The sequence below is a fragment of the Sphingomonas plantiphila genome, from assembly GCF_046000505.1.
Taxonomy (GTDB): Bacteria; Pseudomonadota; Alphaproteobacteria; order Sphingomonadales; family Sphingomonadaceae; genus Sphingomonas; species Sphingomonas plantiphila.
On record NZ_JBELQC010000003.1, the window covers coordinates 388,250 to 501,820 of the forward strand.

Genomic DNA, 113,571 nt, shown 5'->3' on the forward strand with positions numbered 1-113,571 from the left:
GTCGCTGCTCGACGACGGGGTCGACAAGGTGAAAGCCGGGGTGACGACAGTCGAGGAAGTCGCGCGGGTCGTGAGGGAAGAGGGTTAGTGGCCGCATTCGCCTATCGCGCTGCGGATCGAAGCGGCGCGCAGAAAAAGGGCACCGTCGAGGCCTCCAGCGCCGCCGCTGCGCGCGCCCTGCTGCGCGACCAGGGACTGCTGCCGCTGAGCGTCGAGGCGGCGGGGGAACGGCGCTCGATCGGCAGCATCCAGCTCCCCAAATTCGGCCGGTCGGGGATGAGCGCGCGCGAGCTGGCGACGGCGACGCGGCAGATCTCCACATTGGTCGGATCGGACATTCCGGTCGAGGAGGCGCTGCGGCTGGCGGCGAGCCAGTCCGAGACGCAGCGCGTGTCGGGCATCCTGCTCGAAGTGCGGGGCGCGATCCTGGACGGGCGCAGCTTCGCCAGCGCGCTGGGCACGCATCCCAAGACCTTTCCCGAATTCTATCGCGCATCGGTCGCGGCGGGAGAGGCGTCGGGCAAGCTGACCGAAGTGCTCGCCCATCTCGCCCATTTCGTCGAGAACCGTCAGGCCAATGCGCAGAAGCTGCAGCTGGCGTTGCTCTATCCGGGGCTGCTGGCGACCGTGTCACTGGGCGTGATCGTGCTGCTGCTGGTCTATGTGATCCCGGACATCGTCAACGTGTTCGTGTCGCGCGGGACCGACCTGCCGCTGCTGACGCGCATGCTGATCACGGTGTCGGGGTTCTTGCAGGCGTGGGGGCTTTACCTGCTGCTCGCCGGGCTGGTCGCCTTCTTCGTCTTCAACCGCTGGGCGGCGATTCCGGCGAACCGGCTCAAGGTGCATCGCGGCTTTACCGAGCGCTGGCCGTTCCGCCGCTTTTCGCGCCAGCATAACGCCGCGCGCTTCGCGGGGAGTCTCGCGACGTTGGTCGAGAGCGCGGTGCCGCTGGTCGAAGCACTGCACGCCGCAGCCGCGGTGACCCCGAACCTGTGGGTGCGCGCGCGGGCGATGCACGTCGCGGCGCGGGTGCGCGAGGGCATCAGCCTGCGCGCCGCGATGAGCGAGGCGGGGGTGTTCCCGCTGATGCTGACCGCCATCGTCGCTTCGGGCGAGGCGTCGGGGAAGCTCGGCCCGGCCCTGTCGCGCGCCGCCGACGAGCTCGATCGCGAACTGGACGCGGTGACCACCGCGCTGGTCGCGCTGGTCGAGCCGATGGTGCTGTTGCTGATGGGCGGGATGGTGCTGATGATGGTGCTGGCGATCCTGCTGCCGATCATCAATTTGAACGATCTGGTGACGTTGTAGGAGACCGTCGTCATCCCGGCCCTGTGCCGGGATCCATGGCTACCCGATGGCGACCCTCAAGACTTGAGGGCAGGGCGTGAGGCCGAGTGGACCCCGGCACAGGGCCGGGGTGACGATGGGCCTACAGTTCCCCCGCGATACTCGCCCCTCCTGGCAGCCCGGCGAACGGCAGGACCCGCGCACCGTCCGGGGTCATCCGCAGGGTCAGCGCGCCGTTCTCGGCAAGCGTTGCGTCGAGCAGCACCTGCCTCCGCTGCGCGCGCGGGGTGACGCGGATCTGCGTCGTCGCGCCGATCTTTTCCGCGGTCAGCATCAGCGGCGGCACCGCCACCGGCACCCCGCCGCCCTTGGGCGTGCAGGTCCCGGCGTCGGTGGTCAGACGGCCATCGATGCCCTGGTTCGATCCGCCTATGGCGATGCGATCGAACTCGACCTGCATCACCATATCGCAGGTGAAGGGGAGGTTGGGCTGGAGCGCCTGAAGCAGTGCGGCGTGGCTGCTGCCGCTGACCTTGTCGAGGATCGTGCTCGAAAGGCCCGCCAGCGCACGGCCGCCCATATCGGTGTCCGGGCCGGTCGCGGTCCAGTCCGCCGCGAAGCCCAGGCTGGTCAGCGAGCGGAGCGGCGCCCAGTGCCATTCGAACTTGCTGCCGCCCGCGACGCCGACTTCGCCGTTCCACACGGTTCCGGCAACGCCGGTGCGCCAGGGCCGGTTCTTCACCACCACGCTGGCGGGCATCGTCGCGATCATCGCCAGGACATAAGCGGCTATGCCGAGCACGACGAAGACGGTAAGACGCCGCCGTGCCGACCAGGATGAACTTGAGCCCGCCACAGCCGATGGCGATTCGCCGTCGCGACCTGCTGTCTCTGATCGGATCAGGGCTGATGGTGCCGTCGACATTGCTCGCAAGTCCCTCCGTCTTTGCAGCCGACAAGGTCAAGCGTGACAAGCGGCCGGTGGCGCTGCTGCTGCCGCTGAGCGGGCCGCGCGCCGCGCTGGGCCTTAGCATGCGGCAGGCGGTGTTGCTCGCGGATTCTGGGCCGGAACTGACAGCTTACGACACCGGCGGAACGCCCGAAGGCGCGGCGCTGGCGGCGCGCAATGCGCTCAAGGCGAAGAGCGCAATGATCCTGGGGCCGGTGACGGCGGAGGAACTAACCGCGGTGACGAGCGAGGTCGCGCGGCGCGTGCCGGTGATCGGTTTTACCAACAACGCGGTGGCGCGCGGGCCGGGCAGCTTCGTCTTCGGCATTACCCCGGCCCAGGTGACGAGCGCGATCCTGCGCTATGCCCGGTCGCGTGGGGTGCGCAACATCGTGGTGATCGACGACAGCACGCCGTGGAGCGCGGCGGCGGCGCTGGCGGCGGGGCAGGCGCAGGGCGAGATCGGGGTCGATGTCCGCGTGCTGACCGTGACCGAGGGCGCGCCTTTGCCCGAAGCCGGGGATGCGCCCGACGCGGTGCTGCTGCCCGGCAGCGGCGCGGCGGTGCTGGCGGCGGCGCGCAACCTCAAGGCGACGGGCATCCAACTGCTCGGCACGGTGCAGGCGCTCGACCACCGGCCTGCCGCGCTCGAGGCGCTGGACGGGGCGTGGATCGCCAGCCCCGATCCGGCCGCGTTCGGCAAGTTCGCGGGTGAGTTCCGGTCGCGTCATGGCGGTACGCCGGGCGCGCTGGCCGCGCTGGCCTATGACGCCGGCGGGATCGTCAAGCTGCTGCGCGCCAAGGGTTCGCTCGACGAAGCCGCGCTGCTGGCGGAAACCAATTACCCCTGCGTCACCGGCAATGCGCGGTTCCGCAGCGACGGCAGCGTGGCGCGAGAACTGTCGATCCTGCTCGCAGGGCCACAAGGCTATACGCCTGTGGCAGTGAGCCTCGGGGCGTGAAACCGGATGCGGGCGAGGAGGGATTCACCCTTCTCGAACTCATCATCTCGCTCGGCCTGTTCGCGCTGATCGCGGTGGCGGGGCTGGCGCTGCTCGAAAGCGTGATGGGGGTGCAGGCGCGCACCGAGGGGCGGCTTGACCGCACCGCGACGCTGCAGCGCGCGATGTTCGTCATCCAGAGCGACCTCGACCAGATCGCGCGCGGCGAAGTGAGCGGCGGTGGCGCCGGCATCTCCTTTACCCGCGTCGCGGCGGGGATGGGCGGGGCGCCGGTGCCGCTGCGCTACGATGCGGCGGGCGGAGCATTGGTGCGGTCCGCGCCGCAGCCGCAACTGCTGCTCGACGGGGTGGGCGGGGTGCGCTGGCGCTTTCTCGACGGGCAGAGCTGGATCGATCGCTGGCCGCCCGCAGCCGAGCGGAAAGAGGAATGGCCGCGCGCGGTGCAGGTCGAGATGCAGGTGACCGGCGCGCGTGGGCCACAGGGGATGCTGCGTCGCGTGGTCGCGCTGCCGGTCCGGCCCGAGGGCGACGCGCCATGACGCGCCGCGACGACGAGCAGGGCATGATCCTGATCAACGTGCTGATGTTCGTGGCGATCGCCAGCGGGCTGGTGCTGCTGATGATCGGGCGCGAGGAACTGGCGCTCGACCGCGCCTTGCGCAGCCGCGAGGCCGCGCGGGCAGCGGCGATCGTGCGCGGCGGCGAACTGTCGGCGATCGCGGCGTTGCAGCGCGATGCGCTGGCGGCGCCGGAGGTCGATCATGCGGGCGAGGCCTGGGCGTCGATCGGGGCGAGCGGGGCGGCGATCGACGGGGGGACGTTCGACCTCGCGGTGAGCGACGCCGAGGGGCGGTTCAACGTCAATTCGCTGCGCAGCGGCGATGCGGTGCCGGTGATCCTGTTCCAGAAGCTGGCGGCGATCGCCGGGCTGGACGAGCAGCAGACGGTTGAGGCGATCGCCTATGTCCGCAGCCAGGGGCCGGTCACTGACATCCGTCCGATTCGCCTGCTGCCCGGGGTGGATGCAGGCGCGATCGCGCGGCTCGAGCGGATGGTAACCGCGCTGCCCGGCAAGACCACGATCAACCTGAACGCGGCGGACGAGGAACTGCTTGCCTTCCTGTTCGCCGATCCCGTCGCGGCGCAGCGGCTGGTCGCGATCCGCAAGCGCAACGGCCAAGTGACGCTGCGCGAGCTGTCCGACCTCAACATCACCCAGCCGCCGGGGACGGGCTTTGCGTCGAACACCTTCTGGGTCCGCGTGCGCGCGACGATCGGGGACACCGCGCAGCAGGGCGCGACGCTGATCCAGCGGCGGAAGACGCAGGAGGGCGGGGTCGAGACGGTGCCGGTGGCGCGCTGGCGCAACGCGGCGGTGCCGCCCGAGGCTCCGGCGTTTCCCGTCCGAAGTTGACCCGGCAACCGGATATCAAAATCTGCAAAGTCCGCGATTTATTCAAAATATTTCTATCGATAACAGGTTTCCATCTTCGTCCAAGTCAAAGCGAACAGTTTGCTCACATGTCAAATTGAGCTCGCTGGTGACGTCTATACTTTTTGAGATTGTGTTATTCTCGCCGCGCTCATCGTCAATAGGCAATTGAATGTAAATATGCGGCTCTTCTTTATCTAAAATCTTCACCATCAATTTTCTCATCACTTCATGCACCCTATCTTCTGTCGTGTGGACGAACGCGTTTGAATGGCTGCCGTAGCGCGGGCTCCTGCGCGCGAGGGGATATGGCGGATTCAGAGAGCGGGCCGCCCGGTGGGCTGTCGAGGTCTACAGTGCATCAGTTGAATTCCAACATTGCAAGGCCGGTTTTGTCCGCTCGTCCCTTGCAATCGATGATATGAAGTATCATTTGCGCCGCGAGCGATGGAGTGTGCGTGGATGCGGATGAGTATAGCGCGGTGGTTCGACGGGCTTGCGGTCGGCGCGTCGGCGTTGTGCCTTGCGCATTGCCTTGTATTGCCGCTGCTGATCGCGGTGCTGCCCGCGGTGGCTGGCCGGCTCGATCTGGGCGAGGGCTTTCACTTCGGCGTGCTCGCGTTCGCCGTGCCGACCAGCGCCTTCGCGCTGATCGAGGGGTGGCGGCGGCATCGCGGAATGACGCCGCTGTTCGTCGGCGTGATGGGACTGGTCCTGCTGGCCGCGGGGCTGGCGTTCGAGGATTGGGCGGCGGTCGAGACGGGCGTGACGGTGGCGGGGAGCCTGTTGCTTGCCGGGGCGCATGTGGCGAACTGGCGGGGGCGGGCTTGGTGACGTAGCTTCCCATTTTGCTGGAACGCTGACAGTACGAACGCCATGCCGAAGCTCCAGACGCGTATTATGTACATCGAAGACAAGTCGGAAGGGTTCAATGGTCCGGCCAGGATCGGTCGAGTGACACTATCAAAGACCGGACGCTCTGTTCACTATCAGGGTCGGACATTCCGCAAGGCCGGAGGCGGGTACAAATATAATTATATCGCTGAGGATAATGGTGCCCATTTTTGGATTTCGGGGCCGCGCAGGGACGGTGCGGACCGGCTGTATCCGAAAAGCAGAATGCCGGTCGAGATCGACGCGGATGTCGCGGACGAGTATTGGCGCGACATCAGATCGAAATAGTACCTCGCTTGGGTCAGCCGATTCCCGGCAGGTCCAGCGCCATTTCCATCGCGCAGGTCTTCGCGATCTCATACCCAGCATCCGCATGGCGCATCACGCCGGTCGCCGGGTCGTTCCACAGCACGCGTTCCAGCCGCTGTGCCGCTTCGGGCGTGCCGTCGGCGACGATCACCATGCCCGAATGCTGCGAATAGCCCATACCGACGCCGCCGCCATGGTGGAGTGAGACCCAGGTCGCGCCGGACGCGGTGTTGAGCAGGGCATTGAGCAGCGGCCAGTCGGACACCGCATCGCTGCCGTCCATCATCGCTTCGGTCTCGCGATTGGGGCTGGCGACCGATCCGCTGTCGAGATGGTCGCGGCCGATGACGATCGGGGCTTCGAGTTCGCCGCTCGCCACCATCTCGTTGAACGCGAGCGCGAGGCGGTGGCGGTCGCCCAGGCCCACCCAGCAGATGCGCGCCGGTAAGCCCTGGAACGCGATCCGCTCCTTCGCCATGTCGAGCCAGTTGTGCAGGTGGTGGTTGCCGGGGAGGAGTTCCTTCACCTTGGCGTCGGTCTTGTGGATGTCCTCGGGATTGCCCGACAGTGCCGCCCAACGGAACGGGCCGATCCCGCGGCAGAACAGCGGACGGATATAGGCGGGCACGAAGCCCGGAAAGGCAAAGGCATTGGCGACTCCCGCATCCTTCGCCACCTGACGGATATTGTTGCCATAGTCGAAGGTGGGGACGCCCATCTCCTCGAACGCCAGCATCGCGCGGACATGCGTCGCCATCGACGCGCGAGCGGCGGCCTCGACCTCGTGCGGGGCGGTTTCGCGCTTGGCGAACCACTCCTCCAGCGTCCAGCCGGCGGGGAGATAGCCGTTGACCGGATCGTGCGCGCTGGTCTGGTCGGTCACCATGTCGGGGCGGATGCCGCGCTTCACCAGTTCGGGCAGAATCTCCGCGGCGTTGCCGAGCAGGCCGACCGAGACCGGGGTGTCGCTGGTCCGGATGATCTCCAGCGCCTCGTCGATGCTGGTCGCGCTACGGTCGAGATAGCGGGTCTTCAGCCGCATCTCGATCCGGCTCGGCTGGCATTCGATCGCAAGGCACGATGCGCCCGCCATCGTCGCCGCGAGCGGTTGCGCGCCGCCCATGCCGCCAAGCCCGGCAGTCAGGATCCATTTGCCGCTCAGGTCGCCGCCATAATGCTGGCGCCCCGCCTCGACGAAGGTCTCGTAGGTGCCCTGAACGATGCCCTGCGTGCCGATATAGATCCACGATCCGGCGGTCATCTGGCCGTACATCGCCAGCCCTTTGCGATCGAGCTCGTGGAAATGCTCCCACGTCGCCCAATGGGGCACGAGGTTGGAGTTGGCGATCAGCACGCGCGGCGCGTCGCGATGCGTGCGGAACACGCCGACCGGCTTGCCCGACTGGACGAGCAGGGTCTGGTCGTCGTCGAGGCGACGGAGCGTCTCGACGATCTTGTCATAGCTGTCCCAATCGCGCGCCGCGCGCCCGATCCCGCCATAGACGACGAGGCTCTCGGGCGCCTCGGCGACATCGGCGTCGAGATTGTTCATCAGCATCCGCAGCGGCGCTTCGGTCAGCCAGCTCTTCGCGGTCAGTTGCGGGCCGGTGGGTGCCTTGATGCGGCGGCTATTGTCGGTGCGGGTGGTCATTTCTGGGCTTTCGCGAAGTCGATGGCGGCGGAGAGGATCGGGCGGAGCGCGGCGTGCGCCTGCGCGGCATGGACATCGTCCCAGCGCGGTGGCCAGTCGGCGGCGGGGACTTCCTCGACATAGGTGCGCATCGCCAGCTCCATCTGGATGGCGTGGACGCCCTTGTCGGGCTGGCCGTAATGGCGCGTGGTCCAACCGCCCTTGAAGCGACCGTCGACCACATGGCTGCGCTGCTGCTCGGCGCAGATCGCGGCGATCGATCGGGCGAGTTCGGGGGCGCAGGATTGGCCGCTGTTGGTGCCGATGTTGAATTCGGACAGGCGTCCGTCGAACAGCTTGGGCACCACGCTGCGGATCGAATGCGCTTCGTAGAGGACGATGGCGGGGTGCAGGTCGCGCAGGCGATCGATCTCGGTGCGCAGCGCTTCGTGATAGGGGGTGAAATAAGCGGCGCGGCGGCGTGCGATCTCGGCCGCGTCGGGTTCCTGCCCCGGCTGGTAGAGCGGGTCGCCGTCGAAGGTGACCAGCGGGCACAGGCCGGTGGTGAACTGGCCTGGATAGAGCGTCTGCCCGCTGGGGTCGCGGTTGACGTCGATGACGGTGCGCGAGGTGGTGGTGCGGATCAGCGTCGCGCCGAGCTTGAACGCAAAGGCATAGAGCTGATCGACATAAAGGTCGGCGTCGTGGCGCGCGCGCGCCGGCGACACGAGCCTGGGCGCGATCTCCTCGGGAATCTCGAGGCCGGCATGCGGAATGCTGACGATCAGCGGCCCTTCGCCGCGCACGGTGACGATCATGGTTCGATCCCTGGCAGCCGGTCGCCCAGCGCGCCGCTGTTCACCAGCGCGGTCGCCAGCGCCATGTCGGGAGCGAAGTGGCGATCGTCCTCCAGATGCGGCACCTGCTCGCGGAGCAGCGCACGCGCCGCCTCGAGCGGTTCGCTGGACGCGAGCGGCGCGTGGAAGTCGCACCCCTGCGCCGCCGCGAGATATTCGATGCCGAGGATGTGGGCGAGGTTCGCGGTCATGTCGAGCAGGCGGCGCGCGCCGTGCGCGGCCATCGACACATGATCCTCCTGGTTCGCGCTGGTCGGGATCGAATCGACGCTGGCGGGGTAGGCGCGCTGCTTGTTCTCGCTCACCAGCGCGGCGGCGGTAACCTGCGGGATCATGAAGCCCGAGTTGAGCCCGGGGCGCGGGGTGAGGAAGGCGGGCAGGCCCGACAGCGCGGGATCGACCAGCATCGCGATGCGGCGTTCGGCGAGGCTGCCGATCTCGCAGATCGCGAGCGCGAGCATATCCGCCGCGAACGCCACCGGTTCGGCATGGAAGTTGCCGCCCGACAGGGCCTCGCCCCCGGATGCGCCATCAGTGAAGATCAGCGGATTGTCGGTCACGCCGTTCGCCTCGACCGCCAACGTGTCGGCAGCCTGACGGATCAGCGTCAGGCAGGCGCCCATCACCTGCGGCTGGCAGCGCAGGCAATAGGGGTCCTGCACCCGCTCATCCCCCTCGCGGTGCGAGGCGCGGATCGCGGAGCCGTCCATCAGCCCCGCGAGCGCTTCCGCCACCTCGATCTGGCCGCGATGGCCGCGCACCGCGTGGATGCGCGGATCGAACGGCGTGTCGGAGCCCTTGGCGGCCTCGGTCGACAACGCGCCGGTGACCAGAGCGGCGCGGAACAGCTTCTCGACCTCGAACAGCGCGGCGAGCGCATAGGCGGTGCTGAACTGCGTGCCGTTGAGCAGCGCCAGTCCCTCCTTGGGGCCGAGGGTGAGGCCGCCGAGCATCGTGCGCGCCGGAATGCGCCGCGGACCCATATCGACCTCGCCGACGCCGATCATCGCCGCGGCGAGATGCGCGAGCGGGGCCAGATCGCCGCTCGCACCGACCGAGCCCTGCGCCGGGATCACCGGCGTAATGCCGCGGTCGAGCATGTCCTGCAGCATCCCGATCGTCGCGGGCTTCACCCCGCTATGCCCCTGCGCGAGGCTCGCGAGCTTGAGCGCGATCATCAGCCGGACGACCGGCGCGGGCATCGGATCGCCGACGCCCGCCGCATGGCTGAGCACGATGTTGCGCTGGAGCGTTTCGAGGTCTTCGTCGCCGATGCGGACGCTGGCGAGCTTCCCGAAGCCGGTGTTGATGCCATAGACCGGCGCGTGCCGGGCGAGGATCGCCTCGACCGCCTGTGCGCTGGCCGCGATCTTGTCGTGGCACGACGGGTCGAGCGGCGCTGGCTCACCGCGATAGATCGCGTTCCAGGTGCTGAGCGGGGTGTTGCCGGGACGGATCATTGGCCTGCGAAAACTCGTGCATGAAGGGGGTTGGCGGCGATGCGGTAGACCAGCTCGGCGGGGTCGGTGACGTCCCAAATGGCCAAGTCCGCCGCCTTGCCCGGCTCGATGGTGCCGACGCTTCCGGACAGGCCGAGCGCGCGGGCGGCGTTGATGGTGATGCCGCGCAGGCATTCGGTGACGGTGAGGCGGAAGAAGGTCGCGCCCATGCTCGCCGCAAGCAGAATCGACGCCATCGGCGAGGTGCCGGGATTGCAGTCGGTCGCGATCGCGATCGGCACGCCCGCGTCGCGCAACGCCTGCACCGGCGGGCGGCGCTCCTCGCGCGTGAAGTAGAAGGCTCCGGGGAGCAGCGTGGCGACGGTGCCGCTCGCCGCCATGGCGGCGATGCCGGGACCGTCGAGATGTTCGAGATGATCGGCCGACAGCGCGCCATGCCGGGCGGCGAGCGCGGCGCCGGAGAGGTTCGAGAGCTGTTCGGCATGCAGCTTGACCGGCAGACCGTGCGCGACGGCGGCGGCGAGCACCCTATCGGTCTGCTCCGCGGTGAAACCGATCCCTTCGCAAAAGGCGTCGACGGCGTCGGCAAGGCCGACCGCGGCTGGGATGATCGTGTTACAGACCAGGTCAATATAGCCCTCTGCGTCGCCCCTATATTCGGGCGGTATCGCGTGCGCCGCGAGCAACGTGGTGCGAACGCGCACGCCGCGCGCCTCCCCCAAGCGCCGCGCCGCGCGGAGCATCTTGAGTTCATCCTCGAGCGTCAGGCCATAGCCGGACTTGATCTCGACCGTCGTGACACCTTCGCCGATCAGCTGGTCGAGCCGGGGCAGGGCGGTGGCGACGAGGTCGTCCTCGCTCGCCGCGCGCGTCGCGGTGACGGTCGAGAGAATGCCCCCACCGGCGCGGGCAATCTCCTCATAGCTCACACCGTCCAGCCGCGCCTCGAACTCCTTCGCGCGGCTGCCGGCATGAACGAGGTGCGTGTGGCAGTCGATCAGCCCGGGGGTGATCCAGCGCCCGTCGCAATCGACGATCGTCGCCGCATCGGGAGCGTCGGCGTCTGCGCCCACCCAGGCGATCGTGCCGCCACGCGCCGCCACGGCGCCGCGCTCGACGACGCCCAGATCGTCGCCCGCCATGGTGGCAAGACGGGCGTTGCGCCACAGGATGTCGGCAGGAGTCGGCATGGCGTTTAGTGTTGGACAGTGCGACCATTATGTCTAGACATATTCGGCATGACGCTCTGGTTCGAAACTGCGCTGCTGGATCATGGCTGGACCGATCGGGTCCGGCTGACGCTGGCGGGAGGGCGGATCGAGCGGGTCGAGGTCGGGGTCGATCCCGCGCAAGAAGACGAGCGGCACTTCGCCGCGCTGCCGGGCCTGCCGAACCTGCACAGCCACGCTTTCCAGCGCGCCATGGCCGGGCTGACCGAGGTCCGCGGCGCCTCCAACGACGATTTCTGGTCGTGGCGCGAGCTGATGTACCGCTCCGTATCGAAGATCGGACCCGACCAGTGCGCGGCGATCGCCACGCTGGCCTATGCCGAGATGCTCGAGACCGGGTTCACGCGGGTCGGCGAGTTCCACTATCTCCACCATGCGCCCGACGGATCGCGCTACGACGATATCGCCGAGATGAGTGGGGCGATCGCGGCGGCGGCGGAGACGGCGGGGATCGGCCTCACGCTGCTGCCGGTATTCTACGCGCATGGCGGGTTCGGCGGGCAGGCGCCAGGGGCGGCGCAGGCGCGCTTCATCAACAGCGTCGACGGCTTTGCCGATCTGGTGGAGCGGTCGAGAGCCAAGCTGGTGCAGGACGGCGTCATCGGCATCGCGCCCCACAGCCTGCGCGCGGTGACGCCCGAAGAGCTCGGCGCCTTGCTCCCCATCGCCAATGGCGGGCCGGTGCATATTCACATCGCCGAACAGGTGAAGGAGGTGGAGGATTGCATCGCGTGGAGCGGTCGGCGCCCGGTGCGGTGGCTGCTCGACGCCGCGCCGGTCGATGCACGCTGGACGCTGGTGCACGCCACCCATGTCGATGCGGGCGAGGTCACCGACATTGCGGCGCGCGGGGCGGTCGCCGGACTGTGTCCGATCACCGAGGCGAATCTGGGCGACGGGCTGTTCCCGGCGGGCGACTTCCTCGATAGGGGCGGCGCGATCGGGGTGGGAAGCGATTCCAACGTGCGGATCGATGCGGCGGAGGAGTTGCGATTGCTCGAATATGGCCAGCGCCTGACCCTGCGCGGACGCAACCGGCTGGCGAGTGCGGCGCGACCTTCGACCGGCGCGCGCCTCTTCGACGCGGCGCTGCGCGGCGGTGGACAGTCGCTGGGCGTCGAGACGGGGCTTGCCGCCGGGCGCCCGGCCGACATCGTCTCGCTCGACCGCGACGATCCCGCGTTCGAGGGGCGTAGCGGCGACGCGCTGATCGACAGCTGGATCTTTGCCAGCCGCCGCCCGATCGACTGCGTCTGGCGCGCCGGCGTCAAGCAGGTCGAGCGCGGGCGGCACCGCCATCGCGACGCGATCGAGGCGCGCTATCGCACGGCGCTGCGGGACCTGCTGGCATGAGCATCGAGGCGCGCATACGCGGCGAGATCGAGGGACGCATCCGCTCGGGCGAATGGGGCCCGGGAACGCGCGTGCCGACCGAGCACGAACTGATGGAGGCCTATCGCTGCGCCCGCGCGACCGCGAACAAGGCGCTCTCCCGCCTCGCCCGCGAAGGGCTGATCGAGCGCAAGCGCCGCGCCGGCAGCTTCGTCGCGCGCCCGTCGATCCGCACGCCCGTGGTCGGCGTGCCCGACATCGCCGCGCTGATCGAAGCGCGTGGGGAAGCCTATCGTTGGGAACTGCTGACGGTGAACCTCCAGCGCCGCGCGCCGACGGGCTTCCCGGTGCGCGGGTCGGGCAGCGGTTGGCTGGTGCTGACCGGCGTCCATCATGCCGGGCAGGCTCCCTTTGGCTGGGAGGAGCGCTGGCTCGATCTCGCGGCGTCGCCGGGCGCGGCGGAGGCGGATTTCTCCGCGACCGCGCCGGGAAGCTGGTTGCTGGCTCACATCCCCTGGACGGATGCGCGCCACAGGATCGCGGCGGTCGGCGCCACTGCCGAAGCGGCAGGACGGCTGAAGCTAAAGGAAGGCGCACCGTGCCTCCAGGTCGAGCGCTGGACATGGCGCGGCAAGGCGCCGGTCACCTTCGCGCGTCAGCTATTCCCCGGCGAGCATTATCAGCTGGTCGAGGATTTCACGCCGCGCGGTTAGCGGCAAGTGCGGTGCCGCCTAGCAGCTGGTCGCCCGGCTGGGCGGCGAGGGGTCGTAGCGGTTACTCGCCGCGCAGGGCGAGGCCGCGGTCGATATCGCGGGCGACCACCGCTGCGGTCATCCGCGTCAAGAGCCGCTGCGCCGCCCGCCACGCGCCTGGGGAGCGGCGGCGATCGGCGATCAGCATGCGGCTGCCCCAGCCATCGACCAGCTGCTGCATGTCGGAAGCCTGGCCGATGCGGTCCCGTCCGGTCACGACCATGGAAGGAAAGGGGAGGAGCACGCGCGGCGAGGCGAGCAGCGCACCTTCCGTACCGGTCGGTTGGACCGGGTCGAACAGCAGCGCGCCGGCTACCCGATCGGCATAATGCCGCGGCGACAGGCGTGCCCACCAGGCAGCGGCCGCGCATCCCAGCCCCTCGGCAACCAGCAGTACCGCACGATCGGCGTTCAGCACGGCATCGTCGATACGGCTGGCCCACAGGTTCCGCTGCGACGCGCTGCGCGTATCGAGCGCGAGGTGCGTGTCGCCTTCGACGGGCCAGCCCAAACGATCGCTCCACACCGGCGCGCCCGCCCGGCGATCGGCGATGGTGAGGATTGAGAAACGGTCTGCAGGGGCGGTAAGGGTCAGTGCGGTCATGGCCGGAACATCTCCCGTTCGAACGCGATGCGCTCAGGCGCGCGGCCCGGTTGCACGGCGGCCGCGACAGGAGGTCTTCTAACCGGAAACCTATTCCCAGTAAAGCGATAGATAAATGGTCGGGGAAAGAGGATTCGAACCTCCGGCCCCTGCCTCCCGAAGGCAGTGCTCTACCAGGCTGAGCTATTCCCCGACTGAGCGGCGCAGTCCTTGTCAAAGGCCCCGGGTGGGCAGACCGCGCCGCTTGGAGGCGCGCCTATAACCGCAGCAATCGGGCCTTGCAAGCGCCTCCGATCGCTTTTTTACCCGCCCCGCGCGTCGAGCATTCCGGTCACGCTGGTGAACTTTTCACGCGGAGAATCGATGCGCGCGGCGGCGATTTCGGCGGCGTCGATCTTCTGCCAGTCGCGGAAGGTGACGACTTCGACATCGCGCGATGCCAGCAGCGCGTCGAGCGCCGGGCGGCCGCCCTTGCCGCTGCCGTGCGGAACGTCCTCGGCAATCTTCTCGGCGATCGCGAAGCCGTCGGGGCGGTTGGTGCCGATCGTGCCGGTGGGTCCGCGGCGCGCCCAGCCGACCGCATAGAGGCCCGGCAGCACGCGCCCCTCGTCATTGGCGAAGCGCCCGGCGCGGTCGTCATAGGGCACACCCTCGATCCGCGGCGTGCGATATCCGATGCACGATACGACAAGGGTGGCGGGAATCGCATAGGTCTCGCCCGTGCCGACCGCCGCGCCGCGTTCGTCCAGCCGGGTGCGCTCGACGATCACCCGCTCGACGCGGCCATCGCCCTCGATCCGCACCGGCATGGCGAAGAAGTCGAAGACGATGTGCACCGGTTTGTCGATGCTGGCGCCGGCGAAGTTGCGCAGATGCGTCACAGACTTGCGCAGGCCGGGTTCGAGCAGTGCGTCGTCGAGTTCGGGCGGGAAATCGGCGGCGTCGACCACCGGGGCGGCGCGTTGGAGCTCTCCCAGCTCGCCCAGCTCCTTGGGCGTCATCGCGATCTGGTGGGGCCCACGACGACCGAGCAGCGTGATCGTCTCGATCCCCGAGTCCGTGAGTGCATCGAGTGCGTGGCTGACGATGTCCGATCCCGCAAACTCCGCGCGCGTCTTGGCCAGCACGCGCGCTACGTCGAGCGCGACATTGCCGTTGCCGATCACCACCGCGCCCGGTCCCCCGAGCGGCGGGGCCAGTCCTGCGAAATCGGGATGGCCGTTATACCAGCCGACGAACGCGGCTGATCCGGTGACGCCGGGCAGTTCGGCGCCGGGGATTTCCAGCGGTCGGTCCGACGGCGCGCCGGTCGCCAGCACGACCGCGTCGTACAGGCCCATGAGTTCGGGAATGGTGACGTCGCTGCCCACCGTCACATTGCCGACGAAGCGGACATTGTCGGTCAGTGCCACCGCCTCGTACCGGCGTGAGACACCCTTAATCGACTGGTGGTCGGGCGCGACGCCGCTGCGGATCAGGCCGAAGGGGACCGGCAACCGGTCGATGATATCGACCCGGACATCCTCCCCGAACTGCTTCTGGCAAGCTTCGGCGGTATAATAGCCCGCCGGCCCTGATCCGATCACCGCGATATGCCGCATGCCCGGTCCTTTTTATGATGTGGCGAAAGGCTAGCGGGGAAATGGGGAAGGGCAAGGGGCTTGCGGCGGGCTACGCGATTCAACAGCGCAACCGCGCGCCTCTCGACCGCCGCGATGGCGTGGATTAGAGTTTCGCCCGACGGCAACGCCGGGCCGGCCCCGGGGGTCGATGCTGCGCGGGGAGGGTGGACGATGACGATGCAGACCGACACGGGCGAGGATCGCTGGCCGCTGCTTGCCCCGATCCTTGCGGCGCTCGGGCTGATCACCGGCCTTATCGTCCACTGGATTTTCGGGACGGGGTATCAACCGCAGATCAGCGCGGTGCGGCTCGCGCTGCTCAGCTTCGTCAGCGTGACGGCGATCCTGTTCGGTTTCGTCGTCCTTCGCACCGACCTCATCCGTTCGGCGGCGTTCGCGCTCGCGTGCGGCGTGATTGCGGCGCTGATCGTCTATTTCAACGGCGCGACATCGGGATGGAGCGCGACCGAGGGGTGGCGGCTCGTCTGCCTCGCGCTCGCCATCGGCATCGTCGCGCCGCTGTTTCAGGCAGGTCGCGAGGGCGGGTATCGTCCACTGTCCTATCCTCTGGCGCACGATCACGCCTGGACCAATGCAGTGCTGTGGTGCCTTGGCTGGGCGTTCGTCGGTGTCGTGCTTCTGCTGTCGTTCCTGCTCGCCGCACTGTTCGACCTGATCGGGATCGACCTGCTCAAGGACCTGCTGCGGAAGGAATGGTTCTGGCGACCGCTGGTTGGCCTTGCCTTTGGTCTCGGCCTTGCGCTGCTGCGGGAGCAGCGGCGGATCGTCGGACTGCTTCAGAATGTCGCGATGCTGGTGCTCGGCGTGCTGGCGCCGGTGCTGGCGGTCGGGCTGGGGCTGTTCCTGATCGCGCTGCCCTTCACCGGGCTGCAGCCGCTATGGGACGCGACCAAGGCAACGACGCCGATCCTGCTCGCGTGCGCGGTCGGGGCGCTGCTGCTGGTCAATGCGGTGATCGGCAATGGCGGCGACGACGCACAGCGTAACCGCGTGCTGCGCTGGGCTGCGCTGGTTCTGGCGGTGGCGATCCTGCCGCTGGTGGTGATCGCCGCGATCGCAACCGGGCTGCGCATCGGCCAATATGGCTTCACGCCCGAGCGGCTATGGGGCCTGACCTTCGTCATCATCGCAAGCGTGGTTGCGGTCGCCTACCTCGTCAGCGTGATCCGGGGGCGCGGCGCTTGGGCAGAGCGGGTGCGCCCTGCCAACCTGCATCTGGCGATGATCGTCTGCGGTGTCGCGCTGCTGCTGGCGACGCCGCTGGTGAGCTTCAATGCGATCTCGACCCGCGATCAAGTCGCGCGGCTGGAGTCGGGCGAGGTGACACCGGACAAGTTCGACTGGGCGGCGCTGGCGTTCGATTTCGGGGAGCCGGGGCGGCGGGCGCTGGAGCGCCTTGTGTCGTCACGTGAACCAAAGGTTAGCAAGCCTGCGCAAGTCGCGGCAGCGGCTAAAAGTCGGTGGGAGCTGATGGGGACGGGGCAAGAGCAGGGCCGTCTATTTGGGATCGAGAAGCGGGTGAGAATGCTTCCCCGCCCTGTCCCCCTCACGCCAGAGCTTCGCGGGATACTCGCTGACTACAAGCTATGCGGCGATAGTGAAGTGCGTTGCACGATGTATGTTTTGCCCGGGGAGCAGCAGGCAGTCGTCTACCGAGATTCGTGCATCGAGTCCTACAGAGAGGCGCATACGGGGCGCTCGGGTGTCGATTGGAGCTGCAGAAACCCTTGGCGGATCGAACGTGCCAATGGAAAATGGCGGTTTGTGGATACGGGCATAACTGATCCGGCTGTCAGAGTGGCGCTAAGCGAGGGATATCGCAAAGGCGCTATCGAAGTCCGCCCGGTCCAGCGGCGCCAGGTCTTCGTCGGCGGCGTGCCGGTCGGCGATCCGTTCGAATAACCCCGCTTGCTGAAACGGGGGCGTCGCTGCTAGGCGCGCGCTTATGTCCGTAGATACCGCCACCGTGAAGAAGGTCGCGAGCCTTGCGCGCATCGCGATCAGCGATGCCGACGCCGAGCGGCTTGCGCCAGAGCTCAACAACATCCTCGGCTGGATCGAGCAGCTGGGCGAGGTCGATACCTCCTCGGTCGAGCCCATGACCGCCGTGATCCCCAACACGCTGCGCCTGCGCGACGACGTCGTGAACGACGGCGACATGCGCGACGCGGTGCTCGCCAACGCCCCGCTCGCCGAGCATGGCTTTTTCACCGTGCCGAAGGTGATCGAATAATGACCGATCTCACCACCCTCGGCGTCGCGGCGCTGCGTGACGGCGTTCGTACCGGCGAATTCTCCGCACGCGAGGTCGCCGACGCCTTCATCGTCAAGGTGAGCGCGGCGAAGGCGCTCAACGCGTTCATCGTCGAAACGCCCGAGCACGCGCTCGCCGCCGCGAAGGAGGCCGACACCGCGCGTGCCGCTGGCGAGACGCTCAAGCCGCTTGCCGGCGTGCCGATCGGGATGAAGGACCTGTTCTGCACCAAGGGCGTGCAGACCACCGCCGCGAGCCACATGCTGGAAGGGTTCAAGCCGGTCTATGAATCGACCGTCTCGCAGAAATTGTGGGACGCGGGCGCGGGGATGCTGGGCAAGCTGAACCTCGACCAGTTCGCGATGGGATCGTCGAACGAGACCAGCTATTTCGGCAACGTGATCAGCCCGTGGCGGCGCAAGGATGGCGGCAACGCCCCGCTCGCGCCCGGCGGCTCGTCGGGCGGCAGCTCGGCGGCCATCAGCGCGCGGCTCGTGCCCGCGGCGACCGGCACCGATACCGGCGGCTCGATCCGCCAGCCCGCGGCCTTCACCGGCATCAGCGGCATCAAGCCGACCTATGGCCGCTGCTCGCGCTGGGGCGTGGTGGCGTTCGCCTCGTCGCTCGATCAGGCGGGGCCGATGGCGCGCGACGTGCGCGACTGCGCGATCATGCTGGAGGCAATGGCGGGCTTCGACGCGAAGGACGCGACCTCGCTCAAGCTCGACGTGCCCAAGTGGGAGCAGGGGCTGAACCCCGATCTGCGCGGCAAGAAGGTCGGCATTCCCAAGGAATATCGCGTCGAAGGCATGCCGACCGAGATCGAGGCGCTGTGGCAGCAGGGCATCGACTGGCTCAAGGATGCCGGAGCGGAGATTGTCGAAGTCTCGCTTCCCCACACCAAATACGCGCTGCCGGCCTATTACATCATCGCGCCGGCCGAGGCGTCGTCCAACCTCGCGCGCTATGACGGCGTGCGCTACGGTCAGCGCGACCTGCCCGATGGCGCGAACCTTCAGGAAATGTACGCCGCGACCCGTGCCGCCGGGTTCGGCCCGGAGGTACAGCGCCGCATCCTGATCGGCACCTATGTGCTCTCGGCGGGCTTCTACGACGCCTATTACACCCAGGCGCAGAAGGTCCGCACCCTGATCGCGCGCGATTTCGAGCGGGCGTGGCTGCAGTGCGACCTGCTGCTGACCCCGACCGCGCCGAGCGCCGCGTTCGCGCTGGGCGAGAAGAGCGCCGATCCGCTGGCGATGTATCTCAACGATGTGTTCACCGTGCCGTCGAGCCTCGCCGGCATCCCGGCGATGTCGGTGCCCGGCGGGCTGGACAAGGACGGGCTTCCGCTCGGCCTGCAGATCATCGGCAAGCCGCTGGACGAACAGGGCGTGCTGAACGCAAGCCTCGCGCTTGAGCAGCGCGCGGGGTTCACCGCGCGGCCGGAGCAATGGTGGTGAGTTTTTGTGCTCCTGCGAAAGCAGGAGCCTAGGGTTGCTTGGCACTGGGTTCCTGCTTTCGCAGGAACGCATGGGATGTTCGAAGAATGACTGAATACCGCATCAAAGGCGAAACCGGGGAGTGGGAGGTCGTGATCGGCCTGGAGGTCCATGCGCAGGTCACGTCCAACGCCAAGCTTTTCTCGGGCGCCGCCACCGCGTTCGGGGCGGAGCCGAATACGCAGGTCAGCCTCGTCGACGCGGCGATGCCGGGGATGCTGCCAGTGCCGAATGTCGAGTGCATCCGCCAGGCGGTGCGCACCGGCATGGCGATCGACGCGAAGATCAACAAATGGTCGCGCTTCGACCGCAAGAATTACTTCTACGCCGATCTGCCGCAGGGCTATCAGATCAGCCAGCTCTACCACCCGCTGGTGGGCGAGGGTGAGATCGAGATCGACGTCGAGGGCGAGACCAAGACGATCGGCGTGGAACGCATCCATGTCGAGCAGGACGCCGGCAAGCTGATGCACGACCAGCATCCGCGCCTGTCCTATGTAGACCTGAACCGCAGTGGCGTCGCGCTGATGGAGATCGTGTCGAAGCCCGACATGCGCTCGCCCGCCGAAGCCGGTGCCTATCTCGCCAAGCTGCGCTCGATCCTGCGCTATGTCGGGTCGTGCGACGGCAATATGGACCAGGGCTCGATGCGCGCCGACGTCAACGTGTCGGTGCGCAAGCCCGGCGCCGAGTTCGGCACGCGCACCGAGACCAAGAACGTCAACTCGGTCCGCTTCGTCATGCAGACGGTCGAGATCGAGGCCAAGCGCCAGATCGAGGTGCTGGAGAGCGGCGGCACGATCGTGCAGGAAACGCGCCTGTTCGACCCCGATCGCGGCGAAACGCGGTCGATGCGGTCGAAGGAAGACGCGCATGACTATCGCTACTTCCCCGATCCCGACCTGCTCCCGCTCGAACTCGACGATGCGTTTCTGGACGAATGCCGCAGGTCGCTGCCCGAACTGCCCGATGCCAAGCGCGCGCGCTACATTGCGGCCGGGGTGACGCCATACAATGCCGGCGTGCTGACCGCCGAGGTCGAGACCGCGCGCTATTTCGACGCGCTGCTCGATGCGGGCGCAAAGGGCGCGGCGGCGTCCAACTGGGTGACGTCCGAACTGTTCGGCGCGCTCAACAAGCTGGGCAAGGGGATCGAGGAGTCGCCGGTCAGCGCCGCACAGGCCGCCGAACTGCTCGGGCTCGTCGCCGACGGCACCATCTCGGGCAGCCTCGCCAAGCAGGTGTTCGAAATCATGCTCGAAACCGGCGACAATGCGGGCAAGATCGTTGAAGAGCGTGGGCTCAAGCAGACATCCGACACGGGCGCGATCGAAGCGGTGATCGCCGAGGTTCTTGCGAAGAACCCGGGTCAGCTCGAACAGTATCGCGGCGGCAAGGAGCAGCTGTTCGGCTTCTTCGTGGGTCAGACGATGAAGGCGATGGGCGGCAAGGCCAATCCGGGCGTCGTCAACGAGTTGCTGAAGAAGGCACTCGCGGGCTGACCCTGCCGCCGCGCGTCACTGCGCGGTATCGTCCTGGTTCTTGGTCACGCCGCCGGTTCCGCCGACGGCGCCGTCCACGCCTTCCGGCGGGGTGTCGTCCTGCACATTCTCGATGTCGCGATTGCTCCCGCTGACCGCGCGCTCGAGGTCGCTGTGGCTGTCGTGATCGGCGCCGGGCAGGCTGTCGGGGTGGGGATCGCGTTCGGGGTCGGTCATCTATCGTCTCCTTCGCCTCTGTAACGCGTCGCGTCGCGCAGCGCTCCATCGATCCCGCTTGCGTGCGGCGCCGAGCGCGATAATCTCCGCGCCGGGGCTGACGGCCTGCCGATTCGGCGGGAAGTCATTGAAATCGGAGGGGGTTCTCCCATGAAGGATTACGGTCTGGCTCGGCGCGCGTGCGCCGCGCTGACAGCGGCTGCGCTCGTTCTGCCGGGTATCGCGAGCGCGCAGGAACAGGCCCAGGCGACGCCGGTCTATCTCGAAGACAGCGGTTCGCCGTTCGGGAAATTGCCGACGGATGCCGGTGAGGCGGCCAAGGTCGAGATGCCGAAGCTGGACTTTACGCCGTCCGCAACCGATCCGGACAATTACGACAAATATTATTATTTCGTCCGCTCCGAAACGGACTTCCAGACCGCCTATGGCGATATCGTCGAGTGTGACGGCTATGCGCGTGGGTTGGCGAGCGGCATCACCTATACGCAGGCGCCCTACCCCTATGCCGGGACGCTGGCCGGTGCGGCCGGCGGAATGATCGGCAGCGCGATGGCGATGGCGATCTTCGGATCGGCGGAAAAGCGCCGGCTGCGCCGCGTCAACATGCGCCAGTGCATGAACTTCAAGGGCTATCGCCGCTACGGCCTCTCGAAAGACCTGTGGCAGGAATTCCATTTCGAGGAGGGGCTGTCCGACATGCCCGAGAGCCGTCGGTTTGACTATCTCAAGCGGCAGGCGCTGGTCGCCGCCACCGCCAATCCGCAGGGCGAGGAGCTGGGGCTGTGAAGACGCTGATGATGGCCGCGGCGGTGGCGCTGCTGGCCGCGGGTCCCGCGATGGCGGCGCCCGCCGCGAAGAAGGACAAGGTCGTGTTCGTCGAGGCGGCACCGGTGAAGGACAAGCCAGCCGTCACGCTCGACCCGGCCAAGGCCTATGTCATGCTCCGCTCCGACGCGGCGATCCCGCTGCACCTGATGCGCGTGCCCAGCGCCGAGGATCAGGCGAAATATGACGAACTGCGCGCCGACGCGCTGGTCGAGGCGCGCGAGAAATATGTGAAGAAGAAGGCGTCCTACGACAAGGCCAAGATCGCCTACGACAAGACACCCAAGGGGTCGCCGAAGCCCGAACTTCCCAAGGAACCGGTCGAACCGACCGAGGAGAATTTCGAATTCACCCCGTTCGGCCTGCTGACCGGCGTATCGATCGGCCCGCTCAACCGCTTCGCCAAGGGGGCGGGGGAGGACAAGGTGTCGACCTATGTCCAGGAGCTTACGCCGGGCACCTATCGCGTCTACGGCATGATGTCGGTGCTGCCCGGCGGCGGTGCCTTCGGCAGCTGCTTCTGCATGGGCAGCGTGAAGTTCGATGTGAAGGCGGGGGAGATCACCGATCTCGGCCGCTTCGTGTCTAAGGAAATGCCCAAGCGCGAGCCCGGCGACAATGCCAAGCCGATGCCGATCGCGCTCGATTATCGCCTGCCGGTCGCCGGCGACGCAGTGGATGCGCGCCTGCAGGCGCTGCCGGTGCGTCAGGCGTCGCTCAAGCCGGTCGGCAAGCTGCCCAACTATTTCGGCATGACCATCGACCGCTTCCCCGCGATCGATGGCGTCATGCGTTACGACCGCGACCGGATCGTCGATCTGACCGCGGGCAACTGATTCCTCAAGCCGTTGGCTGGATCGGCGTCGCGGGCGGCTCGCCGCCCGGCTGAGGCGCGGGGACGTCGATGTCGGGCGGCGGCGGGTTGATCTCGGGCGTCGTCGGCTCCGGCTGCCCCGGCTGGGGCGTCGGAGGCGCTTCGGGCGGGGGGACGGACGGTTCGGCGGGGATCGGCGGTTCGACGGGCATCGGAAACTCTCCTTTGCCCCTCCAACGTGCCGATCCCGGCTTTGGTTCAGGCGCTGGCGCTCAGTCGTCGATATTCCGCCGGAATGTTTCGGGCAGGAACATCAGGCCGACGACCAGCGTCAGCCCCGCGACCACGATCGGGTACCACAGGCCGTAATAGATATCCCCCGTCGCCGCGACCATCGCGAAGGCGGTGGTCGGCAGAAATCCGCCGAACCAGCCATTGCCGATATGATAGGGCAACGACATCGACGTGTAGCGGATGCGGCTGGGGAACAGCTCGACCAGCATCGCCGCGATCGGGCCATAGACCATCGTTACCAGCAGCACGAGCCAGGTGAGGATCGCCACCACCACCGGCTTGTTGATCTGCGCCGGATCGGCCTTTGACGGATACCCCGCCGCGGTCAGCGCGGCCTTCAGCTCGCCCTGAAATCCGGCGATCGCGGCCTTGCGCGCGCCGCCGGTCACCTGGGCGGGGTCGGGCGCGGTGAAGCTTGCGTCGCCGATGCGAACCACCGCCACCGTACCCGCCGGGGCGTCGATGCTCTGATAGCTGATCGCGTTTTTCGCCAGGAACGCCTTGGCGATGTCGCAGCTCTTGCTGTCGAACTTGTTGCCGCCGACCGGATCGAATTGCAGCGAGCAATCGTCGCCATTGGTCACCACCGTCACCGGCGCCGTCGTCACCGCCCGGGCAAGTGCTGGATTGGCCGCTTCAGACAGCGCGTGAAATGCAGGGAAATAGGTGATCACCGCCAGTGCGCAGCCCGCCATGATGATCGGCTTGCGCCCGATCCGGTCCGACAGCCAGCCGAAGAAGATGAAGAAGGGCGTGCCGATCACCAGCGCGATCGCGATCAGGATGTTGGTTGTGGCGCCGTCCACCATCAGCATCTTTTCGAGGAAGAACATCGCGTAGAACTGGCCGGTGTACCAGACCACGGCCTGCCCGGCGACCGCGCCGAGCAGCGCGACCAGCACCCATTTGGCGTTGCTCCAGCGCCCGAACGCCTCGGTCAGCGGCGCCTTCGACGTCGTGCCCTCCGCCTTCATCTTCTTGAACACCGGGCTTTCTTCGAGCTGCATGCGGATCCACAGCGACACGCCGAGCAGGATGATCGAGACGAGGAACGGCACGCGCCAGCCCCAGTCGCGGAACGCCTCTTCGCCTACCGCCATGCGCGTGCCGATCACGACCAGCAGCGCAGCGAACAGGCCGAGCGTCGCGGTCGTCTGGATGAAGCTGGTATACAGGCCGCGCTTGTTGTTCGGCGCATGCTCCGCGACATAGGTCGCCGCCCCGCCATATTCGCCGCCCAGCGCCAGACCCTGGACCAGCCGCATCGCGACCAGCAGGATCGGCGCCGCGACCCCGATCGTCGCATAGGAGGGGAGGAGGCCGACGACGAAGGTCGCCCCGCCCATCAGCCCCATCGTGACGAGGAAGGTGTTCTTGCGCCCGACCAGATCGCCGATCCGCCCGAACACGAGCGCGCCGAACGGGCGCACCGCGAACCCGGCCGCAAAGGCGGCGAGCGCAAAGATGAACCCGGTCGTCTCGTTCACGCCCGAGAAGAATTGCGCCGAGATGATCGTCGCGAGCAGCCCGTAGAGATAGAAATCATACCATTCGAACACCGTCCCCAGTGACGATGCGGTGATGACCAGCCTCTCGCTCTGAGTCGCTTCGTGATGCGTCGGCTGCGCCTCAGCCATGAATCCCCCTCCAGCTATGTTAGCGCTAAAAGATCACATTTTTTCGCGGAAACGAAGCGTTGTTGCGCGCAGCGGGTGACAGCAGGCGGTGAAAGTTACAGAAGGCCCGCAACTGAGATGGAGGATGTGATGGCCCAGACGATCTACCCCGTGCCGCAGGACTGGGCGGAGAACGCGCTGGTGGACGAAGCGGGCTATCAGGCGATGTACCGCCGCTCGGTCGAGGACCCCGAGGGCTTCTGGGGCGAGGCGGCGCAGCGGCTCGACTGGATCAAGCCGTTCACTCGCGTCAAGGACACCAGCTTCGACGAAGCCGATTTCGGCATCGCGTGGTTCTCCGACGGCACGCTCAACATCAGCGCCAATGCGCTCGACCGCCACCTCGCCGAGCGCGGCGACAGCGTCGCGATCCTGTGGGAAGCCGACGACCCCGCCGAGCCGCACCGTGCGATCACCTATCGCGAGCTGCATGCCGATGTCTGCCGCTTCGCCAATCTGCTCAAGGCGCAGGGCATCGGGCGCGGCGATCGCGTCACGCTGTATCTGCCGATGGTGCCCGAGGCCGCGGTGGCGATGCTCGCCTGCGCGCGGATCGGCGCGATCCACTCGATCGTCTTCGCCGGCTTCTCGCCCGACGCGCTCGCCGGACGGATCAGGGATTGCGACAGCCGCATCGTGCTGACCGCGGACGAGGGGCTGCGCGGCGGCAAGCGCATCCCGCTCAAGGCGAATGTCGACGCCGCGCTCAACCAGTGCATCGGCGTCGAGCGGGTGATCATGCTCCGCCGTACCGGTGCGGACGTGCCGATGGTGGAGGGCCGCGACATCGACTGGGCCGAGGCGGCGAGCCAGTCCGCCGATTGCGCGCCCGCGGAGATGAACGCGGAGGACCCGCTGTTCATCCTCTACACCTCGGGCTCGACCGGAAAGCCCAAGGGCGTGCTCCACACCACCGGCGGCTATGCCGTGTGGACGGCGATGACGCACGAATATGTCTTCGATTACCGCCCGGGTCAGATCTACTGGTGCGCCGCCGATATCGGCTGGGTCACCGGCCACAGCTATGTCGTCTACGGCCCGCTGATGAACGGCGCGACGAGCGTGATGTTCGAAGGCGTGCCCAACTGGCCCGATCCCTCGCGCTTCTGGCAGGTGGTCGACAAGTTCAAGGTCGAAATTTTCTACGGCGCCCCCACCGCGCTGCGCGCGCTGATGCGCGAGGGCGATGACTGGGTGACCAGGACCGACCGCAGCTCGCTGCGCCTGCTCGGCAGCGTCGGCGAGCCGATCAACCCGGAGGCCTGGTCCTGGTACCACCGCGTGGTCGGCGAGGGGCGCTGCCCGATCGTCGACACCTGGTGGCAGACCGAGACCGGCGGCGCGATGATCACCCCGCTGCCCGGCGCGACCGCGCTCAAGCCCGGCTCCGCGACCAAACCGTTTTTCGGCGTCCAGCCCGCGCTGCTCGACACCGACGGCAACGAGATCGCGGGGGCGGGCGACGGATGCCTGGTCATCAAGGACAGCTGGCCCGGCCAGATGCGCACCGTGTGGGGCGATCACGACCGCTTCTTCCAGACCTATTTCACCACCTTCAAGGGCGTCTATTTCACCGGCGACGGCTGCCGCCGCGACGAAGACGGCTATTACTGGATCACCGGCCGGATCGACGACGTGATCAACGTGTCGGGCCACCGCATGGGCACGGCGGAGATCGAAAGCGCGCTGGTCGCGCACCACAAGGTCGCCGAGGCGGCGGTGGTCGGCATGCCGCACGACATCAAGGGGCAGGGCATCTACGCCTTCGTCACCACCAATGCGGAGGTGACGCCCGACGCCGCGCTGCGCGCCGAGCTGATCAAATGGGTGCGACAGGAAATCGGCCCGATCGCCACGCCCGACGTGATCCAGTTCGCGCCCGCGCTGCCCAAGACCCGCTCGGGCAAGATCATGCGCCGCATCCTGCGCAAGATCGGCGAGAACGACGTCGGCAACCTCGGCGACACCTCGACGCTGGCCGATCCGTCGGTGGTGGATCACCTGCTCGCCAACCGGCCGCATCTCACGGAGGCGTGAGGTTCGGCGGCGTGCCCCAAGTGGTGAACCGATCAATACGGAGTTAGCGGAGCACTCTGACCTTTCCGCAAGCAAGGCGGCCATGACGGGGCGGCGGGAAGTGTGGGATGCCGTCCTTGCGGCTATGAGCCAAGCGCTACATGTTGAGGCAGCCAGCATGGCGCACCAACAGCTGAGGGGCGAATGTGCCTGTAAAACAAGGATGCATCTTCGCCAGCGTCGCTATTGGCGTTGTTTTGCTTGCGATGCTGTCGCGGCCCTATCGGCTGGAAACCGTAGAAAGCACCGTTTCGTCAAACGAAACAGGCTGCTCTATTTCTACGACCAGCAACGGGGGCTGGCGCGAAGAGGCCTGGACCACTCGAGTTGCCTACCCGTTGGACTTACGTGTATTTGTAGAAAATTGCACCGGTGTGCCTGAGGGGCGACCATATTCCGCGACGCTTGTATCCGTGCGGTCCGGAACGGTCATTGCTTCAGGGTTATCATGCTCCGGAACCAAACATGCAGAAGGTTATCCTTGTCGGCTTGAACTGCCACCCCTAGCCAAATTGGCTGGGCAAGATCGCTTTCAAGTTCGGGTCTTGAAGACCAGAGGACACGACGCGGGCACTGCCGAGTTGCAGCTGTTCCTCAAACGCGAATGGCGTAGCGCTCTGATCGACGGAATCATGTCGGTGTAGCGCGCGCGTCCGCAAAGGGGTCGTAAGCAGAACGGCGGCTCCGCGATCCTCCATCCTCTCAACGACTCCGTCCCAGCGGCACGATCGCCGGGCGGCCATGATGCTCCTCGATCCGCACCTCGATACCATAGACAGCGCGCAGATTATCGGTCGTGAGCACCGCCAGCGGCGCGCCGTCGGCGACGATGCGGCCGCGGTCGAGCAGGATGATCCGGTCGCAATAGCGCGCCGCCATGGTCAGGTCGTGGAGCACCGCGACCACGGTGCGCCCGGCCCGCGCCTCCTCGCTCAGCAACTCCATCACGTCGATCTGGTGCCCGGGGTCGAGGCTGGCGAGCGGCTCGTCGGCGATCAGCGCGGGCGCCTCGACCGCCAGCGCGCGGGCGAGCAGCACGCGGGCGCGCTCGCCGCCGGAGAGTTCGGTCGCGATCCGTTGGCGCAGCGGCAGCACGTCGGCGCGGTCCATCGCGCGCTCGATCGCGGCGGCATCGGCTTCCCCGAGCCGCGACATCGGTGCGAGGTGGGGTAGCCGGCCAAGGCCGACCAGCCGCTCGACCGTCAGCGGCCAGTGCAGCGTCTGGCCCTGCGGCAGATAGGCGATCCGGCGCGCCAGCTCGGCCCGCGCCATCTCCGCCGCATTCGCGCCATCGACCCGCACGCGGCCTTGCGCCGGCACCAGCGCCAGCATCGCCCGCGCGAGCGTCGACTTGCCCGCGCCGTTGGGGCCGACGATTCCGGTCAGCGTGCCGGGCGACAGGACGAAGCCGGCGTCGTGGACGACGGTCCGCTTGCCCAGCGCGACGCTGAGCTGCTCGACGGTCAGCGTCACCATAGCCGCCGCTCCCGCAGCAGGTGGAGAAGGAAGACGGGGACGCCCAGAAACGCGGTGACCACGCCCAGCTTGAGCTCGTTGGTGGTCGGCGCGATGCGCACGCCAAGGTCCGCGAGCGTCAGCAGCGCCGCGCCACCGATCGCCGAGGGGATCAGGATCGCCGACGGGCTGCGGTCGGTCAGCGGGCGCACGAGATGCGGGACGATCAGCCCGATAAAGCCGATCGCGCCCGATACCGCCACCGCGCCCCCGACACCGATCGCGGTGCCGAGCAGCAGGCGCAGACGGACAGCTCGCAGGTCGACGCCCAGCGCCGCCGCACCATCCTCGCCCAGCGTCAGCGCGTCGAGCGCGCGGCCATTCCACAGCAGCAGGCCCGCCCCGATCGCGATGCAGGGCAGGGCGATGGCGACATGCTCGAACGACCGGTTCTCCAGACTGCCCAGCAACCACGTCATGATTTCCATCGCCGCAAACGGATTGGGCGACAGGTTGAGCGCAAGGCTGATCCCCGCGCCCGCCAGCGTCGACACGGCGATCCCCGCGAGGATCAGCGTCAGCGCACTCTCCGACCGCCCCGCCAGCGCGAACAGCAGCACGAGCGACAGCAGCGCGCTCAGGATCGCCAGCAGCGGCAGCACTGCGGGGTGAACGGCGGCAAACCCGAAATAGAGCGCCGCAACCGCGCCGAGCGACGCGGAACTCGACGTCCCCAGCACCGCCGGTTCGGCGAGCGGATTGCGCAGGAATCCCTGCAGCACCGCGCCGGCGAGCCCGAGCATCGCCCCGACCGCGAGGCTCAGCAGCGTGCGCGGCAGCCGCAGCTCGAACAGGATCATGGTGGCAACCCGGTCACCGCGCCCCGTCAGTGCGGCGATGATGCGCGCGAGGCCCAGATCGACCGGCCCGAACAGCAGCGATGCCAGCGCGGCGCACAGCGTCACGGCGGACAGGGCCGCGATCAGCGTCGAAAGATGGCGGCTCGATGTCATGCTGTGCCTCGCAAGTGCTTGCTGGCACGCGCCGCTCGGCTATGGAAGCGGCCATGGCGCGTCTTCGGCTTCTCACGCTCGGCATGATCGCATTCGGCGCGGGTGCCGTGGCATGGGCGGCGCGTCCCGCAACTCCGGAAGCCGCGCCCGCAGTTCCAAAGCGCGTGGTGTCGTTCAATCTCTGCGCGGACCAGCTCATCGTCGCGCTCGCCGATCGCGCGCAGATCGCCGGGCTCACCCGCAATGCCATCGATTCGGGAATGTCGGCGGTGGCAGATCGCGCGCGCGGCCTGCCCCTTCTGTCGAGCTCGGGGGAACAGATTCTCGCGATCCAGCCCGATCTGGTCGTTGGCATGCCCGCCGGCCCCGCCGCCGCGCTGATCGCGCGACAGGGCTATCCGACGCTCGATTTCCGCTTCGCCAACACGGTCGACGAAATCTATCTCTCGATCCGCGAGACCGCCGCCGCGCTGGGCCACCCGGCACGCGGCGAGGCGATGATCGCGCGGATGCAGGGCGATCTCGCCGCGATCCCGCGTACCGGGCGCGGCAGGGTCGCAGCCTTCTATCAGCGGCGCGGCTTCATGACTGGAACCGGTACGCTGGTCGACGATCTGATGCGTCGCGCGGGCCTGGTGAACCTCGCCGCGAAGCTCGGCAAGCCGCCGCTCGCGCAGGTCAGCATCGAGGAGATGGTCGCGGCGAAACCTGATTTCCTGATCGTCGACAGCGGAACCGACACGGTCGAGGATCAGGGAACCGAGATGCTGCACCATCCGGCGCTGCGCGACATCCCCCGCGTCCGCCTTCCGTCGGCATGGACCGTCTGCGCCGGCCCGGCCTATGTGCAAGCCGCGCGCAGCATCGCGGCGCAGGTCGCCCACCACCGCTGACCGCCGCCGCAAGGGCGCAACGCCGCCGCCAGCCGAAACCGGCGACGCCGCCCAAGGCAGCCCGCTGACGAGGCTGCCGGCGTGCATCAGAACGCTACGCGCACGCCGCCATAGGCACCGATCCCGGAGGTCGCAGTGCCGAAGATTTCCTCGTAATCGACGTCGAACAGATTCTCGACGCGGCCGAACAGCTGGATCGTCTCGGTCACGCGATAGCGCGCGGCGAGATTGACCAGCGTGTAGGGCTTCATCGACACGCGCACCGGCACATAGCTCGGATCGGTATAGGCGATATCGACGAACCGCCCATTGTGCCGCACCGTCAGCGTGGTCGAAAACCGCTCGTCCGCGCTTGCGAAGGTCGCGTTGAAGCTGGCGATGTCGCCGGGGCGCCGCACCTCCTCGACGCCATTTTCCTGCGCATCGACATGCGTGTAGCTCGCGTCGAGCCGCAGCTGCGGGATCGGGCGCGCGCTCGCGAACAGCTCGACGCCGTGCTGCTTGGACTCGGTCGCGCGGTTGGCCGGGGTCGCGACGAAGGTCGGCGCGGGATAGCTGGTATAGATCTCGTCGGTCAGCACCGTGTCGAAATAGGTCGCGCCGAAGCTGACCTTGCCGTCCAGCAACTCCTGATCGACCCCGGCTTCCCAGCCCTTCGACTGTTCGGGCTTGAGGTCCGGGTTGCCGATATAGCGGCCGTCCGAATAGCCATAGAGCTCGTAATAGCCGGGGTTCTTGACGCCGGTGCCATAGGCGGCGCGCAGCCGCGTTCCGGTGGCGAGGCGATAGCCGCCCTGCACGCGCCACGTCGTCGCATTGGCGAAGCGGTCATTGTCGTCGTGCCGCACCGATCCACCAAGCGCGAGCCCGCCCGCGGTCAGCTCATACTGGCCGACCAGCCCGACATTGGTGGTGCTGCGCTTGCCGGTGAACGCGTCGAACGGCGACCCGCTCGACGGCGTGGTGTTGCGATAATCCTCCCGCTCGACATCCACCGCACCGGTCACGCGGTGGCTCACCGCATCGCTTCCGAAGCGCAGGCTCGACACGAACGATCCCTTGTAGCGTTGGCCCTTGTCGCCATAATCGACCCCGAACGGCGAATAGTTGGTGCGCTCGGTGTCGGAGAATTGCCCGGTGAGCGTGTTGGTCCAGCGCCCGTCGAGCGCGGTCAGCTCGGCGCTCAACAGGCCGTAGATCGCATCGTTGACGAAATACACGCCGGGGCTGTCGATCGTGGTGCCAAAGGTCGGGCTGGTCGGGTCGCCATCGGTGTTGTTGGTATCGGCATCGGTATGGCTGTAGCGCAGCACGCCGGTCAGCTTGAACGTCTCGGTCGGGCGCCAGTTGAGCTTCACGCTCGCGCCGACGCTGTCCGCGCCGACCTTGCGGCTGCCCCCGCGCGCGGTGGGGACGCCGTCGCTGTGCAGCCAGCTTGCGGTCAGCGCATAGTCGAACGCGTCCGATGCACCCGCCGCGCGCGCCGCGGCGCTCACCGTGCCGAACGACCCGGCCTTCGCGCGCGCGCTGAAGCCGGGCGCCTCGGCGCCCGACAGGGTGATGTAGTGGATCACGCCGCCGATCGCGTCCGATCCGTAGAGCGACGATTGCTGCCCGCGCAGCACCTCGATCCGCGCGGCTGGATCGGCGATCAGCGTGCCGAAATCATATTCGCCCTGATAGGGGTCGGCGACCTCGATCCCGTCGACCAGCACCAGCACATGGTTCGCCTCGGTGCCGCGCACCCGGATCTGCGTCAGGCTGCCGATCCCGCCGGTGCGATTGACTGCGATACCCGGCACGTCGCGCAGCACGTCGGAAACGATCCGCGTCTGGCGGTCCTCCAGCGCCTGCGCGTCGATCACCGTGATCGATGCGGGGACGTCCTCCACGCGCACTTCCTCGCCGGAGCGCGAGGCGGTGACGACGACGTCGTCGGGCGCGTCGGCAGCGTCGGAATTGGCGAGCGCGGGCGACGCCGCGGCGATGGCGATCAGTGAAACGAAACCGGTCTTCAACATTGGTATTCCCCCCGCGCCTGAACGAGCGAGGGCAGGGGCCTGTCGTCCGCAGCTGCGAACGACCGGTGCGCTGTGGCAGACGGGCGCTGGAATCGCCTGACGCGCGCACCGAAGCGGCCCCGGCCGCTTGGGTCGTCGCTCAGACGGAGAACTACCGTGCCGTGGCCATCCCCTGGACCAAGGCAAGAGCGACCGGTGCGCTGGCAGGTCTCCTGGCTCGCGGGTCAGGGCGTGATGCACGGCCTTCCCGGGCCGCATGGCCCAGTGGCTGTTCCCTCGCGGGGAACCAGTGCATCGCGCTCGCCGCTTACAGTTGCAGGGACAGCTGCGGAGTTGGACGGTCGCCCGTCCGCACCGCATTCCCGTTTTAAGCCCCTTTCGGGGCACCGGCGCGATCATCGAGGCGCGGGGTTGCCCCCGATCCTCGCCCGGCCCAATAGGCGCGTGAGTCCGCGGCGGCAAGACATAAAGAATTCTTTATATCGCATTCGTCCTGACATCGGCGATTGAGGCTTCCCCGCGTCGCGTTTTCCTGATTGCTTGGCAGGCATGATGATCCGCGCCGCCCTGTCGCTCGCCCTGCTCGCTCCGCTGCCTGCCCTCGCGCAGGTGCCGGCCAGCCAGATCCCCGCCGCTCAGGTCGCGGAGGTCGACGCGCTGTTCGCCAGATATCGCGATCAGAACCCAAGCCCCGGCATGGTTTTTATGGTGATCAAGGACGGCAAGCCGGCCATGTCCTCGACGGTCGGCACGCAGACCCCCGGCGGCGTACCGGTCACCTTCGACACCCGCTTCCGCATCGCGTCGATGAGCAAGGCGTTCACCGCGCTCGCGATCCTCAAGCTGCGCGACGACGGCAAGCTGCGACTCGACGATCTCGCCGAAACGCACATCCCCGAAATGCGCGGCTGGACCTATCCGACGACCGACAGCCCGCGCATCCGCATCCGCGATCTGCTCGCGCATGTCGGCGGCATGGTCACCGACGATCCATGGGGCGACCGGCAACAGGTGCTGAGCGAAGCCGACTTCACGAAGATGATCGCCGCCGGCGTACCGTGGAGTCGCACCGGGCAGATGAGCCACGAATATTCCAACTTCGGCTATGCGCTGCTCGGCCGGATCGTCACCAACGTCTCGGGTCAGCCCTATCAGCGCTACATCGCGGGCACGATCCTGCAGCCGCTGGGCATGACCGCCACGACCTACGACATCGCGCAGGTGCCGCAGGACAAGCTAGCGCTCGGCTATCGCTGGCAGGATGAGAAGTGGGTCGAGGAACCGCGCATGCGCGACGGCGCGTTCGGGGCGATGGGCGGCATCATCACCACCGCCAACGATTACGCCAAATGGATCGGCTTCCTCCTCTCGGCCTGGCCGCCGCGCGACGGGGCGGAGACCGGGCCGGTCAAGCGCGCCACCGTGCGCGAGCTGGCGCAGGGCCTCAACTTCGTCCAGATCGGCCCGCGCCGCGGCGCGCCGGAAGGGGACAAATGCGTCCATGCCGTCGCCTATGGCAAGGGGATGCGGGTGACGCCCGATTGCGACCTCGGCCTCACCCTCGCGCATGGGGGCGGCTTCCCCGGCTATGGCAGCTTCCTCGTGCTGGCGCCGGAACGCGGCATCGCCGCCTTCGCCTTCACCAACAAGACCTATACCGCCCCCGCCGTGCCGGTCTGGCAGTCGCTATGGGCACTGGCGCGGGCAGGGGCGGCCGAGCCCCGCGAGCTCCCGCTCAACCCGCTGCTGGCGCAAATGCAGGACGCCGCCCGCGCCGCCTATGCCACAGGCGACCTCAAGCCGCTCGACGGCAAGCTCGCGATGAACTTCCTGATGGACCGCGACGCCGCCCACTGGCGAACGGAATTCGCGCGGATCAAGGCGCTGGTCGGCGACTGCCCAACCGCCGAACCGCTCTTCCCGACCGGCAACCTCACGACCGCCTTCCGCTGGAACTGCGCGAAGGGCAAGCTGGATGGCCAGATCCTGCTCAGCCCAACCAACCCGCCCGCGATCCAGGCGCTGCGGTTTGCGCCACGGCCGGATTGAGGGCGGACACCGTCTAGGCGGACCGGCGGCAAACGCCCCGTTGCGGGCATAAGCATCTTTGGGGATATGGTCTTCGAATGCGTGTCGCCGCCGTCCATAAGCTTACGCCCCGGCAAAAGGAGATACTTCGACTTCTTCTGAACGGGTATGATGCCAAATCGATTGGCCGCGAACTTGGTATCTCCGTCCACACTGTGACCGAGCATCTCCGCGAAGCCCGGCGACATTTGGAGGTTTCGAGCAGCCGGGAAGCTGCGCGCATCCTGCGGGAGGCAGAGTCGGTACCCCCACATAATATGGGACCCAACGAATTGGGGGTGGCCGGACCGACCACGACGCAGCGTTTCTTCCGGCCGCTCAGTCCGAACAGTTGGCTGACTTATGCCGGAGTGTTGCTCGTGATCCTCGTCGCCGCTGCTGCCACTGTCCTGTCCTTTTCGAGCGTGAATCCGCTTCCGGATCGCTCCGACAAGTCCGCTGGTCAAGTGGCACCATCGACTGCTGCCGAGGCAAACCCCAGCCCCTATCAAACCCGCTCGATTGCCGTGCCTAGCTTTGAGCGATTGAAGGTTTCAGGGCCGTTCCAGGTTACCGTCATGGTCACCGATGAGCCGGATGAAGTTCTGCTTCAGGGGCCCCCTGCCTTGCTGGCCGACACGATCCTAGCCGTTGAAAACGGTGCCCTCTCGATCCGCTTTCGCGAAGGCGCAACCTGGAGTTGGAATCCCGGCTCAGGTGTGAACATTACCGTGTCCACATCGCGTCTCAGTTCGGTGAATCTCGATGGCGCTGCGATCGTCGAAGTCTACGGAGTTCGCGGGGAGACGTTTGTGGCCGCCACAGCGGGCTCTGGAATGGTGAAAGCGACTGGACTGGACGTCGAGCGGATTCGACTGACGACGGGCGGCGCAGGTAGCATATCGGCGGAGGGTGTGGCCCGAGAGGCGACATATGCGGTGGGAGGATCGGGTTCCATCGATGCGATGCGCTTGCGGGTGAAGAACGCTCACATCGCGATCGGAGGATCTGGTTCGAGTTACGCGAACGTGTCCGGCACAGCGAACATCTCTTCGGTTGGAAGTGGACGCGTCGAAGTCGTCGGTGGGGCGACCTGTGTCACGCAACCAGCCGACTCGCGCCTGATCGAATGTCGATGAACGATCTGAAATAGCGACAGCTCTTGTCCCATGGTCCTCTGCTTCCGCCGCAAGGATATAATTGCCTTTCCTACAACCCCCGATCCAGCATATCTGCAATGTCCGATGTCGAACCCGGACACCCCCTTCAGCCTTCGAAACCGCGCCGCCACGCCGCCCAAAGCTGACAGAATCGCGCGCGTTGCCCGTAACTTTGTCAGCTTTCGCCCCGCACTACCGCCGGATCGGCCGCTGCTCGCTCAGCATGTTCCGGATCGTCGTCGACGCGACCCCGGCCTGTCCCATCGCATTGCTGATCTGGTCCAGCCCCAGCACTACGTCGCCCGCTGCGAACAGCCCGGGGATCGACGTGCGCTGGTGGTCGTCCACCTCCAGGCACCCTTCCTCGGTCGCCGCCGCGCCCGCAGCGACCGCCAGGTCGGAGCGGATGCGCGATCCCAGCGCTGGGTAGATGCTGTCGAACGTCATCCGGCCTTCCGCCGTCTCCACCGCGATCCGCTCGCCTTCGATTCCATAGCCGCCGCACGGCCCGTCGACCCGCGCGATCCCCGCTTCGTCCAGCTTGGCCAGGCACGCATCGTCCAGCCGGTGCTCCATGTCCGGTGCGATCAGCGTCACGTCGCGGGTGAAGCCGCGCAGGAACAGCGCCTCGCGCATCCCGTGATCGCCGGTGCCGATCACCCCGACGCGCTTGTCGGTCACCTCATATCCGTCGCACACCGGGCAATAGCGCAGCAGGCCGCTCGCCAGCGCCGGATCGTGCACCGCATCCTCCATTCCCTTGGGCCGGTGATTGACCACGCCCGTCGCCAGCAGCACCGATCGCGCGTGGAAGCTCCGCTCGCCCGCATGGACGATGAAGCCCTCGTCGGCCGGCTCGATCCGCGTGACCTTCGCCGGCTCGCGCACCGCGCCATACTTTTCCGCCTGCGCCAGCATCCGCCGCAGCAACTCGACGCCCTCGATCCCCTCGGGATAGCCGGCATGGTTGTGCGTGCGCGGGATCAGCGCCGCGCGGCTCGATCCGCAATCGAACAGCCGGATCGACAGGTGATAGCGCGCCAGATAGATCGCCGCCGTCAGCCCGGCCGGCCCCGCGCCGACGATGATACAGTCTTCCATGCCCGCTCCCTTGCCAATCACCGTCCAAGCGGCGAACAGGCGCAATGACCTTCGCCGCCACCGTCCTAACGCTTTACCCGGAGATGTTTCCCGGTCCGCTCGGCATTTCCATTGCCGGACGCGCGCTGAACGAGGGCAAGTGGGGCCTCGATACCGTCCAGATCCGCGATTTCGCGACCGACAGGCACCGCACCGTGGACGATACTCCGGCAGGCGGCGGGGCAGGGATGGTGCTCAAGCCCGATATCCTCGCCGCCGCCTGTGACAGCGTGGGTTACGACCGCCCGATGCTGGCGATGACCCCGCGCGGCGCCCCGCTGACGCAGGACCGCGTCCGCTCGCTCGCCGCCGGTCCCGGCGTCTCGATCCTGTGCGGCCGGTTCGAGGGGTTTGACGAGCGCCTGTTCGAGGCGCGCAACATCGAACCGGTGTCGATCGGGGACTACGTCCTGTCGGGCGGCGAGATGGGCGCGCTGGTGCTGCTCGATGCTTGCATTCGGCTGCTTCCCGGCGTAATGGGCGCGCCTTCCAGCGGAGTCGAGGAAAGCTTCGAAAGCGGCCTCCTCGAATATCCGCAGTACACCCGACCCGTCGAATGGGAAGGGCATATGATCCCGCAAGTGCTGCGATCGGGGGATCATGCGCGGATCGCGGCCTGGCGAAAGCAACAGGCCGAGACCGATACACGGCTAAGGAGGCCGGATCTTTGGGAGCGCCATGAGGGCGCTCGGGTCCAGTCTCCCTCTGGCGCGCGGCAAAAGAAGGACGAATGAGCATGAACCTCATCCAGCAGATCGAGGCCGAGAACGTCGCGAAGTTCCTGGCCGACAAGAAGATCCCCGAATTCCGCCCCGGCGACACCGTCAAGGTCGGCGTGAAGGTCGTCGAAGGCGAGCGCACCCGCGTTCAGAACTATGAAGGCGTCTGCATCGCCCGCGCCAACAAGGGCATGGGCAGCAACTTCACCGTCCGCAAGATTTCGTTCGGCGAGGGCGTCGAGCGCGTCTTCCCCCTTTATTCGCCGAACATCGACAGCATCGAAGTCGTCCGTCGCGGCGTCGTGCGTCGTGCGAAGCTCTATTATCTGCGCGGCCGCACCGGCAAGTCGGCGCGCATCGCCGAGCGCCGCGACCCGCGTCCGGCCAAGGGCACCGCTGCCGCCGAGTAATCGGCACGCAGGCTTGAACAAGCGCGGGGCGCGGGGGCGAAAGCTTTCGCGCCCCGTTCGTTTCCGGCGCTGTTTGATTCCGGCGCCGGCGTCCCTAGATTAAGGGCGTGAAGACCCGCGCAATTCCCCTCGGCCTCGGCGCCACCCGTACCATCCGGGACGCGGCGCTTTGGCTGGCGTTGCTGGTCGCACTCGCCTCCTCGCTGCTCAGCGGCGGGATGCCCCGCACCACGGCGCTCGGCTCGGCATTCAACCCCGCGACCACATCGGTCGTGCTCAAGCCGATCCGCCCGGCACCCCGTGTCACCGCAGAGGTCGTGCGCCGCGACGATGGCCCCGCCGCCGGATCGGACACGACCGCAGCTATGGGGCTAGCTCCGGCTCGAACCGAGGCTGTCCGCCCGGCCCATATGCGCGTCGCCGCACGCGCCTCGACGCCCTCACTTCATCCCCACGCCGTCCTCCCCGGCACCCCGCGCGGCCCTCCGGCGGCCTGACATTCCACCCCTTCGCCGGCCACGGCGGTTTCGGGAGATTTTGTCATGGACCAGAAGAAGAAGCGGCCTCCCTGGTGGTTCGCGCCGATCGTGTGGGGCGGTGTAGTGGCGAGTGCCGCCGCCGCCGCGCTGGTGATCGGCGGGACGCAGGGCTGACCGCGCCGCCCGGGCCGCGCGCTGCGGTCCGGGCGACAACAGGGACGCCAGCCAGCCTATGCACCACACCCCCCTCATCGCCACCATCGTCGCGGGGCTCGTCATCGCCTTCATCATGGGGTCGATCGCCCACAAGCTGAAGGTCTCACCGATCGCCGGCTATCTGCTTGCCGGAATCATGGTCGGGCCGTTCACCCCCGGCTTCGTCGCCGACGGCAATCTCGCCGCCGAACTGGCCGAGATCGGCGTCATCCTGCTGATGTTCGGCGTTGGCCTGCACTTCTCGCTGCGCGACCTGCTCGCGGTGCGCAAGATCGCCGTACCCGGCGCGATCGGGCAGATCGCCTCCGCAGTGCTGATGGGCATGGCGCTGGCCTGGGCGCTCGGTTGGGACCCGCTCGCTGGGTTCGTCTTCGGCCTCGCGCTCTCCGTCGCCAGCACCGTGGTGCTGCTGCGCGGCCTGCAGGGCTTCGGCATCGTCGATACCGAGCGTGGACGCATCGCGGTCGGCTGGCTGATCGTCGAGGATCTGGTGATGGTGCTTGCGCTCGTGCTGCTCCCGGCGCTGGCGGAGGTGATGCAGGGCGACGGGCCGATGACGTGGGACGCGATCCTCGTTCCGCTGGCGCAGACCGCGTTCAAGGTGACCGGCTTCCTCGTCGTGATGCTGCTCGTCGCACGGCGGGTCATCCCGCTCGCGCTGCATTGGGTGGTGCACACCGGATCACGCGAGCTGTTCCGCCTCGCGGTGCTCGCGATCGCGCTCGGCGTCGCGTTCGGCGCGGCGGTGGTGTTCGACGTCTCCTTCGCGCTCGGCGCCTTCTTCGCCGGCATGATCCTCGGCGAAACCCCGCTCAGCCGCCAGGCGACCGAGGAGACGCTGCCGCTGCGTGACGCCTTTGCGGTGCTGTTCTTCGTCTCGGTCGGCATGTTGTTCAACCCGGCGGTCGTGGTCGAACAGCCGCTCCCACTGCTCGCCACGGTGCTGATCATCGTGTTCGGCAAGTCGGTGATCGCCTATGGCATCGTCCGCGCGCTCGGCCGCTCGCACCGCATCGCGATCACTGCCGCCGCCAGCCTGGCGCAGATCGGCGAATTTTCGTTCATCCTCGCCGGGCTGGGCGTCAGCCTTCAGATCCTTCCGCCAGAGGGGCGCGACCTGATCCTCGCCGGCGCGCTGCTGTCGATCCTCGCCAACCCCTTCATCTTCAACTGGCTGGTTCCGCGTCGGCAGGCGCAGACCGACCCGATCGAGCCGCCTGCGGATACCGGCGACCGGACCGACCATGTCGTGCTGGTCGGCTATGGCCGGGTCGGCAAGCTGATCGCGCAGGACCTGCTCGCGCGCAAGCGGCCCTTCATCCTGATCGAGGATCAGACCGATACGGCGAACGCGGCGAAGGGGGAGGGGCTCGACGTCGTCCGCGGCAACGCCGTCGATCCCGAGGCGCTGAAGGCGGCGGGCGTCGACCGCGCCGCGAAGCTGCTGATCGCGATTCCGGAGGGGTTTGAGGGCGGCGCGGTGATCGAGGCCGCGCGCGCCATCAATCCGGACATCGCCATCGTCGCCCGCGCCCATTCGGATGCCGAGGTGGACTATCTCGAAGCGCGCGGCGCGGGCGACGTGGTGATGGGCGAGCGCGAGATCGCCAGCCGGATGCTCAGCCTGTGTGCGGTTCCGCTGAAGCGTCACGCATAGGACACGATCTCGAACTCGATCCCGTCGAAGTCGAGAAAGTAGAAGCGCCGCCCCGGGTCATAGTCGCCATGCTCGAACGGCGTGAGGCCGGCCGCGGCGACCTTGGCCTCGATCGCATCGAGATCGTCGACGACGATCCCGACATGGTTGAGCGGCCGGCCTTTGGGGTAGCGCCGCTCGGCCTGCGCCGGCGGCGCGTAGAGCGCCAGATAGAGGCGCTCGTCGCCGACATGGATCGACGTCCCGCCGTCGCGCGCCGGTCCCTGCCAGCGGATATGCCAGCCGAACAGATGCTGCATCAGCTTCGCGGTGCGTGCCGGGTTGGTCACGGTCAGATTGACATGTTCGATGAAGGTCGTGGGCATGGCGTTTCCTTTGCGGTTTGCGTGAGTGCCCGACTCCGCTACAACCTCAACTTAAGTTGAGGTCAAACGGAAAATCTGTCCATGCGCGGCAACGAACTCCTCACCATCGGCGACCTTGCGGCACGCACCGGCCTGACGGTCTCCGCGATCCGCTTCTACGAGAGCCGCGGGCTGGTCGAACCGATCCGCACGCGTGGCAACCAGCGTCGCTTCCTGCGTTCCGACATTCGCCGCCTGTCCTTCGCGCTGATCGCACAGCGGCTCGGGCTGACGGTCCAGGAAATCGCTGCGGAACTGTCGCGGCTGCCGCACGGTCGCACCCCGACCCAGGCCGATTGGAACCGCATCAGCCGCCATTTCCGCGCGGAGATCGACCGTCGCATCGCGTTGCTCGAGCGCACGCGCGAGAAGCTCGACGAATGCATCGGCTGCGGCTGCCTCTCGCTGCGTAAATGCGGCTTGTATAACCCCGATGACGCGGCGGCGGCGGAAGGTGCGGGACCGCGCTATGTGCTGGGGCAGGCGGGGGCCCCCGAGTGAAGCGCCGTTGGATCGTCGCGACGGCTCTGGTCGTAACGCTGACGGGCGCCGCCTGGGGCCTGAAGGCGGCGATGCAGGCACGCTGCTGGGCGTTCGGCGCCCCGGTCCTGTGCCGGATCGAAAGCGATGAAAAGCTGGTCGCGCTCAGCTTCGACGACGGGCCGACCCGCGCGGGTCTCGACGCCATCCTCCCGGTCCTCGCGAAGCACGGCGCGCGCGCCACCTTCTTCGTGATCGGGGCAGAGGTGGAATCCTATCCCGACGGCGTGCGCCGCATCGCTGCAGCGGGGCATGAAGTCGGCAATCACAGCTTCGATCACCGCCGCATGATTTCGCCCTTTTCTACCGCCTATCGCGACGCGCTCGCGCACACCGATCGCGCGATCGCGGCTGCGGGGGCACCACAACCCAAGCTGTTCCGGCCACCTTACGGCATCAAATTCACCGGCCTCGCCCGCGCGCTCGATGGCAAGACGATCGCGATGTGGGATTTCGAGGAGCCCGTCGCCCGGCCCGGCGGCGCGCGCGCCTATGCCGATGCGGTGGTCGCCGCGGCACGACCGGGCTCGATCATCCTGATCCACCCGATGTACGCCAGCCGCACGATCGAGCGCGAGGCCCTGCCGCACGTGCTGACGGGGCTGAAGTCCCGCGGATTCCGCATCGTCACGGTGAGCGACCTCGCGGCGCGCGGCCGCGCGGATGCAATCAGCCGAAGGTGAAGTTGACCGGCTTGCCCTGATCGCGGTTGCGGTCGAAGGCGTGGCTGGCATAGCGCCCGTCGCGCTCGACCCAGTGGAGGAACAGGTGCGCGGACCAGCCATTGGGGTTGGGCTGGGTGCGGCCATGGCGCAGGTGGACGCCGTCATAGATCACGCCATCGCCCGGCTCCATCTCCCAGCCGCGATAGGGACCGTCGAACCCGTCCTCGATCTCCAGCTGCGACAGCTCCGCGCGGTGCTCCGACACCTCCAGCGGCCACGCCACGCCGTCGCTATAGTCGAGCGTGAGCGACAGGCTCACCTCGCACGACGGGCGATCGGAATGCACGCGACAGATGTCCCCCTCGCGATAGATCCGCAGATAGCTGTAGGTCGGCAGCAGCTCGCGGCCGGCGATCTCCGCGATCGTCGGGGTGAGGCCCCATAGCAGCGTCAGCATCGGCGGATAATCGAACCCGTACAGTTCGGGCGCGCCCCGCTTGAGGATCGCCGATTCCTTCTCGATCTGTCCCAGTCGGGTCCCGGTCCGCCCGAGATGGTCCTGAAGCTGCCGCAGGAACGCGTTGCACACTTCGCGCGGAAGCAGCCCCTGGACATGCGCATGCCCGTCCTGCTGGAAATTGCCGATGATCTGCATGGCGCGTTCGATAAGTGCGGCCGCGGCGCGACGCAAGCGGCGGGGCTTTACCGCGCTACCGTCGCCGCGATAACGCTGGCCGCGCGGGGCACCGATGCGCCGCTGGTGGAGTCGATGCATGTGGAACTGGACCTTGGGTGCGGCGCTGGCGCTGAGCGTGGCGATGGGCGGTGTCGCCATGGCCGATGAAGCGAAGCAACCGACCCCGACGGACCTGACGCTGGAGCGCATCTTCGCCAGCCCGGATCTCGCCGGCACCGCCCCGCGCGCGCTCAAGCTGTCCCCCGACGGGAAGCTGGTGACGCTGCTGCGCAACCGGCCGGACGACAACCAGCGCTATGACCTGTGGGCGATGGATACCGCGACCGGCAAATGGCGGATGCTGGTCGACAGCCTTAAGATCGGCACCGGCGCCGAACTGTCGGAGGCCGAGAAGATGCAGCGCGAACGCGCGCGCATCGGCGGGACCAAGGGCATCGTCGCCTATGACTGGGCCCCCGACGGAAAGTCGATCCTCGTCCCCCTCGACGGCGATCTCTATCTCGCCACGCTGGACGGCAATGTCCGCCGCCTGACCGCGACCGAGGGGGGCGAACTCAACCCCGTGATCAGCCCGCGCGGCGGCTATGCCAGCTTCGTGCGCGACCAGAATCTCGTCGTGCTCGATCTCGGCTCGGGCACCGAGACGCAGGCGACGACCGAGGGCAAGGGTACCGTCCATTTCGGCGAGGCCGAGTTTGTCGCGCAGGAGGAGATGGGGCGCAGCACCGGCTATTGGTGGTCGCCCGACGACCGGCGCATCGCCGTCCAGCGCTTCGACGAGGCCCCGGTCGGTATCGTCAGCCGCGCCGCGATCGGGGCGGAGGGGACGAAGGTATACGACCAGCGCTATCCCAAGGCCGGCACCGCAAACGTCCTGGTCGATCTCTACGTCATGAACCCCGACGGTTCCGGCAAGGTGAAGGTCGATCTCGGCCCGGACACGGACATCTACCTTGCTCGCGTCGACTGGACTCCCGACGGCAAGACCTTGCTCGTCCAGCGCCAGAACCGCGCGCAAACCGTGCTCGACATGCTCGCGGTCGACCCCGCGACCGGCAAGTCGCGCATTCTGTTCAGCGAAAAGGCGCGCGAGAAGAGCTGGATCAACCTCTCCGATTCCTACCGCCCGCTCAAGGACGGCAGCATCATCTGGTGGTCCGAACGCGACGGTCATGGCCATCTCTACCGGTTCAAGGATGGCGAGTGGGACCAGCTGACCAGCGGAAACTGGGAAGTCGCCGACCTGCTCGGCGTCGACGAGGAGCAGGGGAGCGTCAAGTTCCTCGGCAACCGTGACGGCCCGCTCGAGCGGCATGTCTATTCGATCAACTATAAATTCAACCGGGGCGGCTACGGCAAGCTGACCGAGCAGGGCTGGTGGCATGCCGCCAGCTCGGATGCCCAGGGTCACCGCCTGATCGTAACCCGCTCCCGGCCCGATCAACCGCCGCAGGTGATGCTTACCGACGGCGCCGGTAACCGCACCGCCTGGGTCAGCGAGAACAAGGTCGCCAGCGATCACCCCTACGCGCCCTATCTCGCCAGCCACCGGCAGAAGCAGTTCGGCACGATCAAGGCGGCCGACGGCACCGATCTCTACTGGGAGATGATCACGCCAAAGCTGGAGCCGGGAAAGAAATACCCGGTCTTCTTCCACCATTATGGCGGCCCGCATTCGCAACAGGTGAGCAGGGCCTGGGGCGGCGCGCTCCAGCAATATCTGGTGGATCGCGGCTATATCTGGTTCGTCGTCGACAATCGCGGCGCCGCCAACCGCGGCAAGGCGTTCGAGGATCACCTCTATCAGGCGATGGGCAGCGTCGAAGTGGCGGACCAGCTCGCCGGCGCCGCCTATCTCAAGAGCCTCGATTTCGTCGATGCCGACCGGATCGCCACCTATGGCTGGTCTTACGGCGGCTATATGACGCTCAAGATGCTTCAGGCTGCGCCCGGGACCTTCGCTGCGGGCATTTCGGGCGCCCCGGTCAGCAAATGGGAACTTTACGACACCCATTATACCGAACGGTACATGGGCGATCCGCGCAAGGTGCAGGCGGCCTATGACGTGTCGAACACGGTCGCCGACGCGACGAAGATCGCCGATCCGCTCCTGCTGATCCACGGCATGGCCGACGACAATGTCGTGCTCGAACATTCGACCGTGATGATGGCCAGGATGCAGGGCGCGGCGGTGCCGTTCGACGTCATGCTTTATCCCGGCCAGACGCACCGCGTGGCGGGGCCGGGCATCAGCGTGCATCTGTGGACGACGATCCTCAACTTCCTCGACCGGAACATGGGAGAGGGCACGAAGTAACGGAGACGCCTCCGGTGCAGTCGACAAGGCGGCACTGGCAGGCGCCGACCGGAGCGCGATGGCGGACGCGATCGCTTGGCGCTCGGGCCCCGATGGTATATATGCCTTCAACCGACTTTTGCCCCGGACCGCCGCTTGACAGCGCTGGTGCGAGGTCATATGTCGCGCATCTTCCGAAACACCGGTGAACGGCAGCGCTTCCTGGCGTATGCCGCGCGCTTGCGTTCCGGGTCAACGCGAAGAGATGGGGTTCAGCTGCCATGCGGGCCCCGTGGAGCTGGGAGAACAAGATTCATGGCACGTATTGCGGGCGTTAACCTGCCCACCAACAAGCGCGTTCTGATCGCGCTTCAGTATATCCACGGCATCGGCCCGGCCAAGGCCAAGGAAATCACCGAAAAGCTGGGCATCACGCTCGAGCGTCGCGTGCAGGACCTGACCGATCAGGAAGTGCTGCAGATCCGCGAAACCATCGACGCCGACCACACGGTCGAAGGTGACCTTCGTCGCGAGACCGCGATGAACATCAAGCGCCTGATGGATCTCGCCTGCTATCGCGGCCTGCGTCACCGCAAGGGCCTGCCTGTCCGCGGCCAGCGCACGCACACCAATGCGCGCACCCGCAAGGGCAAGGCAAAGCCGATCGCCGGCAAGAAGAAGTAAGCCGCTGGGCCGCCCACAAGCGGCCCGCCTGCTTCGCATTTCGAAGGATTACTGAACAATGGCACAAGCACCGCAGCGTCTTCGCCGTCGCGAGCGCAAGAACATCACCGCCGGCGTCGCCCATGTGAACGCCAGCTTCAACAACACCATGATCACGATCACCGATGCCCAGGGCAACGCGATCTCGTGGTCCTCGGCCGGCATGATGGGCTTCAAGGGCTCGCGCAAGTCGACCCCGTACGCTGCCCAGGTCGCTGCGGAAGACGCAGGCCGAAAGGCTGCCGAACACGGCGTCCGCACGCTCGAGGTCGAGGTGAAGGGTCCGGGTTCGGGCCGCGAGAGCGCACTGCGCGCCCTCCAGGCGGTCGGTTTCCAGATCACGTCGATCCGCGACGTGACCTCGATCCCGCACAACGGCGTGCGTCCGTCGAAGCGTCGCCGCGTCTGATTGCCTCTCCGCGTCGCCTGCGGTTCCGGGAAGCCGGAACTGGGGCGGGGCGGCTCTCTTTTCTGGCAGGATACCCCCCGTCCTGCCCAACTCAGGGGAAGCCCGTGTCTGTCAATGCAAAGAACTGGCAGGAACTTAAGAAGCCGAACGGCCTGGAGAAAAAGGGCGGTGACGGCAAGCGCAAGGCGACCTTCGTCGCCGAGCCGCTGGAGCGCGGCTTCGGCCTGACGCTCGGCAACGCGCTGCGCCGCGTGCTGCTCTCGTCGCTGCAGGGCGCTGCGGTGACCTCGATCAAGATCGAGAACGTCCTTCACGAGTTCAGCTCGCTCGCCGGCGTGCGCGAGGACGTGACCGATCTCGTCCTCAACGTGAAGCAGATCGCACTCAAGATGCAGGGCGAGGGCGCCAAGCGCCTCCAGCTCAGCGCGACCGGCCCGGCCGAAGTCAAGGCCGGCGACATCGCCGTGTCGGGCGACATCGAAGTGATGAACCCCGAACTGGTGCTGTGCCATCTCGACGACGGCGCGACGCTCAACATGGAACTGGTTGCCGACACCGGCAAGGGCTATGTCCCCGCCAGCGCCAACCGTCCGGCCGACGCGCCGATCGGCCTGATCCCGGTCGACGCGTTGTACAGCCCGGTCCGTCAGGTCAGCTACAAGGTCGAGAACACCCGCGTGGGTCAGGAACTCGACTATGACAAGCTGAGCCTGTCGATCGAGACCGACGGCACCGTGACCCCCGAGGACGCGCTCGCCTATGCCGCGCGCATCCTGCAGGATCAGCTCGCGCTGTTCGTGCACTTCGACGATTCGTCGATCGCGCGTTCGGCTCCGATCGGTCAGGCGGCACCCGCCGCTGCCGAAGGTGGCGCCGGCGACACCGCGACGATCAACCGCTACCTGCTCAAGAAGGTGGACGAGCTCGAACTGTCGGTTCGCAGCGCCAACTGCCTCAAGAACGACAACATCATCTATATCGGCGATCTGGTCCAGAAGACCGAGGCCGAGATGCTGCGCACCCCGAATTTCGGCCGCAAGTCGCTGAACGAGATCAAGGAAGTGCTGTCGTCGATGGGCCTGCGCCTCGGCATGGAAATCCCGGGCTGGCCGCCTGAGAACATCGAAGAGATGGCCAAAAAGCTCGAACAGGAGATCATGGGGTAACGCCCATCCGCCGTCATCCCCGCGAAAGCGGGGACCCATCTCCACGCCGTGGAGCTGGGTTCGACGGCGGGAGATGGGCCCCCGCTTTCGCGGGGGTGACGGTTTTAGGTGGCGGCCGTCCGTCCCGCCTGGCTTGGGGTTCCGTAAGACGGCCCCCTGACGAACTGAAAGGAACTACCCATGCGCCATAAGTACGGCGGTCGTAAGCTTCAGCGTACCTCGGCGCATCGCGCCGCGCTGTTCCGCAACATGTCGGCTGCGCTGATCAAGCACGAGCAGATCACCACCACCGTCGCCAAGGCGAAGGAACTGCGTCCTTATGTCGAAAAGCTGGTGACGCTGGCGAAGAAGGGCGGCCTGTCGAACCGTCGTCTCGCGCATGCCCGCCTGCTCGACGACGCGCAGCTGGTGAAGCTGTTCGACGTGCTCGCGTCGCGCTACGCCGACCGTAACGGCGGCTATACCCGCATCATCAAGGCCGGCCCGCGCGCTTCGGACGCGTCGCCGATGGCGATCATCGAATTCGTCGACCGCGACGTCTCGGCCAAGGGCCAGGATTCGGGTCCGGTGATGACCGACGAGGATTACGAAGACGCCGCCTGATCGGCGTTTTTCGTCAAGAGTTGGGGCGGTCGCACGACGGTGCGGCCGCCCCTTCCTTTTGGTGCTCCGTTCCGGCTCACCGGCACGTCCCGCGCAGTCCCTTCCCGTGGTAGTAGCGTACGTCGCGCGGCAGGAACTTCGGAAACCGGCACGCGAACATGTGCAGCCGCCGCGCGCCCGCGAAGATCGCCCGCGCACTGCTCTGCGCCTTGATGTCGTAGCTGCCGACCTGCCCGCGCGCGCAGTCGAAATAGGTCTCGCGTTCGCGCTGCGGTGGCCCGGTGACGCACATGAACACGACGATGCGATGGTCGCAGCGATTCTCCAGCGTACCGATCGTTCCCGTGGCGGGCCGAACCGTCCGGACGCACGCGCTGACATCCTCTGCGGCTGGGGACTGGATCGCGAGCGCTAGCAACAGGGCGGTAGGGATCATCTCGTCATCCTGCCACGGGTCCGCGCCCCAAGCTAATGTTGCGGGGGCGTAAGAATCGCTGAACATTGGTGCGCGCTCCCACGCCCCATCTATCGTCTGCAAGCGAACCCACGGAAATCCGCCGGTCCGCAGATTGGCACGCGCCGTGCAAACCCGCGGCGCAGGAGGACGTGATGAGACGATCGAACGGATATGGCGCAGGCGGGGCAGTGGCGATCGCCTTCGCAACGCTGCCGCTGCTGGTGATGGGCTGGGTCAGCTACGAAAGCGCGCTGACCGCATTCGCGTGAGCGCACACCTTGCGGTTTCCGAAGCCTGACAGCTTGTCCCTGACCTGTCGCCTGGGTGTCGTGTCGCTGTCCTGTCGGTGTCGCGAAGCGGGCGTGTCGTCGTCGCTTCGCAGTCGCCTTCGCCGAAAAACACCGCTTTTCTGTCAGGATCGTCGGACGGGCCGCTTGACCGCCGGGCGATCGGCAATAGGTTGCGCTCATCCCGTTACCGGAGAAACCAATGCGCCGTTCGTCGCTGATCGCCCTGCCGCTGCTGTTCGCAGCACCCCTTGTCCATGCCAGCCCGGAGTCCCAGCCGACGATGACCGCCCCGATCACCTATCCCGAAACCCGCCGCGTCGACGTCGTTGATGAGGTATTCGGGGAAAAGGTCGCCGATCCCTATCGCTGGCTCGAAAACGACGTCCGCAACGACAAGGAGGTCGCCGCCTGGGTCGAAGCGCAGAACAAGGTCACCGACGCCTATCTCGACACCTTGCCCGGCCGCGACATCTTCAAGGCGCGGATCAAGCAGCTGTTCGACTATGAGCGCTTCGGCGTCCCCACCAACAAGGGCGGGCGCTATTTCTACAGCCACAATAGCGGCCTCCAGAACCAGAACGTCCTGTGGGTCCGCGACAGCCTCGATGGCGAAGCGCGCGTGCTGATCGATCCAAACGACTGGGCCAAGGACGGCGCGACCGCGCTTTCCGAGTGGGTGCCGTCGGACGACGGCAAGCTGCTCGTCTATGGCATCCAGGACGGGGGATCGGACTGGCGGACCGTCAAGGTGCTCGACGTCGCGACCGGCAAGACGCTGGACGACGAGGTCAAGTGGATCAAGTTCAGCGCGCTGTCCTGGGCGAAGGACGGCTCGGGCTTCTATTACTCGCGCTTCCCCGAGGTGAAGGAGGGCGAGACCTTCCAGGCACTGAACGAGAACCAGGCGGTCTATTTCCACAAGATCGGCACCGCGCAGGCGCAGGACAAGCTGATATACTCGACTCCCGACCACCCCAAGCGCGGGCATTTCGCGCAGGTCACCGAAGACGGCGGCTGGCTCGTCATCACCACGACCGAGGGGACCGACAACCGCTACGAGATCACGATCCTGAACCTCAAGGATCCCGCCGCGAAGCCGCGGACGATCGTCAAGGGGCTGGAAAATGAGTGGAGCCTTGCCGGCAACGTCGGCAGCCGCTTCTTCTGGACCACCGACAAGGGTGCCTCTCGCAAGAAGGTGGTGACGATGGACGTGTCCGCCGCCGATCCGGTCGCGACCGACCTGATCCCGGAGGACAAGGCGACGATGGAGGGCGCCGGCATCGTCGGCGGCCAATTGTTCGTCACCTATCTCGTCGATGCCAAGGACGAAATGCGGCGATATGCGCTCGACGGCAAGCTGCTGGGCAAGGTCGAGACGCCCGGCATCGGCAGCATCGCCGGGTTCAGCGGTGACCCGGAAAAGAGCGAGGCCTTTTACGCCTTCACCAGCTTCAACATGCCGACCACTGTCTATCGCTATGACGTGAAGACCGGGAAGGCGGCCGAATGGGCCAAGCCCAAGGTCGATTTCGACCCGTCGAAATATGCCGTCGAACAGCGCTTCTTCACGTCGAAGGACGGGACGAAGGTGCCGATGTTCATCGTCAAGCGGAAGGACGTGACCGGTCCCGCGCCGACGTTGCTCTGGGCCTATGGTGGGTTCAACATCAGCTACGGCCCGGCCTTCTCGGCCTCGCGCCTCGCCTGGATGGAGCAGGGCGGCGTGTTCGTCCTCGCCAACATCCGCGGCGGCGGCGAATATGGCAAGGCGTGGCACGACGGCGGTCGCCTCAAGAACAAGCAGAACGTCTTCGACGACTTCATCGGCGCTGGCGAATATCTGATCGCTCAGGGCATCACCAAGAAGGATGGCCTCGCCATCCAGGGCGGATCGAATGGCGGGCTGCTGGTCGGCGCGGTGACCAACCAGCGCCCGGACCTGTTCGCTGCGGCGCTGCCTGCGGTGGGCGTGATGGATATGCTGCGCTTCGACCGCTGGACGGCGGGCCGCTACTGGGTCGACGATTACGGCTATCCGTCGAAGGAGGCGGACTGGAAGGTGCTGCGCGCCTATTCGCCCTATCACAATATCCAGTCGGGCAAGACCTATCCGGCGATCCTCGCGACCACCGCCGACACCGACGACCGCGTGGTTCCGGGCCACACCTTCAAATACACCGCCGCGCTGCAGGCGGCGGACATCGGGCCGAAGCCGCATCTGGTGCGCATCGAGACCCGCGCCGGCCATGGTTCGGGCAAGCCGACCGACAAGATCATCGAGGAAACGTCGGATCTATGGGCTTTCGCGGCCAAATGGACCGGGCTTCAGGTGAAGCCGGTAGAATGACGGTGGCCCGCCTCAGCCAAGCCGCCCTGGTCTGCGCGATCGCCCTTACCGGAACCTCTTGCGCGCCGATGGGGGAGGTGCAGACCCCGGCCAATACGCCGCGGACGCTGCATGACCGGCTGCTGACGCTCGACACGCATCTCGACACGCCGATCTGGTTCAACAACCCCAACTGGAAGTTCGGCGACCGGCACGACTGGCGCACCGATCTGGCGCAGGTCGATCTGGGGCGGATGGATGCAGCTCTGGATGGGGGCATGTTCGTCATCTACACCCCGTCCGGTCCGGTGACGCCGCAGGGCTTTGCGGCGGCAAAGGCGTTCGCGTTCAAGCGGCTGGGCGAGATCGAACGCACGATCGCTGCCTATCCCGACCGGATCAGCCTGGTCACAACCGCCGATCAGGCGATCGCCGCCGACAAGGCGGGCAAGCGCTTCGCGTTCATCAGCATCGAGAACAGCTACCCGCTCGGCGAGGACCTGTCGTTGCTCGGCGAATTCTACCGGCGCGGCGTGCGGATGGCGGGGCCGGTTCATTCCAAGGACAACCAATTCGCCGATTCGGCGACAGGTTCGGGGACTTGGAAGGGGCTGTCTCCGCTCGGTCGCAAATGGGTGGCGGAGATGAACCGGCTGGGCATGGTGATCGACGGCAGCCATTCGTCGGACGCGGCGTTCGACCAGATGCTGGCGCTGTCGAAGACGCCGATCATCCTGTCGCACTCCGGCCCGCGCGCCAAATGGGACCACCCCCGCAACATCGACGATGCCCGGATTCGCAAGCTCGCGGCGGCGGGCGGGGCGGTGTGCATGAACAGCGTGTTCCTGACCAAGCTGACCTATACCGAAGAACGCAACCGCCTGTCCGACAAGGCCGAGCGGATCGGGGAACTTTCGCCGGAGGAACAGGTCAAACTGACCGCGGCGATCCGGAAGCTCGATGAAACCGATCCGGTGCAGGACACCGATTTCGAGAATTTCATGGCCAATCTTCTGTATCTCCTCAAGATTGCCGGGCCGGACCATGTCTGCATGGGCGCCGACTGGGATGGCGGCGGCGGGGTCCGGGGGATGGAAGACATCACGGCGTTGCCGAAGGTGACCGAGCGGCTCGTCGCTGCTGGCTATTCCGAAGCGGATATCGCCAAGATCTGGTCGGGCAATGTTCTGCGGCTGCTGCGGGCGGCCGAGCGGAAAAGAGGGTAAATGCGGACCGCTGTACTATCCCCATAGCATTTTCCCGATATGGGCGGCGGAGTCGATCGGTGGCAGCATGAACAGGTCCAGTGGAGACTTGCCATGTATCTGCCCCGCGAGATCAATAGCGCCGACAATTTCGACCTGCGCGAGCACGAGATGTATGACGGGCGCTGGCCTGCTGGGGCCGGATTCCTCGTCGTGGTCTCCGCCTCGCTGATGTTCTGGCTGCTGGTCCTGCTCCTCTTCACGCGGGGCTGACGCTGCCTAGGGTAGCCGGGTGACCTTGAGCACCCGGACCTTCGGCTCCAGCATTTGCCCCTTCATCACCCCCTCTCCCGCGGTGGGGGAGGTCGGGGCGTCCAGTATCTTCCACACCACCTCCATCCCCTCGACCACCCGGCCGAACGCGGCGTAGCCCAGATTATCGCCCGGCTTGCTCGGATCCGCATCGAGCGAGGGCTGATCCCCGACGCTGATCGTGAATTCTCCACGCGCCGTACCCGGGGCCAGCCGCGCGACCGAGATCGCGCCATTGACGTGCTTCACCCCGGTCTGCGTCGTCGGCTCGTGCTTGATCGGTGGCAGGACGCGCTTCGGCTGATTGCCCACGCCGAACTGGACGAAGCCGAACTTGTCCGCGACCTTCACCGTCCGATAGAAATAGGTGCCGTCGAGGCGCTTCTGATCGGCGTAGCGCAGGAAATTGCGCGCCGTGATCGGCGCGCGCTCGGTTTCGAGCTCCAGCACGATCCGGCCCATGCTGGTGTCGATCGCCACCTTCTGTGTCGCGGGCTTGGGCGTCGGAGCAGGGGAGGGCGTCGGCGCGTCTTGCGCGAAGGCGACGGCCGGGAGCAGCAGGGCTGCGGCGAGCAGGGTGCGGCGGAATGTCATGCCGCCAGTCTGCCCAGCCCGCCGCACGGCTTCAACCGGCTTTCGTCCACAACAGAATCGCTTTGCTGGAAGACGGACGCGCACCACCCATGTTGCCTTTGGCGGTGCCGACCCCCTAGATGCGGCACCGCCACCCCGGTTGGGGACAGTTTCAGGAAAGCCGAATGACCGCAGTTCACTCCACCCGCATGCTGATCCTCGGCTCCGGCCCTGCCGGATTGTCCGCCGCCATCTATGGCGCGCGCGCGGGGCTTGCGCCGATCGTGGTGCAGGGGGTCCAGCCCGGCGGGCAGCTGACCACGACGACCGATGTCGAGAATTACCCCGGCTTCCGCGAAGTGATCCAGGGTCCGTGGCTGATGGAGGAGATGCAGGCGCAGGCCGAGCATGTCGGCGCGCAGATGATGTACGACATGATCGTTGAAGTCGACCTGACGCAGCGTCCGTTCCGGCTGACCGGCGACAGCGGCACCGTCTATTCGTGCGACACACTGGTCATCGCGACCGGCGCGCAGGCCAAGTGGCTGGGGCTTGAGAGCGAAGAGGCGATGAAGGGCAAGGGCGCGAGCGCGTGCGCGACCTGTGACGGGTTCTTCTATCGCGGCAAGAAGGTCGCGGTGATCGGCGGCGGCAATACCGCGGTCGAAGAAGCGCTGTATCTGACCAACCATAGCCATGACGTCACGCTGATCCACCGCCGGGACAGCCTGCGCGCCGAAAAGATCCTGCAGGAGCGACTGTTCGCGAATCCCAAGGTCAAGACCTTGTGGAACAAGGAAGTCGTCGAGTTCGTCGGCGGCGGCGATCCCGAGGGTCTGGTTGCGCTGAAGCTCAGGGACACGGTGACGGGCGAGCTCTCCGAAATCGATGTCGAAGGCGGCTTCGTCGCGATCGGTCACCATCCGGCAACCGAGCTGTTTCGCGGGCATCTGGAGCTGGACGAGGATAGCTATATCACCGTCGAGACCGGGACGACGCGGACCAGCGTGCCGGGCGTGTTCGCGTGCGGTGACGTGATGGACAAGGTGTATCGCCAGGCGATCACCGCGGCGGGCACGGGTTGCATGGCGGCGCTCGATGCCGAGCGGTTCCTGGCCGAGGCCGACTTTGAGGCGGTGGCGCAGGCGGCGGAGTGATCCGGGGAAACTGACGAAGTCACGGGTAAAGCGCCTGATGCTGTCAGCTTCGAGTGACGAAGCTGACAAAATGCGCGGCGTTTGAGCCGCGCGCGGCGGGGACGCCGACGCCGGTTTTGCGCTCGTGACACCAATCAGCGCTGACCCCGTGCGCGCTGGATCGCTGCATCTCGTTCGGGACAAGGCGAGTCGGGCGCGCATCGACCAGCTTATGCGCTTTTTGAAGGGTTGTAGGAAAGCCCTTCTGCAAGCCCATCCTCTGGGTAGCGAGGGGTGGGGGCGTTGGCTGCGCCCGTTTGCTGCCCGACCACGCCGGTCAACCGCCATCGCTGATCTGGTGGGATAGTGTCTGCGTCGTTCCGCCATTGCGCGCAAACTCAGCATAGCGCAGCTTGGCGCTTCGCACTGGGGGATTAGACGTGGAGCAGCCGCACTTTAACGCACCCTCAATGGCGATCACTCCGGATTGGCGCGGGCGCATGCGCGCGATCGGAAAGGCGGCGGTGTATCTAGGGTTGGCGCTGGTCGCGGCCTTGCTGGTTTCTTCCGTGCTCAAGGTTGCGACGGGGCGGAATCTTCAGCAATTGATGCAGGCGGGGCCCGGCGAGGCACTTATCGCCCATGCGGGGCTGCTGCTTGCGCTTGTGATCATACCAACCGCACTCTCTTTACTGGTGTGGAAGGATCGGTTCGCGACTTCCGGCTGGTCTGGAGCCGGCGGTGGGCGGCTGGCGGCTCTGGGGGCCGCGAGCGGCGCGGGCATGATGTTCGCAATCGTTGCGATCTTATGGGTCGCGGGCGCCTGGTCGGGCGGCGCTGCTGTGTGGTCCGGCGGCGAACTGGCGCGGATGGTGCTGTTGTCGGTTATGCTGTGGGTCGTACAGGCCGCACATGAAGAGGGCCTGCATCGTGGCTATGCCTTTGTGCAGCTGTCGCGCGCGATCTCCTTTTGGCCGGCGGCCGCGCTGCTGAGCCTGTGGTTCATGTGGGGGCATGTCGGGCAGGAGGGCGCGACGCCGCTGTCGATGGTCGTTGCCGGGCTTTTCGCGCTGGTGCTGGCATGGTCGCTGCTGCGCACCGGATCGCTGTGGTTCGCGCTGGGGTTTCATGCGAGCTGGAATTTCGCCCAGAGCTTCGTGTTCGGCCTGAACAACAGCGGTGGACGGAGCGCGAACGCGCTGATGGTCTCGCGGATTGAGGGGCCTTCATGGCTGACGGGCGGCAGCGCGGGGCCGGAGGGTAGCGTTCTAAGTCTGGTCGCGATCGCGGCGTTGGTGGCGGTGGTGCATTTTGGGGCGCCGCGCAGAGACGTTGACCGGGGCTAGGCTGCTGCGAGGGCAGCCAGCACCTGCGCCTTCAGCCACGCCTTGTCCTGGGGCCGCGCGAAGCTGTGGCTGTCGGTGGGACACGTTTCTAGGGTGCACGTCGTGCGGGCTGCCTTGAACGCGTCGCCTTTCCAGTGATCGGCGAAGGCGAGGGCGGTGTTGTCCCGTTCGGCGAGGAGGATCGTCACCGGGATTTTTGCGCCCGCCATCGCCGCGGCGAGGCGCGCCGGAAGGCTTGCCGAGGTTTGAGACTGTTTCGACGATGCCTTCGCCAAGCCGCTGACAAGCTTGCGAATATCGACGCCGCCGGTGACCAGTCGGAGGAGTTCACGGGGATTTTTGAGCTTTTCAGCATAGCGCGATCGGATCGCGGCGGCAGGGGGGAGGTCGTCGCCGGTTGCGTTAGACTCGATCGTCCAGGGATTGGTGAGGATCAGCGCGTCGATCGGTGCCTGATCGTGGAACAGGATCAGTGCGCTCGCCGCGTCGCAATTGCCGAACGCGACGAGGCGGGTGAGGTGGGGGCAGTCGCGGCGAAAGGCGGCACCAGCTTCAGAGATATCCTGAGCCGTGGACTCGAAGCCCTTGTTTTCGCCGGTCGAATCGCCGATCCCGCGGCGATCGTAGCGGAATACCGGGTAGCCCTGTGCAGCGACCGCGGAGGCAAGTTCGGCCATGCCGCGATGCGCGCCGATGCGGATTTCATTGCCGCCGGAGACGATGAGCAGGCCGGTGGTTCCGGGGGCATCGTCGAGCGTCGCGATCAGCGTTTCGCCCGCGCAGCGGAAGCGCTTCAAGCTTCGCATGTCGCGACCCATTGGGCGATGTCCTCGGCAAGACGGGCTGCGAAATCAGGGTCGTTGTCCGGCTCGGCGCGGCGCCAGAGCGGGCTGCCGGGCAGTTTGGCGTCGGCGGGGCGGGCCTCGGTTTCGAGGCGGACGGTGCGGACGGCGGTGGTTGCCGGGGCCGCAGTCGCGAGCTCGGTGAGCATCGTCGGCGCGACTAGATTTCCGGCCAGTTCGACCGGCAGGGTCGCAGTGTCGAGGCTCGCCGGATCGAACGCCTCACCGGATTCGCGCGACGAGGCCTGGCGGGCGCGGGCGAGTTCGCGGCGCAGGTCGGCGCCGGTCATGGGCGCGAGATGATAGCGCGCGACGAGCAGCGCCGAGCCATCGAGCAGCGCGCCGCTGCGGATTGCCAGGCTGTACGCGGAGCGCCCGAGGCCAGCCACTGCCGTGGCGAAGGCGGCGCGGAGCGAGCTGAGCGTGGCGTCGTGCGTAGGGACCAGACTCTCTCCCTGACCCGGGAGGTCGGGAAGCGCGCCGGCGATGCCGCGATCTTCGAGCGCGCGCAGGATCGTGACCGCGAAGGCGCGGGTGCGGTTTGCTTCCTCGAACAGGGGAAGCGCGACGACGACGACGGGGCCGGACGCGGGACCGAAGCGAAGCATCGCCTCGCTCCCGCCGGGCCAGTCATAGGCGTCGAACGCGATCAGCTCAGTGCCTTGGCCGCGGCGAACCGTACCAGCGCGCCGAAGGTTTCGAGCATATCGCCGTCGACCTCATCATCATCGATGACGATGCCGAGCCGGTCCTCGATCTCGGTCAGAACACCGGCGACCGCCATCGAATCGAGTTCGGGCAGTGCGCCGAACAGGGGCGTCGCTTCGTCGAAGGACGCGGCGCGCGTGGCGTCGATTCCCAGCACGTCGCGCAGCACGCCGCGTACGGTTTCCTCGACTTCATGATATCCATCAGGCTGCACGGCCCAGAATCCCCGGTTGTTTTGCGCCCGTTACCGGCTCGACGCGGCGCTGCCAAGTGGCGGGGCGGTTCGCCGCCATCCGACTTGGCATCCGACTTGGCCGGACCGAACAATGGACACTGGATCGTTAACCGATGCAGGCTAAGGCATCGCCATGGTGGAACTGGACCCGACGCCCTATCCGATCGATGTGCTGACCCAGCGTGGTGCTCCCGACGCGGTGGCGCTGGAGGATCGTGCGGGGACCTGGACCTACGCCGAACTGGAGGCTGCAGTCGCCGCGCTTGCGCACTGGCTGCGCGGGCACGGGCTGGTCGCCGGAGAGCGGGTTGCGACCTGGCTGCCGAAGACGCGGCATGCCTGCGTCATGCCGCTCGCGGCGGCGCGGGGCGGGTTTGTGCATGTGCCGGTCAATCCCGTGCTCAAGCGCGCGCAGGTGGCGCACATCCTGGCCGATAGCGGGGCGCAGCTGTTGCTGACGCAATCGGCGCGGGCAGGGACGCTGGAGGAAGGCGATGTGCCCGGAGGGTGTTCGGTGGTCTTCGATGCCGATGCCCCGCTGCTGGGCGAGGGGCTGGCTTATTCGGAGCGCGACCCCGACGGCTTGGCGGCGATTCTCTATACCTCGGGATCGACCGGGCGGCCCAAGGGGGTGATGCTGAGCCACGCGAATATGTGGCTCGGCGCGATCAGCGTGGCGCATTATCTGAAGGTGACGCCCGAAGATCGCGTGCTGGGCGTGCTGCCGCTCAGCTTCGATTATGGGCAGAACCAGCTGCTGTCGACCTGGGCCGCCGGGGGGCGCGTGATCCCGCTCGACTATCTGACGGCGCGGGATGTGATCAAGGCGGTGGACCGGCATGACGCCACGACGATCGCCGGGGTCCCGCCGCTGTGGACCCAGCTGCTGGAGGCGGAGTGGCCGGAGCCGGTCGCGGCGAAGATTCGGCGGCTGACCAATTCGGGCGGGGCGCTGACGGTGGGCATGGTACGCGGATTGCGGACGCGGTTCCCCGGGGCGGACCTGTATCCGATGTACGGGCTGACCGAGGCGTTCCGGTCGACCTATCTCGATCCGTCGCTGGTGGACGCGCATCCGGAGTCGATGGGGCGGGCCATTCCCTTTGCCGAGATCATGGTGGTGCGGGCCGACGGGACGCGGGCCGATCCGGGCGAAGCCGGCGAGCTGGTCCATGCCGGGCCGCTGGTGGCGCAGGGATATTGGCAGGATGCGGAGCGCACCGCATTGCGGTTCAAGCCGGCGCCGGCCGAGTCCGCCTATGGCGGGATGGCGGTCTTTTCCGGCGATACCGTGGTCGAAGGTCCGGACGGGCTGCTGCGCTTCGTCGGCCGCGACGACGAGATGATCAAGTCGTCGGGCAACCGGATCAGTCCGACCGAGGTCGAGGAAGCGGTGCTCGCCGGGGGCGAGGTGCGCGAGGCGGTCGCGCTCGGGGTGCCGGACGCGCGACTGGGACAGGCGATCCTTGTGATCGCGGTGGCGCGGGGTGAGGCGGAGCAGGCGGAGGCCAATCTGCGCGCGCGGCTGAAGCGCGACCTGCCTGCGTTCATGCAGCCGTCGCGCTATGTGTGGCGCGACGCGCTGCCGCGCAATGCGAACGGCAAGCTCGACCGCAGTGGATTGAAAGCGGAGATACTGGCATGAAGCCGATGGGGCCGATCCCGCCCTATTTTGCGGGACAGGACGGAGACTTGCGGATTGCCGGGCGGAAGGCCGGGGACTGGATCGCGCAGGCAGGGACACCGCTGTTCGTTTATGACACGTCGATTGTGCGCGAGCGGATCGGGCAGTTGCGCTCCGCATTGCCGCGTTCGGTCGAGATCCATTTCGCGATCAAAGCCAACCCCTTGCCCGAATTTCTGCAAGCGGTTTCTCCGCTAGTCGGCGGGCTGGACGTGGCTTCGGGGGGCGAACTCGCCAAGGCACTGGCGGTCAAGGATGCCGCGCATATCAGCTTCGCAGGGCCGGGAAAGCGTGACATCGAGCTCGAGGCGGCGATCGTCGCAGGGGCGACCCTGAACCTCGAATCCGAGGGCGAGGCGGATCGCGCGCTGGCAATCGGCGAACGCCTGGGCGTCACTCCGAAGCTGGCGGTGCGGGTCAATCCCGCGTTCGAGCTCAAGGGATCGGGCATGAAGATGGGCGGACGACCATCGCCCTTCGGAATCGACGCGGCGCGGGTGCCGGCCCTGGTGAAGCGTCTGGTCGCAGCGGGGGCGGACTGGCGGGGATTTCATATCTTTGCCGGATCGCAGGCGCTGGACAGTGAGGCGATCTGCGAAACGCAGGCAGCGACAGTCGGGCTGGCACGCGAACTGGCCGAGGCGGCAGGTGCACGCGCGCCGCTGGTCAATCTGGGCGGCGGGTTCGGCATTCCCTATTTCGCGGGCGACATGCCCGTCGATATCGGTCGGGTGGGCGAGCGGCTGGCGCAGGTGCTGGACGCCGATCAGGCCTATGCGATCGAACTGGGGCGCTGGATCGCGGGGGAATGCGGGGTCTATCTGACGCGGATCGTCGACCGGAAGGTCAGCGGGGACGAGACGTTCCTGGTGTGTGACGGCGGGCTCAATCACCAGCTGGCGGCATCGGGCAATTTCGGCACGGTGGTGCGGCGCAACTATCCGATCGCGATCGCGGGGAAGATGGGTGCGGTGGCGGAGGAGACGGTGTCGGTCGTGGGCCCGCTGTGCACGCCGCTCGACCGGCTGGGCGACAAGGTCGCGTTGCCCCGCGCCGAGGTCGGCGACGTCGTCGCGCTGTTCCTGGCGGGCGCCTATGGCGCGAGCGCCAGTCCTGCGGCGTTTCTGGGCCATGGCCCGGCGGCGGAGATCGTCGCTTAGCCGACGGCGATGCCGACGCGCAGGAAATCCTCCCGGCGGTAGCCGGCATAGCCCTGCCAACCTTCGTCCAGCGTCGTACGGGCACGAGAGAAGTCCATGCCGAGCGGCAGGAAGACGAGCTGGGCGAGCGCGGTGCACAGCAGACCCCACCATGCCAGCACCTCGAACTCCTGGATCAGCGCGAGGGCGTCGCAGGCGAGCATGGGCAGGAACATTACCCAGGCGAGCAGGCACCATTCGTTGCGTAAATAGCGGCTTCCGACGATGAATGCGGCGAGATGCTGGGCGAGATTGACCCAGTTGGCCGGGATGCCGAGCCAGAAGGCGTATTCGCCCAGCAGCCAACTGGCGACGATGACGCGGGCGAGCGGGCTGAACGGGGCGATGAACAGCCCCGTCAGCAGGATGCCGAGATAATAGAGATGACCCGGCCCCATCTGTGCACGCGCTCAGTTCGGATTGGGCGGCGGCGGGGGCGGCGGCGGCGAGGGGGACGGCGCGGGGGCGGGAGGCGGCGGGGGAGCGGGCGGCCATCCGCCATGCTGGCCGTCACCGTTGCGGCTCATCGTCTGGTATCCGAAGCGCATGTGCCTTCTCCCTGCTGACGCGCCCCGATCATAGCGCAACCGGCGCCGATTTTCAGCCGGAATCTAGGGCCTCGCGCCCGTGCGGCACAGCGATGTTCCTAACGGTATCTTTACCTCCGCCGCCCATAGCAAAGCGGCTGTTCGCGCACGAACCGATGGGACGCCGGAGGCCGCGCGAGCGCAAGGAGGTTGTAGAGACATGCGTTTGGGACATGCCGGCAGGGCCTTGGCGCTATCGCTGATCGCGATGGTGCTTTCGAGCTGTATGGGGGGTGCGAATCGCCCCGAATTGCCGCCGACCGCCTTTGTCGCGAGCCGTGAAGGGCCGGGCGAGGAATATGTCATCGGCCCGCTCGACACGCTCCAGATCTTCGTGTGGCGCAATCAGGAATTGTCGGCCGAGGTGCAGGTGCGCCCCGACGGCCGCATCACCACGCCGCTGGTGAGCGACATGCCGGCCGTGGGCAAGACGCCCGCGATGCTGGCGGACGACCTGAAATACGCGCTGGGCGAATATATCAAGGATCCGATCGTGTCGGTCGTGGTCAAGAGCTTCTCCGGCACCTTCGGCCAGCAGATCCGCATCGTCGGCGCGACCGAAAAGCCGGCATCGATTCCCTACCGCGCCAATATGACGCTGCTCGACGCGATGATCGCGGTGGGCGGCCTGAGCGAGTTCGCGGCGGGCAACCGTGCGCGGCTGGTGCGGTTCGACAAGACCAGCGGTCGCCAGCGCGAATATCGCGTGCGGCTGTCCGACCTTCTCAAGAGCGGTGACACGAGCGCGAACGTCCGGCTGGAGCCGGGCGACGTGATCATCATCCCCGAGAGCATGTTCTAACCGATAACCAGACGGAGACCGCCCGGTGGGGGGATTGTGGGACGAAATCAGGACGGCACTTCACGGCGTGTGGCAACGCCGCTGGATCGCCGTGGCCGTCGCCTGGGGGCTGTGCCTCGCCGGCTGGCTGGTCGTGTCGCAGATTCCCAACCAGTTCGAAAGCCGCGCGCGCGTGTTCGTCCAGCTGCGCCAGATCCTTCCCGGCGAGGGCCTGGCCACGCAGCAGGAGCAGCAGAAGGACATCGACCGCGTTCGCACCACACTGGCCAGTGCGGTCAATCTGGAAAAGGTCGTGCGCGGCACTGACCTGGCCAACACCGTCGCGACCGACCGCGACGTCGCCGACCGGGTGGGATCGCTGCAGAAGCATATCAAGATCACCGCGCAGCAGGACAATCTGTTCGAGATCACCGCAACCGCCGACAGCGGCAAATTGTCGCGCGCGATCGTCCAGAAGCTGATCGACATCTTTGTCGAGGACAATCTGGGCACGCTGCGCGACGAGGCGAGCCAGTCGCTCCAGTTCCTCGACCAGCAGCTGGCACAGCGCCAGAAGCAGCTGCAGGAAGCGGAGGCCAAGAAGGCGGATTTCCAGAATCGCTATCTGGGATCGCTGCCCGGGACCGGAACGCTCGCCGAACGGCTGTCGGCGGCACGGACACAGCTCGCGCAGGTCAATTCCGAACTGGCGGCCGCGCAGAGTAGCCTTGCCGCGGTGAACGGCCAGATGGCCGGCACGTCGGCCACCGTCGCGGGCGCAGGTGGCGGCGCCGTCGCCGGGCCGGCGCGGGCGCGGCTGTCCGCGATCCAGGGGCAGCTTGCCGAGGCGCGGTCGCGTGGCTGGACCGACAATCACCCCGATGTGATCGCACTCAAGAGCCAGCTTGCGTCCGCGCAGGCCGCAGCGCGCAAGGAGCCGGTCTATTCGGGTGGGGGCGCATCGAGCGCCAACCCGCTCTACCTCAGCCTGCGCGCGATGCAGGCTGACAAGGCGGCCCAGGTCGCCGCGCTGACCAACCGCAAGTCGCAGATCGAAGCCGATATGGCGGCGATCGACCAGAAGATCGCAGGCGATCCCGCCGCTGCGCAGGAGCAGGCGGAGATCGACCGCAACTACCAGGTGCTCAAGGCGGCCTATGACAAGCTGCTCGCCGATCGCGAGCAGGTGCAGCTGCGCAGCCAGGCGGCGAGCCAGTCGGATGCGGTGAAGTTCAGCGTCATCGATCCGCCGACCGCGCCCAAGGCGCCGACCGCACCCAACCGGATGCTGTTGCTGACCGGCGTACTGATCGTCGGCATCGGCGGCGGGCTGGCCGCGGCGTTCGGCCTTAGCCAGATCGCCGGCACCTTTCCGACCGCGACCCGGCTCGAGCGTGCGAGCGGGATGCCGGTGATCGGATCGGTCGGCGAGGTCGTCACCGCGGCGCAGACGAGCCTGCGCCGCAAGCGTTTTCAGATGTTCACAGCGGCGACCGCCGGATTGGTGGTCGCATGGGTCGCGTTGCTGGGGCTGGAACTGCTCCAGCGCGGCATGGCGGCGTGAGGGAGTTGGCATGAACGATCAGACTCCCCGGCGCCTGCGCGGATCGCTGCTCGAACGGGCAGCCGCGCAATATGCGTTGTCGCCGAAACCGAGCGCGCCGGCAGCGCCCCTTCCGGTCCCGCCGCCTCCGGCGCCAACGCCGGCGCCGGCGGCCAGCCCGGCAGCGCCGGTGTTCGAGCGGGTCGAAGCGCCGCGCGCACCGTTGGTGCGTCCGGCCCCGAGCGCCGACGCGCCGGAACCCGCGCCAGATGGCACGCGGCGCCGGATTGCGATCGACCGTCGCGAACTCGCCGAGCACGGCATGCTGGTTCCGGGGGCCACGGTGACCGCGCTGGCCGAGGAATTCCGGCTGGTGAAGCGTCAGCTGCTCAACAGCGCGCGGCAGATTCGCGCGTCGGGCAAGGACGATGCGTCGCGCATGATCCTGGTGTGTTCGGCCAAGCCAGACGACGGCAAGACCTTTTGCGCGATCAACCTGGCGCTGTCGATGGCGGCGGAGAAGGATGTCGAGATCCTGCTGGTCGATGCCGATTTCGCCAAGCCGGACGTGCTCAATCGCTTTGGTGCCGCGGACAGCCCCGGCCTGCTCGACGTGCTGACCGGTGCGGCGGCGAACGCCGAGGACTGCATCATCGACACCGATGTTCCGCATCTGTCGGTGCTGCCCGCCGGCACGCGGAGCGTTGCCGACACCGAATTACTGGCCAGCGAGCGCGCCGACGCGATCCTGGACGGACTGGCCGCGGCCAATCCCCGGAGGATCGTGATCTTCGATTCGCCGCCGATCCTGGCCGCGTCCCCGGCGAGCGCGCTGGCCAGCCATGTCGGGCAGGTGATGCTGGTGGTGCGCGCCGATCGCACGACCGAAAACGAATTGCGCGAGGCCGTCGCGCTGCTCGACGGGTGCGAGCATATCCAGCTGCTGCTCAACAGCGTGTCATTCCAGCCGGGGGGGCGTCGTTTCGGCAAGTACGGCGCCTATTACGGGGAGCCGGAGCAATGAGACTGATCGCCGCGGCATGCGCCGCCACCGCGCTGTGCGCCGTCCCCGCCGCCGCCAAGGACCGGCGCACGTCGATCGAGCCCTATGTCGATGCTGGGCAGGTGATCGTCGCCGACCTGTCGGGCGGAGGCGAGGTGCTGACCTATTCGACGATCGGGGCCGGGGTCGACGCGTCGATCCAGTCGCGCCGCGTCGAGGTGCAGCTGTCGTACAATTACGAGCGTCGCTTCGACTATCAGAAGGATGTCGCGGACGGCGATACGCATAGCGGCCTTGCCCGTGCGGCGGTGAAGGTCACGCCCGGCTTCACGGTCGAGGGCGGTGCGCTGGCGACGCGCGCGCGCACCGATATCCGCGGCGATGCGCCGGGCAATCTGGCCGGAAACGTGCGCAACACCAGCCAGGTCTATTCAGCCTATGCCGGCCCGACATTCCACACCGGCAACGGCCCGGCGAGCCTGAGCGCCGCCTATCGCTTTGGCTATACCAAGGTCGAGGCACCGTCGATCCCGAGCATCGACCCGGCGGCCCCGCCGGTCGACGTCTATGACAGTTCGACCAGCCATCTGGCGCAGGTGCGTGCCGGGGTGAAGGCGGGGACGATCCTGCCCGTCGGCCTGAGCGTCGCGGGCGCGTGGCAGCGCGAAGAGGGCAGTCAGCTCGACCAGAAATATGACGGCAAATATGCGCGTGCCGATGCGGTGCTGCCGGTCGGGAGCGGTCTCGCGGTGGTCGGCGGCGTCGGATACGAGAAGATCGAGATCACGCAGAAGGATGCGCTGCGCGACGGCACCGGCGCGATCGTGCGCGACGGGGCGGGGCGGTTCGTCACCGATCCGGCATCGCCGCCGCGCATCGCCTATGAGGTGGAGGGCGTGTTCTGGGATGCCGGGGTGCTCTACAAGCCCAGCGCGCGCTTCATGGTCGAGGCCCGCGTCGGGCGCCGCTATGAATCGATGAGCTATACCGGATCGCTCCAGTGGCAGATCTCGCGCCGCTCGGGATTGCAGATCGGTGTCTATGATTCGGTGCAGAGCTTTGGGCGGCAGCTGGCGAGCGACCTTGCCGCGCTGCCGACGAGCTTCAACATTCCCGAAGACGCGTTCGGCGGCGGGTTCGGCGGGTGCATCTATGGCGATACCGGCGCGGCGGCGGGCGGCTGCTTCACCAATACGCTGGGATCGATCGCGAGCGCCAACTACCGGGCGCGCGGGGTGACGGGCGTGCTGTCGATGAACGCGGGACGGGCGACCTTTGGCCTGGGCGCGGGCTATGCCAACCGCGAGTTCCTGGTCCCCGACGGCAGCTCGATCATCGCCGGGACGAGCGACGAGACCGCCTATGCGCAGATTTTCGCGGCGCGCGCGCTGAGCTCGCGCTCGGGCGTCAACGGCAATCTGTTCGTAAACTATTTCCAGAGCGGTATCCCCGGCGCGCCGCGCGTCTATGGTGGTGGGGCCAACGGAACCTATTATCATAATTTCGGGCCGCTCAGCGCGACCGTGTCGGCCGGGATCGCGACCTTCGATGTCGAGGGCGACACGAACAATACGACGGCGCAGGGCATGCTCGGCCTGCGCTACGGTTTCTGAAGACTCTAGTCCTGAGGGTGTAACGATGTACGACGACCATTACGGACTGAGCGGAAGGCCGTTCCAGCTGACGCCCGATCCGGCGTTCTGGTTCGATACGGCCACGCACAAGAAGGCGATGGCCTATCTCGGCTATGGCCTGAGCCAGGCCGAGGGGTTCATTGTCATCACCGGGGCGCCCGGTGCGGGCAAGACGACTCTGGTCGGTCACCTGATGGAGACGATCGATCCCGAACGGCTGCACGTCATCAAGATCGTGACGACCCAGATCGAGGCCGAGGACCTGCTGCACATGGTCGCGGCGGGGCTGAACATCGACAGCACGCATCTGCTCAAGGCGCAGGTGCTGGCGGCGATCGAGAAGCAGCTGCACGCGGTGGCGCGTACCGGACGCCGCACGCTGCTGATCGTCGACGAGGCGCAGGCATTGCCGATCGAGAGCCTGGAGGAGCTGCGCATGCTCTCCAATTTCCAGGCGGGCGGCTATCCGCTGCTGCAGATCTTCCTGCTCGGCCAGCCCGAATTTCGCGCCAAGCTCTCCGACCAGCGGCTGGAGCAGCTGCGCCAGCGCGTGATCGCGATGCACGAGCTGACGCCGATGGATGAGGACGAGCTGGACGCCTATCTGATCCACCGCCTGTCGCTGGTGGGATGGCGGGGGAAGCCGCGCTTCACCAATGGCGCCAACGCCGCGATCTATCGCTGGTCGGGCGGGATTCCGCGCAAGGTCAACCAGCTGGCGAGCCGGGTGCTGCTGTTCGGCGCGATCGAGCAGATCGACAGCTTCTCCGGCGCGGATGTCGAGTCGGTGATCGCCGACCTCGAAGGCGACATGGCGATCGAGCGGCGTGCGGTGCCGCGGCCGAGGGTGCAGTCGCCGGCGGTCGAGCGCGAGGCGGCATTGCGGCGCGAGGTATCGTCTCCGGCGGCGCCGGCTGCGGCAACGCCCGATGCCGAGCTTGCCGCGCGGCTGGCCCGGCTGGAGGCGCGGCTGGAGGAGCAGGATGCGGCGCTGCGCCGCGTGCTGACGCTGATGGTCGATTTCGTCGAGGTCGAGGACGCGCATCCGACGCGGCGGGGAGCCGCCGCCTGACGATGGTCGCCAACGCCCTCTCCGTCGATGTCGAGGACTGGTTCCAGGTCGGCGCGTTCGAAACGGTGATCGCGCGTGACGATTGGAGCGCGCTGGAGCACCGGGTCGAGGCGAATACCGATGCGGTCATCGACCTGTTCGCGCAGGGCGGCGTGCGCGCGACCTTCTTCACCCTGGGCTGGGTGGCCGAGCGCTATCCGGCGCTGATGCGGCGGATTGTCGACGCGGGGCACGAGGTGGCGAGCCATGGCTGGGACCACCGGCGCGTCTTCACCATGGAGCCGGAGGAGTTCCGCGCAGATCTCGACCGCGCGCGCGCCGTGCTGGAGGATGTCACCGGGCAGAAGATACGCGGCTATCGCGCGCCGAGCTTTTCGATCGACGGGCGCACGCCCTGGGCGCATGCGGTGCTGGCCGAGCAGGGCTATGCCTATTCGTCCAGCGTCGCGCCGATCGGACATGATCATTATGGCTGGGCCGATGCGCCGCGGCGGGCCTATCGGCCGGTGGCCGGAAGCGACCTGATCGAGCTGCCGGTGACGACGGCGCGGTTGCTGGGACGCGAAGTGACGACCGGGGGCGGGTTCTTTCGCCTGCTGCCGGGCGCGGTGGTGCAGGGCGCGATCCGCGACATGAACGCGGGCGGGCAGCCTGCGGTCTTTTACTTTCACCCGTGGGAGATCGATCCCGGCCAGCCGCGCGTGGCGCGCGCGCCGTTGCGATCGAAGCTGCGGCATTACAGCCGGTTGGGGGCGATGGCGGGGAAGCTGCGCACGCTGATGGCAGCGCATCGCTGGGACCGGACCGACGTCGTGGTCGCTGCCGAAGCGGCGCGGATCGATGCGGGCGCGGCCTGGCTGGAGGCGGCGGAATGAATGCGCCGATGCTGGCTCGTCCGCTGACGCTGCGGGTCGCCGATCTAGGCGATACGATCAACCGCGCGCGGATCGGCGCCTTTGTCCATGAACATCCGGACGCCACGCCCTTTCACATGCCCGCGTGGAGCGTGGCGGTGGCGAAGGGGTGCGGGCAGCGCAGCCATTACCTGGTCGCCGAGCGCGGCGAGCGCGGCATCGTCGGCGTGATGCCGCTGACCGAGGTGCATTCGCCGCTGTTCGGCCGGGTGCTCGCATCCGCCGGGTTCGGCGTGGGCGGAGGCATCCTGTCAGACAGGCCCGACGTGGCGCGCGCGCTGGCCGATGCCTGCTGGGCGCTGGCCGGGCGACTGAGCTGTGGGAGCGTCGAAGTGCGCGGCGGGCCGCGGCCCGGCCCCGAATGGCAGGTGGACGACAGCCATTATCTGGGGTTCGCCCGCGACCTTGCCGAGGACGATACCGCCGAACTGCTCGCCATTCCGCGCAAGCAGCGCGCCGAGGTGCGCAAGGGCCTGGAGTGCGACCTGGACGTCAGCATCGGATGCGATCCGGCCGATGTCGCGGCGCATTATGCGGTCTATGCCGCGTCGGTACGCAATCTGGGCACGCCCGTGTTTCCGCGCGCGCTGTTCACCGAAGTGTTGCACGAATTCGGCAAGGCTGCCGATGTACTGGTGGTGCGGCATGAGGGCAGGGCGGTGTCGGCGGTGTTGAGTCTCTACTGGCGGCGCACGGTCTTCCCCTATTGGGGTGGCGGCACGGCGGACGCGCGGCGGCTGCGCGCGAACGACCGGATGTATTTCGAGCTGATGCGGCATGCGCGTGAGCGCGGCTGCACGCGGTTCGACTTCGGCCGTTCCAAGACCGGCACCGGGCCAGCCGCGTTCAAGAAGAACTGGGGCTTCGAACCCAAGCCGCTGACCTATTACGAGCGGACCGCCGATGGCGCTGCGCCGCGCGACGCGAGCCCGCTCAATCCGAAATACCGGATGCAGGTCGCGCTGTGGAGCCGGATCCCGCTGGCCGTCGCCAACCGGGTCGGCCCATGGATAGCGCGGGGTCTGGGCTGATGGGCGATATCCTGTTCCTGGCGCATCGCGTGCCGTTCCCACCGGACCGCGGCGACAAGATCCGGGCCTATAATATCCTGCGCTACCTGTCGGAGCGCAGCCGGGTACATCTCATCGCCTTCGCGGACGATCCCGCCGACCTGAAGCGCAAGTCCGGGCTCGCCAAGCTGACCGGCAACCGCCAGATCGTGTGGCGCAGCAAATCGCAGGCGGTGGCGGGGATCCAGTCGATCCTGTCGGGCCGCCCGGTATCGCTGACCGCGTTCGACAATGCCGAGGTGCATCGCGCCGTCGCCGAGATGCTCGCGCGGCATGCGATCGACCGGATCTACGTGTTTTCGAGCCAGATGGCGCAGTATGTGCCGCCGCGCGCGCGCCAGCGCGTCGTGATGGATTTCGTCGACATGGATTCGGCGAAATTCGCATCCTATGGCACGTCGAGCGGCGGCTTTACCGGGTGGATGATGCGGCGCGAGGCACGGCTGCTCGCCGCGTACGAGAAGGCCGTGGCGGGGAGCGTCCATGCCAGCCTGTTCGTCAGCGAAGCGGAAGCCGCGCTGTTTCGCGAGCGGACCGGCGCCGAGCGGGTTCAGGCCGTGGGTAACGGTATCGATACGCGCATGTTCGACCCCGGCGCGCAGTTCAAGCGCATCGATACGATGGGCGAGCTGATCGTGTTCACCGGCCAGATGGACTATCGTCCGAACATCGAGGGCGTGACCTGGTTCGTCGAGACGATCCTGCCGCATATCCGCCTGCGCCACCCCGCCGCGCGCTTCGCGATCGTGGGGCGCAAGCCGACCGACGCGGTACATGCGCTGGCCAAGCATCCAGGCGTGACCGTGACCGGGGAAGTTGCCGATGTACGCCCCTGGCTGCACGCGGCGTCCGTGGTGGTTGCGCCGCTGAAGCTCGCCCGCGGTGTCCAGAACAAGATTCTGGAGGCGATGGCGATGGCGCGGCCGGTGGTGGCTTCGGCAGCCGCGGCGACCGGCATCGACCATGGCGGCACGATCGAGGTCGGCGAGACCGTGGGCGAGATCGCCGATGCGGTAAACCGCATTCTGGCCGATCCGGTGACCGCAACCGCGTTCGGCGCGGTCGCCCGTCAGCGCGTGATCGACCATTATAGCTGGGACGCTCGCCTCTCTGCGCTCGACGACATTCTGGGACTGGGCAACGGGCGCGGCGGGGGACGATCCGCGCGATCGGCGGCGGCATGACCGCCACCACGGCGGAAGCAGCGTTCGCCGCGACCGGCGCGACGTTCGATGGCCGCTGGCGCAGACATGCTGCGCTGCTGGCCGGCCTATGGGCCGTCCTGCTGCTGCTGTTCCACCGCGACGTCGGCGATCTCGTTGCGATCTATTGGACCAACACGACCTTCGGCCATTGCCTGTTCGTCGCGCCGGTGGTCGGCTGGCTGGTGTGGCAGCGGCGGGACGAACTGACGCGGGTGCAACCGGTCGCCTGGTGGCCGGGCCTCCTACCGGTCGCAGGAGGCGCATTCGCGTGGCTGATCGGCGACGCGGCTGGGGTGGCGCTGTTCCGCCACCTGGGGCTGGTGGTGATGTTGCAGGGCGCAGTGTTCGCGCTGCTGGGACCGAATGTCGTTCGCGCGCTGCTGTTCCCGCTTGCCTATATGCTCTTCCTGGTGCCGTTCGGCGAAGCGCTGGAAAAGCCGCTGCAGGACCTGACGGTCGCGATCCTGGTGCCGTTGCTCGACCTGTTCGGCGTGCCCGCGCATGTCGACGGGGTGCTCATCACCACGCCGAACGGCTATTTCGAGGTGGCCGAAGCGTGTTCGGGCGCCAAGTTCGTGATCGCGATGATCGCCTATGGCGCGCTGGTCGCCAATGTCTGTTACGTCAGCTGGGCGCGCCGCGCCGCGTTCATGGCCGTCGCGCTGATCGTGCCGATGATCGCCAATGGCGTGCGCGCATTCGGGACCGTTTATGCCGCCTATCTGACATCGGTCGAGGCGGCGACGGGGTTCGACCACATCCTGTACGGCTGGGTGTTCTTCGGCGCGGTGATGGCCGGGGTGCTGGCGATCGGATGGAAATGGTTCGACCGCGATCCCGACGCGCCGTGGTTCGATGCGGCGAAGCTGCAGGCGCGCTGGCCGGGCACCGCGCAGATGCCGGCGGTGGTGGCGCTGGTTTCGCTGATGCTGGTCAGCCTGTTCATGGCCTGGGCCGGGGTGATCGCGGCGCGGACGGATACGCTGCCGGCCAAAGTCACTGCGCCGCAGGTCGCGGGGTGGACGCAGCTGCCGCTGAGCACGCGCGCGGCGTGGAAGCCGAATTTTCCCGGTGCAGACCATTTCGTGATGACGCGGTATTCGGACGGTATGGGGGCGCGGGTCGACTTGGTGCTGGCGGTCTATTCGAGCCAGCGCGAGGGCAAGGAACTGGTCGGGTTCGGGCAGGGCGCGATCCGCGAGAATGACATTTGGGTACGGATCGAAGATCTGCCCGCACTGGAGGGCGGCGCCGCGATGCGGATGACCGCGCCCAGTAGCTTTGGCGGCCCGGTCGAGCGCGAGGTCGTGAGCTGGTATCGCGTGGGCGATGTGCTGACCGGCAGCCCGTCCCGGGTCAAGGCGGAGACGCTGAAGGCGAAGATGCTGGGCGGGCGCCAGCGGGCGGTGGCGGTGATGGTGTCGGCCGAGAAGAGCGACCTGCCGACGCGCGCCGCGATCAAGCGCTTTCTGGGGGCGTTGCCGCCGATCGACGACGTCGCGGATCGGGCGGCGGGAGTCGATTGAGCGGCGAGATGTCGGCTGCGCTCTTGCACCGGCCCCTCATCCCCGCGAAAGCCGAGCAACGGAACCGGGCGGGGAACGACTGACTGATGTGCGGCATAGCTGGCCTTTACTATCCGGGGACGCCGAAGCCGGTCGAGCCGGCGCGCATCCGGGCGATGACCGATGCGCTGGTGCATCGCGGGCCGAACGGGGCGGGGGTATGGACCGCGCCGGGCGTGGGTCTGGGGCATCGGCGGCTGTCGATCATCGATCTGGCCGGTGGCGCGCAGCCGATGGCGACGCCCGAGGGCGACGTGACGGTCAGCTTCAATGGCGAAATCTATAATTTCCAGGAGGTTCGCGCCGAACTGGAGGCCAAGGGCGCGGCGTTCGTCAGCCATAGCGATACCGAGGTGCTGCTGCATGGCTGGCGCGCATGGGGCGTCGGGCTGCTCGACAGACTCAACGGCATGTTCGCCTTTGCGCTGTACGATGCGCGCAAACAGTCGCTGCTGCTCGCACGCGACCGGATGGGGGTGAAGCCGCTCCATTATGCGGAATTGTCGGATGGCGCGGTGGCGTTCGCGTCGGAGATCAAGGGACTGCTTGCGCATCCGCTGTTCCGGCGGACGCCCGATTTCACCGCGGTCGAGGATTTTCTGGGGCTGGGATACGTCCCCGACGATGCGAGCGTGCTGGCGGGGGTGAAGAAGCTGCCCGCGGGGCATTATCTGCTGCTCGAGCGCGGCAGGCCGGTGCCGGCGCCGGTAAAATGGTGGGACATCGACTTTTCGCAGCGGGCCAAGGGGTCGGCGCGCGATCTGGAGGCGGAGTTGATCCACCATCTGCGCAGCGCGGTGCGCTCGCGGATGATCGCGGATGTGCCGCTGGGCGCGTTCCTGTCGGGCGGGGTGGATTCGAGCGCGGTGGTGGCGCTGATGGCCGAGGCGAGCCGGGCGGCGGTCAAGACCTGTACGATCGGGTTCGACGAGGCGGGCTATGACGAGACCGCGCACGCCGCGCTGGTGGCGGAGCGGTTTGCGACCCAGCATCGGGTGAAGACGGTGGCGTCGGACGATTTCGCGCTGATCCACACGTTGGTCCACCATTTCGACGAGCCATTTGCGGATGCCTCGGCGCTGGCGACGTACCGGGTGTGCGAGCTGGCGCGCGAGAGCGTGACGGTGGCGCTGTCAGGCGACGGCGCGGACGAGGCGTTGGCGGGATACCGGCGGTATAAATTCCATGCGGCGGAGGAGCGCGTGCGGTCGGTGCTGCCGTCTTCGGTGCGGGGCATGTTCGGGACGCTGGGGCGGGTCTATCCCAAGGCCGATTGGGCGCCACGGCCGTTGCGCGCGAAGACGACGCTGCTCGCCTTGGCCGACGAGGGCGGGGCGGCCTATGCCAAGGCGGTGGGGGTGACGACGCCCGAGGTGCGCAGCGGGCTGTACACAGACGCTGCGCGGGCGGCGCTGGGCGGGCATTCGGCCGAGGCGCGCTATGTCGCGACGATGCGCGCGGCACCGGCGCAGGATGGGCTGGACCGGGCGCAATATGCCGATTTCAAGCATTGGCTGCCGGGCGATATCCTGACCAAGATGGACCGCACCAGCATGGCGGTGAGCCTGGAAGCGCGCGAGCCGCTGCTGGATTATCGCTTTGTCGAGTTCGCCGCGACCTTGCCTGCATCGATGCGGATCCGGGGCGGGCAGGGCAAGTGGCTGATGAAAAAGGCGCTGGAGCCGTATCTGCCGAAGGACATCCTGTATCGGCCGAAAATGGGGTTCGTGACGCCGGTTTCGGCGTGGTTCCGCAAGGCGCTGGCGGACGAGGCGGCGGGGCTGGCGCGCTCGCGCGTGCTGGCGGGGAGCGGGTGGTTCGAGCCCAAGGCGATCGCGCGGCTGGCGGAGGAGCATCGCTCCGGGCGCGCGGATCATGGGCGGACCTTGTGGCAGCTGATGATGCTGGAGCGGAGTTTGGGGCGGCTCTTCCCCTGAATAGATACCGTCATGCTGAACTTGTTTCAGCATCCATCCATCCCGCCGCGACGCGGCCGTTTGTGGCGCGGTGGATGCTGAAACAAGTTCAGCATGACGGAAGTAGGAAGGGGGCGTCGTGCCTTAGTGGAAGCTCACGCCCCAATAGGCCATCGCGGCGTGCACCGTCAGCATCATCAGCGTGATCGTCGCCAGTGAGAACAGCGCGAAGCGGATGATCACGCGGTTGGTGGTGACCTGGACTAGGCTGTGGGCGATGCGCAGGGCGACATAGGCCCAGGCGATGATCGCGTTGAGATTGTCGCCCTGATCCATCAGTGCGAGGACGATGCAGATCGCGTAGAACAGCACCGGCTGTTCGAGCAGGTGGTTGTAATTGTCCGCAGGCCATTGCGCCTTGGTCTCGATCCGGGTGCGCAGGTCGGCGCCGGTGCCGCCGTTGAGCCTGGCGACGTCGATCCCGGCGCGCTTCATCGCCGGGATGCGAGTGGCGTACATCCGTAGCCACATGACGAGCGTCCAGCCGATCAGTGCGATCACGGGGCCGAAGATGGCGCTGTGCATGTGGTGTCCTCCCCCTGGTGGTGCGGAGGTTGGCGGATTTGTTGCGGGGGCGCAATTCCTCCGCGCGTCGGGCGCATTTATTTGGTGTGCGTCGCGGTCCAGGTGGCGAACCATTCCAGCCACTTATGGCCGGGATTCGTCGGGGGGAGCGACAGCGCGCCGAAGCCGTGGCCGCCATGTTCGAGAAAATGCGCCTCCACCGGCACCTTGTGGCGGCGGGCGGTTTCGAGCAGCGCGATGCTCTGGCTGGCGGGCACGGTGCCGTCGTCCATCGCGTGGCACAGGAAGAGCGGCGGCATCGCCGGGCTGGCGCGGGTGAGGACGTCAAAGCGGGCGGAGGCTGCGCCCGCGGGCGGCGGGCCGCCGAACAGATTGGGGCCGGAGCGGCTGTTGGCGCCGGCGCTGGAAAACTGGGTGACGGGGTAAATCAGGCCCGAGAAATGGGGGCGGGCGGAGAGGCTGTCGGCGGTGTCGCGGGCCTTGTAGACCGGATCGGCATGGCCGACGGTGAGCGTGCCGCCGAGATGGCCGCCGGCGGAGAAGCCGAGGATGCCGAGCTTGGCCGGGTCGATGCGATAATGCGCGGCGTTGGCGCGGATCAGGCGCATCGCGCGCTGCGCATCCTGCAGCGGCACGTCGGTGCGGTTGAACCAGCGCTCGCCGGGCAGACGATAGGCGAGGACGAAAACGGTGATGCCGAGCGGGTTGAGCACGCGCGCGACGTTCACGCCTTCGTTGATCAGGCTGACAAAGGCATAGCCGCCGCCGGGCATGACCAGCACCGCGCGGCCATCGGCGCGTTGCGGACGGAACACGCCGAGATAGGGGTAGCGGATGCCCTTTTCCCACCGCTGCGGCGTGCCGAGCGGAAGCGGGACGGGCTCGCGCGAGGGTGCGATTCCGGGTGGCGTGCCGGGCGGCAGGCTGGGCCACAGCATCAGCGTCTCGCGCGGGGGCCAGGGCGGGGCGGGGGTGAACACCTTCGGCCGCGACTGCGCAGCCGCTTGTCCGGTCAGTCCGAGTGCGGCCGTGCCGCCGATGAAACCCCTGCGTCCGATCGTCATATTCATGTCGCGCTGATAGCCGACAGGATCGGACTTTGCATCCGGGGCGTTGCTCTCATATGGGAGCCTCATTCCCTCGGGACATAGACAGGAAGGACAAGGCGTGAAGGACGTTCTCGTAATCGGCGCAGGCGGCGTTTCATCGGTCGCGGTGCACAAGATGGCGAAGAATCCCGAGCTGTTCGGCAAGATCACCCTCGCCAGTCGCCGCCAGTTCAAGTGCGACGCGATCGCGCAGTCGGTGAAGGAGCGCTTCGGCGTGACGATCGACACCGCGCAGGTCGATGCCGACGATGTCGCGGCCACGAGCAAGCTGATCGAACAGGTGAAGCCCAACCTGCTGGTCAACCTCGCGCTGCCGTATCAGGACCTCAACCTGATGGACGCGTGCCTCAACACCGGCACCGACTATCTCGACACCGCCAACTACGAGCCGCGCGACGAGGCGCGGTTCCATTATGGCTGGCAGTGGGACTACCAGGACCGCTTCAAGAATGCAGGGCTGATGGCGCTGCTGGGCTCGGGCTTCGATCCCGGCGTGACCAGCGTGTTCGCGATGTACATCAAGAAGCACCTGCTCGACACCATTCGCACGCTCGACATTCTCGACTGCAATGGCGGCGATCACGGCCAGCATTTCGCCACCAACTTCAACCCCGAGATCAACATCCGCGAGATCACCGCGCCGGCGCGGCACTGGGAAAATGGCGAGTGGGTCGAGACCCCGGCGCTGTCGACCCGGCAGGTGTTCGAGTTCGATCAGGTCGGCGCGAAGAACATGTACCTCATGTACCATGAGGAGCTGGAGAGCCTGGCCAAGTTCATCCCCGAGATGGAGCGTGCGCGCTTCTGGATGACGTTCGGCGAGCAGTATCTGACGCATCTGCGCGTGCTGCAGAATGTCGGGCTGACGTCGATCGAGCCGATTATGTTCGAAGGCCGCGAGATCGTGCCGCTCCAGTTCCTGAAGGCGGTGCTGCCCGAGCCCTCGACGCTCGGCACCACGACCAAGGGCAAGACCAATATCGGCGACATCGCGACCGGCACCAAGGACGGCGAAGAGAAGACCTTCTACGTCTACAATGTCTGCGACCATGAGGACGCGTTCGAGGAGACCGGCAATCAGGCGGTGAGCTACACCACCGGCGTCCCGGCGATGATCGGCGCGGCGCTGATGCTCAACGGCACGTGGCGCGGCGAGGGCGTGTTCAATATGGAGCAGTTCGATCCCGATCCCTTCATGGACATGCTCAACCAGCATGGGCTTCCCTGGCAGGTGCATGAGCTGGACGGGCCGCTGAAGTTTTGAACGAATAGCCCTCTCCCCTTCAGGGGAGAGGGTTGGGAGAGGGGCCGGTGGCGAGGGCGCAGCATTTGCCCCTCTCCCCGGCCCTCTCCCCTGAAGGGGAGAGGGAGTTTGACCGAAACCCGCGCTGCGTCGCCCGTGATGTCCACCAAGGCCGGTGATCCGGGCGCCTTTGCCCGGTTCGACCTGTCGCGCGTGCCGTCGCCGTGCTTCGTCGTCGATGCGGCGGCGGTGGAGCGGAACCTGCAGACCATCGCCGATGTTCGCGATCGCGCGGGGGTGAAGATCCTGCTCGCGCTCAAGGCGTTTTCGATGTGGTCGCTGGGCGATCTGGTCGGGAAATATCTCGACGGCGTGGCGACGTCGGGGCTTTGGGAAGCGAAGCTCGCCAGCGATCATTATCATGGCGAGATCGCGACCTATTGCTCGGGCTACAAAAAGGCCGACATGGCCGAGATCTGCGCGATTTCGGACCATCTTATCTTTAATACCCCGTTCCAACATGCCGCGATGAAGGACGAACTGGCGGCTGCGCGGGCGCGCGGCGATGTGTTCGAGGTCGGGCTACGGCTCAATCCGATGCACAGCGAGGGCGAGGTCCAGAAATACGATCCTGCCCAGCCGCATTCGCGCCTCGGTTTCCCGGCTGACCAGCTCAAGCCCGAGCATCTGGAGGGCGTGGATGGCATTCATGTCCATTCGCTGTGCGAGCAGGATTTCCCGCCGCTTCGCCGGACGTGGGAGGCGCTGAAGCCGCGGCTGGAGCCCTATTTCGGGCAGTTGAAGTGGCTCAATTTCGGCGGCGGGCATCATATTACCCGGGCCGATTATCAGCGCGACGATCTGGTCGACTTCCTCAAACAGGTGCGCGCGGAGACGGGCCTCGCGGTGATTCTGGAGCCGGGCGAGGCGATCGCGCTCGATACCGGTATCCTGGTCGGCGAGTTCGTCGATGTGTTCACCAACGGCATGCCGATCGGCGTGGTCGATATCTCCGCCACCTGCCACATGCCCGACGTGATAGAGGCGCCGTACCGCCCGGCGATGCTGGGCGAAGAGGGCGATGTGCTGGTGCGGTTGGGCGGGCCGTCGTGCCTGGCGGGCGACATCCTGGGCGATTTCCGGTTTCCGCAATGGCCGGTGCCGGGGCAGCGCTTCGCGTTCCTCGATCAGGCGCATTACTCGATGGTCAAGACGACGACGTTCAACGGCGTGCCGCTGCCGAGCATCGCGCTGTGGGACAGCCGGACCGACGATCTGCGCATCGTGAAGTCGTTCGGCTATAGCGACTTCGAGGGGCGGCTTTCCTGAATCGGGTGGCGGTGCTAGGCGCGCCGCCATGCTGAACCTTTCCGCCATCACCGTCCGCCTGGGTGGGCGCACGATCATCGACCGCGCCAGCGCCGCGCTGCCGCCGCGCGGGCGGATCGGGCTGGTCGGGCGCAACGGCGCCGGCAAGTCGACTTTGGTCAAGGTGATCGCCGGGCAGATCGACCCCGACGAGGGCAGCGCCGACATGCCGCGCGGCGCGCGCATCGGCTATGTCGCGCAGGAGGCGCCGGCGGGGAAGACCACGCCGTTCGAGACGGTGCTGGCCGCCGATACCGAGCGCGCGGCGCTGATGGCCGAGGCCGAGGGGCTGGAAGATCCCGACCGGCTGGGCGAGATCCACGAGCGGCTGGGTGCGATCGACGCCTATTCGGCGCCGTCGCGCGCGTCACGGATTCTGGTTGGCCTGGGCTTCGACGAGGAGGCGCAGCACCGCCCGCTCGACAGTTTTTCGGGCGGCTGGCGGATGCGCGTGGCGCTGGCGGCGTTGCTGTTCAGCCAGCCGGACCTGCTGCTGCTCGACGAGCCGTCGAACCATCTCGACCTCGAAGCGGTGCTGTGGCTCGAGGATTTCCTGACTTCATACCCTGCGACGATCGTGATCGTCAGCCATGAGCGCGACTTCCTCAACAATGTCGTCGACCACATCCTGCATCTCGATAAGGGCAAGCTGACGCTCTATCCGGGCGGCTACGACCAGTTCGAACGGCAAAAGGCCGAGCGGCAGGCGCAGCAGGCGGCAGCGCGCGAGAAGCAGCTGGCCGAGCGGGCGAAGCTGCAGGACTATGTCGCGCGCAACTCGGCCCGCGCGTCCACCGCGAAACAGGCGCAGTCGCGCGCCAAGGCGCTGGCGCGGATGCAGCCGATTGCGGCGGTGGTCGACGATCCGACGCTGGCGTTCGGCTTTCCCGATCCCGACCAGCTGCGCCCGCCGCTGATCACGCTCGACCATGCGAGCGTCGGCTATGACGGGGTTCCGATCCTCCAGCGACTGAATCTGCGCATCGACCCCGACGACCGCATCGCGCTGCTCGGGCGCAACGGTAACGGCAAGACCACGCTGGCGCGGCTGCTCGCGGCGCAGCTGACGCCGCTGGACGGGGAAAAGGCGGCGTCGGGCAAGATGCGGGTGGGCTATTTCACCCAGTATCAGGTCGAGGAGCTGCACAGCGACGAAACGCCGTTCGACCATATGCAGCGGCTGATGGAGGGCGAGAAGCCGGCGGCGGTGCGCGCGCAGCTCGGCCGGTTCGGCTTTGCGGGCGACAAGGCGATGACGCAGGTCGGCAAGCTGTCCGGTGGCGAGCGCGCGCGGCTGGCGCTGGCGCTGATCACGCGTGACGCGCCGCACATGCTGATCCTCGACGAGCCGACCAACCACCTGGATGTCGACTCGCGTGAGGCGCTGATCCAGGCGCTGACGGCGTATCAGGGCTGTGTCGTCATCGTCAGCCATGACCGGCACATGATCGAGATGACCGCGGACCGGCTGGTGCTCGTCGATCAGGGAACCGCCAGGCCGTTCGACGGGAGCATCGAGGATTATATCGCCTTCGTCCTGGCGAAGGAGCCGAAGGCGGAGGGCGCCAAGGGCGGGGTCAACCGCAAGGACGCGCGGCGCGAGGCGGCCGAGGCGCGCGAAAAGGGCAATGCCATGCGCAAGGCGGCGAAGGCGGCCGAGGCGGAGCTGGCCAAGCTGCAGGAGAAGCTGAGCGCGATCGACCGCGCGATGTTCGATCCGGACAGCGCCGCCCCGGAACTCGCCAAGCTGACGATGACCGAGTTGATGAAGCAGCGCGGTACCGTGGCGAAGGGGATCGAAGCGGCGGAACTGAAATGGCTGGAGGCGCAGGAGGCGTTGGAGGCGCTGGCGGCGTAGGATGCGTCTGGTCCTGGCTCCCCTGCGAAAGCAGGGACCCAGGGTGACAGGGGCTGAGCGCGTGACTCTGGGCTCCTGCTTTCGCAGGAGCACATGCTAGGAAGCCATCGTACCGCCATGACCATCGCCGTCGTCCACCACCCGCTCTATGTTGCGCCTGCGCCGGCGCGGAGCCCGTATCAGTGGAACAAGAACGGGCTGGTCCGCGACCTGTTGCGCGACAGCGGCGCGGCGCTCGACTGGCATGAGCCCGAGGCGATGGCGCGCGACTGGATCGAGGCGGTGCACGACGCCGACTATGTCGCCGAGGTGATCGAGGCCCGGGTGCCGCGCGAGAAGGAGCGGCGGATCGGCTTTCCCGTGACCCGCGCGGTCGCCGATCGCGCGCTCGTGGTGCCGGGCGGCACCTACGCCGCGGCGAAGATCGCGCTGGAGCGGGGGTTCGCGGCGAACACGGCGGGTGGGAGCCATCATGCGCTGCACGCAACGGGCGCCGGATTCTGCGTGTTCAACGACCTTGCCATCGCGGCCAACCGGCTTGCCGAGGAAGGCGAGCGGGTGCTGATCGTCGATTGCGACGTGCATCAGGGTGACGGGACTGCGGCGCTGACCGCAGGGCGCACCGAGATCGCGACCTATTCGATCCATGCCGAGAAGAACTTCCCGGTGCGCAAGGCGCGTTCGACGCGCGACGTCGCGCTGCCCGACGGCGCGGACGATGCGGCCTATATGGATGCGCTGACGACCAGTCTGCCCGCGTTGGTCGCCGAGTTCGCGCCGACGCTGATCCTGTATCAGGCGGGCGTCGATCCGTGGGAGGGCGATCGGCTGGGCCGACTGGCGCTCAGCCGCGAGGGGTTGCTGGTGCGCGACCGCTGGATCGCGACGCTCGCGCGGACGCATGGCCTGCCCTTGGCGAGTGCGCTGGGCGGGGGGTACGGGGTGGACGCGATGGAGGTGTCGCAACGCCATGTCGCGTCGATCCTCGCGCTGGGCGGTGCGTGAGCGCTATGGCGTGCCGAATTAGCTGTGGACAACCGGGCGGCTTCCTTTGACCCCGCCGCCGCCCCACATATAGTCGCGCCATGCCCCATTCCGGCTTCGTCCCCCTGCGCATCTTTTCGGCCTACACGATGCTGGAGGGTGCGATCGAACCCAAGGCGATCGCATCGCGCGCTCGCGAACTGGGGTTTCCGGCGGCGGGGTTGTGCGACCGCAACGGCCTGTATGCCGCGATGTCCTACTCCGACGCGGCGAAGAAGGCCGGGGTGCAGCCGATTGTGGGGTCGCTGCTGTGCGTCGAGCGTCCGGATGTGCCCGATGGCGTGACCCCGCCGCTCGACTGGCTGGCGCTGTTCGCGCAGGACGCGACGGGCTACGAAAATCTCTGTCACCTCGTCTCGATGGCGCATCTCGACCGGCCGATCGAGAAGGATGCGCATGTCCCGTTCGCGGCGCTTGAAGGGCGGACCGACGGGCTGATCGCGCTGACGGCCGGGCGCGAGGGCGCGCTGGCGCGGCTGTTCGCGGAGGAGCAGGAGGATGCCGCGCTGGCCTATGCCGACCGGCTGCAGGCGCTGTTCGGCGATCGCCTGTATATCGAGATCATTCGGCGGCTGGACGAGGTCGAGGCGCGGGCCGAGCCGAAGCTGCTCGACCTGGCCTATGATCGCGGCCTGCCGCTCGTCGGGACCAACCCGGCCTGTTATTCGGTGCCCGATTTTCATCAGGCCCATGATGCGATGCTGTGCATTGCCGGGTCGGCCTATGTCGCCAGCGAGGATCGCGCGCGCTCTTCGCCCGATGCGTGGATGAAGCCCGCGACCGAGATGAAGCGGCTGTTCGACGACCTGCCCGAGGCGATCGACAACACGCTGGTCGTCGCGCAACGCTGCGCCTTCGCCGCGCCCAAGCGCAAGCCGATCCTGCCCAGCCTTGCCGGCGATCTGGAGGGAGAGGCGCGCCAGCTGCGCGACGACGCGCGCGCGGGGCTCGAGGCGCGGCTGGAGAAGGCGGGGATCACCGATCCGGCGAAGCGAGAGGAATATTTCGAGCGGCTGGCGTTCGAGACCGACATCATCGTCCAGATGGGCTTCCCCGGCTATTTCCTGATCGTCGCGGACTTCATCAAATGGGCCAAGGCGAACGGCATTCCGGTGGGTCCGGGGCGTGGCTCGGGCGCGGGCAGTGTGGTCGCATGGGCGCTGACGATCACCGATCTCGACCCGCTGGCGCTCGGGCTGCTGTTCGAACGCTTCCTCAATCCCGAACGCGTGTCGATGCCCGACTTCGACATCGACTTCTGCGAAACCCGCCGCGGCGAGGTGATCCGCTACGTCCAGGCGAAATACGGCCGCAACCAGGTCGCGCAGATCATCACCTTCGGAACGATGAAGGCGCGCGCGGTGCTCAAGGATACCGGCCGCGTGCTCCAGATGAGCTACGGCCAGGTCGATCGGCTGGCCAAGCTCGTTCCCAACCACCCGACCGATCCGTGGACGCTGTCGCGCTCGCTCAACGGGGTCAGCGAGTTCAAGGCCGAATATGACGGCGGCGCCGATGTCCGCCACCTGATCGACCTCGCGATGCGGCTCGAGGGGCTGCCGCGCCACAGCTCGACCCACGCGGCGGGCGTGGTGATCGGCGACCGCCCGCTGGCCGAGCTCGTCCCGCTCTATCGCGACCCGCGCTCGGACATGCCCGTCACCCAGTTCGACATGAAATATGTCGAGGGCGCGGGGCTGGTGAAGTTCGACTTTCTCGGCCTCAAGACGCTGTCGGTGCTGCAAAAGGCGCTCGACCTGCTCGCCGCGCGCAATATCGCGATCGACCTCGCCGCGCTCGGCTGGGACGACCCGGCGGTGTACGAGCTGCTTCAGCGCGGCGACACGGTCGGCGTGTTCCAGCTCGAATCCGAAGGCATGCGCCGCACGCTGACCGCGGTGCGCCCGACCAATTTCGGCGACATCATCGCGCTCGTCTCGCTCTATCGGCCGGGTCCGATGGACAACATCCCGATGTTCGGCGCGCGCAAGGCCGGGCGCGAGCCGATCGAATATCCGCACCCGCTGCTCGAAGGCATCCTGAAAGAGACCTACGGCATCTTCGTTTATCAGGAACAGGTGATGCAGGCCGCGCAGATCCTGGCCGGCTATTCGCTCGGCGGCGCCGACCTGCTGCGCCGCGCGATGGGCAAGAAGATCAAGGCCGAGATGGACGCGCAGCGCGCGCTGTTCGTCGAAGGCTGCGCGAAGGTCAACAACATCTCCGAGGCGAAGGCCAACGAGCTGTTCGACTTGATCGACAAGTTCGCCGGCTATGGCTTCAACAAGTCGCACGCCGCCGCCTACGCGCTGCTCGCCTATCACACCGCCTGGCTCAAGGCGCATTATCCGCACGAATTCTACGCCGCCTCGATGTGCTTCGAACTCGGCCAGACCGAAAAGCTGGCGGTGTTCGTCGAGGATATGAAGCGGCTCGGCTTCGCGTGCCTGCCCCCCGACATCAATGCGAGCGAGGCGGAATTCTCGGTGGCCGAGGTCGCCGACGGCTTCGCGGTGCGCTATGCGCTCGCCGGGCTCAAGGGCGTGGGCGAGCGCGCGATGGAGCTGCTGGTCGAGGAACGCCGCGCCAAGGGCCGCTTCCAGAGCCTCGACGATTTCGCGCGCCGCGTCGATCCGCGCCTGCTCAACAAGCGGCAGGTCGAGGCGCTGGCGGGCGCCGGCGCGTTCGACAGCGTCGCGCCCGACCGCGCCGGGGTGCACGCCGCCGCCGAGACGATCATGGCGGTGGCGCAGCGCACGCATGAGAACCGGACCAGCGGCCAGGGCGGCCTGTTCGGCGAGGCCGAGCCGGTGGGGTCGGCGATCCAGCTGCCCAAGAGTGCGCACTGGACGCTCGGCCAGCGGATCGAGGCGGAAAAGGACGCGTTCGGCTTCTTCTTCTCCGCGCACCCGCTCGACCGCTACCAGCACCTCGCGCGGCTGCATTCGGCGCGCAGCATCGCCAGCCTCAACGAGATCGAGATCGCCGAGGGCGGTCGCGGCGGCGCGACGATCGCCGCGCTGATCGAAGATGCGCGCTGGCGCACCTCGGCGCGCGGGAAGCGCTATATGATGGCGACACTGTCCGATGCGAGCGGAACGGTGCCGTGCACCTGTTTCGAAGAGCATACCGCGAAGGCGATGGAGGATGCGGCGCGTGTCGGCGGATGCGGCATCCTGATGGTCGAGCTCGACCGCCGACCGGGCGAGGACAGCGCGCGCGTGACGGTGCGCAAGGTACAGCCGTTCGAGGGGATGGCCAAGGACGTACGGCTCACCCTGCGCATGGCGGTGCGCGAGCCGGGCGTGATGGCGGCAGTCGCGCAGCTGCTGGCGGACGCGCGCGGGGGGCGGTGCGAGGTCGTGGTCGACGCGCCGCTGCCCGATGGCGGGGAGGCCGAACTGGTGCTGGGCCGCAACTTCCGGCTGGATGGCGAACTGGCGACGCGGATCGAGGGACTGCCGGGCGTGGAGCGATCCGAATTGCGACCGACCGAACAGCCGAGGCTGGCGCTGGCGAGCTGACGCCAATTTGGCCGTGCGGTAGCGGGCTGTTTCCTTACGCGTCCTGCCCTGGGGTATCTTCGTCGCGTGGCCGGGCGGCGGATCGGGCCGGTGCCGTCTTGCGTGAGCGATGTTCGCTCTTCCCTTGCATCCCCGCTTTCGAGCCCGCAGGATGGGTTTACGGACGCGGAAACCCGCGCAGAGTTGGGAGATGATGATGCTGGGCGCGATGCAGGACTTCGAACTTCGGGTACCCCGGGTGATCGAACATGCCGAGCGCGAATATGGCACGCGCGAGATCATCAGCCGCTGGGCCGATGGCAGCGAAACCCGAACCGACTGGGCGGGCATCGCGCGCGACGCGCGCAAGCTGGCGCAGGCGCTGGAGCGGATGGGGATCAAGCCGGGGGATCGCGTCGCGACGCTGGCGATGAACCACAGCCGTCATCTGGTCGCATGGCACGGGGTGATCGGCATGGGCGGGGTGGTCCACACGATCAATCCGCGGCTGTTCGAAGACCAGCTCGCCTATATCGGCAACCATGCCGAGGATCGCGTGCTGATCTATGACCGGATGTTCCAGCCGATCGTCGACAAGCTCAAGCCGCAATGGAAGACGATCGAGCAGTATATCGTGTTCGACGGCGACGGGCCGGACAGCTTCGAAGCGGTGATCGGCGCCGAAAACGGCGATTATCAGTGGGTCGAAGGCAGCGAGCGCGAGCCGTGCCTGCTGTGCTACACCAGCGGGACGACCGGTAATCCGAAGGGTGTGCTGTACACCCACCGCTCATCGATGATCCATGCAATGGCCGAACTGCAGCCGGCGGTGTTCGACCTGTCGACCCAGGCTGTCGTGCTGCCGGTCGTCCCGATGTTCCACGCGGTAGGCTGGGGCCTGCCCTTTGCGGCGCCGATGGCGGGCGTGAAGCTCGTCATGTCGGCGGTGAACGACGGCAAGACGCTGTGCGACCTGATGAATCGCGAAAAGGTGACGCACAGCGCGGGTGTGCCCACCGTCTGGCTCGCGATGTTCCAGTATATCGACGAGACGGGGGCCGCGCCCGAACATCTCAAGGTGGTCACCATCGGGGGCTCCGCGGCGCCGCGCGCGATGATCGAGCGGATCATGAAGATGGGCGCGCGGGTCAACCATGCCTGGGGAATGACGGAAACCTCCCCGATCGGCACGATGGGGGCGCCGACGCACGACTGGGACGCGCTGACCTTCGAGGAGAAGGTCGACAAGACCGTGTTCCAGGGGCGCGCGCCGTTCGGCGTCGAACTGCGCACGGTGGATGACGCGGGGGTACTGCTGCCGCGCGACGGCGAGACGTCCGGGCGGCTGCAGATTCGCGGGCCGTGGATCATCAAGCAGTATTTCCAGGACGAGAGCGGACCCTGCCTGACCGCCGATGGCTGGTTCGACACGGGCGATGTCGCGGTGCTGCACCCCGACGGCACGATGCAGATCACCGATCGGGCCAAGGACGTGATAAAATCCGGCGGCGAATGGATCAGCTCGGTCGATCTCGAGAACGCCGCGGTCGGTTGCGCGGGCGTCGCGGAGGCGGCGGCGATCGGGGTGAAGCATCCGAAATGGGACGAACGGCCATTGCTGCTGGTCGTGCGCAAGGCGGGCAGCGACGTGACCGAAGACGATCTCCGCGTCCATCTGGCCACGCAGGTCGCGAAATGGTGGCTGCCCGACGAGATCCTGTTCGTGGAGTCACTGCCCCACACGGCGACCGGAAAACTGCTCAAGACAGCTTTGCGCGAACAGTATCGCGACTATCGCTTCGCAGCAGCGTGAAGCGTGCAAGCCGCCCGGCCGGTCTCGACCGGGCGGCCCGCATCGATCAGTTCCGCGACGGGAAAATACCCTCCACCGCGATAATGAAGTTCACGCCCAGATAGGGGCTGTGAAGATCGAACGCCTGATTGCCGCCCTGGTTACCGATCGAACTATCCGCGAACGTCCGGTCCTGCGCGGGTGCCGGCGCGGTGTAGATCGGCGAATTGGGGGTCAGCCCCAGCATGTTGCCCTGCGGCGTCGGTTTGTCCGCCGGTGCGAGTTCGCCATGCAGCGAATGATTGTGCGTCGGCATCTCGGCGATGGTGAGCGTGTGCTCGGGGGCGCCGCCCATTTGTCCGGGGTTGACCGTCGGAAGGCCGTTTCCGGTTCCAGCATGGACCGGCGCGCGCCCGCGAAGATCGGGCAAGTTGAACGTGTTGCGTCCGTCACCGCCATACGTCGTTCCGAGGATGGCGAAGAGCGCCTGATTGCTGTTGATGGACATTACCTGCCCGTTGCAGAATGCCCAACCCCTGGGCGCGAAATTCCCCCCGAACATCATGATCTGGCCAAGAAATGGTTCCACAATCCTGCTCCCTCTTTATGTCGCATGCGATCGGCACGCCCCAGCCGCGCGGACCCCGTTCGAATCCGATGGCGTCCAGACGATACCCTTATTTCTTGCAGAGGCTATACGGCGTTGCGAATAGTCATGGACCCATCGGCGATGTTTCTGGTCCGTTGTCGTGCGATGTCGCAGGGGGTGCGCTTGGCATGAAGCGCGGATTGCGGAGCAGGAGCGCGGAAATCAGCGCGACGAGAAGCCCGATCGGCAGGATCTCGCTCAGCGTGATCAGCAGGCGCAGCAACGGGTTGGCATAATATTCCCGCATCTGCGCCATCTGCTCGCTCAGTGCCGCGATCTCCGCCGCGCTGGCGCCGCTCGCGCGTTCTTCCGCGATCAGCTGTGCGGCCATGCGTCCGATGAAATCGTCGCCATTGACGGCCAGCACCGCTTCCCAGGCGAGGACATAGACGAGGCTGGCGATCAGCGCGATCGCGACGCCGAGGCCGAATGCCGGAAGGAAGCGGACCACGCCCCCGCGATGATGATCGCGATGCTGCTTTACCCCTGCGAAGATCGCGATGAAGGCGACCAGCATGATGAGATAGCCGATCGCCATTCCGACGGCGCCGCTGGGCGGATTCTCCGCCATCAGCGTACCCATCACGAATAGCGGAATGCCGACGATGATGCCGGCGATCAGGCCGTAGGTTAGGATGATCCGTTGCATGGTGCCCTCCTGTGCGTGACGAGGGCGTACTGGATCGCGAAGGGGGCGCCGCCGCAATCGCCCAAAAGGATGATTACGGCGCACTCACCCGGATTCCCGTCAGGGCAGCAGGCCGAGTTCGCGCGCGCGGGCGATCGCATCGGTGCGGCGCCGCGCGCCGAGCTTCTCGAACAGCCGCGCGATGTGCGTCTTGATCGTGTTGGGGGACACCGCGAGGTGCCGGGCGATCTCCTTGGTCGAATGACCGGCGGCGAGTTCGCCGAGCACCGCCATCTCGCGCGGGCTGATGCCGAGCGCGGCCTGGGCCTGGGGATTGCCGTCGGGACGCGGGGCACGGGGGTGGCCGAGCAACCGGGCGCCGACGAACATGCCGAGCGCGAGGAAGCCGATCGCGACGAGCAGAAGATGGAGTTCGAACGCGTGCTGGCGCGCGAGCCAGCGATAATCGAGCCATTGCAGCAGCGCCGCCGCGACTGCCAGGAACACGCCGTAAAGCGCCGCCTGCCGCCACCAGATCGCTTCGGGCCGATGCCACCTCGCCATGATGCGAGCATCGCGCAGCGCCGCCCGGCTGGCAACCGTCAGAACAACTCCCCCTGGTCTCCGGCGGGCGGGCGGAACAGGTCGCGGCGGAGCGGGGGGAAGGGTTTGTCGAGGCCGTAACGGCGCGCGGCGATGGTGAAGCGGGTGCGGAGCAGTGCCGCCCACGGGCCTTCGCCGCGCATCCGGCTGCCGAAATTCGGGTCGTTGTCGCGCCCGCCGCGGATCGACTGGATCGTCGCCATCACCTTTGCCGCGCGATCGGGGAAATGCTCGTCGAGCCAGGCACGGAATAGCGGCGCAACCTCATGCGGGAGGCGAACGGGCAGGTAGAAACAACCGAGCGCGCCCGCCTCGGCCGCGCGTTCCATGATGTGTTCGATCTCGTGATCGGTGATCTGGGGGATGACGGGCGAGAGCGAGACGAAGGTCGGAATGCCCGCCGCGCGCAGTTTCGCGACGGCGGCGAGGCGGCGCTCGGGATGCGGCGCGCGCGGCTCGACGGTGCGCGCCACCTTCGGATCGAGCGAGGTGACCGAAAGCATGACCGCTGCCAGCCCCTTCGCCGCCATCGGGCCCAGCAAATCGATATCGCGGGTTACGCGATCCGACTTGGTGGTGATGGTGATCGGGTGGTCGCACGCCGCCAGTACCTCGATGCAGCCACGTGTGATCTTCCACGTTCCCTCGATCGGCTGGTACGGGTCGGTGTTGGTGCCGAACGCGATCGGCTGGCAGAGATAGCCACGCTTGCCCAGCGTCGCGCGGAGCAGGCTCGGCGCGTCCGGCTTGGCGAACAGCTTCGTCTCGAAATCGAGGCCCGGCGACAGATCGTGCCAGGCATGGGTCGGGCGCGCGAAGCAGTAGATGCAGCCATGCTCGCACCCGCGATAGGGGTTCACCGAGCGGTCGAATGGAATGTCGGGCGAGTGGTTGCGGGCCAGGATCGTCTTGGGACGCTCGATCGTCACGGTCGTCCGTAGCGGCGGGGCGACGCCGTCGATGTCCTCGCGCGCGTCGAGCCAGTCGCCATCGGCCTCCCGCTCGGGCAGGCCGAAGCGCGTGCTTTCGCGATTATGCGTCGCGCCGCGAACGGGGCGGGATGTCGCCATGTGCACCGTCTAACCGTGAAAATAGAACATAACAAGAACTATGGAGCCGTCGGGCCCGCCGGGTCGCCAACTTCTGCTTTCATGGCTGAAACCCCACTGGCGGGGCAATGCGTCCCGGCATATCTGTGCCGCTCAACGGGTGGAGGCTCCCATGAAGCGCGTACCGGTCGTCATCTTCTGCGCGGCGGCGATCGTGACGCTGGCGATGGGCGTGCGTCAGGCGTTCGGGCTGTTCCTGCCGGACATGAGCACCGATCTCGGCATCGGCCGGTCGAGCTTCGGGCTGGCGCTGGCGCTGCAGAACCTGTTGTTCGGGCTGGCACAGCCGTTCGTCGGTGCGCTGGGCGACCGGCACGGCGCGGGGCGCGTGGTGGCGGGCGGTACCTTGCTCTATGCCGCCGGACTGGTCGCGGCATCGATGGCGGGCAGCGCGATCGGGCTGCACCTCTCCTTTGGCCTGATGGTCGGGATGGCGCTATCGGCGACCACCTTCGTCGTCGTGCTGGGCGCGGTGGGGCGCGTGGTTCCTGCCGAAAAGCGCGGCATGGCGTTCGGTATCGTGACGGCGGGCGGATCGCTCGGCCAGTTTCTGGTAGTGCCGGCGGGGCAGATGCTGATCGGCGCGCTGGGCTGGCGGATGGCATTGATCGCGCTGGCAGGGCTGATCGCGGTGATGCTGGTGCTGGCGATCGGCGTCGCGGGCAGGCCGGCGGCGGTCGCGCAGCGTGACGACGTGCCCCAGCAATCGATGCAGCAGGCGCTGCGCGAGGCGTCGGGCAACCGCAATTTCTGGCTGCTCAATGGCGGTTTCTTCGTCTGCGGGTTCCATGTCGCGTTCATCGCGACGCATTTCCCCGCCTATCTCACCGACAAGGGTCTGGGGCTTGCGATCGGAGCCAACGCGCTGGCGCTGGTCGGACTGTTCAACATCTTCGGGTCGTATCTGTTCGGCATGTGGGGCGACCGGTGGAGCAAGAAGGGGCTGCTCGCCGCGCTCTATGCCGCGCGGAGCGTCGTGATGGTCGTGTTCCTGATCGCTCCGCTGACCCCGGTCAGCGCATTGATGTTCGCCGCGGCGATGGGGTTCCTGTGGCTCGGCACCGTCCCGTTGACGAGCGGGCTGGTCGGGCAGATCTTCGGGATGCGCTATCTCTCGACGCTCTACGGCATCGTGTTCCTGGGGCATCAGGTCGGGAGCTTCTTCGGGGCGTGGTTGGCGGGGCTGATGTTCGACTGGACGGGAAGCTACGACAGCATCTGGATCGCGTCCGTGGCGCTGGGCCTGATCGCGGCGTTGTTGCACCTGCCGATTTCGGAACGGCCCGTGGCGCGGCTGCGCGCCGAGGTGGCGGTATGAAGGTCGCGGCTTTTATAGCGCTCGCGATCGTGCTGGCCGGCGGGCTTTGGCTGTGGCAGCGCGTTGGCGTCGATGTCGCGCTGGGCGCGGCACTCAGCTGGTGCGGCTGAGCTTCACGCTTCGCGCAGGCGCGGCATCAGTTCGACGAAATTGCAGGGGCGGTGGCGGATATCGAGCTGGCTGGCGAGGATGTCGTCCCACCCGTCCTTGACCGCTCCGGTCGAGCCGGGAAGCGCGAAGATATAGGTTCCGCGCGCGACACAGGCGGTGGCGCGCGACTGGATCGTCGAGGTGCCGATCTTGGCATAGCTCAGCCAGCGGAACAGCTCGCCAAAGCCGGGAATCATCTTGTCGGCGACGCGCTCCAGCGCCTCCGGCGTGACGTCGCGCCCGGTCACCCCGGTGCCGCCGGTGGTGATGATGCAATCGATCTGGCGGTCGTCGATCCAGGCGTGGAGTTTGCCGACGATCGCCTCGGGATCGTCGTGGACGATCGCGCGGTCGGCGAGGATATGGCCCGCGTCGGTCAACCGCGCGACGAGCGTGTCGCCCGAGCGGTCGTCGGCATGGGTCCGGGTGTCGGAGATGGTGAGGATCGCGATCCGGACGGGCCGGAACGCGACCAACTCGTCAATTGGCACCGGCAACCCGCTCGTCATCGGGGATCGATGCGGTCATGCGGACGGCGGCAGCGCCATCGCGTCCCGGCACCTTCGGCCAGAGCCCCTGGCTCATCGCCGCACGGCTGACGCTCTCGCGCCCCGCATTCTTCTCGTACATCCAGTAATTGCGCAGCACCGTCATGACGTAGCCGCGCGTCTCCCAATAGGGGATGCTCTCGATATAGAGCAGCGGGTCGCCCTTGTCGCGGACCTGGCTGTTCCAGGCGGCGACCGGGGTCGGACCGGCATTATAGGCGGCGATCACCTTGGGCAGCAGGCCGCCGGTGAAGGGCTGGTCGCGCAGCTGCTCGATATAGGACTGGCCAACCTCGATATTGGTCGAGGGTCGGGTGAGGTCGGCACGACCGATCGATACGCCGCGCTTGCGCGCGATATCGGTCGCAGCGGCGGGCATGATCTGCATCAGGCCATAGGCACCCGCGGGGCTCTGCACGCGCGGATCGAACTTCGATTCCTGGAGCGCATGGGCGTAGACCAGCGCCTTGTCGACGCGCCAGCCGCCGTCGGGCGTCCAGTCGGGCGCGGGATAGCGCGCCTCGTTGATCGGGCGCGCGCCGACCGGGCAGTTGTGGGTCAGCCAGAGCTGGGTCGCGGGCAGATCGAGCCGCCCGGCAAGGCGGGTGAGCGAGGCATGGTCGCGCGCATCGCCGATCTTCGCCTGATGCTTGATGACTTCGGAGGCGAGGGCGTCTTCGCCGATCTCCGCCAGCGCTGCGGCGACGCGGATATTGGGCCGGCGTTCCAGCGCCTTCCAGTCGGCGGCGACGAACTTCTCGGTCTGCGAGGGCGTTTCCCGGATACCCAGCGCCTGCCGCGCGAGCATGCCGTAGAAGGTCTCGCTATGCTGCGCGGCACTCTGCAGCCGGGCGCTGACGAGATCGGGGCGGCCGCATGCCATGTCGGCGCGCGAGGCCCAGTACAGGCCCGCCGTCCGCTTTTCGGTGTCGCTCGAACGTTGCGCGACTGCGGTAAAAGCGGCCTGAGCCCCGGCGCAGTCGTTCTGACGCCACGCGGCGAGCCCCTGGACCCAGTCGGCGAGCGGCGCGAAGTCGCCCGACCCCGCCTGCGCGACCGTAGCGACGCGGCGTGCGTCCGCATCACGACCGACGGTATAATACATCCATGCGACGCGCTGACGCCATTCGGTCAGCGTCTCGGGATCGAGGTCGCCGGAGCGGCTTTCGATCAGTGATTCGGCGCCCGATGCGTCGTCGGCCTTGATCAGCGGGGCCATCGCCGTCGCGACCTGCGCCGCCGCCGCGTCGGCGCTGGCCGACCGGTAGCGTTTGCGGATCGGCGCACCGTCATGCCAGATCATCCGCTGCGCAGCCGGCAGCGCAGGAAGCTCGGTCGCGCCGCGCAGCTTGGCGAGGCGGGTGAGCTGTTCCGCCTGGGGCAGTTCGGGCGCCTGGCCGAGCAACGCCATGATCTGCGGCAGTTCGACCCGGGGCGATCCCTTGGCGAGATAGAGCTCGGCGCGCGCGGTGGCGTGGAGCAGGCCCGGGCGCATGGCATCGAGCTTGATCTGAGCGTCGGCCCAGCGCCCTTCGCGGATCGCCGCGAAGACGGCGCGATACGCCTCGCGATCTTCGCGGTCGAGTTGCGACGGAACGCCGTCTCCGGACGCGCGCTGGTCGTAGCGGGTGGCCCGGTCGTCGGCCGCATGGCCGACAGCCGGGATGGCGAGTGCGATAGCGGCTAGCAGGATACGCGCGTTCACTGGCGCTGCCCTCCGATCAATAATTGCAAATCCTTCCATGCGTCGGCCTTCGCCGCCGGCTTGTTCAGCAGGAAGCGCGGATGGAAGGTGGCGACTGCGGGCGATTGTCCACCCGAATGGTTAAAGGGCGTTAAACCATGCGCCCCGCGCGCGGGGCCGGTCCCGAGAATTGCACGGCTGGCCGATTGACCGAGCAGAAGCAGCCGCTCGGGCGTTGTCAGCCCCACGAGATGGCGCAGCAATTCCCCAAGTTTTTCATCCAGTTCGCGTGGAACCTGACCCGTGATCGGGCGCGTGGCGCAGAGCGGAACGAGGTAGATCGAATCGCGCGAATGACCGATCGCGGCGAGGATGCGGTCGAACAACGCGCCTGCTGGGCCGGCGAGCAGGGCGGGGGTGGCGCCATCATATTCGGGAAGGTCGGTGACGACCATCAGCGGCGCGCCCGGATCACCCTCGGGGAATACCAGCGGTTCGCCCGGAACCGCGTCGGGCGCGGCCGCGCCGAAGCGCCAGTCGAGAAACGCCTCCAGCGTCGCGGGCAGCGGAGCTTCGGGCTCCGGCGCGGGTGCGACGGGGCCACGCGCGGTTTGTTCTCCCACAGGCGAAGCGGGGCGTGCGGTCCAGTCGCGCGGCGCATCGTCGACGAGCATGTCGACGCCTGCGTCGCGCCACCATGCCAGCGCGCTCGCCGCTTCGATCCGCCAGTCCATTGCCCCCTCGAAACCCATCCGCATACAGAGTCATGCCTTGACGCCACCGTCAATCTACCTTCATCGGGGCAGGGACAGAATGGGCCGCGTACACGATGAGATGTTACGCCGGTGTTCCGAGGGGAGACAGAGTGTGAGCGAACGCGAGTCGATGCCGTATGACGTCGTGATCGTGGGCGCGGGGCCGGCGGGCCTTGCGGCGGCGATCCGGCTGAAGCAACTGGCCAACGAAGCCGGTCGCGAACTGGGCGTCTGCATCCTCGAAAAAGGCTCCGAAGTCGGGGCGCACATCCTGTCGGGCGCGGTAATCGATCCCAAGGCACTGGACGAACTGCTGCCCGACTGGCGCGACCAGGGCTGCCCGCTGGCGCAGGTGCCGGTGACGGACAACCAGCACTGGATGCTGTCCAAGAAGGGCAAATGGGCGGTTCCGCACTTCATCACCCCCAGCTTCATGCACAACAAGGGCACCTATACCGGCAGCTTGGGCAGCCTGTGCCGCTGGCTGGCCGAGCAGGCCGAGGGCTTGGGGGTCGAGATTTTCCCGGGCTTCGCCGCCGCCGAGATCCTCTACAATGACGATGGATCGGTGAAGGGCGTCGCCACCGGCGACATGGGCGTGGCGCGCGACGGAACGCGCAAGCCCGATTATCAGCCCGGCCTCGAGCTGCATGCGCGTTACACCTTCTTCGGCGAGGGCGTGCGCGGGCACCTGTCGAAGCAGATCCAGCGCCAGTTCGGGCTGAACGAGGGCGTGGAGCCGCAAATCTATGGCCTGGGCGTCAAGGAATTGTGGGACATCGACCCCGAACTGCACGAGCCGGGTCGGGTGATCCATACCCAGGGCTGGCCGCTCAGCGAGACCGAAGGCTCGAATGGCGGCGGGTTCCTCTACCATCAGGCGAACGGGCAGGTCGCGCTCGGCTTCGTGACCTGGCTCAATTACTCGAACCCGTATCTCTCGCCGTTCCAGGAAATGCAGCGCTGGAAGACCCACCCGGCGATCGCGGAGATCCTGAAGGGCGGCAAGCGCGTCAGCTATGGCGCGCGCGCGATCAGCGATGGCGGGCTGCAGGCGATTCCCAAGCTGGTCTTCCCCGGCGGCGCGCTGATCGGCGACAGCGCCGGCTTCCTCAACGTGCCGCGGATCAAGGGTACGCACGGCGCGATGAAGAGCGGAATGCTCGCGGCCGAGGCGGCCTTTTCGGCGGTCCAGGCAGAACGGTCAGGCGACGAACTGACCGCCTATCCCGAAGCCTTCGAGGCGAGCTGGCTCTACAAGGAGCTCAGCATCGTCCGCAACGTCGTGCCGTTGGTGAAGAAGTTCGGCGACCTGGTCGGATCGGGCCTCGCCAACGTCACCATGTTCCTTGAGAGCTGGGGCGTGAAGATGCCCTTCACGCTGGGTCACAAGCCCGATCATGAGAGCCTGTGGCGCAAGGATCTGGTGCAGCCGATCGACTATCCCAAGCCCGATGGCGTGCTGACCTTCGACCGCCTGTCGTCGGTGTTCCTGTCGAACACCAATCACGAGGAGGACCAGCCGGTCCATCTGACGCTGAAGGACCCCGACATCCCGGTCGACTACGACCTGCCGATGTACGATGAACCGGCGCAGCGTTACTGCCCGGCGGGAGTCTATGAGATCGTCGGCGAGGAAGAGGGCGATCCGCGTTTCGTGATCAACGCGCAGAATTGCGTCCACTGCAAGACCTGTGACATCAAGGATCCGACGCAGAACATCAATTGGGTCGTCCCGGAGGGCGGCGGAGGTCCGAACTATCCCAATATGTAAGCAGATCGCCCTGCCGTTCGCGGCGCTGGCCCTCATGCTCCCGGGGGTCGCGCATGCCGATCTCGGCGCCTATGTGAAGGCGCGCGCCGCCGCCGCCGATGGCGCGGTGGACGCGGCCGCAGCGGGCTATGCCGCGGCGCTGGCCGAGGCGCCGGGGGACGAGGTGGTGGCGATCCGGGCCTATCGCAACGCGCTGGCGGCGGGGGACATCGCGCTGGCCCGGCGCGCGGCGGCGGTGCTGGTGCGCTCGGGCGTCGCGCCCGCCGACACCGCGATCCTCGAATTTGCCGACGCGGTCCGGACGCGCGATCGCCTGCGTGCGGACGATGCGCTGGGACGAATCGGATCCGGCCCGCTCGATTTTCTGGCGCCTGTGCTGCGCGCATGGCTGGCATTCGATCGCGGCGCCGATCCGTTTCCGATCCTGGACAATGCCGGCGAGAGCGGACTGAGTCGTCGCTATATCGCCGAACACCGCGCGCTGCTGCTGATCGCATCGAAGCGGCTCGATGAAGGCGTGGCGGCATTGCGGGCGGCGGTGGGTGCCGATCCGGGGAGCATCGACCTGCGCTGGAATGCCGCGACCCTGCTCGCCGGAACCGGCCGGGAGCGGATTGCGCGCGAAGTTCTGTCCGGCGACGATCCGGTAATCACCGCCCTGCGCGGCGGCCTGCGCAAGTCGCGTCCCGGGGCAGCATTCGGAACCAGCCGGCTTCTGACGCGCCTCGCCGCAGATCTGTCGGGCCAGGAAACCCAGGCGCTGTCGATCCTGCTCGCGCGCTCGGCGCTGCTGCTCGATCCCGGCGACGATCGCGCGAAGCTGTTGCTGGCCGCGGCGCTGGCGGGAGAGCGTGCATTCGATCGCGCCATCCTGGCGCTCGATACCGTCAGGCCGGACAGCCCCTTCCACGGCGCGGCGCTGGCCGAGCGCGTCGGGTTCCTGCGCGAGCAGGACGAGCCCGAGCGGGCGCTGGCGCTGGCGCGGGGGATGGCGATGCGCCGGGGCGCGGACCCGCGCGACCTTCAGCGCTATGCCGACAATCTGTCCGACCTGGGGCAGGATGCCGAGGCGGCGCGCGTCTACCAGAAGGCGCTGGAGATGGCCGGCGCTTCGGCGACATGGGTCCATCATCTCCAACTCGGCGGCGCGCTGGAGCGGTCCGGGCAGTGGGAGGCGGCGTTGCCGCATCTGCGCAAGGCCGTCGAGCTCGCGCCCGAGCAGCCGGTCGCGCTCAACTATCTCGGCTATGCGCAGATCGAGCGGGGCGAAAATCTGAACGAGGCGGTCGCCTTGCTGGAACGCGCCAGCCGGTTGCGTCCCGACGATCCCGCGATCACCGACTCGCTGGGCTGGGGCTATCTCCGCAGCGGCGATGTGGCCAAGGCGCTGCCGCTTCTCGAGCGCGCTGCGCAGGGACAGCCTTCGAGCCCGACGATCAACGAGCATCTGGGCGATGCCTATTGGAAATCGGGTCGCCGGTTCGAGGCGCGCTACGCGTGGCGCGCGGCGGCGGTCTATGCCGAGGGTGAGCAGAAGGGGCGGTTGACGACCAAGCTCGCCGACGGCTTGGCGCAGAGGACGGCGGCAAACTGATCGACCGCGAGCCCGCACCGGCGAAGCTCAACCTGGCGCTGCATGTGCGGCGGCGGCGCGACGACGGCTATCACGAGCTGGAAACATTGTTTGCGTTCGTAACGGACGGCGATTTGGTCCAGCTGGACGACGCGGGCGAGGGATTTGCGGTCGAGGGGCCGTTTGCGGCTGGCCTCGCGGATGAAGGCGACAATCTGGTGACCCGCGCGCGTGACGCCTTCGGCAGGGCGTTCGGCGTGGCGACGCCGGGGCGGATCACGCTGGAGAAGAACCTTCCGGTCGCGTCGGGCCTGGGCGGCGGATCGGCGGATGCCGCCGCGATGCTAAGGCTGCTGGCGCGGCGGCAGGGCGTGGCGGTCGACGATCCGCGCCTGTTCGCCGTGGCGGATGCGCTGGGCTCCGATGTCCCCGTCTGCCTGCTGGGGCGGACCGCGATCGGCACGGGGCGCGGCGAGCAGCTTGCGCCGGTTGCCGGTGCGGCGGGTGTGCCCGTGCTGCTGGTCAATCCCGGCGTCGCGGTCGCAACCGCCGCCGTATTTCGCGGCTGGGATGGCGTGGATCGGGGCGCGCTCCCTGAGGGAGACGTGCTGACGGCAGCGCGCGCGGGGCGCAACGATCTGGAGCCGCAGGCGCGCGCGATCGCTCCGGCAATCGACGATGTGCTGGCACGGCTCGACGCAGCGTCGGGCGTGGTGCTGGCGCGCATGTCCGGATCGGGGGCGACCTGTTTTGCGCTGTTCGAGACAGCCGCGGCGCGTGCGGCAGCCGCGCGCGACATCGGGCAAGCGGAGCCGGGGTGGTGGTGTCTCGAAACGGCACTGGCGTGACAGGCGGTTGTGCCAGACTGGCGCAGCGCGGGTCGCCGGGCCTTGCCTCTGGGTGGGGCGGAGAAACTGGCCCTGTTCTTGCTGGTTCGTTGCTGCGGGTCAGGCGCCGGGAGCGAAACGCCCGCGGATGGCCCCCGTCTTCGCCCGACAGGGCGGGCGGGCGCCATCCCCGATTTCGGGGGCCGCGATGATCCGGTCCGCGCGTGACGGCGCCATCGCCCTGCTGACGCTCGATCGTGGAAACGCGCGCAACGCGATCTCGATCGACGCGTGGGATGCGCTGGCGGACGCGGCAGCGGCGATCGCCGCGAGCGATGTCGCCGCGGTTATCCTGCACTCCGCGATGCCCGGCATGTTTTCGGCCGGCGCCGACCTCACCGAATTTCCGACCCTGATCGACGATCCGGCGCAGCGCGCGCGCTTTCGGTCGGCAATGGCGCGGGGGATCGAAGGAGTCGCGGCGCTGCCGATGCCGGTCATCGCCGCGGTGGACGGCGGGTGTTTCGGAGCGGCGGTCGCATTGACGCTGGCGTGCGACATCGTCGTCGCTGGCGATGGCGCGGTGTTTGCGACGACGCCGGCCAAGCTCGGCATCGGATATCCGGCCGGCGACGTCGCGCGGCTGAAGGCGCGGGTGGGCGAGGGGCAGGCGGCAACGATGCTGTTCACCGGCGAGCGGGTCGATGCCGATGTGGCACTGCGCATCGGGCTGGCCCATCGGCGGGCGGACCATGCAGAACCTGTGGCGCGGGAAATGGCGCGTGCGATCTCCGCCAATGATCGCGACGCGGTGCGATTGCTGAAATCCGTCCTTCGCAACCCCCACGCGCCCGGCCACGATCGCGCATTCGAGGATGCGTTCGCTTCGGTCGCGTTCGCCGAACGGCTCGAGGCGTTTCTGGGAGGCAGGCGATGACCGGCTATCGCTGGATCGAGGGCGCGGGCGATATCCTGATCCTGTGCGATCACGCGTCCAATACGGTGCCGGACGACATTGATCTGGGGATCGATCCGGCGCTGCTCGACAAGCATATCGCGATCGACATCGGTGCCGCTCCGCTGGCCGAGGCGCTCGCCGCGCAGCTGGGCGCGCCCGCGATCCTTGCGGCGGTGTCGCGGCTCGTCATCGACTTCAATCGCGAGCCGGATGCACCGGGCCTGATCCCCCATGTGAGCGACGGGCATGCCATCCCAGGCAATGATGCAGCCGATCGCGACGCGCGCATCGCCCGTTACTTCGCACCCTATCACGCACAGATCGCGCGGACGGTGCGCGCGCGGCGTCCCGCGCTGATCGTCGTGATCCACAGCTTTACGCCCGCGCTGGAAAACGGGCTCGCCGAACCCCGTCCGTGGGAGGCGGGCATTCTCTACAATCGCGATGCCCGCGCTGCGCGGATCGGGGTGCGCCTGCTGCGTGAGGCGGGCATCGTGACCGGCGACAACCAACCCTATTCCGGGCGCGTCCTCAACGCGACGATGAACCGGCACGCCGAGGCGACCGGGACGCCGTATCTCGGGATCGAGATCCGCAACGATCTGATCCGCGACGCTGCGGGCGTGGAGCGGTGGCGTGAAATTCTCGCAAAACTGGTAACAGATGTGCGCGATCATCTTGCGCAGGGGCCGCTTGCGGCGACATAGGCGCGGCATGACCAACCGTTTCGACAAGTCCCGCCTGCCGTCGCGCCACGTGTCGGTCGGCCCCGAGCGCGCGCCGCATCGCAGCTATTACTATGCGATGGGGCTGAGCGAGGAAGAGATCGCGCGTCCGTTCGTGGCGCTCGCCAGCGCGGGCAATGACAGCGCGCCGTGCAACACGACGCTGGACATGCAGGCCGATGCCGCGCGCAAGGGCGTGATCGACAATGGCGGCATGCCGCGCCGCTTCAACACGATCACCGTGACCGACGGCATAGCGATGGGTCATCAGGGGATGAAATCCTCGCTGGTGAGCCGCGAAGTGATCGCCGACTCGGTCGAGCTGTCGGTGCGCGGGCATTGCTATGACGCGCTGGTCGGCTTTGCCGGGTGCGACAAGTCGCTGCCGGGAATGATGATGGCGATGCTGCGCCTCAATATCCCGTCGATCTTCGTCTATGGCGGATCGATCCTGCCCGGCCGCTACGAAGAGCGCGACGTCACCGTGGTCGACGTGTTCGAGGTCGTCGGCAAGTTCGCGGCGGGCACCTGTCCGATCAGTGAGGTGCACGCGCTCGAAAAGGTCGCGTGCCCGGGCCATGGCGCGTGCGGCGGCCAGTTCACCGCCAACACCATGGCGTGCGTCGGCGAGGCGATCGGGCTGTCGCTGCCCAACAGCAACATGGTCCCGGCACCCTATAGCAGCCGCGAGCAGATCGCGATCGCGGCAGGCTATCAGGTGATGGAGCTGATCGAACGCAACATCCGTCCGCGCGACATCTGCACGCGCGAAGCCTTCGTGAATGCTGCGCGGATCGTCGCGGCGACGGGCGGGTCGACCAACGGCGCGCTGCATCTGCCGGCGATGGCGAGCGAAGCCGGGATCGATTTCGATCTGTTCGACGTCGCCGAGATATTCAAATCAACGCCTTACATCGCCGACCTCAAGCCCGGTGGTAAATATGTCGCCAAGGACATGTACGAGGCGGGCGGCGTCTACATGCTGATGAAGACGATGTTGGCCAACGATCTGCTCGACGGCAACTGCATGACGGTCACCGGCCGCACGCTGGGCGAGAATATCGATCAGGTGACGTGGAACCCCGACCAGAAGGTCATCTACGACGTCAAGACGCCGATCACGCCGACGGGCGGCGTCGTCGGGCTGCGCGGCAGTCTCGCCCCCGATGGTGCGATCGTGAAGGTCGCGGGCATGCACCGGTTGCAGTTCGAGGGGCCGGCGCGCTGCTTCGATTGCGAGGAGGATGCCTTCGCCGCGGTAGAAGCGCGCTCGATCCGCGAGGGCGAGGTGATCATCATCCGCTATGAAGGGCCCAAGGGCGGTCCCGGCATGCGTGAGATGCTGTCGACCACTGCTGCGCTCTATGGCCTGGGCCTCGGCGAGAAGGTTGCGCTGATTACCGACGGGCGCTTTTCCGGTGGCACGCGCGGCTTCTGCATCGGCCATGTCGGGCCGGAGGCGGCCGAGGGCGGGCCGATCGCGCTGGTCGAGGATGGCGACACGATCCGCATCGACGCCGAAGCGGGAACGATCGACCTCGACGTGGCCGATGACGTGCTGGCGCAGCGCCGAGCAGCCTGGCAGCCGCGCGTCAACGACTATCGGTCCGGGGCATTGTGGCGCTATGCGCAGAATGTCGGACCTGCTTATAAGGGCGCGGTAACGCATCCGGGGGCAAAGTCCGAAACGCATGTTTTTGCGGATATCTGAAGTTATTGCGGCAGCGGCGCTGCTGACGCTGGCCGCCTGCGATCGGCCGAAGGTCCAGACCGAGGCCGAGCGGGCCGAAGCGGCGCGTGCGATGGAAAAGCGCGCCGCGGCGGAGGGGCGCATCCCGTGCGCGCTGAACGGGACGAGCGATTTCGCGACCCGCTGCACGATCGATCGCGTGCAGTCGCAGGACGGGCTGATGTTGACTATCCGCCATCCCGACGGCGGCTTCCATCGGCTGCGCGTGACGAAGGACGGGCGCGGCGTGGTGGCGGCCGATGGCGCGCGTCAGGCGCTGGTCAGCGTGATCGCGCCCGACGCGATCGAGGTGGCGATCGACGACGTCCGCTATCGCCTGCCTGCGACCGTGAAGGGTGCAAGCCGGCAGTAAGCGGCCAAGTGTGCGCGTGCGGGCGCCGATAGCGGCCGCAGGCGGTTCGACTTCGTGCCTCCGCTGCTGGTGGTCGACCACGAAGCCGCTATTTGCGAAACGGGAGATTTAGTCCTATCGCCGCGTGGCCAGAGGGCCGGGCGGCCGCGTTATGCGCAAGCATACCGAGGAAAGTCCGGGCTCCACGGAAACACGGTGCCGGGTAACGCCCGGCGGTCCCGGTTCGCCGGGGTCAGGGAAAGTGCCACAGAGAGCAGACCGCCCACTGGTCTTCGGACTGAGGGCAAGGGTGAAAGGGTGCGGCAAGAGCGCACCGCGCGACCGGCAACGGAAGCGGCACGGCAAACCCCACCGGGAGCAAGATCGAATAGGGGCCGCATATGGGGAGTTCCGCCCCGCGGCCCGGGTTGATTGCTTGAGCCCCCATGCAAATGCGGGCCTAGAGGAATGGTCGCCCATCGCGCGCACCTCCCCTCGGGGAAAGGGCCGCGTGGACAGAACCCGGCTTACAGGCCCTCTGGCAACTCATTTCGTCTGAAAGCCGGGGCTTGTCACCGCCGCGCCCGCTGGGGGATAAGGGGTGGCGGAGGCGAAGTTCATGATACGCGGCACCCTGCTCGCCGCGGGCGTATCGCTCGCGGCCCTCATCTCCGGCCAGGCCGAAGCGCGCGAGAACGACGGCGTGCGGATGTGCGCGCAGGAGGCGCGGCTTCCCACGCCCGACGATACGACCGGTAAGCCTTATGACGAGATCATCGTCGAGCGCGCGATCCAACTGTGCCGTAGGGCGCTGGCCGATGCGCCGGGCAATGCCGACGTCATGGCCAATCTTGGTCGCGCGCTGACCAAGGCGGGGGAGGGCGCGGAGGCGTTCCCGCTGATCGAACGCGCCGCCGCCGCAGGGAGCATGCAGGCGGCAAATACGCTGGCATCGATGTACGAGCTGGGCGAGGGCGTGGTGAAGGACCCCGTGCGTGCGTTCAGCTATGCCCGCGCCGGTGAGACGAGTCGCTATGTCTGGATCGTGGGACGCCTCGCCGAATATTATATGAAGGGCGTAGGGACGACCGCCGATCGCGCCGCGGGATTGCAGCTCTATGCCCGCGCCGTCGAGCTCGGCAATGTCGGCGCAGCGAAGGATCTGGGCGACATCTATCGCTTTGCCGAGCACGGCGTGCCGCAAGACTATGCGATGGCGCGCAAATGGTATCGGCGCGCGATGGAGATGGGCGACGACACTGCGGTCGCCGCTCTCGGCTATATGAGCGAAATGGGCCTTGGCGGAGCCAAGGACCCCGCTGAAGCGCGGCGGCTGTACAAGCTCGCGTCGGATCGCGGTTCCGGCTGGGGCGCCGAAAACTATGCGGTGATGCTCCAGACCGGGCGGGGTGGGACTAAGGACGAGGCGGGCGCGGCGGAATATGTCCGGCTCGCCGTCGACCGTGATCAGACCAGCGCGATGCGGCGGCTCGGCACCTATTATCGCGACGGCATCGGGGTCGAGCGCGATAACCAGATGGCGATCGCCTGGTACCGCAAGGCCGCGGACGCGGGCGACGACGACGCGATGGTGGAACTGGGCGACATGGCGACCAACGGGCGCGGCATGCCGCGCGACGAGGTCACCGGGCGCGACTGGTATCGCAAGGCCGCCGAAGCGGGGAACGGGAACGGCATGCGCAAGCTCGCCTTCGGGCTGGCATCGAGCGAGTTCACCGGGGTCCCGAGCGACAATCCCGCCGCGGTCGAATGGTATCACAAGATGGCGACGCTGGAGGATCCGGACTTTGCCGCGGTCGCCGCCGACGTGTTTTCGGAGGGCAAGGTGGTCCCGATGGACCTAAAAGCCGCGCGGAAATATTACACCCGCGCCTATGCCGAAGGGGTCGAGGATACGGGACGGCCGCTGGTCGAGGTCATCCTGCGCGACGAGCCGGGCGATTCCGGGCGCGCCGAGGCGCTGAAGATCCTGACCGACGCTGCGGCCAAGAAGGAAGGCTGGGCGATCGCCGCGCTGGCGCATCCCGGACCGCTGATCGAACAAGCCGGCCTCAAGGTCGATAGCGATGTCTGGCGGGAAAGAATCGCGCGCGAGACCGATCCGGCGCTGCTGACCGAGGTCGCGAAGGCGTTGCAGAAGGGCACGCTGTCGCGCCAGCAGTTCGGACTCGCCGTGCAATATGCGCGCGCCGCCAGCGATCCGTCGGTTTCGAAGGAATATCAGCTCAAGCTGATGATCGACCTCAAGCTTCAGGAAGCGGCGCAGCGCGAACTGGCGCGCTACGCCGATACCGACGAGTTCAAGGGGTTGCCGGAGGAGCGGCGCAAGGCGTTCATCGCGCAGTTCGATACCCCGTCGATGTTCAACTTCAACGGCGATGCGTCGCATATCCCGCTGTTCGAGAAGCTCGCCCAGCTCGGGATGAAGGAGGCCGCAGCCAAATATGCCTGGCGGCTGCTCGACGAAGGGAAGGGTGATCCCCAGGCCGCGCTGAAATGGTTCGCGATCGCCGCCGAACGTGGCTCTGCCGACGCCCAGCGCGCGATCGGCTATATCTATCTCAAGGGCTATGGCGTCGAGAAGAACGCGCTCAAGGCGGTGCGCGCGTGGGAAGAGGCCTATCGCCGCGGCGAGGGCTATGCCGCGCTCAGCCTGGCGCTCTACTACAAGGGCGAACTCGACTTCACCGATGCCGAGCGGTCTGGCGCGCCCGCCACCGATCCCGTGCAGGCGTTCGAGTGGATGCAGCGTGCCGCATCGTCGAGCTATGCCAACGCCGTCCTGCTCGCGCGCATGTACCTCGCCGGCAACGGGACCAAGGCGAACCCGAAAGAGGCGATGCGCCTGCTGCGCTGGGCGGTGCATTGCGGCGATTACAGCGCGCGCGTGGCGGTCGGCGAAGCCTATCTCCACGGGTCCGGCGTGGCGAAGGACCCCGACATGGCGCTGCGCTGGTTCCGCCATGCCGCCGGCTCGGGATGGAGCGGTGGAGCGGTCGCCATGGTGCGCGCGTCGGCGCTCGGCTGGGGCATGAAGCCCGACCTCAAACAGACTCGCTACTGGCTTGCCGAAGCGGTGCGCCGCGGCAGCGATGATGCGCAGAAATGGCAGGAGGCCTGCGGAGCACAGGCGACGATCCGGTGCCTGACGCGGATCGAGGGCTTCACGCCGCTCCCGATCGGACCGGAAACGCCCGGACTGAGCGCCGAGCCGAGCTTCGAGGCGCGCGAGGCGATGCTCAAGAAGGATCTCGACGCGGCGGTCGAGAACGGTTCGGAATATGCGGTGTTCGAAGGGTTTCGCGGGCTGGAGGAGCATTATCTGCTCTACGGCAAGATGGACCAGTTCCTGGCGACCAAGGTCCGCGCGCTCGCGATCAAGGATGCCGCTGTCTATTCGCGCTACGGCAGTCGGGACAATTACTTCGCGCTGATCGAAACCTCGTGCCACTGGTCCAGCGCCGCGAACGAAGCCAATGGCGGCGGGCGGCGCGAGGCGGCCTTGTTCTTCGCCAAGGTCGCGGTCAACAAGCTGCAGGATGCACGCAAGCGGATCGCCGATCTCGATCCGTCGATCCGCGAATGCTTCATCCGCGTGCATCAGGATCGCTATCGCTACCTCGCCGGCATCTTCATGGAGATGGGGCGCTTCGGCGAGGCCGAGCATGTGCTGGCGATGCTCAAGGATTTCGAGAGCTACAATTACACTCGCGACAAGCGGCGCGAGGGCGAGGCGTTCGACCGGATGCCGCTCGATGCAAAGCAGACGCAGAGCATCGCCGCGTTCGACGCAGCCACCGAAGCGCTGGCCCAGGCCGGGGCGGCCCGCGACCGGCTGATTGCGCTGCAACGCCAGGGGACACTGACCCCGCAACAGCAACAGGAGCTGGCCGCCGCGACGACGGCGCTCGGCGCTGCCCAAACCGCGTTCCGCAGCGAACTGGGTGATCTGGCGGACGCCGTCGCGGGGCTGGACGCCGCCAAGACACCCGACCAGGAGGAAAAGGCCGATCGCGTCGCGTCGATCCAGCCGCGCCTGATCAGCACCGTCCGGCGGCTGGGCAAGGACGTCGCCGCGCTGCACGCGGTGGTGCTGCCCGATCGCATCCACTGGCTGGTGACCACCGCCAACTACCAGAAATCGATCGTGGTGCCGATCGACATTGCGGCGTTGCGCAAGGATATCGGCCTCTATCGACAGGCGATCAGCGACAAGGCGGTGTTCATCACCGACCCGGCGTCGCGGCTGTATCGCGATGCGTTCGAACCGGTGGACAAGGCGTTGCGCGCCGCCGGAATCAAACAGGTGATGCTCTCGCTAGACGATGCGCTGCGCTATCTGCCGATGGCGGCGCTGCACGACGGCACCGACTGGCTTGCCAAACGCTATGCCTTCAGCTCCTTCCGCTCGATCGACGAAGTGCAGATGGGTCCTTCCGACGCCGCTGAATGGCGCGTGGCGGCGCTGGGCGCGAGCCAGGGTGGGGCCGGTCTTAGCCCGCTGCCCGCGGTTCCCGCCGAACTCAGCGGCATCGTACGCGGCGAGGGGGCGGCGACCGGGGTGTTGCCGGGGGTCGTCAAGCTCGACACGGCGTTCGACCGCGCCGCGCTGGGAACGGCGATGGCGGGCGGCTATCGCGTCATCCATATCGCGTCGCATTTCGCGCTCGACCCCGCCAGCGCGGACAAGTCGTTCCTGTTGCTCGGCACGGGGCACGAACTGCCGCTCACCGAATTCATCCGGGACGGCAGCTTCACCGCGATCGATGTCGACCTGCTCGCCCTCTCCGCCTGCCAGACGGGGGTGCCGGGGGGCAACCAGAACGGGTCGGAGGTAGATGCGAGCCTTGCCGAGCTGGCGCAAAAGGCCGGTGCGTCTGCGGTGCTCGCATCGCTGTGGTCGGTCGCGGACGAATCCACGGCGGTGCTGATGCAGCGCTTCTACGCGATCCATGCCAAGGGCGGCACGAGCAAAGCAGAGGCGTTGCGCCAGGCGCAGATCGCGCTGATGGCATCGCAGGGCGGCGCGGGCGTCGACCGTGGCAGCCTGAGGCAACAGGCGGACAAGCCGAAGGGGCCGGCGGTGACCGGCTATGCGCACCCCTTTTACTGGGCGCCCTTCACTTTGTTGGGGAACTGGCAATAGGGCCGGGCTCGCATCGGGCGGGTTGAACCTTTCGCTGGCGGAGGTTAGGCGCACTGGACGCGCTGCACTGCAGCAATCCTCTTTCTGCTGGTTTTCCGGAGCGCCGTATGGCCGACGTCCACATGTCCTTTGCCTCGAACGTCCGCCGTGACTGGCTGACCAATCCGGGGCGCGAGATCGTGTCGGGTCTGGTCGTGGCGCTCGCGCTGATCCCCGAGGCGATCGGGTTCGCGCTGATCGCCGGGGTGGACCCGAGCGTCGGACTGTATGCCAGCTTCTCGATCGCGGTGATCATCGCGATCACCGGCGGACGTCCCGGAATGATCTCGGCCGCAACTGCGGCGGTGGCGGTGCTGGTCGGCCCGCTGGTGCGCGACCATGGCGTCGAATATCTGTTCGCCGCGACGATCCTGATGGGCGTGTTCCAGGGGATCGCCGCGCTGCTGCGGCTCGACCTGCTGATGCGCTTCGTGTCGCGATCGGTGATCACCGGATTCGTCAACGCGCTCGCGATCCTGATCTTCATGGCGCAGCTGCCCCAGCTCACCAATGTCGGATGGGAAACCTATGCGATGGTCGCGGCGGGGCTCGCGATCATCTACCTGCTCCCGCGCCTGACCACCGCCGTGCCATCGCCGCTGGTCGCGATCGTGCTGCTCGCGGCGGTGGCGATCGGCATGGGGATCGACGTCAACACGGTTGGCGAGATGGGCAAGCTGCCCGATGCACTGCCGATGTTCCACCTGCCGCAGGTGCCGTTGACTTGGGAAACGCTGCGCATCATCGCGCCCTTCTCGCTGGCGATGGCGGCGGTCGGCCTGCTCGAATCGCTGCTGACCGCACAGATCGTCGACGACATGACCGAGACGCGATCGGACAAGCAGCGCGAGACGCTGGGGCAGGGGATCGCCAACTTCTTCACCGGGATGATCGGCGGCATGGGTGGCTGCGCGATGATCGGCCAGTCGGTGATCAACGTGAAGTCGGGCGGGCGTCGTCGCCTGTCGACCTTCGCTGCGGGCATCCTGCTGCTGATCCTGATTGTCGCGCTCGGGCCATGGGTCGCACAGATCCCGATGCCGGCGCTGGTTGCGGTGATGGTGTTCGTGTCGGTCAGCACCTTCCGCTGGCAGTCCTTCGCCGATCTGCGGGTCCATCCGTGGCAGTCGAGCGTGGTGATGCTGGCGACCGTAATCATCGTGGTGTGGACCCACGATCTGTCGATGGGCGTGCTGGCCGGCGTGCTGCTGTCGGGAATCTTCTTCGCCGGCAAGGTGCGCCAGCTTGTCACGATCGAGTCTGCGGTCAGCCCGGACGGAACCACCCGCCGCTATAGCATCGCCGGGCAGATCTTCTTCGCCTCGACCGACCGGATCATGGAATCGATCCGCTTCCGCGAGGAGGGTGTGGCCAAGGTGGCGATTGACCTGAGCGACGCGCATTTCTGGGACATTTCGGCCACCGGCGTGCTCGACAAGATCGTGCTGCGCCTGCGCGCGGAGGGCAAGGAGGTCGAGGTGATCGGGCTTAACGAAGCCAGCGCCACGCTCGTCGAGAAATATGGCGAGCACGACAAGCCGTTCGCCTCGCTCGGCGTGGTGGGGCACTGAAGCCTGGCTATGCCTTCTAAAATGTCGCGATGGCTTGCCGTCGCGACATTTCATTGTAAGGCGGCGCCATCATGGCCAGCAAACCCCTCACCCTCTACGAAAAGATCTGGGCGTCGCATGTCGTCGAACGCCGTCCCGACGGCACCTGCCTCATCTATATCGACCGCCATCTCGTCCATGAGGTGACGAGTCCGCAGGCGTTCGAGGCGCTGCGCATCGCCGGCCGCCGTGTGCGCCGCCCCGATCTCACGCTCGCGGTGCCGGACCACAATCTTCCCACCACCGCGCGGGTCGATGCGGCGGGCAATCGCCTGCCGATCGCGGACGTCGAGAGCGCGCAGCAGCTGGCGGCGCTCGAGCGCAACGTCGCCGAGTTCGGGATCGACTATTTCGGCGCGACCGACCCTGAGCAGGGCATCGTCCATGTCGTCGGCCCCGAACAGGGGTTCACCCTGCCCGGGACTACGCTGGTCTGTGGCGACAGCCATACCTCGGCGCACGGCGCGCTCGGCGCGCTCGCCTTCGGCATCGGGACGAGCGAGGTCGAGCATGTGCTGGCGACCCAGACGCTGCTGCTCAGCCAGTCGAAAACGATGGAAATCCGCGTCGACGGCACGCTCGGCTATGGCGTCAGCGCCAAGGACGTGATCCTCGCGATCATCGGCAAGATCGGGGCCGCGGGCGGCACCGGCTATGTCCTCGAATATACCGGCGAGGTGATCCGCAACCTGTCGATCGAGGGGCGGCTGACGATCAGCAACATGTCGATCGAGGGCGGCGCGCGCGCCGGCCTGATCGCGCCCGACGAGACCACCTATGCCTATCTGAAGGGCCGGCCGATGGCGCCCAAGGGCGCGGAGTGGGATAAGGCGCTGGCGTGGTGGCGGTCGCTGCCGACCGATCCGGGCGCGCAGTACGATCGGACCGTGACGCTGCAGGGCAGCGATATCGCGCCCTCGCTGACCTGGGGGACCAGTCCCGAGGACGTCGTGCCGATCACCGGAAGCGTGCCCGATCCGGACAGTTTCGAAGACCCGGCCAAGCGCGTCGCGGCGCGGAAATCGCTCGACTATATGGGCCTCGCCCCCGGCATGCGGATGCAGGACATCGCGGTCGAGCATATCTTCATCGGCAGCTGCACCAACAGCCGGATCGAGGATCTGCGCGCTGCCGCTGCGGTGGTGAACGGGCGCCAGGTTGCCGACGGCGTGCGCCAGGCGCTGATCGTCCCGGGCTCGGGGCTGGTCAAGCGCCAGGCCGAGGCCGAGGGGCTCGATCGCATCTTCACCTCAGCCGGGTTTGAGTGGCGCGAGCCGGGCTGTTCGATGTGCCTTGCGATGAACCCCGACAAAGTCCCCGCGGGTGAGAGATGTGCTTCCACTTCCAACAGAAATTTCGTAGGAAGGCAGGGTCCGGGGGCGCGTACCCACCTCGTTTCGCCCGCCATGGCGGCGGCGGCGGCGGTGACCGGGAAGCTGACGGACGTTCGGGACCTGATGGGGGTCCAGGCGGGGGGATGACCGGTGAAGCGCGTATTGGTGGCATTGATCGCAGGCACGATTCTGAGCGGCGCAGCGGCGGTCTATGCGACCGCGACCTTCACGGTGGGCGAAGCACAGGCGGCTGCCCCGGTTCGCTGACGCGGCCTCCCGTCATATGGGAGGATGACGATGCATAGACTGGCCTTGGCCGCTGGCGCGGCGTTGATGCTGATGGGGCAGGCGGCCCCGTCGGATCCGGAGATGCGGCTGTGGCGGCTCGATTGCGGGACGCTGGAGGTGTCCGACTTCGGCCCGTTCAGCGACACGCGCGACTATGACGGGCAACCGCGCGACATCGTCGACAGCTGTTATCTGGTGAAGCACGGTGCCGATTATCTGCTGTGGGATACCGGCCTCCCCGCGTCGCTGATCGGCAAGCCGGCGACCGAGTGGGTCTTCACCTATCGGATGACGACGACGCTGCGCGACCAGCTCCGTACGATCGGTGTGAAGCCGGACCAGATCCGCTATGTCGGGATCAGCCACTATCATGACGATCATACTGGCCAGGCCAGGGATTTCCCCGGCGCGACGCTGTTGATCGGGGCGCAGGACTGGGAGGCGATCAGGACGGTGCGCCCGCAATCCGAGCGCGACCGGTTCCAGCCATGGATCGGCGGCGGCGCGAAGGTCGAGCCGGTCGACAAGGATCGCGACGTGTTCGGCGACGGTAGCGTGACCATCCTCGCGATGCCGGGCCACACGCCGGGGCATCGCGCGCTGCTCGTGAAGCTGCCGCGCATGGGAAATGTGCTGCTGTCCGGCGATCAGTTCCATGCCCAGGAAAGCTATGACAAGGGGTTGGTCCCGGCGTTCAACTTCGATCGCACCGACACGCTCGCCTCGCACGATCGGTTCAAGGGCATCGTGCGCAGCCTGAAGGCGACCGTGATCATCCAGCATGAGGCCGCCGACGTGAAGAAACTTCCCGCTTTTCCGAAGAGTGCAGAGTGATGGAACCCGTCAAAAAGGTCGAAGGGCGTGCCTATCCGTGGGGCGCGAAGAATATCGATACCGACATCATCATCCCCGCCCACTGGCTCAAGACCGTCAGCCGCGAGGGGCTGGGGCGCGGCGCGTTCGAGACGGTGCGCGCCGAACCCGGCAATCTCTTCGACGATCCCGCCTATGCCGGATCGCCGATCCTGATCGCGGGCGAGAATTTCGGGTGCGGGTCGAGCCGCGAGCACGCTGCCTGGGCGCTGAAGGACATGGGCATCGTCGCGGTGATCGCGCCCAGCTATTCGGACATCTTCGCGAGCAACGCGTTCAAGAACGGCATCGTCGCGGTCGTACTGCCGCAGGCGGCGATCGACCGGCTGATCGAGGTTGCGAAGAGCGATCCGATAACGATCGATCTGGAGACGATGAGCGTGACCACGCCGTTCCAGGACCGCTTTGCCTTCGAGATGGACCCGTTCCGCCGCGATTGCCTGATGCAGGGGCTGGACGAGGTCGGCCTGACACTGGCAAAGGATACCGCGATTTCGAAATTCGAATCGATGGTCGCCACGGAGCGGCCGTGGATCGGTAAGGAGAGCGGTGATGCGGGCCTTGTTGTCGAAGGAAGTGGGCGGACCTGAAACTCTAACGATGGGCGAGCTGCCGGATCCGGTGGCCAAGCCCGGCGAGGTTGTGGTCGCGGTCAAGGCCTGCGCCATCAACTATCCCGACGTCATCATCATCGAGGATAAATATCAGTTCAAACCCCCGCGGCCGTTCGCGCCTGGCGGCGAGATCGCGGGCGTGGTGGAAGCCGTGGGCGAGGGGGTCGACGACCTGAAGCCCGGCGACCGCGTGCTGGGATCGACCGGCTGGAATGGCCTGGCGGAGAAGGTCGCGGTCGAGCGCCGCCGCCTCTACCGCCTGCCCGAGGGCAAGAGCTTCGAGCAGGGTGCGTCGCTGCTGATGACCTATGGCACCAGCATCCACGCGCTGCTCGATCGCGGGCATCTCAAGGAAGGCGACACGCTGCTGGTCCTTGGCGCAGCCGGGGGCATCGGCCTGTCGGTCGTGGAACTGGGCAAGGCGTTCGGCGCGCGCGTCATCGCTGCGGTGTCGAGCGAGGAAAAGGCCGCTGCGGCGAAGGCGGCTGGCGCGGATGAGACCGTGATCTACGGCCGCGCGCCGTTCGACAAGGATGCGTCCAAGGCGCTGGCGGAGCAGTTCAAGGCTGCGGTCGGCCCCGATGGCGCGAACGTGATCTACGATCCGGTCGGCGGCGACTATGCCGAACCCGCGCTGCGGTCGATCGCCTGGGAAGGGCGCTATCTCGTCGTCGGCTTCCCGGCGGGCATCCCGAAGCTGCCGCTCAACCTCACGCTGCTCAAGAGCTGCGACGTGTGCGGCGTATTCTGGGGCGCTTTTGCCGCGCGCGATCCCAAGGCCAACGCTGCGCATGTCGAGCATCTGTTCCGCCTGTGGGAAGCGGGAAAGATCAGCCCGCATGTCAGCGAAACATTCGCATTCGAAGATGGCGGCAAGGCGATCGCCAAGCTTGCGGGGCGCGGAGCGATCGGCAAGCTGGTGGTCAAAGTCGCGGATTGAGGTTGGCCGGCGCCGGGGCTAGTCTTTCCGGCATATGGCGGGGCAGGTCACACGCGCTGGAATCGCTCCAGTGATGCCGGGATGAGGGCGCTACGGACGGTCGCCGTCGCATTGCTGCTCTGCATGCCGCAGGCCGCGTTCGCGCAGACCGAGCGTGCCGCTGCGGCTCCCGCGGGGCAGATTGCTCTTCCCGAAGATGCGATCGCCTATATCCCGCCGCGCGCGATTGGCGCGGCGCCACTGCTCGTCCTGCTTCATGGCGCGACCGAGCGGCCCCAGTCGATGGTCGCGCGGTTTCGCGCAGAGGCCGATCGCCGCGGGATCGTGCTGCTTGCTCCCAAGTCCGCTGGCGACACATGGGACATGATTGCCGACTTCGATCGCCGACGAAGCCAGGTCGTGCGCAGCCGCTCGGCGCGGCTGAACGTCGATCCGCCGCGAATAAACCGCGCGATTCGGGCGCTGCTCGAGCGTGCGTCGGTCGACCCGGCCCGTATTGCCCTGGGCGGCTTTTCCGATGGCGCCAGCTATGCGCTCACGATCGGGAGCGACAATCCCGGCTTTTTCCGCACCTTGCTCGTCTTCTCGCCCGGGATGCTCTACCTTTCGCCCCGGCGCTCGCCCGGTCAGCGCGTCTTCCTCTCCCATGGCAGCAGCGATCCGGTGCTGTCGTTTCAGGCGAGCAAGTCCCGCTTCGTTCCGCAATTGCGCAAGGAGGGTCTGGCGGTCACGTTCCGCGAATTCGACGGGCGGCACGAACTTCCAGACATCGTCTTGCAGGAGGCGGTCGCCATGTGGCTCGATATGCCTTCGGAGTCGGCGCAGTCGTCCGCCTCGGAGGCGCGGCAGAAGTAGAAGGCGGTGCGTCGTCACGATCGTGACGCGCAGGTCGTTCGCCTATTTCCCCGGTTGCCGCCGCGCCATGAACGCCAGCCGTTCGAACAGCATCACATCCTGCTCGTTCTTGAGCAGCGCGCCGTGCAGCGGCGGGATCGCCTTGCTCGGGTCGCGCGACTGCAGCACGTCGAGCGGCATGTCCTCGTGCAGCAGCAGCTTGAGCCAGTCGAGCAATTCGCTCGTGCTCGGCTTCTTCTTCAGGCCCGGCACCTCGCGGATATCGTAGAAGATATCCATCGCCTTGCTCACCAGCATCTTCTGGATGCCGGGGAAATGCACGTCGATGATCGCCTGCATCGTGCCGCGATCGGGGAATTTGATATAATGGAAGAAGCAGCGGCGCAGGAACGCGTCGGGCAGTTCCTTCTCGTTGTTCGACGTGATCACCACGATCGGGCGCTCGGCGGCGCGGACCGTCTCGCCGGTCTCATAGACGTGGAATTCCATGCGATCGAGTTCGTGGAGCAGGTCGTTGGGGAATTCGATGTCCGCCTTGTCGATCTCGTCGATCAGCAGCACGGGCAGTTCGGGCGAGGTGAACGCCTCCCACAGCTTGCCCTTGCGAATGTAATTGGAAATCTCGTGGACGCGCGGATCGCCGAGCTGGCCGTCGCGCAGGCGCGCGACCGCGTCATATTCATACAGCCCCTGATGCGCCTTGGTCGTCGACTTGACGTTCCATTCGATCAGCGGCGCGCCCACCGCCTTGGCGATTTCATAGGCGAGGACCGTCTTGCCGGTTCCCGGCTCGCCCTTGACCAGCAGGGGCCGGCGCAGCGTGACGGCGGCATTGACCGCGACCTTGAGGTCGTCGGTGGCGACATAATCCTGCGTGCCTTCGAAGCGCATTCCCGTCCTCGCGAAATTGGAAGATCGGGTATGGCCTAGCGGGGGAAGGGGGACGGGCGCAAGCGGGGAGTTGCGGTTATGCGCGTGCCGACGCGCGCGCATCCAGCAGATCGAACAGCCCGCGATGCTGCGCCAGCATCTGCTGAGCGCCGAACATCATCGCGCGCTCAACCGGAAGCGAGGCGGCGAGCGCGTCGATCACGGTCGCGGTCTCGAACCCGGGCGGCAACAAGGA

103 protein-coding genes, 1 tRNA gene, 1 other RNA gene and 1 riboswitch (2 of these 106 only partly in view) are annotated in these 113,571 nt (G+C 67.2%); of the genes, 69 read left to right on the plus strand and 36 right to left on the minus strand.

Annotated features, from left to right (window positions below; all coding sequences use genetic code 11):
- Nucleotides 1-88: the 3' portion of a GspE/PulE family protein gene (locus ABS767_RS16935; RefSeq protein ID WP_408080508.1), read on the plus strand. It extends 1,388 nt beyond the left edge of the window; 88 of the gene's 1,476 nt are visible here — the last part of the coding sequence; the start codon falls outside the window, past its left edge; it ends in the stop codon at nt 86-88.
- Complete coding sequence (locus tag ABS767_RS16940; RefSeq protein WP_408080510.1) at nt 88-1,311, plus strand: type II secretion system F family protein; 1,224 nt, start codon at nt 88-90, stop codon at nt 1,309-1,311. The genes ABS767_RS16935 and ABS767_RS16940 overlap by 1 nt, the downstream gene beginning before the upstream one ends.
- 121 nt (nt 1,312-1,432) lie before the next feature.
- Here the strand turns inward: ABS767_RS16940 and ABS767_RS16945 are convergent, their stop codons facing one another.
- Nucleotides 1,433-2,146 carry a hypothetical protein gene (locus ABS767_RS16945; RefSeq protein ID WP_408080512.1) on the minus strand — a complete coding sequence of 238 codons (714 nt, stop codon included), beginning with the start codon at nt 2,144-2,146 and terminating at the stop codon, nt 1,433-1,435.
- Nucleotides 2,147-2,151: 5 nt separating this feature from the next.
- On the opposite strand from ABS767_RS16945, the gene ABS767_RS16950 reads away from it, so the two are divergent.
- From ABS767_RS16950 to ABS767_RS16960, 3 genes are read left to right on the plus strand one after another with little or no spacing between them, the layout of a single operon-like run.
- Nucleotides 2,152-3,201: a penicillin-binding protein activator gene (locus ABS767_RS16950; RefSeq protein ID WP_408080514.1), complete on the plus strand. Its 1,050-nt coding sequence runs from the start codon at nt 2,152-2,154 to the stop codon at nt 3,199-3,201.
- On the plus strand, nt 3,198-3,740 hold the full coding sequence (locus tag ABS767_RS16955) for a type II secretion system protein GspJ (protein ID WP_408080516.1): 543 nt from the start codon (nt 3,198-3,200) through the stop codon (nt 3,738-3,740). Before ABS767_RS16950 ends, ABS767_RS16955 begins: the two co-directional genes overlap by 4 nt.
- Complete coding sequence (locus tag ABS767_RS16960; protein WP_408080518.1) at nt 3,737-4,615, plus strand: type II secretion system minor pseudopilin; 879 nt, start codon at nt 3,737-3,739, stop codon at nt 4,613-4,615. The genes ABS767_RS16955 and ABS767_RS16960 overlap by 4 nt, the downstream gene beginning before the upstream one ends.
- Nucleotides 4,616-4,657: 42 nt before the next feature.
- On the opposite strand, the gene ABS767_RS16965 is transcribed toward ABS767_RS16960, so the two are convergent.
- Nucleotides 4,658-4,870: a hypothetical protein gene (locus ABS767_RS16965; RefSeq protein WP_408080520.1), complete on the minus strand. Its 213-nt coding sequence runs from the start codon at nt 4,868-4,870 to the stop codon at nt 4,658-4,660.
- Between the two features lie 231 nt (nt 4,871-5,101).
- Between ABS767_RS16965 and ABS767_RS16970 the strand changes: the two genes are divergently transcribed.
- Complete coding sequence (locus ABS767_RS16970) at nt 5,102-5,467, plus strand: MerC domain-containing protein (protein ID WP_408080522.1); 366 nt, start codon at nt 5,102-5,104, stop codon at nt 5,465-5,467.
- A gap of 42 nt (nt 5,468-5,509) precedes the next feature.
- A complete protein-coding gene (locus ABS767_RS16975) occupies nt 5,510-5,815 on the plus strand; it encodes a 1-deoxy-D-xylulose-5-phosphate synthase (protein ID WP_408080524.1) in 306 nt (101 codons plus the stop codon).
- A 13-nt stretch (nt 5,816-5,828) separates the two neighbouring features.
- Here the strand turns inward: ABS767_RS16975 and hutU are convergent, their stop codons facing one another.
- The 4 genes from hutU to hutI are packed head-to-tail and all read right to left on the minus strand — an operon-like array spanning nt 5,829 to nt 10,973.
- Nucleotides 5,829-7,487, minus strand: a complete 1,659-nt coding sequence (gene hutU / locus ABS767_RS16980) for a urocanate hydratase (protein ID WP_408080526.1) — start codon at nt 7,485-7,487, stop codon at nt 5,829-5,831.
- On the minus strand, nt 7,484-8,284 hold the full coding sequence (hutG, locus tag ABS767_RS16985) for an N-formylglutamate deformylase (protein WP_408080528.1): 801 nt from the start codon (nt 8,282-8,284) through the stop codon (nt 7,484-7,486). Before hutG ends, hutU begins: the two co-directional genes overlap by 4 nt.
- Nucleotides 8,281-9,783, minus strand: coding sequence for a histidine ammonia-lyase (hutH, locus tag ABS767_RS16990; protein WP_408080530.1), 1,503 nt, complete (start codon nt 9,781-9,783; stop codon nt 8,281-8,283). Before hutH ends, hutG begins: the two co-directional genes overlap by 4 nt.
- Nucleotides 9,780-10,973 carry an imidazolonepropionase gene (gene hutI / locus ABS767_RS16995; protein ID WP_408080532.1) on the minus strand — a complete coding sequence of 398 codons (1,194 nt, stop codon included), beginning with the start codon at nt 10,971-10,973 and terminating at the stop codon, nt 9,780-9,782. The genes hutH and hutI overlap by 4 nt, the downstream gene beginning before the upstream one ends.
- 48 nt (nt 10,974-11,021) lie before the next feature.
- Between hutI and ABS767_RS17000 the strand changes: the two genes are divergently transcribed.
- Together ABS767_RS17000 and ABS767_RS17005 are read left to right on the plus strand one after the other, a co-directional pair.
- Nucleotides 11,022-12,365, plus strand: a complete 1,344-nt coding sequence (locus ABS767_RS17000; RefSeq protein ID WP_408080533.1) for a formimidoylglutamate deiminase — start codon at nt 11,022-11,024, stop codon at nt 12,363-12,365.
- Complete coding sequence (locus tag ABS767_RS17005; protein WP_408080535.1) at nt 12,362-13,057, plus strand: UTRA domain-containing protein; 696 nt, start codon at nt 12,362-12,364, stop codon at nt 13,055-13,057. Before ABS767_RS17000 ends, ABS767_RS17005 begins: the two co-directional genes overlap by 4 nt.
- Nucleotides 13,058-13,118: 61 nt before the next feature.
- Here the strand turns inward: ABS767_RS17005 and ABS767_RS17010 are convergent, their stop codons facing one another.
- The 3 genes from ABS767_RS17010 to ABS767_RS17020 all read right to left on the minus strand — a co-directional run bounded on the left by ABS767_RS17010 (nt 13,119) and on the right by ABS767_RS17020 (nt 15,301).
- Nucleotides 13,119-13,700 carry an alpha/beta hydrolase gene (locus ABS767_RS17010; protein ID WP_408080537.1) on the minus strand — a complete coding sequence of 194 codons (582 nt, stop codon included), beginning with the start codon at nt 13,698-13,700 and terminating at the stop codon, nt 13,119-13,121.
- 116 nt (nt 13,701-13,816) lie between these two features.
- Nucleotides 13,817-13,893, minus strand: a tRNA-Pro gene (locus ABS767_RS17015).
- 109 nt (nt 13,894-14,002) lie between these two features.
- Nucleotides 14,003-15,301 (minus strand): FAD-dependent oxidoreductase, encoded by a 1,299-nt coding sequence (locus ABS767_RS17020; RefSeq protein ID WP_408080539.1) that lies wholly within the window; start codon nt 15,299-15,301, stop codon nt 14,003-14,005.
- A gap of 114 nt (nt 15,302-15,415) precedes the next feature.
- Between ABS767_RS17020 and ABS767_RS17025 the strand changes: the two genes are divergently transcribed.
- From ABS767_RS17025 to gatB, 4 genes are all read left to right on the plus strand, one after another.
- Nucleotides 15,416-17,245, plus strand: a complete 1,830-nt coding sequence (locus ABS767_RS17025; protein ID WP_408080541.1) for a DUF4153 domain-containing protein — start codon at nt 15,416-15,418, stop codon at nt 17,243-17,245.
- Between the two features lie 43 nt (nt 17,246-17,288).
- On the plus strand, nt 17,289-17,576 hold the full coding sequence (gene gatC, locus ABS767_RS17030) for an Asp-tRNA(Asn)/Glu-tRNA(Gln) amidotransferase subunit GatC (protein WP_145845652.1): 288 nt from the start codon (nt 17,289-17,291) through the stop codon (nt 17,574-17,576).
- On the plus strand, nt 17,576-19,060 hold the full coding sequence (gene gatA, locus ABS767_RS17035; RefSeq protein ID WP_408080543.1) for an Asp-tRNA(Asn)/Glu-tRNA(Gln) amidotransferase subunit GatA: 1,485 nt from the start codon (nt 17,576-17,578) through the stop codon (nt 19,058-19,060). The genes gatC and gatA overlap by 1 nt, the downstream gene beginning before the upstream one ends.
- An 86-nt stretch (nt 19,061-19,146) precedes the next feature.
- Nucleotides 19,147-20,601: an Asp-tRNA(Asn)/Glu-tRNA(Gln) amidotransferase subunit GatB gene (gatB, locus tag ABS767_RS17040; RefSeq protein ID WP_408080545.1), complete on the plus strand. Its 1,455-nt coding sequence runs from the start codon at nt 19,147-19,149 to the stop codon at nt 20,599-20,601.
- 15 nt (nt 20,602-20,616) lie between these two features.
- Here the strand turns inward: gatB and ABS767_RS17045 are convergent, their stop codons facing one another.
- On the minus strand, nt 20,617-20,817 hold the full coding sequence (locus ABS767_RS17045; protein ID WP_408080547.1) for a hypothetical protein: 201 nt from the start codon (nt 20,815-20,817) through the stop codon (nt 20,617-20,619).
- Between the two features lie 150 nt (nt 20,818-20,967).
- On the opposite strand from ABS767_RS17045, the gene ABS767_RS17050 reads away from it, so the two are divergent.
- Complete coding sequence (locus ABS767_RS17050) at nt 20,968-21,603, plus strand: hypothetical protein (RefSeq protein WP_408080549.1); 636 nt, start codon at nt 20,968-20,970, stop codon at nt 21,601-21,603.
- On the plus strand, nt 21,600-22,478 hold the full coding sequence (locus ABS767_RS17055; protein ID WP_408080551.1) for a hypothetical protein: 879 nt from the start codon (nt 21,600-21,602) through the stop codon (nt 22,476-22,478). The genes ABS767_RS17050 and ABS767_RS17055 overlap by 4 nt, the downstream gene beginning before the upstream one ends.
- A gap of 4 nt (nt 22,479-22,482) precedes the next feature.
- On the opposite strand, the gene ABS767_RS17060 is transcribed toward ABS767_RS17055, so the two are convergent.
- The gene (locus ABS767_RS17060) at nt 22,483-22,668 is read right to left on the minus strand and encodes a hypothetical protein (RefSeq protein WP_408080553.1); all 186 of its coding nucleotides are present in this window, start codon (nt 22,666-22,668) and stop codon (nt 22,483-22,485) included.
- A 60-nt stretch (nt 22,669-22,728) separates the two neighbouring features.
- Complete coding sequence (locus ABS767_RS17065; protein ID WP_408080555.1) at nt 22,729-24,387, minus strand: MFS transporter; 1,659 nt, start codon at nt 24,385-24,387, stop codon at nt 22,729-22,731.
- Between the two features lie 129 nt (nt 24,388-24,516).
- On the opposite strand from ABS767_RS17065, the gene acs reads away from it, so the two are divergent.
- The gene (acs, locus tag ABS767_RS17070) at nt 24,517-26,463 is read left to right on the plus strand and encodes an acetate--CoA ligase (protein ID WP_408080557.1); all 1,947 of its coding nucleotides are present in this window, start codon (nt 24,517-24,519) and stop codon (nt 26,461-26,463) included.
- 741 nt (nt 26,464-27,204) lie between these two features.
- Here the strand turns inward: acs and ABS767_RS17075 are convergent.
- Together ABS767_RS17075 and ABS767_RS17080 are read right to left on the minus strand one after the other, a co-directional pair.
- On the minus strand, nt 27,205-27,978 hold the full coding sequence (locus ABS767_RS17075) for an ABC transporter ATP-binding protein (protein ID WP_408080559.1): 774 nt from the start codon (nt 27,976-27,978) through the stop codon (nt 27,205-27,207).
- Nucleotides 27,972-28,970 carry a FecCD family ABC transporter permease gene (locus ABS767_RS17080; RefSeq protein WP_408080561.1) on the minus strand — a complete coding sequence of 333 codons (999 nt, stop codon included), beginning with the start codon at nt 28,968-28,970 and terminating at the stop codon, nt 27,972-27,974. Before ABS767_RS17080 ends, ABS767_RS17075 begins: the two co-directional genes overlap by 7 nt.
- A 53-nt stretch (nt 28,971-29,023) precedes the next feature.
- Here ABS767_RS17080 and ABS767_RS17085 point away from each other — a divergent pair, with 53 nt between their 5' ends.
- The gene (locus tag ABS767_RS17085) at nt 29,024-29,863 is read left to right on the plus strand and encodes an ABC transporter substrate-binding protein (RefSeq protein WP_408080563.1); all 840 of its coding nucleotides are present in this window, start codon (nt 29,024-29,026) and stop codon (nt 29,861-29,863) included.
- Nucleotides 29,864-29,949: 86 nt separating this feature from the next.
- Here ABS767_RS17085 and ABS767_RS17090 read toward each other — a convergent pair whose 3' ends face one another.
- On the minus strand, nt 29,950-31,884 hold the full coding sequence (locus ABS767_RS17090; RefSeq protein ID WP_408080565.1) for a TonB-dependent receptor plug domain-containing protein: 1,935 nt from the start codon (nt 31,882-31,884) through the stop codon (nt 29,950-29,952).
- Nucleotides 31,885-32,069: 185 nt separating this feature from the next.
- A riboswitch (cobalamin riboswitch) is annotated at nt 32,070-32,290 on the minus strand.
- A 146-nt stretch (nt 32,291-32,436) separates the two neighbouring features.
- On the opposite strand from ABS767_RS17090, the gene ABS767_RS17095 reads away from it, so the two are divergent.
- Both ABS767_RS17095 and ABS767_RS17100 read left to right on the plus strand, forming a co-directional pair.
- Entirely contained in the window at nt 32,437-33,933 is a 1,497-nt protein-coding gene (locus ABS767_RS17095; RefSeq protein WP_408080567.1) for a serine hydrolase domain-containing protein, read from the plus strand.
- 77 nt (nt 33,934-34,010) lie between these two features.
- Nucleotides 34,011-35,090, plus strand: a complete 1,080-nt coding sequence (locus ABS767_RS17100; protein WP_408080569.1) for a GIN domain-containing protein — start codon at nt 34,011-34,013, stop codon at nt 35,088-35,090.
- Nucleotides 35,091-35,303: 213 nt separating this feature from the next.
- On the opposite strand, the gene ABS767_RS17105 is transcribed toward ABS767_RS17100, so the two are convergent.
- Entirely contained in the window at nt 35,304-36,212 is a 909-nt protein-coding gene (locus ABS767_RS17105) for an NAD(P)/FAD-dependent oxidoreductase (RefSeq protein WP_408080571.1), read from the minus strand.
- A gap of 44 nt (nt 36,213-36,256) precedes the next feature.
- Here ABS767_RS17105 and trmD point away from each other — a divergent pair, with 44 nt between their 5' ends.
- The 4 genes from trmD to ybaL all read left to right on the plus strand — a co-directional run bounded on the left by trmD (nt 36,257) and on the right by ybaL (nt 39,732).
- The gene (gene trmD, locus ABS767_RS17110; protein WP_408080573.1) at nt 36,257-36,985 is read left to right on the plus strand and encodes a tRNA (guanosine(37)-N1)-methyltransferase TrmD; all 729 of its coding nucleotides are present in this window, start codon (nt 36,257-36,259) and stop codon (nt 36,983-36,985) included.
- Between the two features lie 2 nt (nt 36,986-36,987).
- Nucleotides 36,988-37,380, plus strand: coding sequence for a 50S ribosomal protein L19 (gene rplS / locus ABS767_RS17115; protein ID WP_408080759.1), 393 nt, complete (start codon nt 36,988-36,990; stop codon nt 37,378-37,380).
- A 107-nt stretch (nt 37,381-37,487) separates the two neighbouring features.
- A complete protein-coding gene (locus ABS767_RS17120) occupies nt 37,488-37,877 on the plus strand; it encodes a hypothetical protein (RefSeq protein ID WP_408080575.1) in 390 nt (129 codons plus the stop codon).
- 214 nt (nt 37,878-38,091) lie between these two features.
- Complete coding sequence (ybaL, locus tag ABS767_RS17125; protein WP_408080577.1) at nt 38,092-39,732, plus strand: YbaL family putative K(+) efflux transporter; 1,641 nt, start codon at nt 38,092-38,094, stop codon at nt 39,730-39,732.
- Here the strand turns inward: ybaL and ABS767_RS17130 are convergent.
- On the minus strand, nt 39,723-40,097 hold the full coding sequence (locus ABS767_RS17130; protein WP_408080579.1) for a VOC family protein: 375 nt from the start codon (nt 40,095-40,097) through the stop codon (nt 39,723-39,725). The two genes, ybaL and ABS767_RS17130, sit on opposite strands and share 10 nt — an antisense overlap.
- An 81-nt stretch (nt 40,098-40,178) precedes the next feature.
- Between ABS767_RS17130 and soxR the strand changes: the two genes are divergently transcribed.
- On the plus strand, nt 40,179-40,637 hold the full coding sequence (gene soxR, locus ABS767_RS17135) for a redox-sensitive transcriptional activator SoxR (RefSeq protein WP_408080581.1): 459 nt from the start codon (nt 40,179-40,181) through the stop codon (nt 40,635-40,637).
- Nucleotides 40,634-41,359, plus strand: a complete 726-nt coding sequence (locus tag ABS767_RS17140; protein ID WP_408080583.1) for a polysaccharide deacetylase family protein — start codon at nt 40,634-40,636, stop codon at nt 41,357-41,359. Before soxR ends, ABS767_RS17140 begins: the two co-directional genes overlap by 4 nt.
- Here ABS767_RS17140 and ABS767_RS17145 read toward each other — a convergent pair.
- The gene (locus ABS767_RS17145; protein WP_408080585.1) at nt 41,346-41,996 is read right to left on the minus strand and encodes a hypothetical protein; all 651 of its coding nucleotides are present in this window, start codon (nt 41,994-41,996) and stop codon (nt 41,346-41,348) included. The genes ABS767_RS17140 and ABS767_RS17145 overlap by 14 nt on opposite strands.
- 118 nt (nt 41,997-42,114) lie before the next feature.
- On the opposite strand from ABS767_RS17145, the gene ABS767_RS17150 reads away from it, so the two are divergent.
- The 5 genes from ABS767_RS17150 to rplQ all read left to right on the plus strand — a co-directional run bounded on the left by ABS767_RS17150 (nt 42,115) and on the right by rplQ (nt 47,235).
- Nucleotides 42,115-44,355: a S9 family peptidase gene (locus tag ABS767_RS17150; RefSeq protein ID WP_408080587.1), complete on the plus strand. Its 2,241-nt coding sequence runs from the start codon at nt 42,115-42,117 to the stop codon at nt 44,353-44,355.
- A 294-nt stretch (nt 44,356-44,649) separates the two neighbouring features.
- Nucleotides 44,650-45,018, plus strand: coding sequence for a 30S ribosomal protein S13 (gene rpsM, locus ABS767_RS17155; RefSeq protein ID WP_145845614.1), 369 nt, complete (start codon nt 44,650-44,652; stop codon nt 45,016-45,018).
- A 58-nt stretch (nt 45,019-45,076) separates the two neighbouring features.
- Complete coding sequence (rpsK, locus tag ABS767_RS17160) at nt 45,077-45,466, plus strand: 30S ribosomal protein S11 (RefSeq protein WP_066579261.1); 390 nt, start codon at nt 45,077-45,079, stop codon at nt 45,464-45,466.
- Nucleotides 45,467-45,570: 104 nt separating this feature from the next.
- On the plus strand, nt 45,571-46,632 hold the full coding sequence (locus ABS767_RS17165) for a DNA-directed RNA polymerase subunit alpha (RefSeq protein ID WP_408080591.1): 1,062 nt from the start codon (nt 45,571-45,573) through the stop codon (nt 46,630-46,632).
- A 180-nt stretch (nt 46,633-46,812) separates the two neighbouring features.
- On the plus strand, nt 46,813-47,235 hold the full coding sequence (rplQ, locus tag ABS767_RS17170) for a 50S ribosomal protein L17 (protein ID WP_408080593.1): 423 nt from the start codon (nt 46,813-46,815) through the stop codon (nt 47,233-47,235).
- Nucleotides 47,236-47,311: 76 nt separating this feature from the next.
- Here the strand turns inward: rplQ and ABS767_RS17175 are convergent, their stop codons facing one another.
- Nucleotides 47,312-47,737 (minus strand): hypothetical protein, encoded by a 426-nt coding sequence (locus ABS767_RS17175; RefSeq protein WP_408080595.1) that lies wholly within the window; start codon nt 47,735-47,737, stop codon nt 47,312-47,314.
- Between the two features lie 444 nt (nt 47,738-48,181).
- Between ABS767_RS17175 and ABS767_RS17180 the strand changes: the two genes are divergently transcribed.
- The 3 genes from ABS767_RS17180 (at nt 48,182) to ABS767_RS17190 (ending at nt 51,789) form a co-directional block, all read left to right on the plus strand.
- A complete protein-coding gene (locus tag ABS767_RS17180; protein WP_408080597.1) occupies nt 48,182-50,332 on the plus strand; it encodes a prolyl oligopeptidase family serine peptidase in 2,151 nt (716 codons plus the stop codon).
- The gene (locus tag ABS767_RS17185; protein ID WP_408080599.1) at nt 50,329-51,537 is read left to right on the plus strand and encodes a dipeptidase; all 1,209 of its coding nucleotides are present in this window, start codon (nt 50,329-50,331) and stop codon (nt 51,535-51,537) included. Before ABS767_RS17180 ends, ABS767_RS17185 begins: the two co-directional genes overlap by 4 nt.
- A gap of 93 nt (nt 51,538-51,630) precedes the next feature.
- A complete protein-coding gene (locus tag ABS767_RS17190) occupies nt 51,631-51,789 on the plus strand; it encodes a hypothetical protein (RefSeq protein WP_408080601.1) in 159 nt (52 codons plus the stop codon).
- 6 nt (nt 51,790-51,795) lie between these two features.
- On the opposite strand, the gene ABS767_RS17195 is transcribed toward ABS767_RS17190, so the two are convergent.
- Complete coding sequence (locus ABS767_RS17195; protein ID WP_408080603.1) at nt 51,796-52,422, minus strand: peptidylprolyl isomerase; 627 nt, start codon at nt 52,420-52,422, stop codon at nt 51,796-51,798.
- Nucleotides 52,423-52,586: 164 nt separating this feature from the next.
- On the opposite strand from ABS767_RS17195, the gene trxB reads away from it, so the two are divergent.
- On the plus strand, nt 52,587-53,558 hold the full coding sequence (gene trxB / locus ABS767_RS17200) for a thioredoxin-disulfide reductase (RefSeq protein ID WP_408080605.1): 972 nt from the start codon (nt 52,587-52,589) through the stop codon (nt 53,556-53,558).
- 479 nt (nt 53,559-54,037) lie between these two features.
- Complete coding sequence (locus ABS767_RS17205; protein WP_408080607.1) at nt 54,038-54,883, plus strand: CPBP family intramembrane glutamic endopeptidase; 846 nt, start codon at nt 54,038-54,040, stop codon at nt 54,881-54,883.
- Here ABS767_RS17205 and ABS767_RS17210 read toward each other — a convergent pair.
- From ABS767_RS17210 to ABS767_RS17220, 3 genes are read right to left on the minus strand one after another with little or no spacing between them, the layout of a single operon-like run.
- Complete coding sequence (locus ABS767_RS17210) at nt 54,880-55,689, minus strand: hydrolase 1, exosortase A system-associated (RefSeq protein WP_408080609.1); 810 nt, start codon at nt 55,687-55,689, stop codon at nt 54,880-54,882. The two genes, ABS767_RS17205 and ABS767_RS17210, sit on opposite strands and share 4 nt — an antisense overlap.
- Nucleotides 55,677-56,333, minus strand: a complete 657-nt coding sequence (locus tag ABS767_RS17215; RefSeq protein ID WP_408080611.1) for a hypothetical protein — start codon at nt 56,331-56,333, stop codon at nt 55,677-55,679. Before ABS767_RS17215 ends, ABS767_RS17210 begins: the two co-directional genes overlap by 13 nt.
- A 41-nt stretch (nt 56,334-56,374) precedes the next feature.
- Entirely contained in the window at nt 56,375-56,647 is a 273-nt protein-coding gene (locus tag ABS767_RS17220; protein ID WP_408080613.1) for an acyl carrier protein, read from the minus strand.
- A gap of 154 nt (nt 56,648-56,801) precedes the next feature.
- Here ABS767_RS17220 and ABS767_RS17225 point away from each other — a divergent pair, with 154 nt between their 5' ends.
- Nucleotides 56,802-58,313, plus strand: coding sequence for an acyl-CoA ligase (AMP-forming), exosortase A system-associated (locus tag ABS767_RS17225; protein WP_408080615.1), 1,512 nt, complete (start codon nt 56,802-56,804; stop codon nt 58,311-58,313).
- Nucleotides 58,310-59,512, plus strand: a complete 1,203-nt coding sequence (locus tag ABS767_RS17230) for a pyridoxal-dependent decarboxylase, exosortase A system-associated (RefSeq protein WP_408080617.1) — start codon at nt 58,310-58,312, stop codon at nt 59,510-59,512. Before ABS767_RS17225 ends, ABS767_RS17230 begins: the two co-directional genes overlap by 4 nt.
- Here the strand turns inward: ABS767_RS17230 and ABS767_RS17235 are convergent.
- Together ABS767_RS17235 and ABS767_RS17240 are read right to left on the minus strand one after the other, a co-directional pair.
- Nucleotides 59,509-59,949, minus strand: a complete 441-nt coding sequence (locus tag ABS767_RS17235) for a hypothetical protein (RefSeq protein WP_408080619.1) — start codon at nt 59,947-59,949, stop codon at nt 59,509-59,511. The two genes, ABS767_RS17230 and ABS767_RS17235, sit on opposite strands and share 4 nt — an antisense overlap.
- A 12-nt stretch (nt 59,950-59,961) precedes the next feature.
- Nucleotides 59,962-60,099 (minus strand): hypothetical protein, encoded by a 138-nt coding sequence (locus ABS767_RS17240; RefSeq protein ID WP_408080621.1) that lies wholly within the window; start codon nt 60,097-60,099, stop codon nt 59,962-59,964.
- Between the two features lie 199 nt (nt 60,100-60,298).
- On the opposite strand from ABS767_RS17240, the gene ABS767_RS17245 reads away from it, so the two are divergent.
- The 10 genes from ABS767_RS17245 (at nt 60,299) to ABS767_RS17290 (ending at nt 72,862) form a co-directional block, all read left to right on the plus strand.
- Nucleotides 60,299-60,940 (plus strand): XrtA/PEP-CTERM system exopolysaccharide export protein, encoded by a 642-nt coding sequence (locus ABS767_RS17245; RefSeq protein ID WP_408080623.1) that lies wholly within the window; start codon nt 60,299-60,301, stop codon nt 60,938-60,940.
- Between the two features lie 25 nt (nt 60,941-60,965).
- Nucleotides 60,966-62,483 (plus strand): XrtA system polysaccharide chain length determinant, encoded by a 1,518-nt coding sequence (locus ABS767_RS17250; RefSeq protein ID WP_408080625.1) that lies wholly within the window; start codon nt 60,966-60,968, stop codon nt 62,481-62,483.
- A gap of 10 nt (nt 62,484-62,493) precedes the next feature.
- Nucleotides 62,494-63,486: an AAA family ATPase gene (locus ABS767_RS17255; RefSeq protein WP_408080627.1), complete on the plus strand. Its 993-nt coding sequence runs from the start codon at nt 62,494-62,496 to the stop codon at nt 63,484-63,486.
- Nucleotides 63,483-65,078 carry a hypothetical protein gene (locus ABS767_RS17260; protein WP_408080629.1) on the plus strand — a complete coding sequence of 532 codons (1,596 nt, stop codon included), beginning with the start codon at nt 63,483-63,485 and terminating at the stop codon, nt 65,076-65,078. The genes ABS767_RS17255 and ABS767_RS17260 overlap by 4 nt, the downstream gene beginning before the upstream one ends.
- 25 nt (nt 65,079-65,103) lie before the next feature.
- Entirely contained in the window at nt 65,104-66,171 is a 1,068-nt protein-coding gene (locus ABS767_RS17265; protein ID WP_408080631.1) for an ExeA family protein, read from the plus strand.
- Nucleotides 66,172-66,173: 2 nt separating this feature from the next.
- On the plus strand, nt 66,174-67,046 hold the full coding sequence (locus ABS767_RS17270; protein ID WP_408080633.1) for an XrtA system polysaccharide deacetylase: 873 nt from the start codon (nt 66,174-66,176) through the stop codon (nt 67,044-67,046).
- Nucleotides 67,043-68,116 carry a FemAB family XrtA/PEP-CTERM system-associated protein gene (locus ABS767_RS17275; protein ID WP_408080635.1) on the plus strand — a complete coding sequence of 358 codons (1,074 nt, stop codon included), beginning with the start codon at nt 67,043-67,045 and terminating at the stop codon, nt 68,114-68,116. The genes ABS767_RS17270 and ABS767_RS17275 overlap by 4 nt, the downstream gene beginning before the upstream one ends.
- Nucleotides 68,116-69,339, plus strand: coding sequence for a TIGR03087 family PEP-CTERM/XrtA system glycosyltransferase (locus tag ABS767_RS17280; RefSeq protein WP_408080637.1), 1,224 nt, complete (start codon nt 68,116-68,118; stop codon nt 69,337-69,339). Before ABS767_RS17275 ends, ABS767_RS17280 begins: the two co-directional genes overlap by 1 nt.
- Complete coding sequence (gene xrtA / locus ABS767_RS17285) at nt 69,336-70,886, plus strand: exosortase A (protein WP_408080639.1); 1,551 nt, start codon at nt 69,336-69,338, stop codon at nt 70,884-70,886. Before ABS767_RS17280 ends, xrtA begins: the two co-directional genes overlap by 4 nt.
- Before the next feature lie 86 nt (nt 70,887-70,972).
- Entirely contained in the window at nt 70,973-72,862 is a 1,890-nt protein-coding gene (locus ABS767_RS17290; protein WP_408080641.1) for an XrtA/PEP-CTERM system amidotransferase, read from the plus strand.
- Between the two features lie 123 nt (nt 72,863-72,985).
- On the opposite strand, the gene ABS767_RS17295 is transcribed toward ABS767_RS17290, so the two are convergent.
- Together ABS767_RS17295 and ABS767_RS17300 are read right to left on the minus strand one after the other, a co-directional pair.
- Nucleotides 72,986-73,426, minus strand: a complete 441-nt coding sequence (locus ABS767_RS17295) for an MAPEG family protein (protein WP_408080643.1) — start codon at nt 73,424-73,426, stop codon at nt 72,986-72,988.
- A gap of 77 nt (nt 73,427-73,503) precedes the next feature.
- Nucleotides 73,504-74,496 carry an alpha/beta hydrolase gene (locus tag ABS767_RS17300; protein ID WP_408080645.1) on the minus strand — a complete coding sequence of 331 codons (993 nt, stop codon included), beginning with the start codon at nt 74,494-74,496 and terminating at the stop codon, nt 73,504-73,506.
- Nucleotides 74,497-74,593: 97 nt separating this feature from the next.
- On the opposite strand from ABS767_RS17300, the gene ABS767_RS17305 reads away from it, so the two are divergent.
- The 6 genes from ABS767_RS17305 to ABS767_RS17330 all read left to right on the plus strand — a co-directional run bounded on the left by ABS767_RS17305 (nt 74,594) and on the right by ABS767_RS17330 (nt 85,364).
- Entirely contained in the window at nt 74,594-75,799 is a 1,206-nt protein-coding gene (locus ABS767_RS17305; RefSeq protein WP_408080647.1) for a saccharopine dehydrogenase family protein, read from the plus strand.
- 138 nt (nt 75,800-75,937) lie between these two features.
- Nucleotides 75,938-77,107, plus strand: a complete 1,170-nt coding sequence (locus ABS767_RS17310; RefSeq protein ID WP_408080761.1) for a carboxynorspermidine decarboxylase — start codon at nt 75,938-75,940, stop codon at nt 77,105-77,107.
- Nucleotides 77,108-77,135: 28 nt separating this feature from the next.
- Complete coding sequence (locus ABS767_RS17315) at nt 77,136-79,004, plus strand: ABC-F family ATP-binding cassette domain-containing protein (RefSeq protein WP_408080649.1); 1,869 nt, start codon at nt 77,136-77,138, stop codon at nt 79,002-79,004.
- A gap of 117 nt (nt 79,005-79,121) precedes the next feature.
- A complete protein-coding gene (locus ABS767_RS17320; RefSeq protein ID WP_408080651.1) occupies nt 79,122-80,009 on the plus strand; it encodes a histone deacetylase family protein in 888 nt (295 codons plus the stop codon).
- 80 nt (nt 80,010-80,089) lie between these two features.
- Nucleotides 80,090-83,572: a DNA polymerase III subunit alpha gene (gene dnaE / locus ABS767_RS17325; RefSeq protein ID WP_408080653.1), complete on the plus strand. Its 3,483-nt coding sequence runs from the start codon at nt 80,090-80,092 to the stop codon at nt 83,570-83,572.
- 196 nt (nt 83,573-83,768) lie between these two features.
- Entirely contained in the window at nt 83,769-85,364 is a 1,596-nt protein-coding gene (locus ABS767_RS17330; RefSeq protein WP_408080763.1) for a long-chain fatty acid--CoA ligase, read from the plus strand.
- Nucleotides 85,365-85,410: 46 nt separating this feature from the next.
- Here ABS767_RS17330 and ABS767_RS17335 read toward each other — a convergent pair whose 3' ends face one another.
- The 4 genes from ABS767_RS17335 to ABS767_RS17350 form a co-directional block, all read right to left on the minus strand.
- Complete coding sequence (locus ABS767_RS17335) at nt 85,411-85,932, minus strand: phage tail protein (RefSeq protein ID WP_408080655.1); 522 nt, start codon at nt 85,930-85,932, stop codon at nt 85,411-85,413.
- 124 nt (nt 85,933-86,056) lie between these two features.
- The gene (locus tag ABS767_RS17340) at nt 86,057-86,641 is read right to left on the minus strand and encodes a DUF4199 domain-containing protein (RefSeq protein ID WP_408080657.1); all 585 of its coding nucleotides are present in this window, start codon (nt 86,639-86,641) and stop codon (nt 86,057-86,059) included.
- A 99-nt stretch (nt 86,642-86,740) separates the two neighbouring features.
- Nucleotides 86,741-87,184 (minus strand): response regulator transcription factor, encoded by a 444-nt coding sequence (locus tag ABS767_RS17345; RefSeq protein ID WP_408080659.1) that lies wholly within the window; start codon nt 87,182-87,184, stop codon nt 86,741-86,743.
- Between the two features lie 38 nt (nt 87,185-87,222).
- On the minus strand, nt 87,223-88,293 hold the full coding sequence (locus ABS767_RS17350; RefSeq protein ID WP_408080661.1) for a PA0069 family radical SAM protein: 1,071 nt from the start codon (nt 88,291-88,293) through the stop codon (nt 87,223-87,225).
- A gap of 151 nt (nt 88,294-88,444) precedes the next feature.
- On the opposite strand from ABS767_RS17350, the gene ABS767_RS17355 reads away from it, so the two are divergent.
- A complete protein-coding gene (locus ABS767_RS17355) occupies nt 88,445-89,650 on the plus strand; it encodes an MFS transporter (protein WP_408080663.1) in 1,206 nt (401 codons plus the stop codon).
- A gap of 113 nt (nt 89,651-89,763) precedes the next feature.
- On the opposite strand, the gene moaB is transcribed toward ABS767_RS17355, so the two are convergent.
- Genes moaB through ABS767_RS17370 form a run of 3 tightly spaced genes read right to left on the minus strand, consistent with a single transcriptional unit; the run spans nt 89,764 to nt 92,784 of the window.
- Nucleotides 89,764-90,291 carry a molybdenum cofactor biosynthesis protein B gene (gene moaB, locus ABS767_RS17360; RefSeq protein ID WP_408080765.1) on the minus strand — a complete coding sequence of 176 codons (528 nt, stop codon included), beginning with the start codon at nt 90,289-90,291 and terminating at the stop codon, nt 89,764-89,766.
- Entirely contained in the window at nt 90,281-92,053 is a 1,773-nt protein-coding gene (locus ABS767_RS17365; protein WP_408080665.1) for a lytic transglycosylase domain-containing protein, read from the minus strand. The genes moaB and ABS767_RS17365 overlap by 11 nt, the downstream gene beginning before the upstream one ends.
- The gene (locus ABS767_RS17370; protein WP_408080667.1) at nt 92,050-92,784 is read right to left on the minus strand and encodes a uracil-DNA glycosylase family protein; all 735 of its coding nucleotides are present in this window, start codon (nt 92,782-92,784) and stop codon (nt 92,050-92,052) included. The genes ABS767_RS17365 and ABS767_RS17370 overlap by 4 nt, the downstream gene beginning before the upstream one ends.
- Before the next feature lie 115 nt (nt 92,785-92,899).
- Between ABS767_RS17370 and ABS767_RS17375 the strand changes: the two genes are divergently transcribed.
- The 15 genes from ABS767_RS17375 to ABS767_RS17445 all read left to right on the plus strand — a co-directional run bounded on the left by ABS767_RS17375 (nt 92,900) and on the right by ABS767_RS17445 (nt 112,445).
- Nucleotides 92,900-94,561: an electron transfer flavoprotein-ubiquinone oxidoreductase gene (locus tag ABS767_RS17375; RefSeq protein WP_408080669.1), complete on the plus strand. Its 1,662-nt coding sequence runs from the start codon at nt 92,900-92,902 to the stop codon at nt 94,559-94,561.
- Nucleotides 94,562-94,595: 34 nt separating this feature from the next.
- On the plus strand, nt 94,596-96,155 hold the full coding sequence (locus ABS767_RS17380; RefSeq protein WP_408080671.1) for a tetratricopeptide repeat protein: 1,560 nt from the start codon (nt 94,596-94,598) through the stop codon (nt 96,153-96,155).
- Nucleotides 96,155-96,982, plus strand: a complete 828-nt coding sequence (locus tag ABS767_RS17385) for a 4-(cytidine 5'-diphospho)-2-C-methyl-D-erythritol kinase (RefSeq protein ID WP_408080767.1) — start codon at nt 96,155-96,157, stop codon at nt 96,980-96,982. Before ABS767_RS17380 ends, ABS767_RS17385 begins: the two co-directional genes overlap by 1 nt.
- 187 nt (nt 96,983-97,169) lie before the next feature.
- The gene (locus ABS767_RS17390; protein ID WP_408080673.1) at nt 97,170-97,898 is read left to right on the plus strand and encodes an enoyl-CoA hydratase/isomerase family protein; all 729 of its coding nucleotides are present in this window, start codon (nt 97,170-97,172) and stop codon (nt 97,896-97,898) included.
- A complete protein-coding gene (locus tag ABS767_RS17395; protein WP_408080675.1) occupies nt 97,895-98,626 on the plus strand; it encodes an N-formylglutamate amidohydrolase in 732 nt (243 codons plus the stop codon). Before ABS767_RS17390 ends, ABS767_RS17395 begins: the two co-directional genes overlap by 4 nt.
- Before the next feature lie 7 nt (nt 98,627-98,633).
- Nucleotides 98,634-100,355, plus strand: coding sequence for a dihydroxy-acid dehydratase (gene ilvD / locus ABS767_RS17400; protein ID WP_408080677.1), 1,722 nt, complete (start codon nt 98,634-98,636; stop codon nt 100,353-100,355).
- Complete coding sequence (locus ABS767_RS17405) at nt 100,336-100,746, plus strand: hypothetical protein (RefSeq protein ID WP_408080679.1); 411 nt, start codon at nt 100,336-100,338, stop codon at nt 100,744-100,746. The genes ilvD and ABS767_RS17405 overlap by 20 nt, the downstream gene beginning before the upstream one ends.
- Nucleotides 100,747-100,874: 128 nt before the next feature.
- An RNA gene (rnpB, locus tag ABS767_RS17410) (RNase P RNA component class A) lies at nt 100,875-101,271 on the plus strand.
- 73 nt (nt 101,272-101,344) lie between these two features.
- Complete coding sequence (locus ABS767_RS17415) at nt 101,345-105,892, plus strand: CHAT domain-containing protein (RefSeq protein ID WP_408080681.1); 4,548 nt, start codon at nt 101,345-101,347, stop codon at nt 105,890-105,892.
- 122 nt (nt 105,893-106,014) lie between these two features.
- On the plus strand, nt 106,015-107,502 hold the full coding sequence (locus tag ABS767_RS17420; protein ID WP_408080769.1) for a SulP family inorganic anion transporter: 1,488 nt from the start codon (nt 106,015-106,017) through the stop codon (nt 107,500-107,502).
- A 71-nt stretch (nt 107,503-107,573) separates the two neighbouring features.
- Nucleotides 107,574-109,022 (plus strand): 3-isopropylmalate dehydratase large subunit, encoded by a 1,449-nt coding sequence (gene leuC / locus ABS767_RS17425; RefSeq protein WP_408080683.1) that lies wholly within the window; start codon nt 107,574-107,576, stop codon nt 109,020-109,022.
- A 150-nt stretch (nt 109,023-109,172) separates the two neighbouring features.
- Nucleotides 109,173-109,997: an N-acyl homoserine lactonase family protein gene (locus ABS767_RS17430; RefSeq protein WP_408080685.1), complete on the plus strand. Its 825-nt coding sequence runs from the start codon at nt 109,173-109,175 to the stop codon at nt 109,995-109,997.
- Complete coding sequence (gene leuD, locus ABS767_RS17435) at nt 109,997-110,626, plus strand: 3-isopropylmalate dehydratase small subunit (protein ID WP_408080687.1); 630 nt, start codon at nt 109,997-109,999, stop codon at nt 110,624-110,626. The genes ABS767_RS17430 and leuD overlap by 1 nt, the downstream gene beginning before the upstream one ends.
- On the plus strand, nt 110,589-111,590 hold the full coding sequence (locus tag ABS767_RS17440) for an NADPH:quinone oxidoreductase family protein (RefSeq protein ID WP_408080689.1): 1,002 nt from the start codon (nt 110,589-110,591) through the stop codon (nt 111,588-111,590). Before leuD ends, ABS767_RS17440 begins: the two co-directional genes overlap by 38 nt.
- An 81-nt stretch (nt 111,591-111,671) precedes the next feature.
- The gene (locus ABS767_RS17445; RefSeq protein ID WP_408080691.1) at nt 111,672-112,445 is read left to right on the plus strand and encodes an alpha/beta hydrolase; all 774 of its coding nucleotides are present in this window, start codon (nt 111,672-111,674) and stop codon (nt 112,443-112,445) included.
- Nucleotides 112,446-112,487: 42 nt separating this feature from the next.
- Here the strand turns inward: ABS767_RS17445 and ABS767_RS17450 are convergent, their stop codons facing one another.
- Together ABS767_RS17450 and ABS767_RS17455 are read right to left on the minus strand one after the other, a co-directional pair.
- A complete protein-coding gene (locus tag ABS767_RS17450; protein WP_408080693.1) occupies nt 112,488-113,336 on the minus strand; it encodes an AAA family ATPase in 849 nt (282 codons plus the stop codon).
- Between the two features lie 76 nt (nt 113,337-113,412).
- Nucleotides 113,413-113,571 carry the final stretch of a DUF6975 family protein gene (locus ABS767_RS17455; RefSeq protein ID WP_408080695.1) on the minus strand. The gene runs 501 nt beyond the window's last position, so only the last 159 of its 660 coding nucleotides appear in the window; the start codon falls outside the window, past its right edge — the gene reads right to left on this strand; it ends in the stop codon at nt 113,413-113,415.

Coding starts and splice junctions, on each gene's coding strand:
- ABS767_RS17430 (WP_408080685.1), top strand. CDS start 109,173: ATGCATAGACTGGCCTTGGCCGCTGGCGCGGCGTTGATGCTGATGGGG.
- ABS767_RS17195 (WP_408080603.1), bottom strand. CDS start 52,422: ATGACATTCCGCCGCACCCTGCTCGCCGCAGCCCTGCTGCTCCCGGCC.
- ABS767_RS17415 (WP_408080681.1), top strand. CDS start 101,345: ATGATACGCGGCACCCTGCTCGCCGCGGGCGTATCGCTCGCGGCCCTC.
- ABS767_RS17445 (WP_408080691.1), top strand. CDS start 111,672: ATGAGGGCGCTACGGACGGTCGCCGTCGCATTGCTGCTCTGCATGCCG.
- ABS767_RS17330 (WP_408080763.1), top strand. CDS start 83,769: ATGCTGGGCGCGATGCAGGACTTCGAACTTCGGGTACCCCGGGTGATC.
- ABS767_RS17225 (WP_408080615.1), top strand. CDS start 56,802: ATGGTGGAACTGGACCCGACGCCCTATCCGATCGATGTGCTGACCCAG.
- ABS767_RS17130 (WP_408080579.1), bottom strand. CDS start 40,097: ATGCCCACGACCTTCATCGAACATGTCAATCTGACCGTGACCAACCCG.
- ABS767_RS17000 (WP_408080533.1), top strand. CDS start 11,022: ATGACGCTCTGGTTCGAAACTGCGCTGCTGGATCATGGCTGGACCGAT.
- gatC (WP_145845652.1), top strand. CDS start 17,289: ATGTCCGTAGATACCGCCACCGTGAAGAAGGTCGCGAGCCTTGCGCGC.
- ABS767_RS17230 (WP_408080617.1), top strand. CDS start 58,310: ATGAAGCCGATGGGGCCGATCCCGCCCTATTTTGCGGGACAGGACGGA.
- ABS767_RS16950 (WP_408080514.1), top strand. CDS start 2,152: ATGGCGATTCGCCGTCGCGACCTGCTGTCTCTGATCGGATCAGGGCTG.
- ABS767_RS17050 (WP_408080549.1), top strand. CDS start 20,968: ATGAAGGATTACGGTCTGGCTCGGCGCGCGTGCGCCGCGCTGACAGCG.
- ABS767_RS16975 (WP_408080524.1), top strand. CDS start 5,510: ATGCCGAAGCTCCAGACGCGTATTATGTACATCGAAGACAAGTCGGAA.
- ABS767_RS17295 (WP_408080643.1), bottom strand. CDS start 73,426: ATGCACAGCGCCATCTTCGGCCCCGTGATCGCACTGATCGGCTGGACG.
- ABS767_RS17290 (WP_408080641.1), top strand. CDS start 70,973: ATGTGCGGCATAGCTGGCCTTTACTATCCGGGGACGCCGAAGCCGGTC.
- ABS767_RS17340 (WP_408080657.1), bottom strand. CDS start 86,641: ATGCAACGGATCATCCTAACCTACGGCCTGATCGCCGGCATCATCGTC.
- gatA (WP_408080543.1), top strand. CDS start 17,576: ATGACCGATCTCACCACCCTCGGCGTCGCGGCGCTGCGTGACGGCGTT.
- ABS767_RS17310 (WP_408080761.1), top strand. CDS start 75,938: ATGTCCACCAAGGCCGGTGATCCGGGCGCCTTTGCCCGGTTCGACCTG.
- ABS767_RS17210 (WP_408080609.1), bottom strand. CDS start 55,689: ATGCGAAGCTTGAAGCGCTTCCGCTGCGCGGGCGAAACGCTGATCGCG.
- ABS767_RS17025 (WP_408080541.1), top strand. CDS start 15,416: ATGGCGTGGATTAGAGTTTCGCCCGACGGCAACGCCGGGCCGGCCCCG.
- dnaE (WP_408080653.1), top strand. CDS start 80,090: ATGCCCCATTCCGGCTTCGTCCCCCTGCGCATCTTTTCGGCCTACACG.
- ABS767_RS17205 (WP_408080607.1), top strand. CDS start 54,038: ATGCGCGCGATCGGAAAGGCGGCGGTGTATCTAGGGTTGGCGCTGGTC.
- ABS767_RS17180 (WP_408080597.1), top strand. CDS start 48,182: ATGCGCCGTTCGTCGCTGATCGCCCTGCCGCTGCTGTTCGCAGCACCC.
- ABS767_RS17100 (WP_408080569.1), top strand. CDS start 34,011: ATGCGTGTCGCCGCCGTCCATAAGCTTACGCCCCGGCAAAAGGAGATA.
- ABS767_RS17270 (WP_408080633.1), top strand. CDS start 66,174: ATGGTCGCCAACGCCCTCTCCGTCGATGTCGAGGACTGGTTCCAGGTC.
- ABS767_RS17370 (WP_408080667.1), bottom strand. CDS start 92,784: ATGGGTTTCGAGGGGGCAATGGACTGGCGGATCGAAGCGGCGAGCGCG.
- ABS767_RS17215 (WP_408080611.1), bottom strand. CDS start 56,333: ATGCTTCGCTTCGGTCCCGCGTCCGGCCCCGTCGTCGTCGTCGCGCTT.
- soxR (WP_408080581.1), top strand. CDS start 40,179: ATGCGCGGCAACGAACTCCTCACCATCGGCGACCTTGCGGCACGCACC.
- ABS767_RS17095 (WP_408080567.1), top strand. CDS start 32,437: ATGATCCGCGCCGCCCTGTCGCTCGCCCTGCTCGCTCCGCTGCCTGCC.
- acs (WP_408080557.1), top strand. CDS start 24,517: ATGGCCCAGACGATCTACCCCGTGCCGCAGGACTGGGCGGAGAACGCG.
- ABS767_RS17300 (WP_408080645.1), bottom strand. CDS start 74,496: ATGAATATGACGATCGGACGCAGGGGTTTCATCGGCGGCACGGCCGCA.
- ABS767_RS17255 (WP_408080627.1), top strand. CDS start 62,494: ATGAACGATCAGACTCCCCGGCGCCTGCGCGGATCGCTGCTCGAACGG.
- ABS767_RS17235 (WP_408080619.1), bottom strand. CDS start 59,949: ATGGGGCCGGGTCATCTCTATTATCTCGGCATCCTGCTGACGGGGCTG.
- ABS767_RS17080 (WP_408080561.1), bottom strand. CDS start 28,970: ATGACATCGAGCCGCCATCTTTCGACGCTGATCGCGGCCCTGTCCGCC.
- ABS767_RS17440 (WP_408080689.1), top strand. CDS start 110,589: ATGCGGGCCTTGTTGTCGAAGGAAGTGGGCGGACCTGAAACTCTAACG.
- ABS767_RS17010 (WP_408080537.1), bottom strand. CDS start 13,700: ATGACCGCACTGACCCTTACCGCCCCTGCAGACCGTTTCTCAATCCTC.
- hutG (WP_408080528.1), bottom strand. CDS start 8,284: ATGATCGTCACCGTGCGCGGCGAAGGGCCGCTGATCGTCAGCATTCCG.
- ybaL (WP_408080577.1), top strand. CDS start 38,092: ATGCACCACACCCCCCTCATCGCCACCATCGTCGCGGGGCTCGTCATC.
- ABS767_RS17020 (WP_408080539.1), bottom strand. CDS start 15,301: ATGCGGCATATCGCGGTGATCGGATCAGGGCCGGCGGGCTATTATACC.
- ABS767_RS16960 (WP_408080518.1), top strand. CDS start 3,737: ATGACGCGCCGCGACGACGAGCAGGGCATGATCCTGATCAACGTGCTG.
- ABS767_RS17005 (WP_408080535.1), top strand. CDS start 12,362: ATGAGCATCGAGGCGCGCATACGCGGCGAGATCGAGGGACGCATCCGC.
- ABS767_RS17075 (WP_408080559.1), bottom strand. CDS start 27,978: ATGGTGACGCTGACCGTCGAGCAGCTCAGCGTCGCGCTGGGCAAGCGG.
- ABS767_RS17265 (WP_408080631.1), top strand. CDS start 65,104: ATGTACGACGACCATTACGGACTGAGCGGAAGGCCGTTCCAGCTGACG.
- ABS767_RS17085 (WP_408080563.1), top strand. CDS start 29,024: ATGGCGCGTCTTCGGCTTCTCACGCTCGGCATGATCGCATTCGGCGCG.
- trxB (WP_408080605.1), top strand. CDS start 52,587: ATGACCGCAGTTCACTCCACCCGCATGCTGATCCTCGGCTCCGGCCCT.
- ABS767_RS17190 (WP_408080601.1), top strand. CDS start 51,631: ATGTATCTGCCCCGCGAGATCAATAGCGCCGACAATTTCGACCTGCGC.
- ABS767_RS17240 (WP_408080621.1), bottom strand. CDS start 60,099: ATGCGCTTCGGATACCAGACGATGAGCCGCAACGGTGACGGCCAGCAT.
- ABS767_RS17090 (WP_408080565.1), bottom strand. CDS start 31,884: ATGTTGAAGACCGGTTTCGTTTCACTGATCGCCATCGCCGCGGCGTCG.
- ABS767_RS17275 (WP_408080635.1), top strand. CDS start 67,043: ATGAATGCGCCGATGCTGGCTCGTCCGCTGACGCTGCGGGTCGCCGAT.
- ABS767_RS17105 (WP_408080571.1), bottom strand. CDS start 36,212: ATGGAAGACTGTATCATCGTCGGCGCGGGGCCGGCCGGGCTGACGGCG.
- rpsM (WP_145845614.1), top strand. CDS start 44,650: ATGGCACGTATTGCGGGCGTTAACCTGCCCACCAACAAGCGCGTTCTG.
- ABS767_RS17145 (WP_408080585.1), bottom strand. CDS start 41,996: ATGCAGATCATCGGCAATTTCCAGCAGGACGGGCATGCGCATGTCCAG.
- ABS767_RS17175 (WP_408080595.1), bottom strand. CDS start 47,737: ATGTTCAGCGATTCTTACGCCCCCGCAACATTAGCTTGGGGCGCGGAC.
- gatB (WP_408080545.1), top strand. CDS start 19,147: ATGACTGAATACCGCATCAAAGGCGAAACCGGGGAGTGGGAGGTCGTG.
- hutI (WP_408080532.1), bottom strand. CDS start 10,973: ATGCCGACTCCTGCCGACATCCTGTGGCGCAACGCCCGTCTTGCCACC.
- ABS767_RS17185 (WP_408080599.1), top strand. CDS start 50,329: ATGACGGTGGCCCGCCTCAGCCAAGCCGCCCTGGTCTGCGCGATCGCC.
- ABS767_RS17450 (WP_408080693.1), bottom strand. CDS start 113,336: ATGCGCTTCGAAGGCACGCAGGATTATGTCGCCACCGACGACCTCAAG.
- hutU (WP_408080526.1), bottom strand. CDS start 7,487: ATGACCACCCGCACCGACAATAGCCGCCGCATCAAGGCACCCACCGGC.
- ABS767_RS17150 (WP_408080587.1), top strand. CDS start 42,115: ATGTGGAACTGGACCTTGGGTGCGGCGCTGGCGCTGAGCGTGGCGATG.
- ABS767_RS17045 (WP_408080547.1), bottom strand. CDS start 20,817: ATGACCGACCCCGAACGCGATCCCCACCCCGACAGCCTGCCCGGCGCC.
- leuD (WP_408080687.1), top strand. CDS start 109,997: ATGGAACCCGTCAAAAAGGTCGAAGGGCGTGCCTATCCGTGGGGCGCG.
- ABS767_RS17320 (WP_408080651.1), top strand. CDS start 79,122: ATGACCATCGCCGTCGTCCACCACCCGCTCTATGTTGCGCCTGCGCCG.
- ABS767_RS17420 (WP_408080769.1), top strand. CDS start 106,015: ATGTCCTTTGCCTCGAACGTCCGCCGTGACTGGCTGACCAATCCGGGG.
- ABS767_RS17060 (WP_408080553.1), bottom strand. CDS start 22,668: ATGCCCGTCGAACCGCCGATCCCCGCCGAACCGTCCGTCCCCCCGCCC.
- trmD (WP_408080573.1), top strand. CDS start 36,257: ATGACCTTCGCCGCCACCGTCCTAACGCTTTACCCGGAGATGTTTCCC.
- leuC (WP_408080683.1), top strand. CDS start 107,574: ATGGCCAGCAAACCCCTCACCCTCTACGAAAAGATCTGGGCGTCGCAT.
- ABS767_RS17380 (WP_408080671.1), top strand. CDS start 94,596: ATGCTCCCGGGGGTCGCGCATGCCGATCTCGGCGCCTATGTGAAGGCG.
- ABS767_RS17245 (WP_408080623.1), top strand. CDS start 60,299: ATGCGTTTGGGACATGCCGGCAGGGCCTTGGCGCTATCGCTGATCGCG.
- ABS767_RS17390 (WP_408080673.1), top strand. CDS start 97,170: ATGATCCGGTCCGCGCGTGACGGCGCCATCGCCCTGCTGACGCTCGAT.
- ABS767_RS17260 (WP_408080629.1), top strand. CDS start 63,483: ATGAGACTGATCGCCGCGGCATGCGCCGCCACCGCGCTGTGCGCCGTC.
- ABS767_RS17350 (WP_408080661.1), bottom strand. CDS start 88,293: ATGGCGACATCCCGCCCCGTTCGCGGCGCGACGCATAATCGCGAAAGC.
- ABS767_RS17395 (WP_408080675.1), top strand. CDS start 97,895: ATGACCGGCTATCGCTGGATCGAGGGCGCGGGCGATATCCTGATCCTG.
- ABS767_RS17315 (WP_408080649.1), top strand. CDS start 77,136: ATGCTGAACCTTTCCGCCATCACCGTCCGCCTGGGTGGGCGCACGATC.
- rpsK (WP_066579261.1), top strand. CDS start 45,077: ATGGCACAAGCACCGCAGCGTCTTCGCCGTCGCGAGCGCAAGAACATC.
- ABS767_RS17280 (WP_408080637.1), top strand. CDS start 68,116: ATGGGCGATATCCTGTTCCTGGCGCATCGCGTGCCGTTCCCACCGGAC.
- ABS767_RS17405 (WP_408080679.1), top strand. CDS start 100,336: ATGTTTTTGCGGATATCTGAAGTTATTGCGGCAGCGGCGCTGCTGACG.
- hutH (WP_408080530.1), bottom strand. CDS start 9,783: ATGATCCGTCCCGGCAACACCCCGCTCAGCACCTGGAACGCGATCTAT.
- rplQ (WP_408080593.1), top strand. CDS start 46,813: ATGCGCCATAAGTACGGCGGTCGTAAGCTTCAGCGTACCTCGGCGCAT.
- ABS767_RS17345 (WP_408080659.1), bottom strand. CDS start 87,184: ATGGCGAGGTGGCATCGGCCCGAAGCGATCTGGTGGCGGCAGGCGGCG.
- ABS767_RS17065 (WP_408080555.1), bottom strand. CDS start 24,387: ATGGCTGAGGCGCAGCCGACGCATCACGAAGCGACTCAGAGCGAGAGG.
- ilvD (WP_408080677.1), top strand. CDS start 98,634: ATGACCAACCGTTTCGACAAGTCCCGCCTGCCGTCGCGCCACGTGTCG.
- xrtA (WP_408080639.1), top strand. CDS start 69,336: ATGACCGCCACCACGGCGGAAGCAGCGTTCGCCGCGACCGGCGCGACG.
- ABS767_RS16970 (WP_408080522.1), top strand. CDS start 5,102: ATGAGTATAGCGCGGTGGTTCGACGGGCTTGCGGTCGGCGCGTCGGCG.
- rplS (WP_408080759.1), top strand. CDS start 36,988: ATGAACCTCATCCAGCAGATCGAGGCCGAGAACGTCGCGAAGTTCCTG.
- ABS767_RS17355 (WP_408080663.1), top strand. CDS start 88,445: ATGAAGCGCGTACCGGTCGTCATCTTCTGCGCGGCGGCGATCGTGACG.